103 protein-coding genes and 1 tRNA gene (2 of these 104 only partly in view) are annotated in these 110,178 nt (G+C 68.5%); 43 read left to right on the top strand and 61 right to left on the bottom strand.

Annotation, left to right across the window (positions count from 1 at the left end; genetic code table 11):
• Together ABAZ39_RS12475 and ABAZ39_RS12470 are read right to left on the bottom strand one after the other, a co-directional pair.
• Positions 1–725, bottom strand: the start of a protein-coding gene (locus ABAZ39_RS12475) for a tetratricopeptide repeat protein (RefSeq protein WP_038529783.1). It extends 910 nt beyond the left edge of the window; 725 of the gene's 1,635 nt are visible here — the first part of the coding sequence; it begins with the start codon at positions 723–725; its stop codon lies beyond the left edge, outside the window.
• 128 nt (positions 726–853) lie between these two features.
• A complete protein-coding gene (locus tag ABAZ39_RS12470; RefSeq protein ID WP_038529780.1) occupies positions 854–5,710 on the bottom strand; it encodes an NAD-glutamate dehydrogenase in 4,857 nt (1,618 codons plus the stop codon).
• A gap of 218 nt (positions 5,711–5,928) precedes the next feature.
• On the opposite strand from ABAZ39_RS12470, the gene ABAZ39_RS12465 reads away from it, so the two are divergent.
• Complete coding sequence (locus ABAZ39_RS12465; protein WP_038529778.1) at positions 5,929–7,596, top strand: HD domain-containing phosphohydrolase; 1,668 nt, start codon at positions 5,929–5,931, stop codon at positions 7,594–7,596.
• Positions 7,597–7,843: 247 nt separating this feature from the next.
• The gene (locus tag ABAZ39_RS12460; protein ID WP_038529776.1) at positions 7,844–8,815 is read left to right on the top strand and encodes a Bug family tripartite tricarboxylate transporter substrate binding protein; all 972 of its coding nucleotides are present in this window, start codon (positions 7,844–7,846) and stop codon (positions 8,813–8,815) included.
• Positions 8,816–8,933: 118 nt separating this feature from the next.
• On the opposite strand, the gene ABAZ39_RS12455 is transcribed toward ABAZ39_RS12460, so the two are convergent.
• The 5 genes from ABAZ39_RS12455 to ABAZ39_RS12435 all read right to left on the bottom strand — a co-directional run bounded on the left by ABAZ39_RS12455 (position 8,934) and on the right by ABAZ39_RS12435 (position 14,766).
• Complete coding sequence (locus tag ABAZ39_RS12455) at positions 8,934–10,562, bottom strand: methyl-accepting chemotaxis protein (RefSeq protein WP_247874782.1); 1,629 nt, start codon at positions 10,560–10,562, stop codon at positions 8,934–8,936.
• A gap of 225 nt (positions 10,563–10,787) precedes the next feature.
• On the bottom strand, positions 10,788–11,771 hold the full coding sequence (locus ABAZ39_RS12450) for a Bug family tripartite tricarboxylate transporter substrate binding protein (protein WP_038529773.1): 984 nt from the start codon (positions 11,769–11,771) through the stop codon (positions 10,788–10,790).
• A gap of 546 nt (positions 11,772–12,317) precedes the next feature.
• On the bottom strand, positions 12,318–13,247 hold the full coding sequence (locus ABAZ39_RS12445) for an AEC family transporter (RefSeq protein ID WP_038529770.1): 930 nt from the start codon (positions 13,245–13,247) through the stop codon (positions 12,318–12,320).
• A gap of 78 nt (positions 13,248–13,325) precedes the next feature.
• On the bottom strand, positions 13,326–14,003 hold the full coding sequence (locus tag ABAZ39_RS12440; RefSeq protein ID WP_038529755.1) for an RraA family protein: 678 nt from the start codon (positions 14,001–14,003) through the stop codon (positions 13,326–13,328).
• A gap of 688 nt (positions 14,004–14,691) precedes the next feature.
• A tRNA-Gly gene (locus ABAZ39_RS12435) sits at positions 14,692–14,766 on the bottom strand.
• A gap of 149 nt (positions 14,767–14,915) precedes the next feature.
• Here ABAZ39_RS12435 and ABAZ39_RS12430 point away from each other — a divergent pair.
• The 6 genes from ABAZ39_RS12430 to ABAZ39_RS12405 all read left to right on the top strand — a co-directional run bounded on the left by ABAZ39_RS12430 (position 14,916) and on the right by ABAZ39_RS12405 (position 18,564).
• Positions 14,916–15,482, top strand: coding sequence for a prolyl-tRNA synthetase associated domain-containing protein (locus ABAZ39_RS12430; RefSeq protein WP_038529754.1), 567 nt, complete (start codon positions 14,916–14,918; stop codon positions 15,480–15,482).
• Positions 15,483–15,536: 54 nt separating this feature from the next.
• Entirely contained in the window at positions 15,537–16,487 is a 951-nt protein-coding gene (locus ABAZ39_RS12425) for a thioredoxin family protein (RefSeq protein ID WP_038529752.1), read from the top strand.
• Between the two features lie 142 nt (positions 16,488–16,629).
• The gene (locus ABAZ39_RS12420; protein ID WP_038529750.1) at positions 16,630–17,316 is read left to right on the top strand and encodes an LON peptidase substrate-binding domain-containing protein; all 687 of its coding nucleotides are present in this window, start codon (positions 16,630–16,632) and stop codon (positions 17,314–17,316) included.
• A 48-nt stretch (positions 17,317–17,364) separates the two neighbouring features.
• The gene (locus ABAZ39_RS12415; protein ID WP_014238566.1) at positions 17,365–17,601 is read left to right on the top strand and encodes a Trm112 family protein; all 237 of its coding nucleotides are present in this window, start codon (positions 17,365–17,367) and stop codon (positions 17,599–17,601) included.
• Positions 17,601–18,005 (top strand): gamma-butyrobetaine hydroxylase family protein, encoded by a 405-nt coding sequence (locus tag ABAZ39_RS12410; RefSeq protein WP_038529747.1) that lies wholly within the window; start codon positions 17,601–17,603, stop codon positions 18,003–18,005. Before ABAZ39_RS12415 ends, ABAZ39_RS12410 begins: the two co-directional genes overlap by 1 nt.
• A gap of 169 nt (positions 18,006–18,174) precedes the next feature.
• Positions 18,175–18,564, top strand: a complete 390-nt coding sequence (locus ABAZ39_RS12405) for a hypothetical protein (RefSeq protein ID WP_144243531.1) — start codon at positions 18,175–18,177, stop codon at positions 18,562–18,564.
• Between the two features lie 150 nt (positions 18,565–18,714).
• On the opposite strand, the gene ABAZ39_RS12400 is transcribed toward ABAZ39_RS12405, so the two are convergent.
• The gene (locus ABAZ39_RS12400) at positions 18,715–19,071 is read right to left on the bottom strand and encodes a cupin domain-containing protein (RefSeq protein WP_051657988.1); all 357 of its coding nucleotides are present in this window, start codon (positions 19,069–19,071) and stop codon (positions 18,715–18,717) included.
• A 29-nt stretch (positions 19,072–19,100) separates the two neighbouring features.
• A complete protein-coding gene (locus ABAZ39_RS12395; RefSeq protein ID WP_038529743.1) occupies positions 19,101–19,787 on the bottom strand; it encodes an HAD family hydrolase in 687 nt (228 codons plus the stop codon).
• A 311-nt stretch (positions 19,788–20,098) separates the two neighbouring features.
• On the opposite strand from ABAZ39_RS12395, the gene ABAZ39_RS12390 reads away from it, so the two are divergent.
• The gene (locus ABAZ39_RS12390) at positions 20,099–20,317 is read left to right on the top strand and encodes a DUF1127 domain-containing protein (protein ID WP_014238561.1); all 219 of its coding nucleotides are present in this window, start codon (positions 20,099–20,101) and stop codon (positions 20,315–20,317) included.
• A gap of 164 nt (positions 20,318–20,481) precedes the next feature.
• Here the strand turns inward: ABAZ39_RS12390 and ABAZ39_RS12385 are convergent, their stop codons facing one another.
• The gene (locus ABAZ39_RS12385; protein WP_014238560.1) at positions 20,482–21,618 is read right to left on the bottom strand and encodes a type III PLP-dependent enzyme; all 1,137 of its coding nucleotides are present in this window, start codon (positions 21,616–21,618) and stop codon (positions 20,482–20,484) included.
• A 442-nt stretch (positions 21,619–22,060) separates the two neighbouring features.
• Here ABAZ39_RS12385 and ABAZ39_RS12380 point away from each other — a divergent pair, with 442 nt between their 5' ends.
• Positions 22,061–22,570 carry an MgtC/SapB family protein gene (locus ABAZ39_RS12380; RefSeq protein WP_038529741.1) on the top strand — a complete coding sequence of 170 codons (510 nt, stop codon included), beginning with the start codon at positions 22,061–22,063 and terminating at the stop codon, positions 22,568–22,570.
• Here the strand turns inward: ABAZ39_RS12380 and ABAZ39_RS12375 are convergent.
• On the bottom strand, positions 22,554–23,738 hold the full coding sequence (locus tag ABAZ39_RS12375; RefSeq protein WP_038529738.1) for a multidrug effflux MFS transporter: 1,185 nt from the start codon (positions 23,736–23,738) through the stop codon (positions 22,554–22,556). The two genes, ABAZ39_RS12380 and ABAZ39_RS12375, sit on opposite strands and share 17 nt — an antisense overlap.
• Positions 23,739–23,801: 63 nt before the next feature.
• Positions 23,802–24,632: a M48 family metallopeptidase gene (locus ABAZ39_RS12370; RefSeq protein ID WP_051657987.1), complete on the bottom strand. Its 831-nt coding sequence runs from the start codon at positions 24,630–24,632 to the stop codon at positions 23,802–23,804.
• Positions 24,633–24,829: 197 nt separating this feature from the next.
• Between ABAZ39_RS12370 and ABAZ39_RS12365 the strand changes: the two genes are divergently transcribed.
• The 11 genes from ABAZ39_RS12365 to ABAZ39_RS12315 all read left to right on the top strand — a co-directional run bounded on the left by ABAZ39_RS12365 (position 24,830) and on the right by ABAZ39_RS12315 (position 34,013).
• On the top strand, positions 24,830–25,960 hold the full coding sequence (locus ABAZ39_RS12365) for a PAS domain-containing sensor histidine kinase (protein ID WP_051657986.1): 1,131 nt from the start codon (positions 24,830–24,832) through the stop codon (positions 25,958–25,960).
• A gap of 110 nt (positions 25,961–26,070) precedes the next feature.
• A complete protein-coding gene (locus ABAZ39_RS12360) occupies positions 26,071–26,427 on the top strand; it encodes a nucleotidyltransferase family protein (RefSeq protein ID WP_038529736.1) in 357 nt (118 codons plus the stop codon).
• Positions 26,399–26,887 (top strand): ribonuclease toxin HepT-like protein, encoded by a 489-nt coding sequence (locus ABAZ39_RS32990; RefSeq protein WP_051657985.1) that lies wholly within the window; start codon positions 26,399–26,401, stop codon positions 26,885–26,887. Before ABAZ39_RS12360 ends, ABAZ39_RS32990 begins: the two co-directional genes overlap by 29 nt.
• A gap of 194 nt (positions 26,888–27,081) precedes the next feature.
• Positions 27,082–27,474 carry a hypothetical protein gene (locus ABAZ39_RS12350; RefSeq protein ID WP_144243530.1) on the top strand — a complete coding sequence of 131 codons (393 nt, stop codon included), beginning with the start codon at positions 27,082–27,084 and terminating at the stop codon, positions 27,472–27,474.
• 314 nt (positions 27,475–27,788) lie between these two features.
• A complete protein-coding gene (gene ugpB / locus ABAZ39_RS12345; RefSeq protein ID WP_038529732.1) occupies positions 27,789–29,126 on the top strand; it encodes a sn-glycerol-3-phosphate ABC transporter substrate-binding protein UgpB in 1,338 nt (445 codons plus the stop codon).
• Between the two features lie 139 nt (positions 29,127–29,265).
• Entirely contained in the window at positions 29,266–30,150 is an 885-nt protein-coding gene (ugpA, locus tag ABAZ39_RS12340; protein WP_038529730.1) for a sn-glycerol-3-phosphate ABC transporter permease UgpA, read from the top strand.
• On the top strand, positions 30,147–31,019 hold the full coding sequence (ugpE, locus tag ABAZ39_RS12335; RefSeq protein WP_081862990.1) for a sn-glycerol-3-phosphate ABC transporter permease UgpE: 873 nt from the start codon (positions 30,147–30,149) through the stop codon (positions 31,017–31,019). Before ugpA ends, ugpE begins: the two co-directional genes overlap by 4 nt.
• Positions 31,020–31,022: 3 nt before the next feature.
• On the top strand, positions 31,023–32,096 hold the full coding sequence (locus tag ABAZ39_RS12330) for a sn-glycerol-3-phosphate import ATP-binding protein UgpC (RefSeq protein WP_038529728.1): 1,074 nt from the start codon (positions 31,023–31,025) through the stop codon (positions 32,094–32,096).
• 86 nt (positions 32,097–32,182) lie between these two features.
• A complete protein-coding gene (gene gstA / locus ABAZ39_RS12325) occupies positions 32,183–32,788 on the top strand; it encodes a glutathione transferase GstA (RefSeq protein WP_038529726.1) in 606 nt (201 codons plus the stop codon).
• Between the two features lie 92 nt (positions 32,789–32,880).
• Positions 32,881–33,315, top strand: coding sequence for a VOC family protein (locus ABAZ39_RS12320; RefSeq protein WP_038529724.1), 435 nt, complete (start codon positions 32,881–32,883; stop codon positions 33,313–33,315).
• Between the two features lie 188 nt (positions 33,316–33,503).
• Positions 33,504–34,013, top strand: coding sequence for a hypothetical protein (locus ABAZ39_RS12315; protein WP_038529722.1), 510 nt, complete (start codon positions 33,504–33,506; stop codon positions 34,011–34,013).
• Between the two features lie 23 nt (positions 34,014–34,036).
• Here ABAZ39_RS12315 and ABAZ39_RS12310 read toward each other — a convergent pair whose 3' ends face one another.
• Positions 34,037–35,473 (bottom strand): DEAD/DEAH box helicase, encoded by a 1,437-nt coding sequence (locus ABAZ39_RS12310; protein WP_038529720.1) that lies wholly within the window; start codon positions 35,471–35,473, stop codon positions 34,037–34,039.
• Positions 35,474–35,938: 465 nt separating this feature from the next.
• On the opposite strand from ABAZ39_RS12310, the gene ABAZ39_RS12305 reads away from it, so the two are divergent.
• A complete protein-coding gene (locus ABAZ39_RS12305) occupies positions 35,939–36,409 on the top strand; it encodes a Fur family transcriptional regulator (protein WP_051657984.1) in 471 nt (156 codons plus the stop codon).
• A complete protein-coding gene (locus ABAZ39_RS12300) occupies positions 36,406–36,630 on the top strand; it encodes a hypothetical protein (RefSeq protein ID WP_014241688.1) in 225 nt (74 codons plus the stop codon). The genes ABAZ39_RS12305 and ABAZ39_RS12300 overlap by 4 nt, the downstream gene beginning before the upstream one ends.
• Before the next feature lie 30 nt (positions 36,631–36,660).
• Here the strand turns inward: ABAZ39_RS12300 and ABAZ39_RS12295 are convergent, their stop codons facing one another.
• The 3 genes from ABAZ39_RS12295 to ABAZ39_RS12285 form a co-directional block, all read right to left on the bottom strand.
• The gene (locus ABAZ39_RS12295; RefSeq protein ID WP_038529718.1) at positions 36,661–38,001 is read right to left on the bottom strand and encodes a DUF1329 domain-containing protein; all 1,341 of its coding nucleotides are present in this window, start codon (positions 37,999–38,001) and stop codon (positions 36,661–36,663) included.
• 85 nt (positions 38,002–38,086) lie between these two features.
• A complete protein-coding gene (locus ABAZ39_RS12290; RefSeq protein WP_038531405.1) occupies positions 38,087–41,071 on the bottom strand; it encodes a hybrid sensor histidine kinase/response regulator in 2,985 nt (994 codons plus the stop codon).
• Between the two features lie 10 nt (positions 41,072–41,081).
• Positions 41,082–43,415, bottom strand: coding sequence for a PAS-domain containing protein (locus ABAZ39_RS12285; RefSeq protein WP_038529716.1), 2,334 nt, complete (start codon positions 43,413–43,415; stop codon positions 41,082–41,084).
• 237 nt (positions 43,416–43,652) lie between these two features.
• Here ABAZ39_RS12285 and ABAZ39_RS12280 point away from each other — a divergent pair, with 237 nt between their 5' ends.
• The 3 genes from ABAZ39_RS12280 to ABAZ39_RS12270 are packed head-to-tail and all read left to right on the top strand — an operon-like array spanning position 43,653 to position 45,925.
• Positions 43,653–43,958, top strand: a complete 306-nt coding sequence (locus ABAZ39_RS12280) for an STAS domain-containing protein (protein WP_038529714.1) — start codon at positions 43,653–43,655, stop codon at positions 43,956–43,958.
• A gap of 7 nt (positions 43,959–43,965) precedes the next feature.
• Entirely contained in the window at positions 43,966–44,748 is a 783-nt protein-coding gene (locus tag ABAZ39_RS12275; RefSeq protein ID WP_038529712.1) for an ATP-binding protein, read from the top strand.
• Positions 44,749–44,767: 19 nt separating this feature from the next.
• Complete coding sequence (locus ABAZ39_RS12270) at positions 44,768–45,925, top strand: PP2C family protein-serine/threonine phosphatase (RefSeq protein WP_038529710.1); 1,158 nt, start codon at positions 44,768–44,770, stop codon at positions 45,923–45,925.
• Between the two features lie 94 nt (positions 45,926–46,019).
• Here the strand turns inward: ABAZ39_RS12270 and ABAZ39_RS12265 are convergent, their stop codons facing one another.
• The 32 genes from ABAZ39_RS12265 to ABAZ39_RS12110 all read right to left on the bottom strand — a co-directional run bounded on the left by ABAZ39_RS12265 (position 46,020) and on the right by ABAZ39_RS12110 (position 80,317).
• A complete protein-coding gene (locus ABAZ39_RS12265; protein WP_038531402.1) occupies positions 46,020–46,595 on the bottom strand; it encodes a DedA family protein in 576 nt (191 codons plus the stop codon).
• A gap of 254 nt (positions 46,596–46,849) precedes the next feature.
• A complete protein-coding gene (locus ABAZ39_RS12260) occupies positions 46,850–47,296 on the bottom strand; it encodes a hypothetical protein (RefSeq protein ID WP_038529708.1) in 447 nt (148 codons plus the stop codon).
• Positions 47,297–47,410: 114 nt separating this feature from the next.
• Complete coding sequence (locus tag ABAZ39_RS12255; RefSeq protein ID WP_038529706.1) at positions 47,411–47,863, bottom strand: putative toxin-antitoxin system toxin component, PIN family; 453 nt, start codon at positions 47,861–47,863, stop codon at positions 47,411–47,413.
• Positions 47,864–47,887: 24 nt separating this feature from the next.
• A complete protein-coding gene (locus tag ABAZ39_RS12250) occupies positions 47,888–49,090 on the bottom strand; it encodes a PP2C family protein-serine/threonine phosphatase (protein WP_038529704.1) in 1,203 nt (400 codons plus the stop codon).
• The gene (locus tag ABAZ39_RS12245) at positions 49,087–50,262 is read right to left on the bottom strand and encodes a fused response regulator/phosphatase (RefSeq protein ID WP_038529702.1); all 1,176 of its coding nucleotides are present in this window, start codon (positions 50,260–50,262) and stop codon (positions 49,087–49,089) included. Before ABAZ39_RS12245 ends, ABAZ39_RS12250 begins: the two co-directional genes overlap by 4 nt.
• The gene (locus ABAZ39_RS12240) at positions 50,262–50,990 is read right to left on the bottom strand and encodes an ATP-binding protein (protein ID WP_051657983.1); all 729 of its coding nucleotides are present in this window, start codon (positions 50,988–50,990) and stop codon (positions 50,262–50,264) included. Before ABAZ39_RS12240 ends, ABAZ39_RS12245 begins: the two co-directional genes overlap by 1 nt.
• Before the next feature lie 5 nt (positions 50,991–50,995).
• Complete coding sequence (locus tag ABAZ39_RS12235) at positions 50,996–51,301, bottom strand: STAS domain-containing protein (protein WP_014241675.1); 306 nt, start codon at positions 51,299–51,301, stop codon at positions 50,996–50,998.
• A gap of 112 nt (positions 51,302–51,413) precedes the next feature.
• Positions 51,414–52,580 carry a methyl-accepting chemotaxis protein gene (locus ABAZ39_RS12230; protein ID WP_038529698.1) on the bottom strand — a complete coding sequence of 389 codons (1,167 nt, stop codon included), beginning with the start codon at positions 52,578–52,580 and terminating at the stop codon, positions 51,414–51,416.
• 11 nt (positions 52,581–52,591) lie between these two features.
• Positions 52,592–53,656 carry a protein-glutamate methylesterase/protein-glutamine glutaminase gene (locus ABAZ39_RS12225; protein WP_038529696.1) on the bottom strand — a complete coding sequence of 355 codons (1,065 nt, stop codon included), beginning with the start codon at positions 53,654–53,656 and terminating at the stop codon, positions 52,592–52,594.
• A 3-nt stretch (positions 53,657–53,659) separates the two neighbouring features.
• Positions 53,660–54,286, bottom strand: coding sequence for a chemotaxis protein (locus ABAZ39_RS12220; RefSeq protein WP_014241672.1), 627 nt, complete (start codon positions 54,284–54,286; stop codon positions 53,660–53,662).
• A 3-nt stretch (positions 54,287–54,289) separates the two neighbouring features.
• Positions 54,290–55,210: a CheR family methyltransferase gene (locus ABAZ39_RS12215; protein WP_038529694.1), complete on the bottom strand. Its 921-nt coding sequence runs from the start codon at positions 55,208–55,210 to the stop codon at positions 54,290–54,292.
• The gene (locus tag ABAZ39_RS37495) at positions 55,207–57,777 is read right to left on the bottom strand and encodes a methyl-accepting chemotaxis protein (RefSeq protein ID WP_038529692.1); all 2,571 of its coding nucleotides are present in this window, start codon (positions 57,775–57,777) and stop codon (positions 55,207–55,209) included. The genes ABAZ39_RS12215 and ABAZ39_RS37495 overlap by 4 nt, the downstream gene beginning before the upstream one ends.
• A gap of 123 nt (positions 57,778–57,900) precedes the next feature.
• The gene (locus ABAZ39_RS12205) at positions 57,901–58,458 is read right to left on the bottom strand and encodes a chemotaxis protein CheW (RefSeq protein WP_014241669.1); all 558 of its coding nucleotides are present in this window, start codon (positions 58,456–58,458) and stop codon (positions 57,901–57,903) included.
• A gap of 9 nt (positions 58,459–58,467) precedes the next feature.
• The gene (locus ABAZ39_RS12200) at positions 58,468–60,690 is read right to left on the bottom strand and encodes a chemotaxis protein CheA (protein WP_038529690.1); all 2,223 of its coding nucleotides are present in this window, start codon (positions 60,688–60,690) and stop codon (positions 58,468–58,470) included.
• A 30-nt stretch (positions 60,691–60,720) separates the two neighbouring features.
• The gene (locus tag ABAZ39_RS12195; protein WP_014241666.1) at positions 60,721–61,098 is read right to left on the bottom strand and encodes a response regulator; all 378 of its coding nucleotides are present in this window, start codon (positions 61,096–61,098) and stop codon (positions 60,721–60,723) included.
• On the bottom strand, positions 61,083–61,394 hold the full coding sequence (locus ABAZ39_RS12190; RefSeq protein ID WP_038529688.1) for an STAS domain-containing protein: 312 nt from the start codon (positions 61,392–61,394) through the stop codon (positions 61,083–61,085). The genes ABAZ39_RS12195 and ABAZ39_RS12190 overlap by 16 nt, the downstream gene beginning before the upstream one ends.
• Before the next feature lie 125 nt (positions 61,395–61,519).
• Complete coding sequence (locus tag ABAZ39_RS12185; RefSeq protein WP_038529686.1) at positions 61,520–64,309, bottom strand: sensor histidine kinase; 2,790 nt, start codon at positions 64,307–64,309, stop codon at positions 61,520–61,522.
• A gap of 1 nt (position 64,310) precedes the next feature.
• Positions 64,311–64,544: a hypothetical protein gene (locus ABAZ39_RS12180; protein ID WP_038529684.1), complete on the bottom strand. Its 234-nt coding sequence runs from the start codon at positions 64,542–64,544 to the stop codon at positions 64,311–64,313.
• Positions 64,541–66,748, bottom strand: a complete 2,208-nt coding sequence (locus ABAZ39_RS12175) for a 3'-5' exonuclease (RefSeq protein ID WP_038529683.1) — start codon at positions 66,746–66,748, stop codon at positions 64,541–64,543. The genes ABAZ39_RS12180 and ABAZ39_RS12175 overlap by 4 nt, the downstream gene beginning before the upstream one ends.
• Positions 66,745–67,161: a response regulator transcription factor gene (locus ABAZ39_RS12170; RefSeq protein ID WP_038529681.1), complete on the bottom strand. Its 417-nt coding sequence runs from the start codon at positions 67,159–67,161 to the stop codon at positions 66,745–66,747. The genes ABAZ39_RS12175 and ABAZ39_RS12170 overlap by 4 nt, the downstream gene beginning before the upstream one ends.
• Positions 67,162–67,380: 219 nt before the next feature.
• On the bottom strand, positions 67,381–68,523 hold the full coding sequence (locus ABAZ39_RS12165; protein ID WP_144243529.1) for an SPOR domain-containing protein: 1,143 nt from the start codon (positions 68,521–68,523) through the stop codon (positions 67,381–67,383).
• A gap of 183 nt (positions 68,524–68,706) precedes the next feature.
• Positions 68,707–69,645 (bottom strand): allantoinase PuuE, encoded by a 939-nt coding sequence (gene puuE / locus ABAZ39_RS12160; RefSeq protein WP_038529679.1) that lies wholly within the window; start codon positions 69,643–69,645, stop codon positions 68,707–68,709.
• 34 nt (positions 69,646–69,679) lie between these two features.
• On the bottom strand, positions 69,680–70,255 hold the full coding sequence (locus ABAZ39_RS12155) for a septation protein A (RefSeq protein WP_038529677.1): 576 nt from the start codon (positions 70,253–70,255) through the stop codon (positions 69,680–69,682).
• A gap of 140 nt (positions 70,256–70,395) precedes the next feature.
• On the bottom strand, positions 70,396–71,469 hold the full coding sequence (locus ABAZ39_RS12150; RefSeq protein WP_038529674.1) for a lipid A deacylase LpxR family protein: 1,074 nt from the start codon (positions 71,467–71,469) through the stop codon (positions 70,396–70,398).
• Positions 71,470–71,572: 103 nt separating this feature from the next.
• On the bottom strand, positions 71,573–73,102 hold the full coding sequence (locus ABAZ39_RS12145) for an AMP nucleosidase (protein ID WP_038529672.1): 1,530 nt from the start codon (positions 73,100–73,102) through the stop codon (positions 71,573–71,575).
• A gap of 76 nt (positions 73,103–73,178) precedes the next feature.
• Positions 73,179–74,453 carry a signal recognition particle-docking protein FtsY gene (gene ftsY / locus ABAZ39_RS12140; RefSeq protein WP_081862989.1) on the bottom strand — a complete coding sequence of 425 codons (1,275 nt, stop codon included), beginning with the start codon at positions 74,451–74,453 and terminating at the stop codon, positions 73,179–73,181.
• Positions 74,454–74,469: 16 nt separating this feature from the next.
• A complete protein-coding gene (gene mtaB / locus ABAZ39_RS12135) occupies positions 74,470–75,729 on the bottom strand; it encodes a tRNA (N(6)-L-threonylcarbamoyladenosine(37)-C(2))-methylthiotransferase MtaB (RefSeq protein ID WP_038529670.1) in 1,260 nt (419 codons plus the stop codon).
• Positions 75,730–75,774: 45 nt separating this feature from the next.
• On the bottom strand, positions 75,775–76,611 hold the full coding sequence (gene dapF / locus ABAZ39_RS12130; protein ID WP_038529668.1) for a diaminopimelate epimerase: 837 nt from the start codon (positions 76,609–76,611) through the stop codon (positions 75,775–75,777).
• A gap of 75 nt (positions 76,612–76,686) precedes the next feature.
• Positions 76,687–77,001, bottom strand: a complete 315-nt coding sequence (locus ABAZ39_RS12125) for a hypothetical protein (protein ID WP_038529667.1) — start codon at positions 76,999–77,001, stop codon at positions 76,687–76,689.
• Positions 77,002–77,140: 139 nt separating this feature from the next.
• Positions 77,141–77,599 (bottom strand): GtrA family protein, encoded by a 459-nt coding sequence (locus tag ABAZ39_RS12120; RefSeq protein WP_038529665.1) that lies wholly within the window; start codon positions 77,597–77,599, stop codon positions 77,141–77,143.
• Positions 77,600–77,601: 2 nt separating this feature from the next.
• Complete coding sequence (locus ABAZ39_RS12115) at positions 77,602–78,633, bottom strand: glycosyltransferase family 2 protein (protein WP_038529663.1); 1,032 nt, start codon at positions 78,631–78,633, stop codon at positions 77,602–77,604.
• Between the two features lie 64 nt (positions 78,634–78,697).
• The gene (locus tag ABAZ39_RS12110) at positions 78,698–80,317 is read right to left on the bottom strand and encodes a hypothetical protein (RefSeq protein WP_038529662.1); all 1,620 of its coding nucleotides are present in this window, start codon (positions 80,315–80,317) and stop codon (positions 78,698–78,700) included.
• 261 nt (positions 80,318–80,578) lie between these two features.
• On the opposite strand from ABAZ39_RS12110, the gene leuD reads away from it, so the two are divergent.
• Both leuD and leuB read left to right on the top strand, forming a co-directional pair.
• Positions 80,579–81,190 (top strand): 3-isopropylmalate dehydratase small subunit, encoded by a 612-nt coding sequence (gene leuD, locus ABAZ39_RS12105; RefSeq protein WP_038529660.1) that lies wholly within the window; start codon positions 80,579–80,581, stop codon positions 81,188–81,190.
• Between the two features lie 150 nt (positions 81,191–81,340).
• The gene (leuB, locus tag ABAZ39_RS12100) at positions 81,341–82,456 is read left to right on the top strand and encodes a 3-isopropylmalate dehydrogenase (RefSeq protein WP_038529658.1); all 1,116 of its coding nucleotides are present in this window, start codon (positions 81,341–81,343) and stop codon (positions 82,454–82,456) included.
• A 103-nt stretch (positions 82,457–82,559) separates the two neighbouring features.
• Here leuB and ABAZ39_RS12095 read toward each other — a convergent pair whose 3' ends face one another.
• Complete coding sequence (locus ABAZ39_RS12095) at positions 82,560–82,880, bottom strand: con-10 family general stress protein (protein WP_014241644.1); 321 nt, start codon at positions 82,878–82,880, stop codon at positions 82,560–82,562.
• A gap of 199 nt (positions 82,881–83,079) precedes the next feature.
• Here ABAZ39_RS12095 and ABAZ39_RS12090 point away from each other — a divergent pair, with 199 nt between their 5' ends.
• Positions 83,080–83,598: a hypothetical protein gene (locus ABAZ39_RS12090; protein ID WP_038529656.1), complete on the top strand. Its 519-nt coding sequence runs from the start codon at positions 83,080–83,082 to the stop codon at positions 83,596–83,598.
• Between the two features lie 30 nt (positions 83,599–83,628).
• Here ABAZ39_RS12090 and ABAZ39_RS12085 read toward each other — a convergent pair whose 3' ends face one another.
• Positions 83,629–84,510: an HpcH/HpaI aldolase/citrate lyase family protein gene (locus ABAZ39_RS12085; protein WP_038529654.1), complete on the bottom strand. Its 882-nt coding sequence runs from the start codon at positions 84,508–84,510 to the stop codon at positions 83,629–83,631.
• A 165-nt stretch (positions 84,511–84,675) separates the two neighbouring features.
• Between ABAZ39_RS12085 and pdxY the strand changes: the two genes are divergently transcribed.
• Both pdxY and ABAZ39_RS12075 read left to right on the top strand, forming a co-directional pair.
• Positions 84,676–85,536, top strand: a complete 861-nt coding sequence (gene pdxY / locus ABAZ39_RS12080) for a pyridoxal kinase PdxY (protein ID WP_038529652.1) — start codon at positions 84,676–84,678, stop codon at positions 85,534–85,536.
• Positions 85,537–85,584: 48 nt separating this feature from the next.
• Complete coding sequence (locus tag ABAZ39_RS12075; RefSeq protein WP_038529650.1) at positions 85,585–86,163, top strand: LOG family protein; 579 nt, start codon at positions 85,585–85,587, stop codon at positions 86,161–86,163.
• A 12-nt stretch (positions 86,164–86,175) separates the two neighbouring features.
• On the opposite strand, the gene ABAZ39_RS12070 is transcribed toward ABAZ39_RS12075, so the two are convergent.
• On the bottom strand, positions 86,176–86,589 hold the full coding sequence (locus tag ABAZ39_RS12070) for a hypothetical protein (RefSeq protein ID WP_038529648.1): 414 nt from the start codon (positions 86,587–86,589) through the stop codon (positions 86,176–86,178).
• A 133-nt stretch (positions 86,590–86,722) separates the two neighbouring features.
• Entirely contained in the window at positions 86,723–86,974 is a 252-nt protein-coding gene (locus ABAZ39_RS12065) for a hypothetical protein (protein WP_144243528.1), read from the bottom strand.
• Positions 86,975–87,253: 279 nt separating this feature from the next.
• Between ABAZ39_RS12065 and ABAZ39_RS34090 the strand changes: the two genes are divergently transcribed.
• The 4 genes from ABAZ39_RS34090 to ABAZ39_RS12045 all read left to right on the top strand — a co-directional run bounded on the left by ABAZ39_RS34090 (position 87,254) and on the right by ABAZ39_RS12045 (position 90,780).
• A protein-coding gene (locus tag ABAZ39_RS34090; protein WP_144243526.1) for an IS5 family transposase occupies positions 87,254–88,059 on the top strand; the annotation gives its coding sequence in 2 pieces (ribosomal slippage) (positions 87,254–87,581 and positions 87,581–88,059; 807 coding nt in all).
• A gap of 186 nt (positions 88,060–88,245) precedes the next feature.
• Positions 88,246–88,440: a transcriptional regulator gene (locus ABAZ39_RS12055; protein ID WP_247874970.1), complete on the top strand. Its 195-nt coding sequence runs from the start codon at positions 88,246–88,248 to the stop codon at positions 88,438–88,440.
• 355 nt (positions 88,441–88,795) lie between these two features.
• Entirely contained in the window at positions 88,796–89,050 is a 255-nt protein-coding gene (locus tag ABAZ39_RS12050) for a helix-turn-helix domain-containing protein (protein WP_247891854.1), read from the top strand.
• Positions 89,051–89,445: 395 nt separating this feature from the next.
• Positions 89,446–90,780 carry a tyrosine-type recombinase/integrase gene (locus ABAZ39_RS12045; protein WP_038529640.1) on the top strand — a complete coding sequence of 445 codons (1,335 nt, stop codon included), beginning with the start codon at positions 89,446–89,448 and terminating at the stop codon, positions 90,778–90,780.
• 5 nt (positions 90,781–90,785) lie between these two features.
• Here ABAZ39_RS12045 and ABAZ39_RS35570 read toward each other — a convergent pair whose 3' ends face one another.
• Positions 90,786–91,646: a helix-turn-helix domain-containing protein gene (locus ABAZ39_RS35570; RefSeq protein ID WP_144243527.1), complete on the bottom strand. Its 861-nt coding sequence runs from the start codon at positions 91,644–91,646 to the stop codon at positions 90,786–90,788.
• 512 nt (positions 91,647–92,158) lie between these two features.
• Between ABAZ39_RS35570 and ABAZ39_RS12035 the strand changes: the two genes are divergently transcribed.
• Positions 92,159–93,297, top strand: a protein-coding gene (locus tag ABAZ39_RS12035; protein ID WP_103041826.1) for an IS3 family transposase whose coding sequence is annotated in 2 segments (ribosomal slippage) — positions 92,159–92,414 and positions 92,414–93,297 — 1,140 coding nt in all. Because the reading frame shifts where the segments join, the coding sequence is not laid out codon by codon here.
• A gap of 93 nt (positions 93,298–93,390) precedes the next feature.
• Here ABAZ39_RS12035 and ABAZ39_RS34085 read toward each other — a convergent pair.
• Positions 93,391–94,196, bottom strand: a protein-coding gene (locus ABAZ39_RS34085; RefSeq protein WP_144243526.1) for an IS5 family transposase whose coding sequence is annotated in 2 segments (ribosomal slippage) — positions 93,391–93,869 and positions 93,869–94,196 — 807 coding nt in all. Because the reading frame shifts where the segments join, the coding sequence is not laid out codon by codon here.
• A gap of 222 nt (positions 94,197–94,418) precedes the next feature.
• On the opposite strand from ABAZ39_RS34085, the gene ABAZ39_RS12020 reads away from it, so the two are divergent.
• The 5 genes from ABAZ39_RS12020 (at position 94,419) to ABAZ39_RS12000 (ending at position 97,333) form a co-directional block, all read left to right on the top strand.
• Complete coding sequence (locus tag ABAZ39_RS12020) at positions 94,419–94,631, top strand: transposase (protein ID WP_051657981.1); 213 nt, start codon at positions 94,419–94,421, stop codon at positions 94,629–94,631.
• Between the two features lie 42 nt (positions 94,632–94,673).
• Complete coding sequence (gene tnpA / locus ABAZ39_RS12015) at positions 94,674–95,066, top strand: IS66-like element accessory protein TnpA (RefSeq protein ID WP_038529636.1); 393 nt, start codon at positions 94,674–94,676, stop codon at positions 95,064–95,066.
• On the top strand, positions 95,063–95,410 hold the full coding sequence (gene tnpB / locus ABAZ39_RS12010; protein ID WP_012973092.1) for an IS66 family insertion sequence element accessory protein TnpB: 348 nt from the start codon (positions 95,063–95,065) through the stop codon (positions 95,408–95,410). The genes tnpA and tnpB overlap by 4 nt, the downstream gene beginning before the upstream one ends.
• An 82-nt stretch (positions 95,411–95,492) precedes the next feature.
• A protein-coding gene (tnpC, locus tag ABAZ39_RS12005) for an IS66 family transposase (RefSeq protein WP_144243525.1) occupies positions 95,493–97,114 on the top strand; the annotation gives its coding sequence in 2 pieces (ribosomal slippage) (positions 95,493–96,846 and positions 96,846–97,114; 1,623 coding nt in all).
• A gap of 6 nt (positions 97,115–97,120) precedes the next feature.
• Positions 97,121–97,333: a hypothetical protein gene (locus tag ABAZ39_RS12000; RefSeq protein WP_038529634.1), complete on the top strand. Its 213-nt coding sequence runs from the start codon at positions 97,121–97,123 to the stop codon at positions 97,331–97,333.
• A gap of 403 nt (positions 97,334–97,736) precedes the next feature.
• Here ABAZ39_RS12000 and ABAZ39_RS11995 read toward each other — a convergent pair whose 3' ends face one another.
• The 3 genes from ABAZ39_RS11995 to ABAZ39_RS11985 form a co-directional block, all read right to left on the bottom strand.
• Positions 97,737–98,897, bottom strand: coding sequence for a hypothetical protein (locus ABAZ39_RS11995; protein WP_051657980.1), 1,161 nt, complete (start codon positions 98,895–98,897; stop codon positions 97,737–97,739).
• Between the two features lie 16 nt (positions 98,898–98,913).
• A complete protein-coding gene (locus ABAZ39_RS11990; RefSeq protein WP_038529630.1) occupies positions 98,914–99,447 on the bottom strand; it encodes an ImmA/IrrE family metallo-endopeptidase in 534 nt (177 codons plus the stop codon).
• A gap of 622 nt (positions 99,448–100,069) precedes the next feature.
• Positions 100,070–100,840 (bottom strand): hypothetical protein, encoded by a 771-nt coding sequence (locus ABAZ39_RS11985; RefSeq protein ID WP_038529628.1) that lies wholly within the window; start codon positions 100,838–100,840, stop codon positions 100,070–100,072.
• Positions 100,841–100,894: 54 nt separating this feature from the next.
• On the opposite strand from ABAZ39_RS11985, the gene ABAZ39_RS11980 reads away from it, so the two are divergent.
• Positions 100,895–101,149: a helix-turn-helix domain-containing protein gene (locus ABAZ39_RS11980; RefSeq protein ID WP_247881583.1), complete on the top strand. Its 255-nt coding sequence runs from the start codon at positions 100,895–100,897 to the stop codon at positions 101,147–101,149.
• Positions 101,150–101,437: 288 nt separating this feature from the next.
• On the opposite strand, the gene zapE is transcribed toward ABAZ39_RS11980, so the two are convergent.
• Positions 101,438–102,592, bottom strand: coding sequence for a cell division protein ZapE (zapE, locus tag ABAZ39_RS11975; protein WP_038529624.1), 1,155 nt, complete (start codon positions 102,590–102,592; stop codon positions 101,438–101,440).
• Between the two features lie 101 nt (positions 102,593–102,693).
• The gene (locus ABAZ39_RS11970) at positions 102,694–104,073 is read right to left on the bottom strand and encodes a diguanylate cyclase (protein WP_038529622.1); all 1,380 of its coding nucleotides are present in this window, start codon (positions 104,071–104,073) and stop codon (positions 102,694–102,696) included.
• Positions 104,074–104,359: 286 nt separating this feature from the next.
• Here ABAZ39_RS11970 and ABAZ39_RS11965 point away from each other — a divergent pair, with 286 nt between their 5' ends.
• On the top strand, positions 104,360–106,621 hold the full coding sequence (locus ABAZ39_RS11965; RefSeq protein WP_038529620.1) for an ATP-binding protein: 2,262 nt from the start codon (positions 104,360–104,362) through the stop codon (positions 106,619–106,621).
• A 137-nt stretch (positions 106,622–106,758) separates the two neighbouring features.
• Here the strand turns inward: ABAZ39_RS11965 and odhB are convergent, their stop codons facing one another.
• Positions 106,759–108,009 carry a 2-oxoglutarate dehydrogenase complex dihydrolipoyllysine-residue succinyltransferase gene (odhB, locus tag ABAZ39_RS11960; protein WP_038529618.1) on the bottom strand — a complete coding sequence of 417 codons (1,251 nt, stop codon included), beginning with the start codon at positions 108,007–108,009 and terminating at the stop codon, positions 106,759–106,761.
• A gap of 42 nt (positions 108,010–108,051) precedes the next feature.
• Positions 108,052–110,178, bottom strand: the 3' portion of a protein-coding gene (locus ABAZ39_RS11955) for a 2-oxoglutarate dehydrogenase E1 component (RefSeq protein WP_038529616.1). 798 nt of this gene lie beyond the right edge of the window; only the last 2,127 of its 2,925 coding nucleotides appear in the window; its start codon lies beyond the right edge, outside the window; the stop codon is at positions 108,052–108,054.

Raw genomic sequence — 110,178 nt, 5'->3', positions numbered from 1 at the left:
GGGTGGTCCGGCGCGATGGCGCGGGCGGCCTCGATGGCCTCCACCGCCTCGTTGGCGCGGTCGAGGCTCTGCAGCGTGTGGGCGAGGCCGACATGGGCGGGGACGAAGCGGGGCGCCGCCGCGATCACCACGCGGAAGGCCTCCTCCGCCTCCTCCAGGGCGCCGCGCGTGCTCAGCGCCTCGGCGAGGTTGTAGCGGGCCTCCAGATACTCCGGCGCCCGTTCCAGCGCGGCGCGGAAGGCGGCCTCCGCCTCGTCCAGCCGGCCCAGCTCGCGCAGGGTGGTGCCCAGGAAATTGTGCATCTCCGGCGCGTCGCCGCGCAGCGCCAGGGCGGCGCGGAAGGCGCCCTCGGCGTCCTCCAGCCGGCCCAGCGCCTTCAGCGCGTTGCCCAGGTTGCCGTGAAGCTCCGGTAGGCGGTCGTTGAGGGCGATGCCGGCGCGGAACGCCTCTTCCGCCTCCGCGGCGCGGCCAAGCTGGAAGAGCAGGCTGCCGCGGCTGTTGTGGAAGGACGGGTCCTTGCCGTCCTCGGCGATGGCGTGCGTGAAGAGGTCGAGCGCGCCGTCGGGATGGCCGGTGTGGGCGGCGACGACGCCCAGCAGGTGCAGGGCCTGCGCGTTGTGCGGGTCGGTCGCCAGGATCGCCCGGCAGGCCGCCTCCGCCCCGCCCAGATCGTTCGTCCGCAGCAGGCGGATGGCGTCGTTCAGGGTCGGCTGGGGGTCGGTCATCGCGGCGGCTCCGGTTGGGCGGACATTCCTTGGAATGGCCGCACCATAGCCGGAAAGCGGGCGGGACGCATGGGAAACCCTCGTCCGGACCCGCCCGAAGGGGGCCGGACGAGGGGTTTTCACGCCCTTTACCCCGCCGTCAGGCCGCGGAGCTGCCGGTTCGCCACCGCCAGCATCGACAGGTCGACGTTGGGCTGGGTGCGCAGCTCGGACAGCAGCTGCTCCACCCGCTCCACCACCGGGCGGCGGTGGGCGATCCAGGCCTCCACGGGGGCTTCCGCGGGAAGCTGGTCCACCGCCTCCAGGACGCGGGTGGTCAGCGCGGTCTGGTGGGCGAACAGGTCGTCCACCAGGGCGGCCACCGCCTGCTTCTGCCAATGGTTCTCCGCCTTCGCCGCGGCGGCCTTGTCGCGCAGCCATTCCAGGCCGAAGCGGCGGCCCAGCATGAAGTAGACCGCGGCGACGTCCGCGACTCCGCGCCCGGTGCGCCCGGCGATGCGGACGAGGTCGGGGGCGGCGGCCAGGACCGGCAGCGCCGCCATGCGGCGGGCCAGCTCGGCGGGAACGCCCTGCTCCTGGTAGGAGGCAACGCGGGCGGTCAGGCGGGCCGTCTCCTCGGCGTCCAGCACGTTGTCGAGACCGGCCAGAAGCGTCTCGATGCCGGGCCGGAAGGCCTCCGTCTCGCGGGCGATGTCCAGCGGCTGCTGGCAGCTCGCCAGGAACCAGGCGGCGGCACGCTCCATGTGGCGGACCGTCTCCAGGATCATGCTGGTCTGGAGCGCGGCCGGGACGACGGTGTCGAGGTCCTCGATCCCCGTCCACAGCGAGCGCAGGCCGAAGGCGTCGCGCACGATGGTGTAGGCGCGGGCGACGTCCGCCGGCCCCATGCCGGTCTTCTCCATCATCTCCTTGACGAAGGTCGGGCCGGTGCGGTTGACGAGGCTGTTGGTGACGCTGGTCGCGATGATCTCCCGCCGCAGCCGGTGCCGCCCCACCGCCTCCGCGTGGGCCTTGCGCAGCGGTTTGGGGAAGTAGCGGGTGAGGTCGTCGGCCATGAAGGGATCGTCCGGCAGGTCCGACGCCAGCAGATCGTCGTAGAGCGTGATCTTGGCGTAGGCCAGCAGCACGGCCAGCTCGGGCCGGGTCAGCCCTTCGCGGTTGGCCATGCGGGCGGACAGCTCCTCCTCGTCGGGCAGATACTCGATGGCGCGGTTGAGCCGCCCCGCCTTCTCCAGCGAGCGGATCAGCCGGGCCTGCGCCTCCAGCGCGTCGGGACCCTGGGCGCGGGCGACGGTCAGGGCTTGGCTCTGCAAGTAGTTGTCGGCCAGCACCAGACCGGCCACCTCGTCGGTCATGGCGGCGAGCAGCTGGTCGCGCTGCTTCAGCGTCATGTCGCCGCGGACGACCACGTCGTTCAGCAGGATCTTGATGTTCACCTCATGGTCGGAGGTGTCGACGCCCGCCGAATTGTCGATGGCGTCGGTGTTCAGCCGCACCCCGTGCTGCGCCGCCTCGATGCGGCCGCGCTGGGTGACGCCCAGGTTGGCGCCCTCCCCGATCACCTTGGCCCGCACGTCGCGCCCGTCGATGCGCAGCGCGTCGTTGGCCTTGTCGCCGACCTCGGCGTTGGTCTCCTCCGCCGCCTTCAGGTAGGTGCCGATGCCGCCGAACCACAGCAGGTCCACCTCGGCCTTCAGCAGGGTCTGCATCAGCTCCAGCGGGGTGACGTGGTCCTTGGCGATGCCGAAGCGCTGGCGGATTTCCGGCGTCAGCTCCAGCGACTTGGCCGAGCGGTCGAAGACGCGGCCGCCCGCGGAGAGCAGCGACGCGTCGTAGTCCGCCCAGGAGGAGCGTGGCAGGTCGAACAGACGCTGCCGCTCCTCCCAGCTCCGCGCGGCGTCGGGGTCGGGATCGATGAAGATGTGCCGGTGGTCGAAGGCGGCGAGCAGGCGGATGTGCTTCGACAGCAGCATGCCGTTGCCGAACACGTCGCCCGACATGTCGCCGACGCCGACGACGGTGAAGTCCTGCGTCTGGGTGTCGTGCCCCAGCTCGCGGAAATGACGCTTCACCGATTCCCAGGCGCCGCGGGCGGTGATGCCCATCTTCTTGTGGTCGTAGCCGGCGGAGCCGCCCGACGCGAAGGCGTCGCCCAGCCAGAAGCCGTGGTCCACCGACACCGAGTTGGCGATGTCGGAGAAGGTCGCCGTGCCCTTATCGGCGGCGACCACCAGATAGGGGTCGTCCTCGTCGTGGCGGACCACTTCGGGCGGCGGCACCACCGCGCCGCCGGCGTCGAGGTTGTCGGTGATGTCGAGCAGGCCGCGCATCAGCGTCTTGTAGCACTCGATGCCTTCGGCCAGCTGAGCCTCGCGCCCGGCGGACGGCGGCGGCGGACGCTTGACCACGAAGCCGCCCTTGGAGCCGACCGGGACGATGACGGTGTTCTTGACCATCTGGGCCTTCATCAGGCCGAGGATCTCCGTGCGGAAATCCTCGCGGCGGTCGGACCAGCGGATGCCGCCGCGCGCCACCTTGCCGCCGCGCAGATGGACGCCCTCCATCCGCGGGCTGTAGACGAACACCTCGACCATCGGGCGGGGCAGCGGCAGGTCGTCGATGTGGCGGCTGTCGATCTTGAAGGAGAGGTAGGTCTTCGGCCGTCCGTCCGCGCCGTTCTGATAGGCGTTGGTGCGCAGCGTGTTGCACAGCAGGTTGAGGAAGCGCCGCAGGATGCGGTCCTCGTCGAGGTTCTTTACCCCGTCGAGGGCGCGTTCGATCTCCGCGGCCAGCCCCGGATCGTTCTGCGAACGGCGGGCCGGGTCGAAGCGGCTGTGGAACAGGGCGACCAGCTTGCGCGCGATGGCCGGATGGCCGGCCAGCGTGCTTTCCACCACGTCCTGCCCATAGGGGATGCGGGCCTGGCGCAGATACTTGGCGTAGGCGCGCAGCACCGTCACCTCCCGCGCGGTCAGGCCGGCGCGAAGGACGAGGCGGTTGAAGCCGTCGTCCTCCATCCGGCCGTCCCAGACGGCGGCGAGGGCGTCCTGGAACTTCTCCTTCACCATCGCGCAGTCGATGGGCAGCCCGTTCTGCGAGCGCGCGGTGAAGTCGTGGATCCACACCGGGGCGGCGTGGCCGGCGATGGCGATCTCGAAGGGCGCCTCGGTGATCACCTTCAGGTCCATGTGCTCCAGCATGGGCAGCACGTCGGACAGCGGCACCGGGCGGCCTTCGTGGTAGATCTTGACGTGCAGCTCGTCCCCTTCCGCCTCCAGCGGGCGGTAGAGGTTGATGCCCAGCGTGCCCTGGGCCGTCGCCTTCTCGATCCGCTCGATGTCGAAGACCGCGGCCTCGGCGTTGAACTCCTCGCGGTAGGCGGTGGGGAAGGCGTCGGCGTAGCGGCGGAACAGGGTGCGCCCCTGCTCCTCGCCGTGGGCCTCGACCAGCGCGTCGCGCAGATGGTCGTCCCAGCCGCGCGACGCCTGGACCAGCCGCGCCTCCAGGTCGGTGGCGTCGACGGTGGGCACGCGCCCCGGCTCGGTCCGGATGATGAAATGCAGGCGGGCCAGCACGCTTTCGGTCAGCTGCGTGGTGAAGCCGGTGCAGGTGCCGTCGTAGGCGGCCTCCAGGATGGACTGGATGCGTCGGCGCAGCGTGGTGTCGTAGCGGTCGCGCGGCACGTAGACGAGGCAGGAGGCGAAGCGCTCGAACGGGTCCTTGCGCACGAACAGGGCCAGCCGCTGGCGTTCCTGCAGGTGCAGGATGCCGACGGCGATGTCCAGCAGCTCCGGCACCTGGATCTGGAACAGCTCGTCGCGCGGGTAGGTCTCCAGGATGTGCAGCAGCGCCTTGCCGTCATGGCCCTGCGGGTCGAAGCCGGCCAGCTCCATCACCTCGGCGACCTTGCGGCGGAGGTAGGGGATCTCGCGCGGGCTGCGGTTGTAGGCGACGGAGGTGAAGAGGCCGGCGACCAGCCGCTCGCCGATGATCCGCCCCTCGGCGTCGAAGCGCTTGATGAGGAAGGCGTCCATCGGCACCGCGCGGTGCACGGGGGAGGGGCGGTTGCCCTTGGTCACCATCAGGACGCGCGGGTTGCGCAGGAAGTCGCGCACGTCGGGCGGCAGGGTGGCGTAGTTGCGCAGCCCGTCGAAGACGGTGACGGAGTCGTCGCGCAGGATGCCCAGGCCGCTGCCGGCGACCAGCCCCAGCGAGGAGTCCGCGCCGTCGGCGCCGCTCTCGAAGCGGTACTCGCGGTAGCCGAGGAAGGTGAAATGGTCGTCGTCGGCCCAGGAGAGGAAGGCCTTGGCCTCGTCCACCTCGTCGTCGGGGATGATGGCCGGGACGGCGGCGCGGGCGCAGTCGGCCTCCAGGATGGCGGCGCGCACCTGCTGGCGCATGGCCCGCCAGTCGGCGACGGCGGCGCGCACGTCGGCCAGCACGCGCTCCAGCCCCTCGCGGGCCTGATCCAGAGCGGCGGCGCCGGTGACCGCGCCGACCTCGACATGCATGAAGGATTCGGGGGCGGCGTCGGTGGGGGCCGCCGCGGGCTCGTACAGCTCCACGAGCTGGCCGTCGGCGTCGCGCTTGACCCGCACCACGGGGTGGATGACCAGATGGACGGTCAGTCCCTGGCGGTTCAGCTCCGCGGTCACCGAGTCGACAAGGAAGGGCATGTCGTCGTTGACGATCTCCACCACCGTGCGGTGGGACTGCCAGCCATGCTCCTCGACCCGGGGATTGTAGACGCGGACCTTGGCGCGGTCGGTCGCCTCGCGCTGCTGGCCCCATTGCCACATGGCGAGCGCCGCTCCGTAGAGCTGCTCCGCCGGAGCCTGGATGATGTCGTCGGGCGGGACGTTGTCGTAGAACTGCCGTACGAAGCGCTCCGCCGGTGCCGCGCGGCTGCGGCCCAGCCGCTCGCGAACCTGCCGCACGACCTCTTCGGTCAGCTCGTCCTTGAGCTGTTCGGCCCTGAGAGCCATCGCTCCAATCCTTCCCTGATTTTTGCGGCGGTTTGCCGCCGTTGTAGGCAGAGGGTAGCCGATTTGCCGCGACAGGCAACAGGCGGAGGGGCGTAACCGGAAGAGGCGGTTATTACGGAGAAGCCCTTCGTGTCCAAACCGATGAAAGTTGAATGAATCAGGAAGTGGGCGTATTTTTTGTGCAGGCGCGCGCACCGCGCGCAACCATCGAGACGGTTATGCCCCACGACGACGCCCGCCCGCCGGAGGCCACCCCGGTTCCGCCCGCCAAGCCCCGCCTGCACGTTCTCGTGGTCGACCCCGATCCGGCGTTGGCCGGGCTGACGCGCGCCGCGCTCGACGGCTTCGCGCTGGACGGGGCGCCGGTGACGGTGCTGACCGCCGCCACCGCCGCCGAGGCGCGCGAGGCGCTGTACCGCAACCCCGGCACCGCCGCCGTCCTGCTGGAGCCGGTGCTGGACCCCGCGGCGGACGGGGTGCCCGAAGGGCTCGGCCTCATCGACCACATCCGCAAGGATCTGGGGAACAGCCGCGTCCGCATCCTGGTCTGCACCGCCCACCCCGAGCGGGCGCCGGAGGAGGAGGTGGTGGAGGGCCATGACGTCAGCGACTACCGCCTGAAAGACGGGCTGACGGCGCGCACGCTGCGCACCGCGGTGGTCCCGCGGCTGCGCGCCTTCCTCAACCTGCAGACCCAGGCGGCCGGGCGCAAGGCGCTGGCCCGCATGCTGGTGGCGACCACCGGCCTGCTGGAGATGCGCACCCCGGACGTGCTGTTCCCCAATATCCTGCCGCGCGTCGTCGGGCTGCTGGGCATCGGGCGGCACGCCCTGCTGTGCATCCAGGGCGATACGCTGCCGCGCGACCGCCGCATCCGCGTGCGCGCCTCCACCGGGCGCTTCGCCAAGTGGAAGGACGTGGACGTCACCGAGCTGGGCGAGCCAAACGTGGCCGCCGCGCTGGAGCGGCTGAGCCCGAGTTCCGAGACCATCGTGGAGCCGGGCTATTGCGCCCTGCGGCTGCGCGCCCATGGCGGGATCATCGGCATGATCTACGTCGAGGGCCACAACAACGAGGGCACCGCGCGCGAGTGGCAACTGCTGGAGCTGTTCCGCAACAAATGCTCCATCGCCTTCGAGAACGCCCTGCTGTTCGAGGAGCTGAACACCGCCCAGAAGGCCACCGTCCTGGCCATGGGGTCGCTCGCCGAATACAAGGACAACGCCGCCGCCGGCCATCTCCAGCGCATCGAGCGGCTGGTCGGCGACATCGCCCACGAGCTGCGCGTCCACGGACGTTTCGCCGACGAGCTGGACGAGGAGCTGGCGGAGAAGGTCGGGCTGGCCGCCCTGCTGCACGACGTCGGCATGCTGAGCGTGTCGGACGAGACGCTGGGCATTCCCGGCGAGCTGGCGAACAACGACATGGCCGCCATCCAGCGCCACACGCTGATCGGCCACCGCATCCTCAGCGAGGCGGCGCTGCCCCTGCGCGGGCGCAGCCTGCTGTCGATCGCCGCGGAGATCGCCCGCTACCACCACGAGCGCTACGACGGGTCGGGCTACATGGAAGGGCTGCGCGGCGGGGCGATCCCGGTGTCGGCGCGGATCATGGCCGTGGCCGACGTGTTCGACGCCCTCATCACCGACCGCCAGTACCGCAAGGCCTGGGGGGTGGAGCACGCCATTACCTGGATCGCCGAGCGGGCGGGCAAGGACTTCGACCCGCTGGTGGTCGAGGCGTTCCTGACGGTGGTCCGCCGCATCCAGGCCGAGGAGCCGGACTGGTTCCCCAGGCCGGAGGGCGGCAACCAGGGCCTGCTGGTGGCGGCGATCGGGCGCAAGCTGCGCGGCCTGTTCGGCAACCGCGCCGAACCGATCAACTGATCCCCGTCTCCGTATGACGGAACCGGACCGAACGGCCTTTCCCAAGTGGAAGGGCCGTTTCGCCGTCGCCCTGCGCTGATGCCAGACGGTGCGACGCTGTGTCCAATGCTCTCATTATGGTTGCGCCATAAATACTATAGTGTACAAAAAATCGTGTTACTATGAATTGTGCAACCGATGCCGCGGGCGCGCTCCTTGGCGGCGCTCCGTTGTGGTAATCGGGCGGCAGCATTTGGCGGAGCCGACCATGAAAGCCAGACATTTCTTTTCAAGCCTTCTGACCTCCTGCGCCCTGCTGTTGGGCGCGACGGCGGCCCAGGCCGCCTACCCGGAGAAGCCGATCACCATGATCGTCGCCTATGGGGCGGGCGGATCGACCGACGTGACCGCGCGCATGCTGGCGCCCTTCATCGAAAAATATCTGGGCGGCGGCGCGCGGATCGTGGTGATGAATCGCGGCGGCGCCGGGGGGGAGATCGGCTTCGCGGCCATCGCCGATGCCACGCCGGACGGCTACACCATCGGCTTCATCAACACGCCGAACGTCGTCACGATCCCGATCGAGCGCAACGCCCGCTTCACGCTCGACCGGCTGGACCCGCTGGTCAACGTCGTCGACGATCCGGGCATCATGACCGTCCACGGCGACAGCCCCTACAAGACGGTGGAGGATCTGGTCGCCCAGGCCAAGGCCAACCCGAACACCATCACGCTGGGCTCCACCGGCGTCGGGTCGGACGACCATCTGGCCATGCTGCTGCTCCAGCGGCAGGCCAATGTCCGCTTCACCCATGTGCCCTTTCCCGGCAGCGCGGAGAACTACCGCTCCATGCTCGGCCGCCACACCCAGATCTGCGGCCAGAATCTCGGCGAAGGGCTGCGCGGCAAGGCCGGCGGCGACAACATCCGCATCCTCGGTGTGATGAGCACGCAGCGCTGGGACATGGCGCCCGACCTGCCGACCTTCAAGGAACTGGGCTACAACATCACCATGGCGTCGCTGCGCGGCGTCGGCGCGCCGAAGGGGCTGCCGCCTGAGATCCGCGCCAAGCTGATTGATGCGGTGACCAAGGCCGCCAACGACCCGGAGTTCCAGAGCAAGGCCCGCGACACCTACCAGCCGCTGCGAATCCTCGATTCGGAGGCCTTCACCGCGGAGTTGAAGGAGCTGGACGGCGATTTCCGCAACCTGTGGCGCGAGTTCCCCTGGTTGAAGTGATCGGGTGAGGCGGACCGGACAGGCCGCATAGGAAAGGCCCCTCTTCCACATGGAAGAGGGGCCTTTTTCATGGGCGGAGCTGGAGGACGCCACGGCGTCCTCCCCGCATCGGGCCGGGTCAGGCCGCGGTGATGCGGGTGATGAAGGCTTCGATCTCGTTGTCCAGCCGGTTGAAGCTGCGCGACAGCTCCTCCGTCGTGGTCTGGACGGCGCCGGCGGAATGGCCCGTGGTCTCCGCCGCCTGCTGCACCAGCCGCATCTCCTGGAGCACGGCCACCGTGTCGGTGGCGGCGCGCTGCGAGCGCTCGCTGATGTCGCGGGTGGCGGCGTCCTGCTCCTCCACCGCCGCGGCGACGGTGCTGAGCGATTCGTCCACCTGACGGATGGTGTTGACGATGGCGCGGATGGCGTTGACCGCCGCAGTGGTCGCCGCCTGCACCGCCGCGATTTCCGCGCCGATCTCGTCGGTGGCCTTGGCGGTCTGGTTGGCGAGGCTCTTGACCTCCTGCGCCACCACGGCGAAGCCCTTGCCGGCCTCGCCGGCGCGGGCCGCCTCGATGGTGGCGTTCAGCGCCAGCAGGTTGGTCTGGCCGGCGATGTTGTTGATGAGGCCGACCACCTCCTCGATCTTCCGGCTGGCCTCGCTGAGGCCCTGGACGATGGAGTCGGTCCGCCCGGCCTCGTCCACCGCGCCGCGGGCGAGCTGGGTCGACTGGGTGATGGACCGGGTGATCTCGTCGATGGAGGCGCGGAGCTGCTCGGCGCCGGCGGCCACGCTCTCCACCTCGCTCGTCGCCTCCTGCACGGCGTGGGCGACCGAATCGCTGTGGTGGCTGGTCTGGCGGGCGTTCTCCAGCATGACGTTGGCTTCGCCGCGCATGGAGTCGGCGGAGCGCACCACCTCGCCCATCATCGCCTTGACCGACGCCTCCAGGTCGGCGGCGAGGCTGTTCATGGCCCGCCGCTGCTCCTCCATGGCGCGGGCGCGCATGGCCTCCTGCTCGCGCGCCATCTCCTGGACGCGCAGCGCGTTCTCCTTGAAGACGCGGACGGTGCGGGCCATCTGGCCGATCTCGTCGCCACGCTCGGCGGCGGGCACCTCGTCCTCCAGCCGGCCCTGGGCCAGCCGTTCCATCACCGTGGTCAGGCGGACCACCGGACGGGCGATGTTGAAGCCGATGAACAGCGCGACGCCCACCGTGATCAGCAGGGCGACGATCGCCGAGGCGATGAAGGCCTGGGTGGTCGCGTCGACCGACGCGTTCACGTTGGCGTAGGCGTCGGCCGACTGCTGGCGCTGGTAGGTCAGGTAGTCGCGGGCGGTGCCGTTCAGGCGCCCATAGGCCGCCTGGACCTCCTGCAGGAAGTCGAGCGGATCGACGCCCATCTTCAGCAGGTCGAGGAAGCTGGTGACCTTCGCCTGATAGGCCGCGGTGTCGGAGCCGAAGCGCTGGAGGATCTGGCCCTCCTCCTCGGTCGCGGCGGACTGGCCCTTCATCTTGTCCGCCTGACTCTTCAGCTTGGTGATCTGTTCGGTCAGGGCCTTCGATTCATCCTCGACCGCCTTGGGGGAGGCGTTGGCGGTGCTGAGGATCACCGTCCGGTAGAGGCCGGCGTGGGCGACGGTCAGCGTGTCGGTCAACGCCTGGACGTCCGCTTCCCGCGTGAAGGAGCGGTTGAACAGCGTGTCCAGCAGGCGTGACTGTTCCGTGATGGCGGAGCCGCCGAGCAACGCGATGGCAAGCATGCCCAGAATCGCTGTCGCCGCCGGGATTCCCATTTTGGTGGGAATGTGGAGGTGATTGAGGAAAGTCATGGAGCACCTGCTTCAACCATTGGCCGGTCCGTTGGCGCCGGATGGTCAGGGGGGCTTGAACCGCACCCGACGCAGGCCGGTCGGCCGGCGGCGGGTGGTTTCGCGGATGGGCCGGACCCGGACGGACCAGCCCGCCCGGGTCGCGTCAGCCCCGGATCACTTCAGCCAGGGCGACGACTGCCACAGCGACTTCAGCTCGGTGTCGAGCTGCTTCAGCTCCGCCGCGAAGGCGTCGGGGCCGAGGACGCGCAGCGGCTGGAAGGTCTCCTTGGCCTCGGCCTTCGCCACGAACTCCGGATCGGTCGCGGCCTTGGTGACGGCGTCCACCAGCTTGGCGCGGACGTCGGCGGGCAGGCCCTTCGGCGCGCAGACGCCGCGCAGCGAGGCCATCAGCACCGGGTAGCCCTGCTCCGCGAAGGTCGGGATGTCCGGGGCGGCCTTCCAGCGCTCCTTGCTCATCACGCCCAGCACGCGGATCTGGTCGGAGGCCTGACCGCGCAGCCCCTCGCCCAGGTTCTGGCCGCTGATCTGGATCTTCTTGGCGAGCATCGCCTTGTAGTTGGCGGCGGAGCCGGAGAAGGGCACATGGGTGAACTGCACGCCCGCCTGGCGCTGCACCAGCAGCATGGCGAGCTGGTCGTCCGAGCCCACGCCGGTGGTGCCGACGGTGACGGTGTTCGGGTTGGCCTTGGCGTGCTCCACGACGTCCTTCAACGTCTTGAAGGTGCTGTCGCCGGGAACGCTCCACACGCCGGGATCGTCGACGACGTTGACCAGCGCGTCCAGCCGGTCCGCCGAGAAGCGGGCCTGACGCTCGATCGGGATCGAGACCATGTTCGGCGTGTTGCAGAAGCCGATGGAGTAGCCGTCCGGCGCGGCGTCGGCGATGGCCGCGAAGCCGATCTCGCCGCCGGCGCCCGGCTTGTTCACCACTTCGATCCGGGTGCCGCCCAGATGCTTCTCGATGAAGGGGGCCAGCAGGCGCGCGGTCACGTCGGTCGAACCGCCGGCGTCGTAGGCGACGACCACGGTGATCGGCTTCTCGGGGTAGGCGGCCTGGGCCGTCGACAGAGCGGTCGTCGACATGGCCAGCGCCAGGGTCCCGGTCGCCAGCGCCAGGAACTTGCTGCGAATGATCATCTGGATGCCCTTCTTTCCTGCGTTATTGCGGAAGACCCCCTTGGCCGCGGACGTGGTGGGGTCCCGGGAGATCCCGCCCGTCCCGATGCGGACACAGGCTGGGCCTCCTTTTCTGAAATTCTCGTAAAGATCGATGGTCATTGATTTCGACAACATTGGATTATCGGGTCATGAACGAAACGAAGAGCCATTCTGACTTTGTTCAGGATGGATGCATACTTCAGTATGTCTGTCTTCGTGGGTGGCCGGTCCCTTCGCCGCAGCGGCGGCGGAGTTCGGTCGTCTTTCTCGCGAAAAAGAGCGGTTCATAGACCCAACGCTGTCAAATCGACCCGGTGAAAGCGGTTTTGACGCTTCAAGGTGGAAGATACAGTGTCTTTATTCGTGTATCAATCGTGCTAACAGAACCGGATATCCGGAAATCACAGCGATTTACGTCGAATGCTTTCTATCTGACGTGGTCCCCTGGAGTTCCGCGCGCTCAGGCCTGCGTGGAAAGCGTCAAATGGACGCACAATGAAAGTCGCCTGCGTCGAAATGACCGCGTCAGCCCATCGCCACCATGAAAGCGACGGAAATCGAGATCGGTGACATCAGGGTGGACAGCAGCAGCGACATCGACACCAACTCCCGCCCCGTCTGGTAGCGCTCGGCGAAGGCGTAGACGTTGACGCCGATGGGCAGCGCCGCCGCGGTCACGGCGGGGGCCAGCCAGTCCGGCGGCAGATGGAACACCTCCACCGCCAGCACCCAGGTCAGCACCGGATGCAGGACCGTCTTCATCACCGCCAGGACCAGCGCCTGGCCGAACTTGCCCGATAGCTTTCCGAAGGACAGCGAGGTGCCCAGCGTGAAGCAGGCGCAGGGCAGGACGGTGGCCGCGGCGTAGTCCGCCGCCTTCATGACAGCGTCCGGCACATGGACGCCGCTCAGGTTGAAGCCCATGCCGACGACGATCGACAGGATCATCGGGCTGAGCAGGGTCGCCTTGACGGCGTTGACCGCGGCGACCACCGGCCGTCCGCCCGCCGTCCGCTGCGCCTCGGCGATCATCGTCGCGGTGGTGAAGAGGAGCGGCGACTGGAACAGGATCAGCAGCATCACCGGGATTGCCACCGACGATCCGTAGGCGTCCATCAGGATCGGCGCGCCGAGCAGGCCGATGGAGGAGAAGGAGGGGGCGAAGCCGCCGATGGCCGCCTCGTCCCGCCGCCGGATGGACAGCATCCAGGCGGCGCCCAGCGCGAAGATGATGAACGCCGCGACGAAGAAGGACGCCACGAACCCCCATTCGATGGGATCGGGGATCTTCGCTTTCGCCATCGCCGCGAACAGCAATGCCGGCAGGGCGTAGATGCCGAGAAAGCGCGACAGCCCCTGAGCCGCCGTGTTGCTGAAATTGCCCGATTTCCCGGCGTAGAAGCCGAGCGCGACCAGGACGAACATCGGCAGCACGATTTGAAAGATGAGCGTCATGGCGGCGGAAACCGGTCTTGGGGCGGCTCGAAGGGCTGTGCGGGTCGCCGGCGCGCGTGGTCCGGCGGATGCCGGGGGTCAGCGCAGGGTGGGCGTCTCGACGATTTCCGGTTCCGGCACGCCCAGCACCTCCATCAGCGACTTGCCGGCGTCGAGCTGCTGCGACCAGATCTTCTCCTTGGCCATCAGCTCCAGGCAGCGCCGCAGCACCTCGTCCATCACGGCCAGCGGCACCACGGTCACCCCGTCATCGTCGCCGATGATCAGGTCGCCCGGGTTGACCACCATGCCGCCGACGCCGGCCGGGACGTCCATCTTGCCGCCGAAGGCCTTGTGCGGGCCGCGCGGCACCGAGCCCTTGGCGAAGACCGGGAAGCCGATGGTCCGGATTTCCTGAAGGTCGCGGACGGAGCCGTCGATCACCAGACCGCCCAAGCCGCGCGACTTGCAGCCGCGGACCACCCATTCGCCGGCCAGCGCCACCTCTTCCAGGCCGGCGCCGGCGACCACCACCACCTCGCCCGGCTCGGCCAGGCTGCAGGCGGTCAGCAGCATGCTGTTGTCGCCGGGCATCGACACGGCGGTGCGGGCCTGCCCGCAGATGCGCATGCCCGGGGCGCAGGGCTTGATCCGGGCGTCCATGCTCTGGCAGCGGTTCTGCACGTCGGACGCGATGCTGCTGGGGACCGTCTTCCAGATGTCCAGCATGTCCGGGGACAGGCGCGGAAAATTCACGATGTAGCGTTGCATGGCCATGGGAGGGACCTCTCGTCGTCTGGATGGATTGCCGTCTGGGCTGGCTTATCGTCTGGGCTGTACGAAGCGGGGCTTGGAAGCGCGACCAGCGGCACCGCCGGTCGCAGGGCGACGACAGCGGAGCCGATGACGATCAGGCGGGGGAGGGCCGGTGTTGCCGGAGCGGCGGACGCCGGCCGGACAGGAACATCCTATCCGGGAAAGTCACGGGCTTGGCCCGTCCGACGCAACCAGACCATCCATGGTGCATACAACCCTAATCGGATAAAAGTTCTATTTGTTTCGTCTTTGAAGCTTAGTCATTCCGGAGGTCATACGCAAGTAGGTTGCCAACAAGTAAATTTGTTCACGTCTTCATATGGGGTATGTGCGCGGGGAATGACCTACAAAGGTGTGTCATTGACCGGATTGCGCGCCTTTAAATTGCGCCTTTCGGCAGGGCGCGCGCTGTATGGCTGCGCTGGTCCGGAGGCAAGTCGGTCGGGGGACGAGGCGCCGGTCACGGCCGATGGAAGAGGTCGGCGCAGACTCGGTTTCAAAAACGAAGGCGCCGGTTGCGGAATCGCAACGCGCGAAGGAGGGGGTGCGGCCAGGAGGGGAAAAACGAAAAAGGCCGGCACCCGAAGGTCCAGCCTTTCCATCAATCGTCCTGTTTCCCTTCGAAGGACCATCATCCCCGCCGGGAGAATGGAGCGGGCGAAGGGATTCGAACCCTCGACCCCAACCTTGGCAAGGTTGTGCTCTACCCCTGAGCTACGCCCGCGCTCCGTTTCGCTGCCGTTCGGACCCTTGTTCGGTGCCGTCCGGCGGCGTGCGGCGGACTATACTCATGGATCGGCGCAATGCAAGCGTCATGTTTCACTTTTCTCGGGCGCCTCGACAGATTTTCCCCGCACCGCTAAAGATGGCTCCATGGACACCCGCGACACCCCCGAGGGCAGGGCCGAGGAGCCGCTGCCGACGAGCCCGGAGCAGCTCCTGGAGCATCTCGCGGCGCTCGGCATCCGCACCGTGACCCACCGCCACCCGCCGCTGCACACGGTGGAGGAGAGCAAGGCGCTGCGCGGCGCGCTGCCCGGCGGCCATTGCAAGAACCTGTTCCTGAAGGACAAGAAGGAGCAGCACTGGCTGGTCGTCGCGCTGGAGGACGCGCGGGTCGAGCTGAACCGCTTCGACAAGGTGATCGGGTCGGCGCGGTTGTCCTTCGCCTCGGCCGACCGGCTGTGGCGGCATCTTGGCGTGCGGCCCGGCTCGGTCACGCCCTTCTCCGTGGTCAACGACCGTGAGCGGCGGGTGAGGGTGGTGCTGCAGGAGCAGATGCTGGCCCACGACCCGCTGAACTACCATCCGCTGCTGAACGACCGGACCACGGCCATCGCCGCCGCGGACCTGCTGCGCTTCCTGCGGGCCGGCGGGCACGAGCCGCTGATCGTGCCCTTCGGCGAGGAGCCGCCGGACTCTCAGCCGACGCTTGCTTAACGCGCCCCGTGCGCTCATCTATCACGCGAGATCGCAAAGGGATACGTGACCGCCATGTTCTCCATTCCGCCCGCCAACAAGCCCGTCGCCGCCGGTGCCGCTCCTGCCGCCGGTGACCTGATCAAGGACAGCAGCGACCGCGCCTTCATGGCCGACGTCATCGAGGCGTCGCAGTCCGTGCCGGTGATCGTCGATTTCTGGGCGCCCTGGTGCGGCCCGTGCAAGCAGCTCGGCCCGATCCTGGAAAAGACGGTACTGGCCGCGAAGGGCAAGGTGCGGCTGGTCAAGATCGACACCGACAAGGACCCGATGATCGCCTCGCAGCTCCGCGTGCAGTCGATCCCGGCGGTCTACGCCTTCTTCCAGGGGCGTCCGGTGGATGGCTTCATGGGCGCCCTGCCGGAGTCGCAGGTGAAGGCCTTCGTGGAGAAGCTGCTGAAGCTGGCCGGCGCCGCGGGCGGCGGCGAGGGCGACATCCTGGAGGAGGCGCTGGCCCAGGCCAAGGAGGCTCTGGAGGCCGGCGACACCCAGACCGCGTCGGAGATCTACGGCGAGATCCTGCAGGCCGATCCGGAGAACCTGAACGCCGTGGCCTACGCCGGGCTGGTCCGCTGCCTGATCGTCAACGACGAGCTGGCCCGCGCCAAGCAGATGCTCGACAAGGTGCCGGAGCAGATCGCCAAGGACAAGGAGATCGCCGCGGTGCGCAGCGCGCTGGAGGTTGCCGAGCAGGCGGCCAACGCCGGCCCGATCCCAGAGCTGACGGAGAAGGTCGCCCGCAACGAGGACGACCACGAGGCCCGCTTCGACCTCGCGCTCGCGCTGTTCGCCGCCGGCAAGCGCGAGGCCGCGGTGGACGAGCTTCTGGAGCTGGTGCGCCGCGACCGCGCCTGGAACGACGAGGCCGCCCGCAAGCAGCTCGTCAAGTTCTTCGAGGCCTTCGGCCCGACCGACCCGCTGACGGTGCAGAGCCGCCGCCGCCTGTCCTCGATCCTGTTCCGCTGATCACGGGGACTTGCGGCCCGGGGGCGACTCCGGGCCGCGAGTCTGTTTTGTTCGAGTCTGTTTCGTTGGAGGCCGCTTCGTTCGCCGTCGCTCTGTTGGTGGGCGCTCTGTTCGCCGTGTCCGGGGGTTCTATATTCGTCGCATGAGCCGGAACCCCATCGACCCGTCACCGGACCGCTTCCCGCGGCAGCTCCCGATCTTCCCGCTCGCGGGGGTCCTGCTGCTGCCGCGCGGGCGTCTGCCGCTGAACATCTTCGAGCCGCGCTACCTCGCGATGGTCGAGGACGCGCTGGCCGGCGACCGCATGATCGGCATGGTCCAGCCGACCGATCCGGCCTGCCGCCTGCGCGAGCCGGCGGTCTACGGCACCGGCTGCGCCGGACGCATCACCAGCTTTGCCGAGACCGAGGACGGCCGCTACATCATCACCCTGACCGGGGTCAGCCGCTTCGCCATCATGCGGGAGCTGGAGGGCCAGCGCGGCTACCGCCGGGTTGCCGCGGACTGGGACCGCTTCTCCGGCGACCTGATCGACCCGCTGGAGCGCGGCGGGGCCGATGGCGGGCTCGACCGTGTGCGTCTGCTGGCCGGATTGAAAGGCTATTTCAAGATGCAGGGGCTGTCGGTGGACTGGAAGGCCATCGACGGCACACCGGACGAGCGGCTGGTCACCTCGCTGGCGATGATCTGCCCCTTCTCGCCCAGCGAAAAGCAGGCCCTTCTGGAGACGCCCGACTTGCCGGAGCGCGCGAAGCTCTTGATCGCCCTGGTCGAGATGGCCATTCTCGACGGCCATGAGGGCGACGGCGGCAACGCGCTGCGTCACTGACCGTTCCCTTCGACCGACACTGCACTTTCCGACTGCGAGGCCCGATCCATGAGCGCCCATCCCCACGACGACACGCCCGCCGACGGCAAGACGCAGGCGCGCGTCGATCCGAAGCTTCTGGAGATCCTCGTCTGCCCGCTGACCAAGGGGCCGCTGCGCTACGACGCCGAGCGCGCCGAACTGATCAGCGACCGCGCCGGGCTGGCCTACCCGATCCGCGACGGCATTCCGATCATGCTGATCGATGAGGCCCGCAGCCTCGACGGGAAGCCGGGGGCCGCCTGATGTCCGACGAGCAATTCGCGTCGGACGCCTTCGGCACCAAGCACTGGCCGGTGGAAGTCCGGCTGAAGAAGGAGGAGAAGCGGCTGGAGGTCGATTTCGACAACGGCCAGACCTTCTCCTACCCGGCGGAATTCCTGCGCGTCCACAGCCCCAGCGCCGAGGTGCAGGGCCACGGTCCCGGCCAGAAGCAGACCGTCTCGGCCCGCCGCCACGTCGGCATCATGAGCCTGGAGGCCATCGGCCATTACGCCCTGCGGATCGTCTTCGACGACCTGCACGACAGCGGCATCTACTCCTGGAAGCTGCTGTACGAGCTGGGCGAGGACCAGGATCGCCTGTGGGCGGAGTATCTGGCGGAGCTGGAAGCCAAGGGCCTGAGCCGCGATCCGCGCGGCCGCCGCTGAGGAGACCGAAGGCGGGGTGCGGCATCCGGTCGCGACCCCGCTGGTTTCCGTGTGGCCTTTCCGGGAGCCGGGGCGCGGTGTGTTGCGCTTTCATGAGGTGTGTTGCGCTTTCATGAAAAGGGCGTAGATAACGGCTCATCGACCGTTCCTCCGCCGCAGGATGACCGCCGTGACCGCGACCGACCCGCCCGGCGCGACCGCCAGCCAAACCGCCGCGCCCAACACCGGTTCGCCGCCTGCGAACGGCGCCGGACTGCCCGTTCCCACCACGCCCACGCCGAACGATCCGCCCGATGACCCGCCGCCCGTGGAGCGGGGGTGGGGTGGATGGACGCGCGGCTATGGGCGGCGCGGTAGCGCGTTGCGGCAGAAGCTGGCCACCCATTTGGCGGCCCGGCGGCGCAAGCGGCGCGCTTGGGCCCGCGACGTCGCGCGGATCGTCCTGGTGGTGTCGATCCTGGCGCTGGCCGTTCTGGCCGTGGAAATCGGGCGCAAGGCGGTGGTCGTGCTGAACCGCGCCGACCTCGGTGCCGTCCATCTGTTCGGGCAGCGCGACTGAAGCGCTTGATGTTCCCTCTCCCCTCTGGGGAGAGGGTTAGGGTGAGGGGGTTGCGCTTGTGCCGAACGTAACCGCCATGAACACCCCCTCACCGGCCCTTTGGGGCACCCTCTCCCCGGAGGGGAGAAGGCTGAGGATGGCGTGATCTCCTCAGGGAAGAATGACCACGTAGCGTTTCGTCGTGGTCTCCAGCACCTCCCACACGCCGTCGAAGCCGGGTTCCAGCGTGAAGCGGTCGCCGGGGCCGACCATCCAGCGGCGCCCGTCGGCGTGGCTGATGGCGCTGGTGCCCTCCAGGATCTCGCAATACTCCCACTCGTCGTAGACGATCCGCCAGGAGCCGGGGGTGGAGCGCCAGACCCCGGCGAAGCGTTTGCCGTCAGCCGATTCGTACTCGTTCCAGGTGGTGAAGACCGGGGCGCCGGACAGGATGCGGTCGGGGGCCGGGCCTCCGGTCTCGGGCTCCACGGCGGGGCTGGCGGGGTCGGTCAGCAGGGCGAAGCTCATCACGCGGTCTCCCATTCACCAGGTTCTTTTCACCAGGCGGCGAGCAGCGGCGGCAGGCCGTGCAGGCTGTCGATGCGGCGGTAATTCTTGGTGGGCGGCTCGGCCACCTCGTGCGCCCAGGTGACGTGGTACGGCACATGGACGGCGTGGCCGCCCACGGCCAGCACGGGCAGGATGTCCGACCGCACGGAATTGCCCACCATGACGAAGCGCGCCGGGTCCACGCCATGGCGGTCGAGCAGGCGGCGGTAGGTGGCCGGGTCCTTCTCGCTGACGATCTCGATGGCGTCGAAGCGCCCGGCGAGGCCGGAGCGGGCGATCTTGCTTTCCTGGTCGAACAGGTCGCCCTTGGTGACGAGCAGCAGCCGGTAGCGCCCGGACAGCCCCTCCACCACCTCCTGCACCCCGTCGAGCAGGTCGACCGGGTGTTCCAGCATGGCCTTGCCGAACTCGACGAGGCTCTGGATGTCGCGCCCGCCGATGCGCCCGTCGGTCAGGTCCACCGCCGTCTCGATCATCGACAGGACGAAGCCTTTGATGCCGTAGCCGTAGACGCGAAGGTTCTCGCGCTCGGCCTGCAGCAGGCGCCGGTCGATGTCCGCCGGGTCGGCGAGATGGTTGGCGAGCAGCGCACGGAAGCGGTCCTGCGTCATCGAGAACAGGGATTCGTTGTGCCACAGCGTGTCGTCGCCGTCGAAGGCGATGGTGTCGATCATGGGAAGAACTCGGTGTCGGACGACGGTCGGGACCACAGGTAGGACGCGCCGCGGCGGCTGTCCAGCGCTCCGTTTCAAACCCGGTTTGTTGGTGAACTGCACAATTTGTGACGCCCAAAAGCTGTGCATTCGTCCATTATTCTTGCATCGGTGATATTCCTACGACAGCTATCGAGAAAGCTCACGGCTCGCATACCCACATGGCGGTGGCGGGTTTGCGCGGGATGAGCAATATTCTTTCTCACAAAGCGAGGGCGCGGCGGCCACTTCCGGCAGGCCCCCTCGGGACCTTCAAAGATAGGATGACCACCATGGCAATCGCTCTGCGCACGGCCCCCGCCGGCCGTACCCTGCGCCCTGCTCCGGTGGCGTATGTGCTGGACAGCGTTCTGGACACGTTCGCCCTGTGGCGGCAGCGCACCATCACCCGCCGCGAGCTGGCTCGGCTGGACGACCGGATGCTGCACGACATCGGCATCTCCCAGATCGACGTCGAAGGCGAGATCAGCAAGCCGTTCTGGAAGGCGTAATGCCGCCGTCACGGCTGCGGGAGACCGCAAGGAAAAGGGCCGCCCCCGTGTAAGGGAGCGGCCCTTTTCGCATTCGGGTCTTGGGGCTTCTGCAAGCGGTCAAAAGAAAAGGCCACTCTTCCCGAAGGAAGAGTGGCCTTTTTCTTGGCCGAAACGCCGCCCGATCAGATGCAGATCTGCTGGAGCGGGGCAAAGCCGTTGAAGCAGACCGCCGAGTAGGTCGTCGTGTAGGCGCCCGTGGCGTGGATGCGCACGCGGTCACCGGCCTTCAGGTCCATCGGCAGCTTGTACTCGGCGCGCTCGTAGAGCACGTCGGCGCTGTCGCAGGTCGGGCCGGCCAGCACGACCGCCTCGCTGTCGCCTTCGCCGTCGTCCCCCATCACCTGGATCGGGTACTGGATCGCCTCGTCCATCGTCTCGGCGAGACCGCTGAACTTGCCGATGTCCAGATAGACCCAGCGCTTCACGTCGTTGGCCGACTTGCGGGAGACGAGGACGACCTCGCTCTCGATGATGCCGGCGTTGCCGACCATGCTGCGGCCCGGCTCCACGATGGCTTCCGGCAGGCGGTTGCCGAAGTGGGTGCGCAGGGACTCGAAGATGGCCTGGCCGTAGGCGGTGGTCTCCGGCACGTCGGTGCGGTAGCGGGTCGGGAAGCCGCCGCCCAGGTTGATCATGCCGAGGTCGACGCCCAGCACCTCAAGCTCGCGGAACAGCTGCGCCACCTGGAAGATGGCGTGGTCCCACTGCATCAGGTCCTTCTGCTGCGAGCCGACGTGGAAGGACACGCCGTAGGGAACGACGTTCATGCCCTTGGCCTTCAGCAGCAGCTCGCGCGCCATGGCGAGGTCGCAGCCGAACTTGCGCGACAGCGGCCACTCGGCGCCCTCGCCGGAGGTCAGGATGCGGCAGAAGACGCGGGCGCCGGGGGCGGCGCGGGCGATCTTCTCCAGCTCCGCCTCGCTGTCGAAGGCGAACAGGCGCACGCCCAGCTCGAAGGCGCGGCGGATGTCCGCTTCCTTCTTGATGGTGTTGCCGTAGGAGATGCGCTCCGGCGCGCAGCCGGCGGCCAGAACCATCTGGATTTCCGGGACGCTGGCGGTGTCGAAGGCGGAACCCAGACGGGTCAGCAGGCCGAGGATCTCCGGCGCCGGATTGGCCTTCACGGCGTAGAAGATCTTGGCGTCCGGGAGCGCTTCCTCCAGGTCGTGATAGTTCGCTTCCACGACGTCCAGATCGACGACGAGGCACGGGGTCTGCGGACGCTGCTCTTCGAAAAAGCGCGCAATCTTATCGGTCATCTCAGTCTCCCGGACGCAAGATGAAGGTGTCGGACGAATTGTGAAAAAGCAGGGGCGGAGCGGCCGCGCGCTGCTGACCGGTCAGAAAGAAAAGACGGTCAGGCGCTCAGGCCGCCCATACTGGACTGCCGTGTTGCCTTGCGGGGAAGGACCGGACTGGACAGAACTGGAAAGAGTCGGAGACGGGTGAGCCGGTGCCCACCCACAACAACATGAACCATCGTAACCTCCAAGACGCCGCCTTGCTTAAGGGACGGTCGGGGATCACGCGTTACGTCGTTGCATAACCACATCTCGAAAAGGACGAGGGGCGGGCCAGCGGCACGTGCGCTTGCGAGTTGCGGTTACATAGATCGAACGGGCCGCCTTTTAAAGTGAAAAATGCGACCGGGCGCAAAAAAGTAGCAAGCGTTACGCAAAGGTAAAAATAGGGAGGAATAACATGGACTTGAGTACGGCCATTCCGGTCTGGGACATCGCGGCCCGGCTGGCCGCGGCGGCGGTTTGCGGGGCGGCGCTGGGACTCGACCGCGAGATCCGGGGCAAGGCGGCGGGGCTGCGCACCCACACGTTGGTGGCCATCAGCGCGGCGGTGACGACTCTGGTTGCGCTGGAGCTTTACTGGGGCATGGCCGGGAAGGGGACCGGCGGGGGCGACATGGACCCCACCCGCGTCATCCAGGGCATCGCCCAGGCCATCGGCTTCATCAGCGCCGGGGTGATGTTCCGCGCCGGGACCACGGTGCGCGGGGCGACCACTGCGGCGCTGATCTGGATGGCCGGCGCGCTGGGCATCGCCTGCGGCGCCGGATTCTACGTGCTGGCGGGAATGGCGCTGGCGCTCTGCCTCGCCGTGACGATCGTCTTCTCCTACGCCCTGCGCTGGATGCCGGAGCCCGCCAAGCCCGCCAATTCCATCAAGCCCGCCAATTCCATTAAGCCCGAGGACTGACCAGGAGCCGGTGGGCCAGCGCCGCCCCCAGCGCGACCAGCCCGATGGCCGTCATCATGGGAAGCTGGCTGTCCGCGTGGGTGTGGCCGAGCACCACGCCGATCAGCGCCGCCACGGTCATCTGCACGAAGCCGACCAGCGAGGAGGCCAGCCCGGCCATCATCGGGTAGGGACCGACCGCCCCGGCCATGGCGTTGGGCAGGGTCAGCCCGGCGCCCAGCATGAAGAGGAAGACCGGCGCCACCACCGCCGCCAGATGCAGCACCCCGCCCAGCGCCAGCCCCACCCCGAGCAGCCCGCCGGCCAGCGAGACCGCCGTGCCGGTGCGGATCATCCGCGGCCCGCCCAGCCGCGCGCTCAGCCGCCCGGCCAGGAAGGATCCCACCGCGTAGCCCAGCACCACCGCGGCGAAGCTTCCCCCGAACTGCGCGGGCGTCAGGTGCAGCCGCCCGATCAGCACGAAGCTGGACCCGGAAATGAAGGCGAAGATGCCGCTGTAGGCGAAGGCCACCGTCAGCATCTGCCCGACGAAGCCGCGGTCGCGCAGCAGCAGCGCGTAGTTGGCGAGCAGCCGGCCGGGCTGCAGCGCCGTCTCGTCGCGGTTGGCGTTGGTCTCGCCCATCAGGGTCCAGGTGGCGGCCAGGATCAGCGCGGCGAAGCCGGTCAGCAGCAGGAAGTTGCTCCGCCAGCCGAACCACTCCGTCAGGACGCCGCCCAGGATGGGGCCGGCGGCGGGGGCCAGGGTCATGGCCATCGCCATGTAGGCCAGCACGGTCGCCGCCCGGTCGCGCCCGAAGACGTCGCGCACCACCGCCCGCGCCACCACCGGGCCGCAGCACGCGCCCAGCGCCTGGAAGAAGCGCGCGACGATCAGCGTCTCGATGTCGTCGGTCAGCGCGCAGGCGGCGCTCGCCACCAGATAGATGAGGATGCCGCCGAGTAGGGCGGGCCGCCGCCCGAAGCGGTCGGACACCGGCCCGTAGACGAGCTGCGACACCGCGAAACCGGCGAGGAAGACCGACAGGGTGAGCTGCACCGTGGCGATGTCCGTGTCGAACACGCTGACCAGCGTCGGCAGGGAGGGCAGGTAGAGGTCGGTGGACAGCGGGCCGAAGGCGACGAGCGCCGTCAGCAGCACGCGGACGGTCAGGGAATCGGGACGGGGCATGGAGGGGGTCGGGCCGGAAACGATGGGGGAGGCGCACTCTAGCAGAGGCTTGGCGCGACCCCGTCACGGCGTTTCGGCATGACCGTCATTTGCAGGTGAAACCATTTCCGTCCCCTCGCCACCGCCCTCGCTGCCCCCTTCGCCATACCGCAGCAGCCGCGCGCCGTTGGCCTTCAGCCAGAGGCGCGGCGTGCGCACGTCGCCGGTCAGCTGCGCGCACAGCGTCCAGAAGCGCTGGGAATGGTTCATCTCGCGCAGATGCGCCACCTCGTGCCCCACCACGTAATCCAGCACGGACTCCGGGGTCAGGATCAGCCGCCAGGAGAAGGAGAGGCGTCCGGTGGCGGAACAGCTTCCCCAGCGGCTCTTGGTGTCGCGCACGGTGACGGCGGCGACCCGAGCGCCGATCAGCGCGGCCTTGGCGCGCGACCGCTCGGCCAACTCGCGCCGCGCCTCCGCCATCAGGAAGTCGCGCACCCGGCGGGCGACATGCTCCGCCCGGCCGCCGACCAGGATCGCGCCGTTCTCGCGCCGGGTCGCCCCGCGCAGGTCCGGACTGTGCCGGACGACGTGATCGATGCCGAGGTAGGGCACCACCGCCCCGTCGGCGAAGGGAAGCTGCGGTGGCAGGGCGGCCAGCCGCGCCCGGACCCAGCCGTCGTGCCGCCCGACGAAGCGCAGCGCCTCGGCCTCCGGGACGCCCACCGGGATCACCACCTGGATCAGCCCGCGCCCGGCGTCCACCCGCAGGGTCATCCGGCGGGCGCGGGCGCTTTCCCGCAACTCCAGCGGCGCGGGCAGGCCGGCGACCGCCAGGGCGCGCGGGGCCTTGGGGCGTGGAGCCTGGGTTTTGGCCTGGGCTTTGGAGGGATGGGATTTGCGGCGGAAGAGCATACCTGACTTATAGCCTGCGTGGCCGGCTTGGGCCAATGGGGCGTTGTCCTTCACATTCAAACGGAATTTGTCCCAAGTGAGTTTTGCATGTGATATTTGACTCCGATGCCCAAGTGGCCGAATAAATGTGCTGCAATCTCAGTTTTTGCGGTGAAGTTGTGGGCGAGTATACCAGAAAGAACTCAACCGAAGGTCATATGACTGATCGTGCGATCTGGCTTGAGGCTCTGGTCTCCGCCAACGGCGCCGCTCACGCTCTGCTTGGGCTGGACGCGCGGCTTCTCGTGGTCAACCAGGCTTTTGCCGCGGCCTTCGGCTGCCTGCCGGAAGAGGCGGACGGCAAGGAGTTGACCGAGCTGGGCGTTCCGGCGGCCATCGTGTCCCAGGTGGAGGCGCAGGTCCGCCGTGTCGTGCTCACCGGGACCCCGGTGTCGGCCTTCGGCCTGCTGCCCCGTGGCGAAATGGTGCTGAGCCCGGTGCGCGACGCGGATGGGGTCGTCACCGCGGTCGCCGCCATCGCCGACACCAACGCCGCCGCTCTGGCCACCGCCCGCGCCGAGGCCGAGCGCGCGAAGGCCGAGACCGAGCGGGTCCGCCAGGAGGCCGAGACGGGGCGCACCGCCATCGGGCGCTTCCTGTCGGCGGCCAGCCACGACCTGCGCCAGCCCTTCCAGGCCATGCATCTGTTCCACCATCTGCTGATGGGCCGCCTGACCGATCCCGGCGCGCGCGATCTCGGCGAGAAGCTGGAGATGTCGATCGAGGCGGCGGAGGGGCTTCTGCGCGCGCTGTTGGACGTGTCGAAGCTGGAGGCCGGGCTGGTCCGGATGCAGGTGCAGAGCTTCCCCATCGACGAGACGCTGGGCCGCCTGCTCAACGAGTTCGCGCCGGAGGCCGACGCCAAGGCCCTGCGCTTCAACGTCCGCCCCGCGGACGCGGAGGTGAGCACCGACCCGGTGCTGCTGGAACAGCTTCTGCGCCCGATCCTGTCCAACGCCCTGCGCTTCACCGAGTCGGGTGGCGTGCTGCTGGCGGCGCGGCGGCGCGGCGGCGCGTTGCGCATCGAGGTGTGGGACACCGGCCTCGGCATCGCCCCCGCCGACCAGTCGGCGATCTTCGACGACTTCCGCCAGCTCGGCAACCCGAACCGCGACCGCCGACACGGGCTGGGGCTCGGCCTCGCCATCGTGCGGCGCCTCGCGACGCTGCTGGGCCTGCCGGTCTCGTTGCGCTCGGTGCCCGGCAAGGGCTCGGTTTTCGCGGTGGAGGTCCCGTTGGCGGCGGCGAGCGCCGAGGCGTTGCCGGTCGAGAGCAGCAGCGCGGCGTGACGGCGTGTTCGGCGGACAGCGAAGCCGCTGCGCAGCCACGGTATTTCGGCTATGCTCTCTCCAGTCCAATCGGCTTCTGGGCCAGCGTTGATCGGATTCGGACAACAGCCATGGGAACCACCGGCGCGGTTCATCCGCGATACGACGACATCCGCCGCCGCCGCCTTGAGGAACGCCGCGCTGCGGCGTTGCGGGCGCTGCAGCAGGCCGACGCCGTGGCGCGCCGTGCCGGCGGGTGGCTCGTCGTGTTCGGATCGCTGGCCGAGGGAGGATTTCACGAGCGGTCCGACCTCGACGTCGCGCTGATCGGCGTGCCGGCGGGGATGGACAGCGACGTGGCGGCGGATGTGGACACCCTTCTGACCATCGCCGGGTTCGAGGCCGATGTCATTCCGGATCGTTTCCTGTCGCCGTCCCTCCGAGACCGCGTGATGCGCCATGGCCGCGAACCCGGCGCTCTGGGCTGACATCCAGCGGGACCTGGACGCCGCGCGGACGAACATCCGAAACGCGGCGATGCGGGCCGATGCCCTTCACACGGGTGGACCGCTTTCCGACGATCTGCGCATGGATCGCGAGTACGCGATCGGCCTGATGCTGCACAATGGCTATGGCGCCATGGAGTGCGCCTTGGAGCGGCTGGTGCAGGCGGTGGACGGCGGCTTGCCCAGCGGAGCGGCCTATCATGCCGAGTTGATCCGCCGCGCCGCCGCGCCCGTCGCGGGGCTGCGTCCGGCCATGATCACGTCGGAAACGGCTGGTCGCCTTCAGAAGCTGAGGTCCTTCCGGCACGCCTTGCGCCATGCTTACGACGGTTACGATTACACCCGTGCCGCCGAGAATGTTCCGGTCGCCGTCGCGGTCGAGGACAGCTTCCGGGCGGACATGACGGCCTTCGCGACGTCGATGGGCATCCTGCCGGAATAGCCGGAGCGCTCTCTCCCACCGAACGAACAGAGAGCGCCGTCCTCGCTTGCGCTTGCCGACCCGTCCATCGGCGCCGCGCCGGGCGTCGATGGAGCGCGCATACTTCCTCCGAAGGCCGGGGCCGTTCACGGCCCGCCGGCCCCGGCGTCATGGTCTGGGTGCGCCATAGGCGCGGCCCGGGATCGGAGGAAAGCATGCATCGCGAAGCAGGGTGCCGGCTGGCCGGTTGTCTGGCGGGGATGACGATGGCCGCCTTCGTCGTCCTGCCCGCCGCCGCGCAGACGACGAGCCTGGATTGGGACCAGCGCGGCTGCGTCTTCGGTCCCCGGCCCGGCCTGGACCGGCTGGTGCCCGGCTACAACCCCGGTGCGCAGCCCTTTTACTGCCCGCCGCCTGCCGCGCTGTATCCCGCGCCGCCGGTCGCGCCCCCGACGGCATCGCACTATCTGTCGGCGCCAAGCCGGTCCTACTGCCTGCTGCGCTCCTCCGGCCTGATGGGGGACAGCCTGTCGCAACTGGCCGGGTCGCTGTGCCGGGACGACGCCGCGCTGTGGGCGCTCGCCCAAACATGGCACCCCGAGAGATGACGTAAGGGTGATAGTCCGTACTGATACGTACGGCTGATTGACAGCCTCCCCCTCTGTCCTTAAGGCTTGCAAAAAAGAAACACACATGCGGGGAGGAAAACCACAGATGCCGGCGCAGCATCCATCACCGCCTTAAGTCCCGTTCCATGCCTTACGCAGGACCGACGTTGCAACCGCGAAGAGCGGATGCGGCGCGCCCCTGCGCGCGTGTTCCGGACACGTCACCAAATCTTCACAAGACCGTCGCGGGACCGCAACCCGCGCCCTGCATGTCAGCACATCACGCAATCGATTGGTTCCAGGGAGAGACCACCATGCTGACCCGCCGCAAGCTCGCCGTCTCGACGGCCGCCTTCGCGCTCGCCGCCGGTTTCACCGGCGCCGCCTACGCCCAGCAGAAGACCGTCGTCGAATTCTGGCACGGCCTGCCCCAGCCGCTCGGCGGCCAGCTCGAGCAGGTGGTGAAGGGCTTCAACGACAGCCAGGACAAGGTCCAGGTCAACCCGACCTTCAAGGGCAGCTATCCGGAGACGATGCAGGCGGCCATCGCCGCCTTCCGCGCTGGCAACGCCCCGCACGTCGTGCAGATGTTCGAGGTGGGCACCGCCACCATGCTGTCCGCCGGCCCGGCCATCAAGCCGGTGCACCAGTTGATGAGCGAGACGGGGTCGGGCTTCGACGCCGCGGCCTACATCCCGGCGGTCCGGGGCTATTACAGCTCCAAGGACGGCAAGATGATGGCCCTGCCGTTCAACAGCTCCACCACCATCACCTTCTACAACAAGGACGCCTTCCAGAAGGCCGGGCTCGACCCCAACAAGCCGCCGGCGACCTGGCCGGAGGTGGCCGATGCGGCGCGCAAGCTGAAGGCGGCGGGCGTGACCTGCCCGATGACCTTCTCCTGGCCGACCTGGACGCAGTTCGAACAGGTCGGCGCGCTCCACGACAAGCCCTTCGCGTCGGAGGCCAACGGCTTCGGCGGGCTGAACGCCACGCTGAAGATCAACGACCCGTTCTTCGTGAAGCATCTCCAGACGCTGATCGACCTGCAGAAGGAAGGCGCGCTGCGCTACGGCGGTCGCGACAACGCCGCGGACTCGCTGTTCCCGTCGGGCGAATGCGCGATGATCCAGGCGTCGTCCGGCCTGCGCGGGCGTATCATCAAGGAGGCCAAGTTCAACTGGGGTGCTGCGCCGCTGCCCTACTGGCCGGACGCCATCGCGTCGCCGAAGAACTCGATCATCGGCGGCGCCGCCTTCTGGGTGATGACCTCGCCCAAGCGCACCGCCGACGAGTACAAGGCCGTCGCCGCCTTCTTCAGCTACCTCGCCCGTCCGGAGGTGGACGCCAAGTGGCACATGGACACCGGCTACGTCCCGGTGACACTCCAGGGCTTCGAGCTGGCGAAGAAGGAAGGCTTCTACGACAAGAACCCCGGCGCCGAGGTGCCGGCGGAGCAGCTGACCCGCACCGCCACCACGGAGAACACCATGGGGCTGCGGCTGGGCAACCTGCCGGAAATCCGCAACATCATCCAGGAGGAGATGGAGAAGGCGTTCCAGGGCCAGCAGACCGCCCAGCAGGCGCTGGACAACGCTGTGAAGCGCGGCGACACGGTCCTGCGCAACTTCGAGCGCGCCAACAAGAACTGAGCGTAACTCCCTCTCCCCTCTGGGGAGAGGGCAGGGGTGAGGGGGATGCGCTTGTGCCGGACGCTCCGCGATGCGCAACCCCCTCACTGGCCCTCTGGGCCACCCTCTCCCCGGAGGGGAGAGGGTTGAAAGGGATTCCATGCAACGTCGCGTGATTTTCGACAACAGGGCGCTGCCCTACCTGCTGCTGGCACCGCAGGTGGCGGTGACGCTGATCTTCTTCATCTGGCCGGCGGCGCAGGCGCTGTGGCAGTCGGTGCATCTCCAGGACGCCTTCGGGCTGCGCAGCCAGTTCGTCGGGCTGGAGAATTTCCAGGCGGTGCTGAGCGACCCGAACTATCTGGAGACGGTCAAGACCACCATCATCTTCAGCGCGTCGGTGACCGTCCTGTCGCTGGCCTCCGCGCTGGGGCTGGCGGTGATGGCCGATTCGAAGATCCGGGCGGCGTCGGCCTACAAGACGCTGCTGATCTGGCCCTACGCGCTGGCCCCCGCGGTGGCGGCGGTGCTGTGGATGTTCATCTTCAACCCGGACATCGGCATCCTGGGCCGCGCGCTGAATAACCTCGGCTACGCCTGGGACTACCGGCTGAACGACGGGCAGGCGCTGACCATGGTCATCCTGGCGGCGAGCTGGAAGCAGGTCTCCTACAACTTCATCTTCTTCCTGGCCGGGCTGCAGGCCATCCCGCGCTCCGTCCTTGAGGCGGCGAGCATCGACGGGGCGGGGGCGGTGCGCCGCTTCTGGACGATCACCTTCCCGCTGCTGTCGCCGACGACCTTCTTCCTGCTGGTGGTGAACATCGTCTACGCCTTCTTCGAGACCTTCGGCACGATCCACGCCCTGACCCATGGCGGGCCGGGCAAGGCCACGGAGACGCTGATCTTCCGCGTCTACCAGGACGGTGTGGTCAACCACGACCTGGGCGGCTCCTCGGCGCAGTCGGTGATCCTGATGGTCATCGTCATCGCGCTGACCGCCATCCAGTTCCGCTTCGTCGAGCGCAAGGTGCATTATTCATGACCCGCGACCGCGACACCCCGCGCTCCGGCGGGCGCCTGATGGACATGGTTCCGCACCTGATCCTGATGCTGGGCGTCCTGATCTTTGCCTTCCCGATCTACGTGACGATCATCGGCTCGACCTGGGACGCCGCCACCATCGGGCGCGGCAACCTGCCGCTGACGCCCGGCGGGGAGATGCTGAACAACTACGCCTCGGCCTGGAGCGAATCGCAGGGCAACCGCGTCATGCACACGCCCGTGCGCATCATGATGTGGAACAGCCTGGTCATGGCGCTGGTCATCGCGCTGGGCAAGATCGCCATCTCGATCATCTCGGCCTACGCGGTGGCCTTCTTCCGCTTCCCGCTGCGCATGGTCTTCTTCTGGATGATCTTCATCACGCTGATGCTGCCGGTGGAGGTGCGCATCATCCCGACCTACGAGGTGGTGGCCAACCTCGGCCTGATCGACAGCTACGCCGGGCTGACCATCCCGCTGATCGCCTCGGCCACGGCGACGCTGCTGTTCCGGCAGTTCTTCCTGACCATCCCGGACGAGCTGGTGGAGGCCGCGAAGATCGACGGGGCGGGGGCGCTGCGCTTCTTCCTGGACGTGGTGCTGCCCCTGTCGCGCACCAACATCGCGGCGCTGTTCGTCATCCTCTTCATCTACGGCTGGAACCAGTATCTCTGGCCGCTGCTGATCACCAACAGCGCGGAGATGGAGACGGTGGTCATCGGCATCACCAAGATGATCGGCAACGGCGAGGCCGCGACCGACTGGAACCTCATCATGGCGACGACGGTGCTGGCCATGCTGCCGCCGGTGGCGGTGGTCGTGCTGATGCAGCGCTGGTTCGTCAAAGGCCTTGTGGACAGCGAGAAATAAGAAATGGCAACGGTCGATCTGAATCGGGTCCGCAAGTTCTACGGCTCCGTCGAGGCCATCAAGGGCATCGACATCAGCGTCGCGGACGGGGAGTTCCTCGTGCTGCTCGGCCCGTCGGGCTGCGGCAAGTCCACGCTGCTGCGCATGGTCGCCGGGCTGGAGAGCATCACCGGCGGCGAGATCGCCATCGGTGGGCGGGTGGTCAACGGGCTTGAGCCCAAGGACCGCGACATCGCCATGGTGTTCCAGAACTACGCGCTCTACCCGCACATGAGCGTGTTCGACAACATGGCCTACGGGCTGAAGATCCGCGGCCTGCCCAAGGCGGAGATCCAGGCGCGCGTCGCCAAGGCCGCGGAAATCCTGGAGCTTGGCCGCTTCCTCGACCGCCGGCCCAGCCAGCTGTCCGGCGGGCAGCGGCAGCGCGTCGCCATGGGCCGCGCCATCGTGCGCGAGCCCGCCGCCTTCCTGTTCGACGAGCCGCTGTCCAACCTGGACGCCAAGCTGCGCACCCAGATGCGCGTCGAGATCAAGCGGCTCCAGGATCGGCTGGGCATCACCAGCCTCTATGTGACGCACGATCAGGTGGAGGCGATGACGCTCGCCGACCGCATCCTGGTCATGAACCACGGGGTGGCCGAGCAGGTCGGCACGCCGCTGGAGGTCTACCAGCGCCCGGCCAGCCTGTTCGTGGCGGGCTTCATCGGGTCGCCGCCGATGAACGTGCTGGACGCGCGCTTCGACGGTGCCGGGCAGGCGGTGGCGCTGCCCGGCGGCACCGCCTTCCTCCTGCCGCGCCCACGCCCCGACATGGCCGGACGGCCGGTCAAGCTGGGCGTGCGCCCTGAGCATCTCGCTGTCACGCCCGGCGACGGGCCGCTGATCGTCACGGTCGATCTGGTGGAGGCGCTGGGCGCCGACACGGTGGTCTACGGCCGCCTGCCGGACGGGGAAGCGCTGGTGGTCCGAGTCGCCGGCCTGCCGTCCTGCCGCGAGGGCGAAACCCTGCGCGTCGGCGCGCCACCCGACGCCCTGCACCTGTTCGACTCGGAGAGCGGACGGCGTCTGGCGGATTGAACGGGGTGGGGCGGTTGCAATCGCCGGTGCCCCGTGTCCCACTGTCGATCCGTCATGTCCCGCCGGAAACAAGGATAAGAAACGTCATGAAGCTCTACCTGAAGCCGGGCGCCTGCTCGCTGTCGCCGCACATCGTCCTGCGCGAAAGCGGCCTGGCCTTCGACGTCGCGGCCGTCGACCTCGTCGCCAAGAAACTGGAGGACGGCAGCGATTTCCTGGCCGTCAACCCGAAGGGCCAAGTGCCGACGCTGGCCTTCGACGACGGCGCCGTCCTGACCGAGGGCGCCGCCATCGTTCAGTGCATCGCCGACCGTGTGCCGGAGAGCGGTCTGCTGCCGGCCGTCGGGACGATGGAGCGCTACCGCGTGCTGGAGTGGCTGAACTTCATCGGGACGGAGCTGCACAAGACCTTCAGCCCGCTGTTCCGCCCGACCACGCCGGACGCCTTCAAGGACATCGTCAAGCAGACGCTGACCGCCAAGTTCGCGGTGGTGGAGGCCGGGCTGGCCGGCAAGGATTACCTGACGGGCGACCGCTTCACGGTGGCTGACGCCTATTGCTTTACGGTGCTGCGTTGGGCGCCGCGGGTCGGCCTGCCGCTGGACGGTTGCCCGAACATCACCGCCTACATGGCCCGCGTCGCCGCGCGCCCGGCGGTGGCTGCGGCGCTGGCGGCCGAAGGGATCGCCTGACTCACCTGTTCGATCCCGAGACAGGCTGGTGATTGCCCGAGTAGACTGCTCGGGCAATCACCAGCAGGGAGGGGGCGAAGACCCCGACGAGCATGAGCGCAACCGACCGCAAACCCGTTCCGCCCTTCCACCTCGCCTTCCCAGTCCGCGACAAGGAGGAGGCGCGCGCTTTCTACGCCGGCCTGCTGGGCTGCGGGGTGGGGCGTGAGTCCGACCGCTGGATCGACTTCGACCTCTACGGCCATCAGGTGGTGGCGCATGTGACGGAGGATGCCGGGACCCGCGCCACCAACCCGGTCGATGGCGAGGACGTGCCGGCCAGCCATTTCGGCGTGATCCTGGATTGGGACGACTGGCACGCGCTGGCCGACAAGCTGAAGGCCGAAGGCGTGCGCTTCCTCATCGAGCCGCAGATCCGCTTCAAGGGTCAGGTGGGCGAGCAGGCCACCATGTTCTTCCTCGACCCGAGCGGGAACGCCCTGGAGTTCAAGAGCTTCCAGGACATGGGACAAATTTTCGCGCGGTGACTCCGGCATCAATGCTTTGACGCCATCGGCATTTCATTCACCCCGGAAGGGAAGATCCGGCCCAGGCCGACGGTCCGTTTTTCCCCTCGCCTCGGCGAAAGCCCATGTTTCCGCGTCATCGGAATGGCATGGAAGCTGCTAATGGAAAATTGCCGAAGCAATTTTTCCGGTCAACCGTGAGGTGTCCCATGAGCAGCCTGCCCGCCGCCGCGCCGGGATTTGAATCATCAAGAGCGTACGCGCTGAACGGCGGCGTGGTCACCCGCTTCTCCGCGGCGACCAAGGCCAGTCCGGAGATGATGGCGCGCGTCGGGGTCGGCAATTCCGCCTTTCAGCAGCAGATGAGGATCGCGGCGGACCCGAACGCCGTGGACCCGGCAGTCGCGGCGCGCGGCCGCGCCGTGCAGGCCCACACCGTGTTCCGGCAGGGCGGCCAGGTCGTCGCCGCCGTCTGGCGGGACGAGCAGACGCAAATGAGCAACGGGCTTGCGGCGCGGCTGGACTGGAGCGCGCTGGAGCGGCAGACCGCCGCCCCGTCCGACGCGCAGCGGCGGGACGTGATCGCCGCGGCCATCACGAAACAGCTCGGCGGGGGCGTCCAGGTCCAGCGCTACGGCGACAGCGGTGCCGCGCCGACCCGTGGCGCGCTGATCGACGAGCAGGCTGTGGCAAACCGGGCGGTGCGCGACGGGCGGTGAGCCCGCCGCGCACCCGACAGACTTCAGGCCGCGGACCGCTTGTTCCCGCCCGGCTGACCGCCGTGCGGAGCGGGGCGGCGGTTGTGGCGGTTCTGCTGGTTGGCCGACACCTTGGCCTTCAGCGGCTGGTCGCCGGTGGCGCCGGCAACCCGCGCGCCCTGCGGCGCCGGCGGCTTCGCGCCGTGGGCCTTCGGTGCCTGAGGCTTCTGGCCCTGCGGCTTGTTGCCGCCGGCCTGCTGCTGCGGCTGACCGCGGCCCGGACGCGGCTGCTTGGGCGCCGGCTTCGGCGGCTTGGCGGAGGAGGCGTGGATCGCCGCCACCACCGACGCGTGGTAGGGATGGTCGTGGTCCGCCGGAACCGGCTGGCGGATGGTCTTTTCGATGGCCTTCAGATAGGCCACCTCCTCGGCGTCGCAGAAGGATACCGCGCTGCCGTCGGTGCCGGCGCGGGCGGTGCGGCCGATGCGGTGGACGTAGCTCTCCGGCTCGTTCGGCAGGTCGAAGTTGATGACGTGCGTGATGCCGTCGATGTCGATGCCGCGCGCCGCGATGTCGGTCGCCACCAGCGCCTTCAGGTCGCCGCTGCGGAAGGATTCCAGCGCGCGGACGCGGGCCGACTGCGACTTGTCGCCGTGGATCGCGTCGGCCGGGACGCCGGCCTTCTTCAGATGGTCGGCGATGCGGTCAGCGCCGTGCTTGGTGCGGGCGAAGACGATCGTCCGCTCCATGGCGCCCTCCTGGAGGAGGTCGGCGAGCAGGCGGCGCTTGTCGGCGCGGTCCACGAACAGCACGCGCTGGGCGATGCGCTCCACCGTGGTGGACTGCGGCGCCACCTCGATCCGCTCGGCGTCGGTCAGGATGCTGTGCGCCAGCTCGACCACGGCTTCCGGCATGGTGGCGGAGAACAGCAGGGTCTGGCGCTGCTTCGGCAGGACCGCGACCACCTTCCGCACGTCGCGGATGAAGCCCATGTCGAGCATGCGGTCGGCCTCGTCCAGGACGAAGATCTCGATCTGGTCGAGCACGCACTGCTTCTGGGCCATCAGGTCGAGCAGGCGGCCCGGAGTCGCCACCAGCACGTCGGTGCCGCGGGCCAGAGCGGCGACCTGCGGGCTCTGCCCGACGCCGCCATGGATCACCGTGCGGCGGATCGGCAGGTGCCGGCCGTAGGTGCGGAAGCTCTCGCCGATCTGCAGCGCCAGCTCGCGCGTCGGCGTCAGGATCAGCGTGCGCGGCGCCTTGGCCTGCACGCGCTTCTTGTTCTGGAACAGCCGCTGCAGGATCGGCAGGGTGAAGGCGGCGGTCTTGCCGGTGCCGGTCTGGGCGAGGCCGAGCACGTCGCGGCCCTCCAGAAGAACGGGGATGGCGCCGGCCTGGATCGGCGTGGCGGTCTGGTAACCCTCTTCGGCGACGGCGCGCAGAAGGGGCTCGATCAGGCCGAGGCCACTGAATTCGGTCATACGGGGAGGGTCCTGGTCACGTGAACAGAGGCTGCACCTGGGCCGTGCCCGGACTCTGCCGGGGGCGGCGTGGCTTGGGGCGCTCCGCCGCGGGAGTGCGCGGAGCCATCAATTCACCGTGGGAAGGCGCAAGTGGCGCCGGTACCGGGACGACGAGGAGCCGGCAGCCCCAAAGCAAAATCGACCGGACACACATAGGCGGTGGGGCGGCTTTTGGCAAGCAAACAAGGGCCTTGGCCTCGTTCCGGACCGGAAATGTCCCTATGTCGGCCGTCCTTGGCAGGAGACAGTGAGGGGAGGGTGGCGCCGTCGCACCGGGCGTGCGGCCTTTTGCCGCGTTAATTCCCGGACAAAAAAACGGGGTATAGGATTGCGAATGAATTTCAGTATTATGATGCGCGCTGCAGCATGGCGCCCCGGATCACGGGATACGGCGGCGCAACGGATGGCAAAGGCGGTGGGGCAATGACGTCGCGTCTCGAATCCTTGTGCCTGGAAAAGGGACTGAAGATGACCGGCCAGCGCCGGGTCATCTCCCAGGTCCTGTCGGAGTCGGAGGACCATCCCGACGTGGAGGAGGTCCACCGCCGCGCCGTCCTGATCGACCCGCGCATCTCCATCGCCACGGTTTACCGCACCATGCGCCTTCTTGAAGACGCGCAGGTGATCGAGAAGGTGGACCTGGGCGACGGCCGCGCCCGCTATGAAGAGGCGTCCACCGACCATCACCACCACCTGATCGACACGCGCAGCGGGCGGATCATCGAATTCGCCAGCCCGGAGCTGGAGGCGCTGAAGGAGCGCATCGCTCGGGAGCTGGGCTACCGCATCGTCGGTCACCGGCTGGAAATCTACGGCGTTCCGCTCGACAGCGTGTCTCTCGACGGCGGCGACGCGCTGGACGGCAACTCTGGGCAAGGCGGGGAGCGTCGATGAAGAGCATGCGCTGGCTGACGATCGACCCCTACCCCGCGGTGAGCCTGAATTGCCGCGACGCGGTCCAGCGCTGCTACGCCGGCCTGTGCGACTGCGGCCAGCCGGAGCGCTACGCGCTGGAGGCGGCGGTGACCGTCTTCCGCTACCACCATCCCGAAACCCCGCCCTTCCAGGCCGAAACCATCGTCAGCCAGTGGGTGGCCGGCCCGGTCCGGCACTGACCTCCCGCCGGCCGCCTCACCCCAGCCGCCTCACCAGCGCCGCCGCTTGCGCTCCAGCGTGTCGGGGGCGAAGTCCTCGGGCCGCAGGGTCTTGGCGAAGTCCGGCGGGGCGAGCTGGTTGTCGAGGCCGCTCACCACATAGCGGTCGCCCGTGAGATCGTAGGTGATCTCCAGCGCCGGGGCGAAGACGGGCAGCTGGGGATAGGCGATCCCGTGCGCTTCCGCGTAGCGGACCAGATCGCCCTTGGCGTCGTAATGGTCGGCCATGACGATCTGCCAGGTGTCCTCGTCCAGATAATAGGTGCGCTCCGGCAGGGCGTGGCGGAAGTTGGGCTTCACCCGCGCCTCGACGATCCACACCCGGTGCATCTCGTAGCGCATGAATTGCGGGTTGGGGTGGCCCAGCCACAGGAAATCCACCGGCGCCAGGCCGGGCGTGTTCATCCGGTTGGCGTTGTAGGGCACATACATCTCCCGCCGCGTCACCAGCGCGAAGTCGAAGCGGTCGAGCGGGCCGCTGAACATGTCCAGCATGTCGGCGGTGCGGATGCCGCCGCTGGCCGGGTCCGGCGTGTCGTAGACGAAGTCGGGCGCGCGGACGGGCTTGCCGGTCTCCCCCTGGCGGAACCAGGCGGCGAAGCCGGACTGGATCGGGTTCAGCGTGCCGTGCAGCAGCAGGGTGGTTCCGGCCTCCGCCTTGGGCATCAGGGTGGTGCGGCGGTAGTGGAAGGGGCGGCCGCCGTCGATCCCGGCGGCGTAGCTGGACTGCCAGTCCTCGCGGTAGACCGCCGCGGTGTGGATGCCGCCGGATTCCGGCAGGATGGTGGCGCCGGTGCGGCTGAAGAAATTGCCGCGCCAGCGCAGGATGTGGTTCCACATCGCCTGCACGCCGTTGGCCGGGATGGGGAAGGGCACGCCCACCCGCGCCCCGCTCAGCGCCAGACCGTTCTCGCCCAGCCGGGCGCGCTTGGCGTTCTCGATCGATTCGTCGTAGACGCGCTGGGGGGCGGCGGCGCTGCGGCGGCTGGGGAAGACCGGAATCTCGAAGGACGGATACTTGGTCAGCATCTCCTGGAGGCCGGCGGACAGGCGGACCTTGTAGCGGTCGATGTCCGCCGGTCCCACAGTGAACCAGCGCCCATCCTCGTCGTAGGGATCGGGCAACGGGGTGCCCGGCTTCCAGCCGCCGGGGGCTTGGGTCAGCCCGCCCTTCCAGGCCGGAATGGCCCGCGTCCGGCTGGCGTCGCGCACCGCGCCGAAGGGGGTCAGCTCCTCCCCCAGGGCGGGAACCTTCTCCTGCGCGGCGAGCGGGGCCGCATAGGGGAGCACCGGCAGGGAGAGCAGCAGGCTGGAGAACTGGCGGCGGTTCATGCGCGTCTCGCGGCGTGGCGGGTTGCCGGGACGATACCCCAATCGGACGCCGGTTCGAACGGACAAAGGGGGTTCGGGTGGCCGTTCAGGAAGGCGGTGCCGCGGCGATGAAGCGTTCGACCTCCCGCATCGCCTGCTCCAGCGTTGCGGCCAGCCCGGTCACCCGCTCCCAGGGGGCGTCCTGCATCACCGCCTGCTCCAGCGCCTGCGCCGCGTCGCCGAGGGGCGTCGCCCCGGCGTTGCGGGCGCATCCCTTCAGATTGTGGGCGCCGGCGCGGATCGCCGTTCCGTTCCGCGCGGCGACGGCGGCGACGACCTCATCGGTGATGTGGCGGCCAATGCTGACGAAATCGTTCAGCAACTCGTCCATCAGCGCCCGGTCGTCATCGCAGAGCCGGCGCAGCACATCCGCGTTGACGGGGGGCAGGTCCATCGTCGGGTCCTCCGGTGGCTGAGAGGAAAGGCGCGGCGCTGCCGGGGCCGATACGGAAGGCGGCAGGAAGCGGGATAGCGCCGCGTCGAGTTTCATCAAGTCCAGGGGCTTGCTCAACGCCTCGTCCATGCCGGCCGCGCGGTAACTCTCGATGTCCGCCGGGGCGGCGTTGGCGGTCAGGGCGACAATCGGCAGATGGGCGCCGGTCGCGCGCTCCGCCGCGCGGATGCGCCGGGTCAGCTCGAACCCGTCCACCTCGGGCATCTGGATGTCGGTCAGCAGCAGGGCGTAGCGCCGCCGCCCCAGCGCGGCCAGGGCCTCCGCACCGCCGTTGGTCAGCTCCGCCGTGTGGCCCAGCGAGGTGAGCTGCATCTGCAGGACCTTCCGGTTGATGGCGTTGTCTTCCGCCACCAGGATCAGCCGCCCGCGGGCTTCGGCCTCGGCGATGACGCGCTCCGGGCTCAGCGGGGCCGGGGCGCAGGGCGCGTCGGGCGGCGGGCCTGCGGCTGGTGGGGCGTCCGGCACGGTGCGCCCGGCGGCCTCCGCCACCGCGCGCACCAGCGGGGTGCGGCGGACCGGGCGGCTCACCGGGACCGATCCGTCGGCGGGGCGGTTGCCGCATCGGGGAACCACAGGTGCCGCCGGGTCCTGCAGCAGAACCGTCGGCACCCGCGGTTCGCCGATGCGGCGGCCCAGCAGCTGCGGCGCCTGGGCGGCGGCGGGGGTGTGCAGCGCCTCGTCGACCACCACGACGTTCAGCGCGCCGCTGGCTTCGCAGGCCGTCCGGGCCTGTTCGGCCAGGGCGCCCGGCTCCCCGGCGGCCAGCACCCGCGCCCCGGCGGCCTCCAGATAATCGGCGACGATCCGGCGCTCCACCGTCTCCGGCAGACCGACCAGGACGGTCAGGCCGGCAAGGTCCGGCTCCGCCATCGCCAGGGGGGCCGTCGCCGTCGGGGCGGCGGGCGAGGCGATGGCCGCCGCGGCGTCCAGCGTCAGCTCCACCCAGAAGGTCGAGCCCGCCCCCGGCGCGCTGTCCACCCCGATCGCCCCGCCCATCAGCGCGACCAGCCGCCGGCAGATCGACAGGCCCAGCCCGGTGCCGCCGAAGCGCCGGGCGGTCGAGCTTTCCGCCTGGGTGAAGGGCTGGAAGAGCTGGCGGCGCGCCGTCTCGGAAATGCCGATGCCGGTGTCCGCCACCTCGATGCGCAGTCGGGTGCCGCTACAGGTGCCCTCGCCCGTCCACGCCGCCAGGGTGGCCTGCACGAGGATGCGCCCGCGTTCGGTGAACTTGATGGCGTTGCCGCACAGGTTGAACAGGATCTGGCGCAGCCGCACCGGATCGCCGGTCAGCGCCGGCGGGATCGCCGGGTCCACGTAGGTCAGCAGCGCCAGCCCCTTGGCCCGCGCCGCCGGGGCCAGCGTGTCGGCCACCCCTTCGACCAGAGCGGGGATGGAGACGGGCACCTGCTCCAGGTCCATCTTGCCGGCCTCGATCTTCGAGAAGTCGAGGATGTCGTCGATGATCCGCAGCAGCGAGGTCGCCGATTCCCGCATGGTCGCCACGGTGTCGCGCTGCCCGCCGTCCAGCGGCGTGCGCTCCAGCAGCTCCAGCATGCCCAGCACGCCGTTCATGGGCGTGCGGATCTCATGGCTCATGGTGGCGAGGAAGGCGGACTTGGCGGCGGTCGTCTGTTCCGCCTGCTCCTTGGCGCGTTCCATCTGGTGCTCGGCCAGCTTGCGCCGGGTGATGTCGTAGACCCAGGCGAGATGGACCGGGCGGCCGTCGAGCAGCGTGGGGTCCACCGACACCAGCGCCCAGAAGACGGAGCCGTCGGCCCGCCGCACCCGCACCTCGGCGTCGCGCAGCGAGCGGCGGAAGAAGGTCCAGTGCGTTTCGTGCGCCTCGGTGTTGTCCGGCTTGATGAACAGGTCGGCGATGGAGACGCCGACCAGCCGCTCCTTCGGCACGCCCAGCAGATGGACCAGCCGGTCGTTGCACATCACGAGGACGCCGTCGTGGGTGTAGGCGCAGACGCCGACCGGGCTCGATTCCAGGATGGCGCGCATCTGCTCGCGGCTCTGCCGCAGCTCCTGCGTGCGCTCGGCCACCTTGGTCTCGATGAAGCGGATGTGGTCGTAGGCGCGCAGCGCCGCGATCACCGCGGTGAACAGCCCCTCCGCCGACAGGTCGGCCTTCGACTTGTAGTCGTTGATGTCGCAGCCGACGATCACGTCGCGCTGCGGCGCCTGCCCCGGCTGGCCGGTGCGCAGGATGATGCGGACGTCCAGATTTCCCAGCGTTCCGCGGATCCAGCGCACCAGCGTCAGACCGGCGTCCTCCTCCTCCATCACCACGTCGAGCAGGATGATGGCGATGTCCCGACGGTTGCGAAGCACGGCGCGGGCCTCGGCGGCGGAGCGGCAGCCGATCAGTTCCAGCCGGCGGCCCTGGAACGCGACGTCGTCCAGCAGAAGGGCGGTCATGGCGTGGACGTCGTCCTCGTCGTCCACCACCAGGACGGGCCAGGGCAGGGCTCCGTCGCCGTCTCCGCCGTCCTCGTCGGCGAACAGGATGTCGTCGTCCGGGTTGGGGTCCGAGTTGGGGCCGGTGTCGGGCATGATCAGCTCGTCGGTCATGCTGCGTCCGTCATGCTGCATCGGTTGCCGGACCCTTTCCGGCGGCGCCGGCCGTTCGGGGGGCGGTTACGGGAATCCGCAGGAGGAAGCTGGTGCATCCGCCGGGGGTGTCGGGGGTGGGCATGGCGGGGCGTGGGCTCTCCACCGAGATCCGGCCGCCCAGCGATTGCGTCACCAGGTTGAAGACGATGTGGAGGCCGAGTCCGCTGCCCCCGGTGCCGCGCTTGGTCGTGAAGAAGGGTTCGAAGACCTTGGGCAGATTGTCCGGGGCGATGCCGACCCCGTCGTCGGCGAAGCGGATGTCCAGCTCACCGTCCGGCAACGCCTCCACGATCAGCGCCATCGTCCCCTCCCGCCCATCGGGGAAGGCGTGGGTCAGCGCGTTGATGACCAGATTGGTGATGACTTGGCTGAGCGCGCCGGGATAGCCGTCCATGGTGATGCCGTCCGGGCAGGCGACGGTCATCCGGTGCGGGCTCTTGCGCAGGCGCGGACCCAGCGAGGTGATGATCTCGTCCAGATAGGAGCGCAGGTCGAAGCGGCGGCGCTCCTGGCTGGTCTGGTCGACGGCGACGCGCTTGAAGCTCTGGATCAGTTCCGCCGCGCGGGTCAGGTTCTGCTCGATCAGGCGGGAGGCCTCGCCCGCCGCCGCCACATAGCCGGTCAGGTCGGATTTCTTCAGGCTGCCCGTCGCGAAGGCCTCGGTCAGCGTTCGGGTCTTCGAGGCCAGATGGGTGGAGCAGCTGTAGGCGATGCCCACCGGCGTGTTGATCTCATGCGCGACGCCGGCCACCAGCAGGGCGAGCGAGGCCATCTTCTCCGCCTGGACGAGGCTATCCTGGGTCTCTTTGAGGTCGGCGTAGGCGGTCTCCAGCGCCTCCATGGCGTGGAACACCTCCTCGGCGGAGCGCGCCTCCACCGTCACGTCGGTGAAGGTGCGGACGAAGCCGCCCTCCGGCAGGGGGTTGGAGCGCACCTCGATGATCGTGCCGTCGGGCCGCCGCCGCTTGAAGGCGAAGGGCAGGTCGGGGACCACCGCGGTCTCGTCCAGCTCCAGGTCGGGATCGATGCTGAAATCCTCAAAGGCGCCCTGGGCGCGCTGGCGCTGGATGATCTCGGGGAACAGCGGGTTGCCGGCCAGGAAGGCCGCCGGCACGTCGAGAAGCTCCGCGGCGCGGCGGTTGGACATGACGACCCGCAGGTTGCGGTCCACCATGATGATGCCCTGGTCGGTGTTGTCGAGCGTGATCTGAAGGACGTTCCGCTCGCGCGCCAGATCCCGTTCGGCCTGCATGCGCTCCGTCACGTCGGACATGGTGCCGGTCAGGCGGACGGCCGTTCCCTCGCCGTCGCGCAGGGCGGTCGCCCGATCCTCGATCCAGCTCCAGCCGCCGTCGCGGCGGCGCATGCGGTAGACGGTGGCGTAGGCGCTGTCCTTGTCGCGCACCCGGCTGCGGGACTCCGCGATGACCCGCCGCCGCTCCTCCGGGTGGATCAGCGATTCCCAGGTCCGCGCGGTCATTTCCAGCTCCGCCGGGCCGTAGCCGAGCAGGGCGGGAAACTCCTTCGACCACCAGTACTGGCCGGTCCGCAGGTCGTAGTCCCAGACCGAGGAACGGGTCGCGGTGATGGCCAGCCCCAACCGCTCCTCGCTCTGGCGCAGGGCGGCCTCCTCCTCGTCCAGCCGGGTCAGCATGCCGTTGTAGGCGGCGATCACCCGCCCCAGCTCGTCGGCCGACGACCAGTGCACGGGCTGGCGCAGATGCTCCTGCTCCGCGGTGCGGATCGAGGCGATCAGCCGGCCCAGCGGCACGCCGATGGTCAGCCGGTGCGCGGTCAGGGCGGTGACCAGCGTGCCGACCAGCATCAGCAGCACGAGCCACAGCGTGTTGACCATCTCCTGCCGGATCTGCTCGTCCACCGAGGCGTAGCTGAAATGGAGCGTCAGCGTGCCGAGCCGGCGGTTCTGCACCTGGATCGGACGGCGCACCGTCTCGCGGCCGGCGACGGGACGGCAATCGGCGTCCGGCCATGCGAAACGGCCGTCCGCCAGCTCGTCCGCCACCTCGATGCACAGAAGCTCGCGGTTGACGGAGATCGCCTGGATGATGTTGCGGATGGCCGGCACGTCCACGGCCCACAGGCTGGAGGACAGGGCGACGGCGTTGATCTCCGCCACCGCCTCGATCCGGTCGCGCAGGGCGCCGCGCAGATCCTTGTACTTGCCGTAGAAGAAGATCGAGGAGAAGCCGAGCGTGGTCAGGAGCAGGATGGGAATCAGGATCAGCAGGAATTTCGCCGACACCGTCGGCACCGTCTTCCACGCCTGCTCGATCACCGTCATGAAGGGGTATCCCGCTGCGGGGTCGCATGACCGGGGCGGAGCGGCGGCACGGCGCCGCCTTCACCGGCCATGTGGTTGTACTATCAACCGATGCCGTCCGTCTACGGCGTGTGAAGCGTGAAAATTCTTCCTATGGTCGATAAAATTGACGGAATGTATACTTGAAGCTTGAGGGGGGATCGGCCTTGCACTACTGTTCGCGGGAGCCGCTTGCGCGGTGCAACACAAGAGGATGTCATGAATTTCCAGGTGCGCCGGTCCTCTGAAACCATTGAGGTGCTGCTGAGCGGCCGGTTGGAGTTCACCGACCATGACAGCCTTCCCGACATCGTGGAGCTGCTCAACGGCGAGGGCACGCGCCGCTTCATCCTGGACATGGACGGGCTGACCTTCATCGATTCCGCGGGGATCGGCATGCTGCTGATCCTTCAGGACGAGGCGGAGCAGCGCAACATCAAGCTGATCCTCCGCAAGCTGCAGGGCGATGTGCTGCGATCCATCGACCTCGCGCGGATCGGCGAAGTCGTCGCCATCGAGCGGTGAGCGGGCAATGGACGGTTCCCCCGCCTGTCTTCCCCCCGGTCCGGCCGGCGCCGTGCGCCCCTTCAGCGTCGTGCGGGATCGCGTGCCGGCGGAGATCGCCGCGCGGGTCGCCGCGCGCCTCGGCCTGAACGAGGCCGCTGCAGGCGTCGGAGACGCCCTTGATGGCCGGGCCGCCGCCGCGGTGCTGCTGGCCCAGGCCGACCGCGACATCCTGCGCGGCGCCTTCGGGCTCAACCGTTTCCTGACGGTGGAACTGACGGAGCGGGAGGAGGGGACCGGCGCCATCGACGCCGACTGGCTGGGCGCCCCGCCGGTGGAGCAGGGATTCTACCTGTCGCTGACCACCGGCACGGCCTATGGCCTGCAATGCGCGGTTCTGGTCTGCGACGAGCTGACCCGGCGCGGCGTGCTGGCGCCGGAGCGGCGCGGCAACGTCGAGCTGTGCCTGCACGAGGCCATCGCCAACGCCATCGTCCATGGCAATCTGGGCATTCCCAGCGCGACCAAGGAGCAGCCGGAGGGCTACCGGCTGTTCAGCCGGCTGCTCCGCGAACGGCTGGGCGACGGGACCGTGCGGCAGCGACGGATCGACATCTTCGCGCGCTGGACCGCCGACAGCCTGTCCATCGCGGTGGTCGACCAGGGCAACGGGTTCGACGCCGCGGCCCTGCCGCAGGACACCGACAGCGGCGCCCATTCCGGCCGCGGCTTCGTGTTCATGCGGGCGCTGGCCCGGCGCATCCACGTGACCGACGGCGGGCGCTGCACCCTGCTGCAGTTCGACCTGTGACGGACGGGCGGGACCGCGCATGCCCATCTCACTCGCCGCCAGCCGCGTCCTGATCGTCGACGACAACGAATTCAACAGGAAGTCGCTGGCTCTGATGATCCGCCGCGCCGGGCTGACCCAGATCGAGGTCGCCGAGAACGGTGTGGAGGGGCTGCGCAAGGTGGAGAGCTTCCGCCCCGATCTGGTGCTGCTTGACGTCAGCATGCCGGTGATGGACGGGCTGGAGATGTGCCGGCGCCTGCGCGAGCGGCTGACCCACGAGGAATTGCCGATCCTGTTCCAGACCGCGCTGGACAGCGACGAGGAGCAGGTCCGCTGCTTCGAGGCCGGGGGCAGCGACTTCATCTCCAAGCCGATCAAGCCCGGCGAGTGCGTCGCCCGCGTCCGCCACCAGCTCGAAAAGCGCAAGCTGTTCACCGACCTCGCCAATTTCCGCGCGCGGGTGGAGCGGGAGCTGAAGCACGCCAAGGCGATGCAACTGTCCCTGCTGCCCGAGCCAAGGGAGCTGGAGGCCGTCGCCGAGCGGTACGAGCTGGTGCTGGACGCCCATTTCGAAACCTCGTCGGAGCTGGGCGGCGACTTCTGGAACGTCTACCCGCTGGACAGCCACCGCGTTGCCTTCCTGCTGGTCGATTTCGCCGGGCACGGCATCACCGCCGCCATCAACACCTTCCGCCTGCACACGCTGATCGACCGCTTTCCCATGCAGCATGTGCCGCCCTCGGAATGGCTGGCCGGGCTGAACCGGGCGCTGAAGGAGGTGCTGCCGGTCGGCCAGTTCGCCACCGCCTTCTTCGGCATCCTGGACCTGCACACCGACACGCTGACCTACGCCTCGGCCGGGGCGCCGAATCCGGTGGTGGGGATCGCGGGGGAGCTTCGGCTGCTCGATTCGGCGGGGCTGGTGCTGGGCGCGTCGCGTCGCGCCGTCTACGCCGACCGCAGCCTGCGCCTGCCGCGCGGAAGCTGCCTGTTCCTCTACAGCGACGCGCTGATCGAATGCAGCGGTCCGGACAACGAGCCGATCGGCCAGGACGGGGTCCCCGGCCTGCTGCGCGGCGCCATCGCCGCCAACCGCGCCCGCCCGCTGGGGCCGTTGCTGGAGCGCTTCTACGCCCGCACCAGCCTGCCGCTGCGCGACGACCTGACCGCCGTATGGATCGCCCGCCGGGCGTGAGGGCAGGCCCGGACATCACAGTGTGGAAACGAGAAAGGCCGCCGCGGTTGTCCGCGGCGGCCCTTCTGCCTGAGTCTCGGGGGGAGGGGCGCCGTTACGCCTGGGTCTCGGACGCGGCGTAGCGGCGGCGGACCCACATCACACTCTTCACGGCGAAGATGGTGACGCCGATGCCCAGCGCGATGAGCAGGAGGATCTTCGGACCGTTCTCGCCGATGGCGGCGGCGGCCTCGCCGAACATGTAGCCGGCCCCGGCGAAGCTCCAGGCCCAGATACCGGCGGCGATGAAGTTCCAGAACAGGAACTTGCGCCAGGGCATTCGGGATGTGCCGACGGCGACCGAGGCGATGTTGCGCACCCCGTAGAGGAAGCGGAAGGCCAGGATGAAGCCGACGCCGTAGGTTTCCAGCCAGTACAGCACGCGGGACGCGCGGGCCTCCGCCGCCGGGAAACGGGCCAGCGCCTTGGCGCCCCATTTGCGGCCGATCCAGAAATAACACTGGTCGCCCATGAAACTGCCGATCCAGACGGCGGCAACCAACCAGTATAGGTTGATGATCCCCAGATGCGCGCCCATCCCACCGAAGATCACGAAGGTCTCGCCTTCGAAAAAGGCCCATATGAAGGCCAGGGGATAGAAGGCATCGCCCCAATCCTGGAGCCAGGTCATCCAGTCCAAATCACCCTCCCCGCGGGTCGTTCCTTTCGGTCCGGACCGCAGGCGATGCGCCAGGGAAACGCAGGCGCGGCCATTGGTCAGGCTACGGACACATCATTGCACATAAGTGCGTGTCTTGTCGCGCAATCATTCCCGAATCGGGGGGAGGAGCCCGTACAAAGTTGGGGTAAGAAACGATCTATTGCGGCGGGATTATTTTGTTTCCGGACACGTATTCTGTGAATCGGTCAGTGTTCGTGACTTGGTCAGCCATCCTCGCCCGACAATTCGCCGACCGCCTGCCGGGCGGCGCGCAGCAGCAGGGGATTCGGTTCGGACGGGCCGCCCTCTCCCTCGTCTTCTTCCCAGGCGCCCGAGGCGGCTCCCGGAGTGGCGCGGCGCTTCAACTCGCGTGCGGCTTCGATCAGCAGATGGGCCAGCTTGTGGTCGGGCAGCGCCTGGGCCAGCGCCCGCAGCTCCGCGTTGGTCAGGGCGGCCGGGTCGAAGTCGGCGCGCGGCGCCATCGGGACGGGCGGCGGCGGGACGAGCGCGAGGGTCATCGGTGGCGGCGCCGACGACGGTGACGGAACGTCCTCCCGCACCACGTCGATGGCCACCGGCGCCGCCACAGTGGTGGCGCGGGACCGGCGCGCCGGTTTGCGCGCCCGCTCCGTTTCGGGCAGGCTGTCGAACAGGAGAGGTTGCGTGCTCATCCGGTCACCCGCGATCCGTTCACCGCTAGTTTGCGAAGTGTTCTCTTTTCATTCTAGAGAACGAAGGCCGGAAGTCGAGTGGAAACTTTTGGGGCCGAAGCGTGAGACGCGGAGTCAGGCGATCGCGTCCAGGAACCGCTCGGGGCGCAGGATGCGGGTGCGGCCCACCCGGCGCACCGACAGAAGCTGCCGGTCCACCGTCACCAGCCAGTCGGCGTCGGCGGCCAGCGCCACGGCCAGGAACATGTCGTCGTCGGGATCGCGGCACAGCCGTTCCACCGGAGCGGGCTCGACCCGCCGGGCCTCCGCGGCGAAGGCGGCCAGGAAGGCGGCGCGCTCCTCCGCCGGGCGGTAGCGCTCGAAGTCCGGGCGCATCAGCACCTCGCGCAGCTCCGCCAGCGTGGCGTCGGAGACGAAGGCGGCTCCCTGCGCCCGCACCGCCTCGACGCTGCGCTGGATGGCCAGGCTGCGGCGAGGCACCTCGGCGCCGAGCAGGGCGTAGCCGACGAGGATGTTGGTGTCCAGAACGACCCGGATGGGGGCGGCGTGGTGGGGGCTGGCGGTCATGCGCCCGTCGGTTCCAAGGCTCGTTCAGCCCTTGCGGGTCAGCAGCAACGCGGTCAGGTCGTCGTCGATCGGGCCGATGGCGCGCAGGCGGTCCAGCAACCCGTCCAGGAAGCGGTCGCCGTCGGTCTCGTCCATCCGCTCGGCGACCAGGGCGGCGAGGCCCGGCTCGTCCAGGACGTCATTGCCAACCGGGATTTCGATGGCGCCGTCCGAATAGAGGAACAGGCGCCCGCCGGGGGGCAGGGGGAGGGAGCGCTCCTCATACTCCGCCGAGGCGAGCAGGCCGAGCGGCAGGCCCGCGCTGTCGCCCAGCAGCGGTTCGGCATCGCCCGGTGCCCAGACCATCGGGCGCGTCGATCCGGCGGAGGCGTAAACGAAGCGGTTCTCCGCCGGCTCGACCACCCCGGCCAGCATGGTGGCGAACTGCCCGTTGGGAAGCAGCGCGCACAGCCGCCGGTTGACGGTGGACAGGAGCGCGCCCGGGGTCAGGCCGGACATGTCCATTTGCTGGCAGATCGCGTGCAGGCGGAAGGTGTTCAGCGCCGCCCCGACGCCATGGCCGGAGAAATCGACCATGTAGAGCATGGTCCGGCCTTGTCCCTGGCCCTGACCCTGGCCCCGCTCACCGGCGTTGTGGCGCAGGTCCCAGAAGTCGCCGCCCAGCTCCGACGAGGGGGCGAAATGGGCGGCGATGCCCACCCCGGCCGCGGCCTCCACCTCGGCCAGCCGCTCCGGCGAGGGCATCAGCCGCTCCTGCATCTTGCGGGCGAGCGACAGCTCGCTCTCCGTCCGCTCGCGGAAACACTGGAGGTCGTGGAGCAGCGCCCGGTTCTGCAGGTGGATGCGCACGCGGGCCAGCAGCTCGACCGCGTTGATCGGCTTGGTCACGTAATCGGTGGCACCGGCGGCGAAGGCCTTGGCGCGGTCCTCCGCCCGGTTCAGGCTGGATTGCACGAGGACCGGCAGATCCTTCCAGGCGGGAAGCGCGCGCAGGCGGCGGCACATCTCGAACCCGTCCAGGTTCGGCATCATCAGGTCGAGCAGGATCAGGTCGGGCCGGAAGGCGTCCAGCCGGGCCAGCGCGTCGTTGCCGTCCTCCGCCATCTCGATGCGGGTGACGCCGCCGCGTTCCAGCAGGGCCTGGAGCAGGTGGCGGTTCACGCGGTTGTCGTCCACCACCAGGACGCGGGCCGTTTCCAGCCCCGGAACCTCCGGCAGCTTGTTCATCGCGCCCCCTCGCGCCCGATCCACACCAGCGTGTGGTCGTCGAGCGGCACGTCGCCCTGGGCCTCGGCGAGCGCCGCGGTCACCGCCGTGAAGGCGCCGCCGCCATCGCCGGTGGCCAGGGCGTTCCGGACGGCGGGGCTCCGCAGCAGGGCGGCCAAGCCGCCGTTGCGCCCGCCCAGCGCCTCCAGCACGGCGGTGGAGTGCAGGACCAACGCCGAGTCCGGCGGGAAGGGCAGGCTGCGTTCCTCGTAGCGGGTGCCGGCGGCGATGCCCACCGGCTGGCCGGACCCTTCGCCGAAGACCAGCGCCGCGCCGTCCGGCGGCACCAGGACCGGCGGGGCCGCCGCCGCCGCCGCGTAGGTGAAGCGCTCCGCCGCGCCGTCCACCACGCCGTAGATCACCGTGGCGTGCTGGCCAAGCTCCAGCAGGCAGACGGCCCGTTCGTTCAGTTCGGTCAGGAAGGCGGCGGGCCGTTCGCCGAGATGGGGGGCCAGCTCGTGGATCAGCGTGTGCATGCGGAAGGCGTTCAGCGCCGCAGACACGCCGCGCCCGGCCATGTCCAGCAGGAACAGACCGAACCGCCCGCCGGCCAGCGGCAGCACCCCCCAGAGGTCGCCGCCCAGGTCGGAGGACAGCGCCGTGTGCGAGCGCAGCGTCACCCCGGCGCGGTCCGTCTGGGTGGCGCACAGCGCCGCGGAGGGCAGGAGATGGTCGTACATGGAGCGGGCCATCGCCAGCTCCCCCTCGACCCGCGCCCGGTAGGTCTGCAGGTCGCGGATCAGCACCCGGTTCTCCAGGTGGATGCGCACGCGGGCGACCAGCTCGGTCCGGTCCAGCGGCTTGGAGATCAGGTCGGTGGTGCCGGCGGCGAAGGCGCGGTTGCGGTCGTCGCTGGACGACAGGGCGGTCTGCACCAGCACCGGCAGGTCGGCGTAGGCGTGGTCGTCGCGCAGGCGGCGGCACACCTCGAACCCGTCCATCCCCGGCATCATGATGTCGAGGATCAGCAGGTCCGGCGCCTCCGCGGCGATCTGGGCGAGCGCGTCGAAGCCGTCCTTGGCGTAGACGACGTTCTGGAAGCCGGCTTCGCCGAGCAGGGCGCCGATCAGTGTGCGGTTGAAGTCGGTATCATCCACCACCAGGATGCGGCAGGCGGCGATGGCGTCGTCCATCAGAGGGGAAACCTCATGCGGATGCGCCGCCCGCCGTCGAGAAGCTGAAGCTCTTCCACGATGGCGGCGATCAGGTCCAGCCCGCGGCCCGAGGCGCCGTAGTCGATGCGCTCCGGCCGGGCGAAGCCGGTTCCCTCGTCGGCGACCTCGACCACCGCGCAAGCGCTTTCCAGCCAGGCGGCGACCTCGATCCGGCGGTCGGCGAAGGTGGGGTCGGCCATGCGTGCCGCCAGATCGTGGGAGAAGCGCTCCAGCGCCTCCACGCTCAGCCCCTTCATGCCTTCGACCTGAAGGTTGCCGTGGACCACCGCGTTGCTGATGGCCTCGTGCAGCGCCAGCTCCATGTCGTCGCGCTGGGCTTCCGGCATGGGGTGCAGAGCGGCCAGCCCGGTCAGGATGCGCCCGGCCAGATGCAGCCGGTTGGCGGTCACCGTCGTCACGCAGGCGAACAGGTCGGCGCGGGCGGCGCGGTGGGCGGCCTCGACGATCCGGGCGTCGGACAGGCCGGCGATCTCGATCCAGGCGCCATAGGGGCGCTGCCAGAACTCCGGCGCCTCCACGGCGGCGGCATCGCCCACCAGAAGCAGAACGGAGGCGCCGAACTCCTCCCCCGCCGGGGAGCCGGGCCGCCGGGGCGGAAGCCGAAGCGCCGCCGACAGCCGGTCCAGCCGGTCGGCCGGCACGCCCAGGCCTTGCAGGGCGGCGACGCGGGTGGGGGAGGGGACCAAGGGGGTCAGTCCTCGATCGTGACGATCTTGTTGAGCTGGGCCACGGTCAGCACGCGCTTGACCTGTCCGGCGGCGGAGCGCAGGACGAGCTGCTTGTCGGCGTTCGCCATTTCCTCCCGCGCGATCAGCAGCATGCCGATTCCCGCCGAATCGACGAATTCCAGCGTGGAGAGGTCGAGCACCTGACGTTTGGCCTTGTTCTGCAGCATCTCCCGGATCAGGGCGCGCAGCTTGGCGTGGTCGTTGAAGGTCAGGCGACCGCGCAACCGAACCAGGGTCTCCTGCTCCTTGTCCTCAATTCCGTAGTCCATCGGTCCGGTGTTCCTGAAGGGTGTTCCTGAAGGGGCATTGGGGCGGGTGGCCTTTGCGGACCACGCCAGAATGGAGCAAGACAGGCCGGGGGTTCCAGAGAATCCCTCGGCTTCAGAAAAGTTCGATGTCGCCGCCGGAACTGTCGTCCTGGCCGGCATCGACGTCAAGGACGCCATGCTCGTCCAGCGCCGTCCCTTCCAGCAGCAGACGGCGCACGAAGCGCTGGCGCATCTCGCTCAGCTTGAAGCGGCCCAGCAGTTCGTCGAGCCATTCCTGCGGAACCTGCGGCCCCAAGGAAGCGGGCATTTCGACGCGGGTGCGGTTTTCCAGCTCGTTCAGCCCTTCCGCCATGATGGCGAGGCTGTCGTTGATGGCCTCCAGCCGCTGCTTGGTCAGGTCCTGGAACTGCATTCCGGTGACCATGCGGCTGATGGTGGCGGACATGTCCGACGACACGGTCGCCGCCGTCTCCAGCACCGCCTGGAAGTGGTTGGTCTGGTCGACCAGGCTGTCCATGGTCTTGTCCACCCGCTCCTTGGCGAGCATCTGGGGGGACATGTCGGTGTCGGCGATCTGGCGCAGGATGTCGTGGCCGTTGCGCACGCCCTTGACCACCGCGGTGACCTTGGAGCGCATGCGGTCGGCCAGCGCCCCGGTGTTGCGGGAGAGGTGGCGCACCTCCTGCGCGACGACGGCGAAGGTCCGTCCGGCCTCGCCGGCGCGGCTCGCCTCGATGGTGGCGTTCAGCGCCAGGAAGTTGGTCTGGCGGTTGATGGCGTCGATGTCGCCGATCGACTTCTCCAGCTCCGCCACGTCCTTCTGCACGTCGTCGAGGAGATAGACCATGCTCATGGCGTGGCGGGACAGCATGACGATGTTGGAGATCATGTCCGCGATCATCTGCTGCATGCCGGTGACCAGCTGGTCCATCGGCACCCGCTCCCCGTCGATGGAGACGGAGCCGGCCATGCCGACGATCTCCTCCACCCGCTCCGACTGCTGCATGGCCTTCTCGGCCAGCTCGCGGAAGCGGGAGGAGAGGTCCAGCGTGGCGTCCTCGACCGTCGCGGAGGTGCGGGTCAGCTCGTTCTGCACCGCCTCCAGCGTGCGGCGCTGGATGTCGGCGTAGCCCATCCAGGTCGCCAGAAGCTCGCCGGTCACCGGAATCTTCTCGCCGATCTCGGGCAGGTTGTGCACGGGAGCGCCATCGTCGGGAAGGTCCGGCTTCTCCGGTTCCGGTCCGGCTTCCAGGCGGGGCGCGCGGCCGTAGAAAGACATGGTGCTGCTCCTCAGTTCGCGCGCGTGCGGTGTTCGCCGATGGCGTCGAACGCGCGCAGCATCTCGGCCGGTATCTGCGCCAGCGGCAGTTCGACGGCGACCGCCCCGGCTTCCCGGGCGGCGCGCGGCATGCCGTAGACGACGCAGCTCGATTCCTGTTCGCCGATGGTATAGGCCCCCGCGTCGTGCATCGCCAGCATGCCCGACGCCCCGTCGCGGCCCATGCCGGACAGGATCACCCCCACCGCGTTCGCCCCCGCCGCCTTGGCGACGGAGGAGAACAGCACGTCCACCGACGGGCGGTGGCCGCTGACCGCCGGCCCGTCCTGGATGTGGCAGGAATAGCCCTGGGGGTCGCGGATGATCACCAGATGACGGTCGCCGGGGGCGATGTAGACCTTGCCCTGGACCAGCCGGGCGCCCTGGGTGGCGACCTCCACCGACGGCGGCGAGATGCGGTCGAGCCGGGCAGCGAAGCTGGGGACGTAGCTGGGACCCATATGCTGGGTGATGACGATGGGCGGGCAGTCGGCGGGCATGACCGCCAGCACGTCGCGGATGCGCTCCACCCCGCCGGTCGAGGCGCCGATGGCGATGAGGCGGGTGCCCGACCCGGCGCGGCGCGGCGTCTGGAGGGGGGAACTCGCGGGTTTGGGCCGCCGCATCGACAGGCGGGCAGTGGCGGCGATGCGGATCTTGCCGACCAGCTCGTGGGCCATCGCCTCGAAGCCGTGGCCCTCGGAGCCGTCGGGCTTGGCCACGCAGTCCACCGCGCCGATCTCCAGCGCGCGGATCGTCGCCTCCGACCCTTCCTGGGTCAGGGAGGAGACCATGACGACCGGCGTCGGACGCAGCGTCATGATCTTCTCCAGGAAGGACAGCCCGTCCATCCGCGGCATCTCGACGTCCAGCGTGACGACGTCCGGGTTGGTCCGCTTCATGACGTCGCGCGCCTCGTAGGGGTCGCGGGCGACGCCGACCACCTCGATGCCGGGCTCCTCGGAGATGATGGCCTTCAGCATCTCCCGCATCAGGCTGCTGTCGTCCACGATCACGACGCGGATGGAGCGTGTCATGGCTCAGTCCTCCCCGAACAGTTCCACGTCGCCCTCGATCGGCTGGTGCCGCAGGCTGGAGCGGAAATGCAGTTCCTGGTTCGCCGTCTCCGACAGGGCTTCCGGCCGCAGCATCTTGCGCATCGCCTTGCCGGTGTGGGGAAAATAGTGGATGCGCCGGGCCGAGGCGCCGCCGAGATCCTGGCCCATCAGCTTCAGCCCCTCCCGCCGCACGTAGTCGAGCGCGAAGGCGGCGTTGCGCTGGCCGACGTCGAAGCTGGAATCGATGACGCGGGCGCCGCCGAACAGCTTGACCTCCAGCCGCCCGCGCTGGGCGCCGCGGGCCAGCAGGTCGTTGATCAGCCGCTCCATGGCGACCGAGCCGTAGCGCGCCGCCGCCCCCGTGCCGGCGTCCTCGGACTCCGGGACCTCGGGCAGCAGGAAATGGTTCATGCCGCCGATCGCCGTCGCCGGGTCGTGGACGCAGGCGGCCACGCAGGAGCCCAGCGTCGTCACCATCATCACGTCCGAGCGGTCGCTGACCAGATGATGGCCCAGGAAGACCTTCATCGTGTGGGCACGGAACTGCGGGTGGAAGTAGCCGCCGGTCTGCCGGGCCTCCGCCGCACGGCGGCTTGCGAATGCGGTCATGCGTCACAGCCTCCGGTAGATGGTGGGGCCGGTCTGGCGGAAGCGGTCCGACACGCCGTACAGGCTTTCCGAATGGCCGAGGAACAGGCAGCCGCCGGGCTCCAGCATGCGGGCGAAGTTGCCGATGACCTGGGTCCGCCCGACGCGGTCGAAATAGATCAGCACGTTGCGGCAGAAGATCGCGTCGAACGGCCCCTTCATGGGCCAGTGCTCCAGCAGGTTCAGCGGCTTGAAGGTGATCAGCCGCTTCAGCTCCTCCTCCATGGCCACCATCGGCTCGCCGCCCTCGCGCTGGCGCCGGGTGAAGCGGTCGCGCAGAGGGGCCGGGATGCTGTTCGCCAGATCGGCGGGATAGACGCCGCGCCGGGCGGTGTCGACCATGTGGGTGTCGATGTCGGTCGCCAGGATCTTCGCGTCCCAGCGCCGCAGCTCCGGCCCGAAGCTGGAGGCCAGAACCATGGCGATGGTGTAGGGCTCCTGCCCGGAGGAGCAGCCGGCGGACCAGATGCGCAGCCGCGGGTGGGAGGACTCCCCGGCGTGGCGGGCGCGCATTTCCGGCACCGCGGTCTTCGCCAGGAAGTCGAAATGGTGCGATTCGCGGAAGAAGCTGGTCAGGTTGGTGGTCAGGGCGTTGACCAGGAAGCCGACCTCGTTCGCCCCCTCCTCGCTCTCCAGCAAGGCGCAGTAGCTGTCGAAGTCGCTCAGGCGCAAGTCGCGCAGCCGCCGGGCGAGGCGGGAATAGACCATCTCGATCTTGTGCGGGGCCAGCGCGATCCCAGCGAGCTGGTAGAGCATGTGGGCGATGAAGTCGAAGTGCCGCCGCTCGAACGGGAACTCCCGCCGGCCCGACGTCGCCGCGGGGACGGCGCCGCGGTCGGCCGGGGCCGAGTCGAAGGCGGGGGAAGGGCTGGGGGCGGTGGTCATGCCGCCCGTCCGCGGGGCAGCTCGGACCCACCGTGGGCGTGGCCGGCGTCCAGCGAGAAGAAGGCCATCTGCTGGCGGAGCTGCCCGGCCTGTTCCTCCAGCGAGCGGGCGGCGGCGGTGCTTTCCTCGACCAGCGCGGCGTTTTTCTGGGTCATCTCGTCCATCTGGGCGACGGCGGTGTTGACCTCGTCCAGGCCGGATGCCTGCTCGGCGGTGGCGCGGGCGATCTCCGACACGAGGTCGGCGACCCGCGCGATGCCCGCCACGATGTCGGTCAGCGAGGAGCCGGCGGAGCGGACCAGCTCCACCCCGTCCTTGACCTGCGCCCCGCTGTCGAGGATCAGCGTCTTGATCTCCTTGGACGCCTGGGCGGAGCGCTGGGCGAGGTTGCGCACCTCCTGCGCCACCACCGCGAAGCCGCGCCCGGCGTCGCCGGCTCGCGCCGCCTCGACCGCCGCGTTCAGCGCCAGCAGGTTGGTCTGGAAGGCGATCTCGTCGATCACCCCGATGATGTCGGAAATCTTCTGCGACGAGCGCTCGATCCCACGCATCGCCTCCACGGCGCTGGCGGCGACCTGACCGCCCTTCTCGGCGGCGCGGCGGGCGTCGTTGGCAAAGCTGTTGACCTGCTGGGCGTTGTCGGCGTTGGAGCGGACGGTGGCCGCCAGCTCTTCCATGCTCGCCGCCGTCTCCTCCAGCGAGGAGGCCTGCTGCTCGGTGCGCTCGGACAGGTCGAGGCTGCCGTCGGCGATCTCGCGGCTGGCCGCGGCGATGGACTCGGCGGCGCCGTTGATGCGGCGGACGATCTCCGACAACTTTTCCGCCGTGCCGTTGAAGTCGTCCTTCAGGCGCAGGAACACGCCCTCGTACGGCTTGTCGATGCGCCGCGACAGGTCGCCCTGGGACAGGGATTCCAGCATGGCGGCCAGATCCTCGGTCACGCCGGAGACGTTGGCGGCCAGCCGGTTCATGCCCTCGCTGACCAGCCGGAAGAAGCCGGTCTTGCCGTCCAGCGCGATCCGCTGCGCGAAGTCGCCGCGCACGGCGCTGTCCACCATGGCGGCGATTTCCGCCTCGATGGACAGTTCGGCGGTCAGGTCGCGCCATTCGACGACGAGGCCCAGCTTCTCGCCGTGGCGCCCGGCGACCGGGCTGGCGGTGATCTCGAAGCTGCGGCGGCCCGCCTTGACCATGCCCTTGTGGGGGCTGGCGAGGCCGGTCAGGCTGGAGCGCAGGCGTGGGACCTCGGTGTCCAGCGCGTCGAGAGTCGTCCCGATCAGCCCGGCGGCGTCGAAGGCGGGCAGGGCCTTGCGCAGGTCGCTCTCGGCGGCCTTGAACATCGCCAGGGCGGCGGCGTTGCAGTAGGTGACCGTCCCGTCCTCGCCCACCGTCATGATGCAGGACGACACGCGGTCGAGCGCGATCCCCGCCCGCACGGCGGTCACCGCGTCCTCCTTGAAGGCGGCGACGGCGCGGGCCATCGCGCCCAACTCGTCGCGCCCGTCGGTGTGGGGGACGGTGACCGACAGATGGCCGTCGCTGAGGTCGGTCATCACCTTGCGGATGCCCTGGACCGGGCCGGTGATCGAACGGGCGATGACCTGGGCGGCGCCGATGCCCAGCAGCAGCGACAGGCCGCCCAGCACCAGGGCCAGCAGGACACTGTTCTCCACCTCGGTTTCGGCGCGGGTCTCGATTCCCTTCTGCTCGGCGTGGATGGTGGTGGCGATGGAATCCAGCGTCGCGGTCAGGGCGGTGACGATCTTGGCGACGATCTCGGCGCGCAGGCGGTCGATCTCCTTGTCGGCGGCGACGGCGTCGCGGAAGGCGGCGCGGTAGCCCGGCGCCCGTTCCGCCACCTCGCGCAGCAGCGCCGCCACGCCGGGTTCGGTCAGCAGGGCCTGCGCCTCGCGCACATGCTCCAGCATCTCGTCCAGGTTCTTTTCCATCGGCGCCGCGGCGGCGGCGTCGCGCATGCCGAGCGCGCGGTTGGCGAAGAGGCGGCTCAGCACCCAGTGCTTCTCCATCTCCTCCCCGACCAGGGCGGCGTCCTTGTCGCCGGTGGCCTGGGCGCCCTCGACGATGCGCTCCAGCGTCTCGGTGATCTGGGTGCCCAGCGGGTCCATGGTCTGGTGGATGGCCGCGTCGTAGCGGTCGCGGACGACGCGGATCGCCTCGAACTGGGTGTGGTACTCGGTGTGCAGCCGCGCCAGCTCGGCGAAGGCCGCCGCCTGGCTGGAGCGCTGGATGGCCGCGCCGTGGGCGGCCAGCGCCTGATCGAACTCGGTGCGCAGCGCGCGCTGGCGGTTGAGCGCGGCGGGGTCGCCGGACACCAGATAGTCGCGCCCGTGGATGCGCTGGTTGGCGAGCCGGGCCGACAGGTCCTTGGCGAAGGTGGCGAGTTCGCCGCTGGAGAGCACCGCGTCGACGCTGCCGTTCAGGCTGCGGATGCTCAGCAGGCTGGCGGCGACCTGGGCGGCCAGCAGGGCGAGCAGGAGCGCGAAGGCCAGCCACAGCCGCTTCGAGATGCCCATCGCCCCAACGAACGAACCGACCCCTTTCGCCATGCCATCCCCCTTGCCCGCCGCGTCGTACCGGCGTTAGCCCTTATTTGAAACAAACCCGTGTGAAAAGCCGCGACATGACGCACCCCCGTCGGCGCCTGTGCGGGCACCTCCGTGGGGGGCTGTTCAGGACGCCCGCTCCAGCGCTGGCAGGGCCTTGGTCGCCGAGTCCAGCTCGCTGTTCTCGACGGAGAACAGCTTCTCGACGCTCAGCAGTGTGACCATGCGGTCGTCGGCGGTGTAGAGGCCGCTGAGATACTCGGCGTCGACCATGCCGCCGTCCACGTCGGGCGGCGGCTTGATGGCGTCGTGGCCGATCGCCAGGATGTCGGAGATGGCGTCGACCAGGATGCCGCGGGTGCGCTCCCCCACCTGGATCACCACCACGACGTGGCGCTTGGTGACCGACGTGGCGCCGCCGCCGAAGCGGGCGCGCAGGTCGAAGATGGGGATGATGATGCCGCGCAGGTTGATGACGCCGCGCACGTAGTCCGGCAGGTTCGGCAGGCGGCTTTCCGGCGTCCAGCCGCGGATCTCGCGGACCGACAGGATGTTGACGCCGTACTCCTCGCTGCCGACGGTGAAGGTGACGTACTGCTCCTCGGCGGCGTTGACCGCCATGACGTCGTTTCGGGCGTCGGTGCGGCTACCGCCGACGGTGGCGAGCGCGGTGGAACTGCTCATCGCTTGGCCTCAGACCGGTTCGAGTGCGGGTGCGGGCAGCGCGGCCACCGGCGAAGACGGCGGACGCGGCGCCCTGGAATCCATGTGCCGGCTCATCTCGCGCAGGCCGGCGACGTCCAGGATCAGGGCGACGCGCCCGTCGCCCAGGATGGTCGCGGCGGCCACGCCGTCGAGGCGGCGGAAGTTCGCTTCCAGGCTCTTGATGACGACCTGCTGCTGGCCCAGCACCTCGTCCACGACGAGACCGAGGCGGGAGCCGTCCTCCGTCTCCACCAGCACGACCAGGGCGCGGGTGGGGTCGGCGACGGCGCCGGGGATGCCGAACAGCTGGTGCAGGTAGACCAGCCGCACATACTCGCCGCGGGCCATCATCACGTCGCATTTGCCGACCAGCCCGTGCAGGTCCGCCGCCTTGGGGCGCAGGCTCTCCACGATGTTGGTCAGCGGCAGGACGAAGCGCTCCTCGCCGACCGAGATCACCATGCCGTCGAGCACCGCCAGGGTCAGCGGCAGGGACAGCACGAAGCGCGAGCCCTCGCCCGGTGTCGAGTAGACGCCGATGCGCCCGCCGAGCGAGGTGATGTTCCGCCGCACCACGTCCATGCCGACGCCGCGGCCCGACAGGTTGGACACCTGATCGGCCGTGGAGAAGCCGGGCAGGAAGATCAGGTTGTCGATCTCCTCGTCCGACAGGGTGGCGCCCGGCTGGACGAGGCCCTTCTCGATGGCCTTGGACAGCACCTTGGGCCGGTTGATGCCGCGCCCGTCGTCGGTGATCTCGATGACGATGCGGCCCGAGCGGTGCTGCGCCGACAGATGCACGGTGCCGGCGCGCGGCTTGCCGACGCGCTCCCGCTCCTCCGGCCCTTCCAGCCCGTGGTCGATGGAGTTGCGGATCATGTGCGTCAGCGGATCGACGAGGTTCTCCACCACCGTCTTGTCCACCTCGGTCGTCTCGCCGCTGGTGACGAGCTGGACCTCCTTGCCGGTCGTGGCGGCGCATTCGCGGACCAGCCGCGGCATGCGGGAGAAGACGCTCGACACCGGCTGGGCGCGGATCGACATCACGCTCTCGCGCAGCTCGCGGGTGTGCTGGGCCAGCTGCTCCAGCCCTTCCAGAAGCTCCTGGAACTCGCCGGGGGGCAGCTCGCGCACATGCTCGGCGATCATCGCCTGGGTGATGACCATCTCGCCGACCATGTTGACCAGCCGGTCGATCTTGTCGAGATCGACGCGGATGGTGTGGCTGGTCAGCCCGGCATGCTCCGCCCCGCCGCCGTTGGGACGCGGGCGGGTGGCCTCGGCCTTCGGGGTTTCAGCCTTTGGCGCTTCGGGGACCGTGGCGACCACCGCCGACGGGATGGCAGTGGCGACGGGCACCGGATCGGTGACGGGGGGCGGAGCCTCGGCGGCGGCGGGCGGCGGAGCCTCCGCGGTGATGCGGATGTCGCAGTCGTCGGCCACGAACTCGAAGACGTCGTTGATCTTGTCCAGATCGACGTCCGCGTCGGCGACCAGCGTGACCGTCCAGGAGAGGTGGAGAAGCTCCGCCTCCAGGTTCTGGAGATTGGGCAGGGCGTCGGTGTGGCACTCGACGGTGGCGTCGCCCAGCCGACGCAGGGCGCGCAGCATGAAGGCCGGCTCGTTGCCCGACATCAGCAGGTCGGACCGCGGCCGGAAGACGATGGTCCAGCGCAGCTTGCCGGGGGGAACCGGGTCCTCCTCCGCGCGGGCGGCGGCGATGGCGGCCATGGCGTCGCCGAACAGCCCGGCCTCGTCGTCCTCGTCGTCGGCGTAGACGGCGGCAGGAACGGGAGCGGCCGCCGGAGCCTGGACCTGCGGAGCCCCGCCCGACAGATGGCGGCGCAGGGCGGCCACGGTGCCGTCGGTGGTCCCCGCCGGGGCGGGGTCGCCCTCGCGCGCGTAGGCCAGCATTTGGCCCAGCAGGTCGTTGGCGCGGATCAGCGTGTCCACCAGCTCGGTCGTGACGGGGACGGTGTTGTTGCGCACCCCGTCCATCACCGTCTCGAACTCGTGCGCGAAGGCGACCAGCTCGGTGAAGCCGAAGGCGCCGCCGCCGCCCTTGATGGAATGGACGGCGCGGAAGATGGCGTTGACCTCGTCGGAATCGACTTCGCCCGGCGTCAGCCGCAGCAGGCCGGACTCGGCGACCTCCAGCAGCTCCGCGCTTTCGTCGAAATAGGTTTGCTTGAACCGGCTCAGGTCTTCCACGGGCGCCCCCTCACAAGCCAGGACGCGGCGTCAGCCGCAGACCTTCTGAACGACGGAGATCAGCTTTTCCGGGTTGAAGGGCTTCACGATCCAGCCGGTCGCCCCCACCGCCCGGCCTTCGGACTTCTTCTTCTCGTCGGCCTCGGTGGTCAGCATCAGGATGGGCAGCGTGCGGTGCGCCGGGGTGGCGCGCAGGCGGCGGATCAGGGTCAGCCCGTCCATCACCGGCATGTTCAGGTCGGTGATGACGAGGTCCACCTTGTTGGCGCCGATGACGCCCAGCGCCTGCTGTCCGTCGGCGGCTTCGACCACGTCGTAACCGGCGCCCTTCAGCGTGAAGGAGACCATGTCCCGCATGGTCCGCGAATCGTCGACGGTGAGTACCTTCTTCTTCACGCTTGGCTCCATTGCTTCAACCAGCCGTCCAGCCCCAGATCCTCGCAGGCTTCCGCCAGGACCTCGGACGGCTGGGCGATGGCGAACGTACGGTTCTGTTCGGCGGCGTGCCGGGAGGCGACGAGGAGCGCCTGGACGCAGGCGGTGCTGACCCGCTCCACGGCCGCGGCCTCGGCGATCACGGTTTGGGACGCGGCGAAGCCGGCGCGCAGGCTGTCCAGCAGGGGCTGCGCCATGGCGAGGTCGAGGTCGCTGGGCAGGCCCAGCCGCACCGTCCCTCCTTCGTCGCTCCACTTGATCAAAGTCACCGCCCGTCTCCTTGCAACCCGACCGGGCAATGCCCCGTCCGGAAGACTGATCATGTCCGGCATTTGGTAAAAAACCTGCCTGAAACACGTATAAGGATTCGTTAAGGCAACTGGACTGACCTGTGTCAACCGGAGCGCGTTCCGGCTGTGCGGTCCGGTTCTTTCGCGGTTTGATCGTTTTGTGACACGGCTGTTGCCGCTGTCGCCAAAGGAACGGTGAAGGCGAATGTGGCGCCCTTGCCGGGGGCGCTGTCCACCCGGATGCGGCCGCCGAGATGCTCGACGATGCGCTTGCTGATGGCCAGCCCCAGCCCGGTGCCCTGCGGCTTGTCGGTCATGGTGTCGCCGACCTGCCGGAAGCGGTCGAAGACGATGGCCTGATGCTCCGCGGCGATGCCGGGGCCGCTGTCGGTGACGGACACGCGCAGATGGTCGTCTTCCACCGCGACGGACAGCGACGCCCGCCCGCCCGCCGGGGTGAATTTCGCGGCGTTGGAGAGCAGGTTCACCGCCACCTGGACCAGCCGGTCATGGTCGCCGCGCACCGGCGGCAGGCCGTGCGGGATGGTGACGGCCAGCGCGATGCCGCGCTCGTGGAACAGCCGGGCGGTGGCCGCCGCCGCCTGCTCCAGCGCGGCGCCGAGGTCCATCGGGCGGACCTGCCAGTCGATCTCCCCGGCCTCGATCTTGGCCATGTCGAGGACCTGGTTGATCAGGCGGGTCAGCCGCTCGCTCTCGGTGATGACGAGGCCGAGGAACTCCTGCCGCTGCTCCAGCTCGATGTCGGGGTTGTCGTGCAGCACCTCGGTCAGGGCGCGGATGGAGGTCAGCGGCGTGCGCAGCTCGTGCGTCACGGTGGACAGGAACTCGTCCTTCAGCCGGTCCAGCTCCGTCAGCCGCAAGTTGGCGGCGCGCAGCGCGGCCGACGCGCGCTGCAGCTCCGCCGTCCTGTGTTCGAGTTGGCGGCTGTACTCGATGACGTGGCTGGTCTCGTCGAGCATCCGCATCAGCTCGGGGTAGCTGACCTCGCCGCCCTCCACCGCGGAGGCCAGCGCCACCCGCGCCGAGGCGGCGCCGATCGCCCCGGCGAGCAGCCGCTCGGCGAAGCGCACCAGCTCCGCCCCGGCCCGGCGGTCCGGATCCAGCGGTCCGTGGCGGCGGGCATGTTGGGCGAAGGCCGCCTCCGCCCGCTGCGGACCGAGGAAGCGTGCGACGATCCGTTGCAGGTCGCCGACCGTGGCGGTGCCGCGCCAAGCGCCGGCGGGCAGGGGGGTGTCGCGGTGCTGGAACACCTCGACGAAGGCGGTGGCCTGCGCCCGCTCGCCCAGGCCGGGGCGGTCGAGCAGGGAGACCACGACGTAGAGGCCGATGTTGAGCAGCATGCTCCAGAACAGGGCGTGGGTCAGCGGGTCCATGCCGTCCAGCCCGAACAGGGCATAGGGCCGCAGCAGGGCGACGCCCCACGGCCCCTGGTCGATGAAGGAGGCGGGCAGCCAGCCGGACCGCGCGAAGCTGGGCAGCAGCAGTGTGTAAGCCCAGGTCAGGATGCCGGCGCTGAGGCCGGCCAGCGCGCCGCGCCGGGTCGCCCCCGCCCAATAGACGCCGCCGATCAGCGCCGGGGCGAACTGCGCCACCGCCGTGAAGGAGATCAGCCCGATGGCGCTCAGCGCGTAGGCCGAGCCGGCGATGCGGAAATACAGGTAGCCGAGCAACAGGATCGCCACGATGGCGGCGCGCCGGATGATAAGCAGCAGCGGCGACAGGTCGTGCAGCCGCTCCAGCCGGGCGCTGCGGGCGCGCAGCAGCAACGGCATCACGATGTCGTTGCACACCATGGTGGAGAGCGCGATGGCCTCGACCACGATCATGCCGGTGGCCGCCGACAGACCGCCGATGAAGGCGAGAAGGGCCAGCCACTCGTTTCCGGCGGCCAGCGGCAGCGCCACCACGAACATGTCCGGATCCACCGCCCGGTCGGGAAAGCGCATCAGCCCGGCCACCGCCACCGGCAGCACGAACAGGTTGATCAGCAGCATGTAGAGCGGGAACAGCCACAGGGCGCGGGTCAGGTGCCGCTCGTCCACATTCTCGATCACCGTCACCTGGAACTGCCGGGGCAGGCAGAGCACCGCCGCCATCGCCAGCAGCGTCATGGTCAGCCATGACCCGTCGGCCAGCGCCGGGGTGGAGGTGAAGAGGTTGCGGATCTCCGGATGCTCCCCGGCCGTGGCGAACAGCTCGGTCGGGCCGTCGTGCAGCCCCCAGACCACCGCCGCGCCGACCGCCAGGAAGGCGACCAGTTTGACCACCGACTCGAAAGCGATGGCCGCCACCATGCCCTCGTGATGCTCCGCCGCGTCGATGTGCCGCGTGCCGAAGATGATGGCGAAGGCCGCCATGACCACCGCCACGTAGAAGGCGTTGTCCAGGACGACGGGCAGGGAGAGGCCGCCGGTGGCGCCGGACGGGTCGGTGCCCCACAGCACGTCGAAGCTGACCGCCACGGCCTTGAGCTGCAACGCGATGTAGGGCGTCACCCCGATCACCGCGGTCAGCGCCACCAGCCCGCCCAGCCCCTGGCTGCGCCCGTAGCGGGAGGCGATGAAGTCGGCGATGGAGGTGATGCGTTGCGCCTTGGCGATGCGCAGGATCTTGCGCAGCACCAGCGGCCCCAGCAGCATCAGCAGGGTCGGGCCGAGATAGATCGGCAGGAAGCCGATGCCCAGCGACGCCGCCCGCCCGACCGAGCCGTAGAAGGTCCAGGTCGTGCAGTACACCGCCAGCGAGAGCGCGTACACGTACGGCGACGCGATGACGCTGCGCCCGCCGTCCGCCCGCCGGTCCGCCCACCAGGCGATGGCGAAGAGGAGAAGCAGATAGGCGAAGCTGGCGGCGACGATGGTGGGCCAGGGCATCTCAACGCCCCCTGCGTTCCAGAAGCACCGCCGACAGCGCGATCACCCCGCCCCACACCCCCACGGCGTACACGTACAGCAGGGGCAGGCCGAACAGCGTGTCGCCGGCGCCGAAGACGCGCAGCAGCGGCGGGTTGAAGGCGACCACGCCAAACAGGAACAGCGCGATCAGGCGGTCGGCGCCCGCCCGGCGCGGTGGAGAGGGTGCGGGTTGCGGGGCGGGGCCCCCGGTCAAAAGGCGCGCTCCCGCGCTGCCAGCTCGACGATGATGTTGGCGCCACGGATGGCGTCGTCGAGCGTGCGGACGTCGCGTTCCTTGAGCATCTCGACCATGCGCAGGAAGACCGCGGCGGTGACGAGGCTGTCGCCCAGCGCCGTGTGGCGGTCCACCACCTCGATCCCCAGCCGCTCGGCGATCCCGTCCAGCGTGTGGTCGCCGCCCTCGCCGAGCAGCATCCGCGACAGCAGCATGGTGTCAAGAACCGGGCTGTCGAAGCGCACGCCCGAGGCCCGTTCCTTCATCTTCAGGAATTTCAGGTCGAAGGCGGCGTTGTGGGCGATCAGCACGGCACCCGACACGAAGCCGCGGAATTGCGGCAGCACCTTGTCGATGGTCGGCTTGTCGGCGACCATCGCGTCGGTGATGCCGTGGAAGGGGATCGATTCCGCCGGGATGCTCCGCTTCGGGTTGACCAGCGTGTTGAAGGTCTCGCCGGTCAGGATGCGCCCGCCGACGACGCGCACGGCGGCGATCTGGATGATCTCGTCGCCGGTGCTGGGGGACAGGCCCGTCGTCTCGGTGTCGAAGACCACGTAATGGAGCTGGTCGAGCGGCGTGCGGCCAAGCTCGCTGGTGGCCAGCGGCTGGTGCAGCAGGTTGAAGTCGAAGAACTCCGGCCGCGCCCCGCCGCGCGACGCGGTGTGGGCGGAGGGCGGCTTCAGCGCGGGCGGCAGCGGCACGCGCAGGCGCGACAGCAGCTCGCCTTCCGATCCCGGCCCCTTCACCGGCTCGCTCCACATCGTGCTCTTGTGGTGCTGGAGCACGTCGCCGACCGTCAGGCCGCCCAGCGCGTCGGGCAGCGGGTGGTCGAGCCAGCTGTCCACGATGCCGCTGGGCACGGACGGGCCGCGCCAAGTGATGTCCAGATAGACCCAGCTGTCCCCCGGCTCCACCGACAGGTCGTAGGCAGGGACCCCGGTCAGCGCGTAGACGTATTCGATCAGATAGCCGAACAGGATGACGAGGCTGTAGCTGTCGCCGTGCACCCATTGCGGCAGCCCGGTCAGCGTCACGCCGTACTGGGCGTCCGGCCCCACGCGGTGGCGGATCAGGTTGATGAGGTTGGTGGAGTGGATGTCGCTCATCGGCCAGGAGCCGGTGACGACGCTGCGGTACGCGTTGGTGACGTGGGCCAGCCGCTCCGACAGGGTGTTGGACGACTCCATCAGCGCGGCCTGGAAGGCGGCGCGCTCCTCCGGCCCCAGCTCCGGCGTGTCGTCCAGCGTCTCCAGCACGGCGCGCAGGTTTGCGATGGGGGTGCAGAAACCCTCCGTCGCCTCGCGCAGCAGGGCGTCGCGCTGGCCGAGCGCGGCCAATTCGCTGGTGGCGTCGGACAGGGTTATGACATAGCCGGTGATCGTCGGCGGCTCGTCCGACCCGTCCGGCGGGTCCTGCAGGATGGCGCTCATGCGCCCGGCCAGCAGGATGTGCCCGTCGGTGGTGGCGCCGACGAACTGGGCGGTGGTGCCGTGCTCGTGGTTGACGTGCCGCCCTTCGCGCACGCGCAGGGTCAGCCGCTCCAGCGTGTGGATGACCGGCTCCGCCACCACGAAATGCAGCAGCGAGCGGCCCAGCCCGAGGTCGCCGGCCAGATGCAGGATGTCGAGCGCCGTCTGGTTGTAGAGCAGGATCTGGTGCTTCAGGTTGCAGACCAGGACGCCTTCATGCAGGTCGCGCAGGACGGCGGCCAGCCGCGTCTTCTGCTCCTCCGCCTTGGCGGTCGACTCCGCAACGGTGCGCGCGGTGTCGCGGCGGGCGGCGGCCAGCTTGTCCGACAGCTCGTTGACCGCCTTGGCCACCGGGGCGAGATCGCCGTAGCGCGCCAGCGGGATGCGCGCGCCGGTCTTGCCCTCGGCGGTGCCATGGGCGATCAGCCCGGCCTCGCGGCTCAGCGTTTCCGAGGCGCGCAGCAGCCGCCGGTCGACCAGCCCCCACAGGCCCCAGACCGCGGCGGTGACGGCGGCGGTCATGGTGACGGCGTAGGTGACGAAAGCGTTCGGGTCGCCGTTCGCGCTGAAGCCGACCGCGGCCCCCACCGACAGCAGGGGCAGGCCGACGCCGGCGGCGCGGAAGGCCAGTGGGATGATCCGGCGCGGCTCCGCCGGGGTGGTTGCCGGGGCGGCGGTCCCGGCACTTCCGGTGGTCGCCGGGGCGCTCATGGCTGAGGCTCCGCGGTTCCGCCCTGGGTTTCGCCCTGGTCGTTCCCGGGGGTCAGGTATTTGCGGACGGTGGTGACGAGGTCGCGGGTCGAGAAGGGCTTGGTGATGTAGTCGGTGGCGCCCAGCGCCATGCCCTTCTGCCGCTCCACGTCGCGACTCTTGGCCGTCAGCATGATGATGGGCAGAGCCTGGTAGGCGGGGTTGGCGCGCAGCGACTGGCAGACGTCGAACCCGTCGCGGCGCGGCATCATGGCGTCCAGCAGGATCAGGTCGGGCGTGCTTTCCGCAACCGACTCAAGGGCTTCCTCGCCATTGCGGGCGATGCGCACGGCAAAGCCCGCCTTCTGCAACAGGACCTGCAGGGAGAGGACGATGCTGGGCTCATCGTCGGCGACCAGGATCGTCGGCTTCATACCAGGGTTTCCTCCGGTTCGCCGGTCTGATGCGCCGGCTTCTTGCGGCTGCGCTTGTTCTAATATGCGTGCCTGTTCAATCCCATGTTAGCGGCAAGGAGAAGGACAGATCAAGACGCAGCCCGCCCGCAATACCGAAATTGCGGACGGGCTTTTGCAAAGGAAAGAAGCGGAATAGAGGGGAGCGACAGTTTGTCGCGGTGCCGCCGTTGCCTGCGGTCAGCGCGTTGAGACGACGATGGGCTGCGCTTCCACCTTGCCCTTCAGCGACGCGGCGGCCTGACGGGCGGCGGCGGTGTCGGCATAGCCGCCGACACGGACGACATGCCAGGACCGCTGCTCGGCGTCGGTCCAGTCCAGCGCGTAGGCGTTGAAGCCGAGACCGCGCAGGCGGCGAACCAGCCCTTCGGCGTTGTCGGCCTGCTGGAAGGACCCGACCTGCACGGTGTAGCGCCCATCCGGAACGGCGGCGGACGCTGGCGTCGTCAGCACGCCCGACGAGGGCGCCGTGGCGGGTGCCGTAGTGGCGGTCTTGGGCGCCGGCTTGGCGGGCTGCGGCGCCGGGCGCGCCGCGGCGGCTTGGCGCTGGGCCGCGGCCGGCGGGGGCGGGGCCGACAGCATGGCCTGAAGCTCCGCCGTTTCCGTGGTCTTCGCGGAGGTCGGGGCCTTGGCGGGCTCGGCCGGGGGCGTCGTGAGGGTCGAAGCCGGCGGATGCGCCGGGGCCCTCGCGCTCTCCGCCGTTTCCACGGGGTGCGGCGCGGGGTCGGCCGGCTTGGCGGCGGTGGGAGCGGGCGACGGCAGGGCCGGCGGTTCCGGCACCTTCATGGCGGGCGGCGGGATCTGCGGCAGCGCCATGGGCGGCGGGACCACGGCGGGCGCCGGTGCGGCCGGAGCGACGACGGTTTGCGTCTGCATCGGCGGCTGTTGGGTCGGGGTGGGGGCCGCGCGGGTGATGAGCGGTTCCGGTTTGGCCTGAGCTTGAGCCGGAGCCACGCCGCCGGGCGAGGCGCCGCCGGGGGGCGGGGCGCTGGGGACGGCGGTGATGAGCGGTGCCGGGGGCGCGGACGGCGCCTCCCCACCCTGGTCCAGCATCACGACGACCGCGCCGATGCCGATGGCGGCGGCCAGCGCCGCGGCGATCTTGCCGATGGGCAGGTGCCGCTCCGCCTTCCGCCCGGCGTCCGGGGACAGGAGATCGTCCTCCTCCGCCGGGTCGGCCTTCAGGTCGTCGTTGAGGGCGCGCAGAAGGCGGGCGATGTCGTCCCGGGCCTCCCCGCCATCGTCGGCGGGGACGTCGGCCATGGGGCGCGCCTTGTGATCCGCCGTCTGACCGGCGGCCTTCATCTCATCCTTGAACGTCACGGCGGCGTGCGCACCCAGTTGAAGATCGCAAGGAATCGGCAGTCACGGGACCACAGGCACGAAAGGGCCGCGCCGCGATCCAAAGACCTTCTACTGTATTTCGACGTTCGTTCAAACGCCGATGCGACGAATTGGCGTGAGAAAGTTGGGCGCGGACGCGCGCCCGGGTCGCTTTTTTCCGGTTCAGGCCGGTTCAGGCCGTTGGGCGATAGGCGGGCGGTAGGGATGCTCGGCCATCCAGTGACGGGCGATGTCCAGCCGGGTGGCGACCCACGCCTTGTCGTGGCTCCGCACATAGTCGAGGAAGCGGGCCAGCGCCGCGGCGCGCCCCGGGCGCCCGACCAGACGGCAGTGCAGCCCGATCGACATCATCTTCGGCTGGTCTTCCCCTTCGGCGTAGAGCACGTCGAAGCTGTCCTTCAGGTAGGTGAAGAACTGCTCGCCGGTGTTGAAGCCCTGGTTGGTCGCGAAGCGCATGTCGTTGGCGTCGAGCGTGTAGGGCACGATCAACTGCGGCCGGCCGAAGCGGTCGTCCCAGTAGGGCAGGTCGTCGGCGTAGCTGTCGGCGTTGTAGAGGAAGCCACCCTCTTCCGACACCAGCTTCCAGGTGTTGGGGCTGCACCGCCCGAGATACCAGCCGAGCGGGCGGGAGCCGGTCACGCGGGTGTGGACCTCGATGGCGCGCAGCATGTGCTCGCGCTCCACCTCCTCCGGCAGATGCTGGTAGTCGATCCAGCGGTAGCCGTGGGTGGCGATCTCCCACCCGGCGTCCTGCATGGCGCGGACGGCGTCCGGGTTGCGCTCCAGCGCCATGGCGACGCCGTAGACGGTCACCGGCAGGCCGCGCTGCGTGAACATCCGGTGCAGCCGCCAGAAGCCGGCGCGGGAGCCGTACTCGTAGATCGACTCCATGTTCATGTGCCGCATGCCGACGATGGGCTGGGCGCCGACGATCTCCGACAGGAAGGCTTCCGACGCGGCGTCGCCGTGCAGGACGCAGTTCTCCCCGCCCTCCTCGTAGTTGATGACGAACTGCACCGCCACCCGCGCCCCGCCCGGCCAGTAGGGGTGCGGCGGACGGGACCCGTAGCCGATCAGGTCGCGCGGGTAATCGTGTGACATGGCGGGTGCGCTCCGTCAGGGAAGAGGGGGACGGTCAGGAGGCGGAGGACGAGGACTTTTCGGCCGACTGCTCCTCCGGCACCTGATGGCGCAGGATCAGCGGGGCCTGGAGGGCGCTGAACAGCAGGGTCAGCGGCATGATGCCGAACACCTTGAAGTTCACCCAGGCGTCGGTGGTCATGGTGCGCCACACCACCTCGTTCAGCGCGGCCAGCAGCAGGAAGAACCACGCCCAGCGGATCGCCAGCGTCCGCCAGCCGGCGTCGGACAGGTTCAGCACCGACCCCAGGACATGCTTCAGCACGTTGCGCCGCGTCAGGTGCGCCGCGAACAGGACCGCGGCGAACAGCAGGTTGACCAGCGTCGGCTTGATTTTGATGAACAGATCGTCCTGGAGCCACAGCGTCAGCCCGCCGAACAGCAGGACGAAGCCCGCCCCGACCACCGGCATTACCGGCACCTTGCGTTCGAACCGCCAGGAGACCAGCACGGAGATGCTGATCGCCACCATGAAGACGGCGGTGCCGATCATGATGCCGGCCTGGGAGTTGGCGATGAAGAAGGCCGCCAGCGGGCCGGCTTCGATCAGCAGTCGGGCGTATTGGTTCATGATCCTCACATAGACCGAACCGGGCCTGGGATAAAGAGGGAAGCGAGGGGACGCCGTTGGCCTTCATAGCCCTCTCCCCTCTGGGGAGAGGGAACTTCAATTGGGTTTCGAGGGAAGCGGGGGGACGCCCCCGCGTCTGGTCAGAACCGGTAGGAGGCGCGGATCGAGCCGTAGTTGGTGTAGGATTTCTGCCCCTCGAACTCCGGCGACAGGAAGTTCTGGGCGTAGGAGATGCCGAACGGGCCGTAGCGCAGCGCCACGCCGAGCTGGAAGGCGGCGACGAAGTTGTGCTTGTCCACCGACCGGCTGTCACGGAAGCTGTTGCCGTCGAGGAAGATGTTGCGGGCGACGGCGCGCCCCTCCGCCCCGGCGTAGACGTACCATGAGAAGGGCGGACGCGGCGCTCCCGCGGCCACGCTGTCCTGGTAAGGAATACTGGCGGTCGGGCGGAGGATCAGCGCGCCGACCGGCGGCGCCATGTTGCCGCCCAGCCGCATGGTGAAACCCGCCCCGCCGAAGGTCAGGACGTTGCCGACGCTGCCGGCGACGTGGGGGCTGATGTCCGCCTCGAAGGGGCCGATGCGGGCCGGGCGCTCGGCGCGCCAGACATGCTCGTAGCTGAGGATGATCCCCGGTTCGTTCTTGAGCTGGTAGTCCCAGCCTTCCGGCCAGCGGGCGCCGGGCACGATGCGGTGCACCGCCTTCTGGGTCTGCTCCGCCAGCGAGGCCGGGCCGACCATGCCGAGGTCCAGGTCGATGCGGTCCACCTGCCGCGTCTCCTCCGAGATCACCGACAGGCGGCCGTACAGCCAGCCGGCGTAGGGGCGGTCGGTGGGGTCGGGGATCGGCTTGGTGATGTCGCTGGGGGTGTACATGTTCTGGCCGAAGGCGATGCCGTAGCGCCGCACCCCATGCTCGCCGATCCACGGGACGAGGTTGGCCAGCCAGTCGATGTTGCCGTAGGTCGGGCGGTCGCCGGAGACGTAGTAGAACTGGACACCGTTCGTGTAGTAACGGTCCGTCCCGCCGCCGAACAGGTCGTTGTCGACCCAGGCGCCGATGGACGGGCCGGACCGGGGCGTGGTTTCCGCCGGCGGAACGGTGTCCGTGTTTGGAACATTGTCCGCCTCTGGTGCGCTTTGGGCCAGCACCGGCCCCGTCGCCAGCCCGAGAGAAAGGGCGGCGATCACGCTCCAACCTGCACGCACGGCCATAATGGTTGAATTCCCTTCGTTGCCAAGCACCCTAAGATAAGGCGCAGGCGCCCTTTGGCGCCTGCACTTTCGGGTGAGGCAAGATGGCTTTCGGAAGGGCGGCTTACTGGAAGGCCGCCTCGGCGAAGCTGCGCAGCTTGCGGGAATGCAGGGTTTCCATGCCGTGCTCGCGCAGAAGCTCCATGGCCAGCACGCCGATCTTCAAATGCTGGTCCACCCGCTCGCGGTAGAAGCGGTCGGCCATGCCCGGCAGCTTCAACTGGCCGTGCATCGGCTTGTCGGAGACGCAGAGCAGCGTGCCGTAGGGAACGCGGAAACGGAAGCCGTTGGCGGCGATGGTGGCGCTTTCCATGTCCAGCGCGACGGCGCGGCTCTGGCTGAAGCGCATCAGCGGCTCGCGGTGGTCACGCAGTTCCCAGTTGCGGTTGTCGATGGTCGCCACCGTGCCGGTGCGCATGATGCTCTTCAGCGCGTAGCCGGACAGGCCGGTCACCCGCTCCACCGCCGTCTCCAGGGCGCGCTGCACCTCGGCCAGCGCCGGGACGGGCACCCAGGTCGGCAGGTCGGCGTCCAGCACATGGTCGTCGCGGACATAGCCGTGGGCCAGCACATAGTCACCCAGCCGCTGCGTGCTGCGCAGCCCGGCGCAGTGGCCCAGCATGATCCAGGCGTGCGGGCGCAGCACGGCGATGTGGTCGGTGATCGTCTTGGCGTTGGACGGGCCGACGCCGATGTTGACCAGCGTGATGCCGTTGCCGTCCGGGCGGGTCAGGTGGTAGGCGGGCATCTGCGGCAGGCGGAGCAGCCGCGCGCCGTTCGTCGGCGCCTCACCGGGGTTGCCCCCAAGATTGGCGTTGTGAACAATGACGCCGCCGGGCTCGACGAAGCGGTCGTACTGGCTGCGGTAGGCGGCCAGTTCAGGGTCGGCGGCCGGCTCCATGATCTCGCGGGCCATGCGGATGAACTCGTCCACGTAGAACTGGTAGTTCGTGAACAGGACGAAGTTCTGGAAATCCTCCGGCGCCGTCGCCGTGTAGTGGCGCAGCCGGTGCAGCGAGAAATCCACCCGCGGCGCGGTGAACAGGGCCAGCGGCTTCACCGCGTCCAGCGACTCCTCGTAGGTGCCGTTGACGATGGTGTCATCCATGCGGGCGAGGTCGGGCAGGTCGAACAGATCGGGCAGGCCAGCCAGCCGCTCCGGCGTCAGGTCACCCTCGACGTGCATGCCCTGGGGGAAGGCGAAATGGATGGGGATCGCCTCGTCGCTGACGCCGACCTCCAGCGGAACATGGTGGTTGCGCAGCAGGAGCGAGAGCTGTTCGCGGTAATAGCGGTCGAACAGGTCGGGACGGGTCAGCGTCGTGGAGTAGGTGCCCGGCCCCTCGACGAAGCCGTAGGCCAGCCGCGTGTCCACCGTGGCCGCCGAGGCGGTGGAGAGGCGGACATAGGGGTAGTGGGCCTGCTCCCGCCGTCCGCCGTCCTCGCCGCGGGTGAAGGCGGCGAAGCGGTCGCGCAGATAGGCGGTGTTGCGGTCGTAGAGGTCCTTGACGAGGGCCAGGGCGGCGTCCGCGTCGGTGAATCGCTCGACAGGACCGGGGGGCACGGGGGAGGGGGAGGTCTTGGCAGCCGTCATAATCTTCAGATAGGGCTTGGGCGTGGCGGCCGGAAGCCCTTTTCTTGTCCCGCCCCCGGCCCGTGCGGGGGCGCCGTTATTGCGACGGCAGCCCCATCAGCGACTTGGCGAACTGGTCGGCATCGAAGGGGCGCAGGTCGTAGACGCCCTCGCCGATGCCGATGGCGTGCACCGGCAGCTTGAAGCGCTCGGCCAGCGAGACCAGCACGCCGCCGCGCGCCGAGCCGTCCAGCTTGGTCAGGATCAGGCCGGAGACGTTCACCATGTCGCGGAACACCTCCACCTGATTGTGCGCGTTCTGGCCGGTGGTGGCGTCCAGCGTCAGCAGGGTGGTGTGCGGCGCGCTCTCGTCCACCTTCTTGATGACGCGGACGATCTTGCGCAGCTCCTCCATCAGGCCGGCCTTGTTCTGCAGGCGGCCGGCGGTGTCGATCAGCAGGATGTCCACGCCCTGGCGCCGCGCCTCCTCCAGCGCGTCGAAGGCGAGGCCGGCGGCGTCGGCCCCGGTGTCGCGGGCGATCACCGGGCAGCCGGTGCGCTCGCCCCAGATCTTCAGCTGGCTGACCGCGGCGGCGCGGAAGGTGTCGCCGGCGGCCAGCATCACCGTCTTGCCCTCGGCGCGGAACTGGCGGGCCAGCTTGCCGATGGTCGTCGTCTTGCCGGTGCCGTTGACGCCGACCACCAGGATGACGTGCGGCTTCAGCGCGGCGTCGATCTCCAGCGGCTTGGCGACCGGGCCGACGATCTTCGCCACCTCGGCGGCCAGCGTGGCCTTGACCTCCTCCGGGCTGACTTCCTTGCCGAAGCGGGTGCGCGCCAACTCCGCCGTCACTTTGGCCGCCGTGGTCGGGCCGAGATCGGCGGTGATGAGCAGTTCTTCCAGTTCCTCCAGTGCCTCGTCGTCGAGCTTGCGCTTGGTGAAGATGCCGGAGATGCCCTCGGTCAGCTTGGACGAGGACTTGGACAGGCCGTCCTTCAGCCGCGCGAACCAGCCCTTCTTGGGCTTCTCCTCTTCGGCCGTCAGGGCCGCGGGAAGGTCGTCACGGACGATCTTCGGCGTGTCCTCGCGCTCCTCCGGCCCGGACGGCGGGGCGATGGGCGGCGGGGGCGGGGTCTCGACCGCGGGCGGGGGCGGCAACTCGGGTTCCGGCACCGGCTCGGGGGCCGGCGGTTCCTCGGCGACCGGTTCCGGGACAGGCGGCTCCTGGACCGGCGTCTCTTGGACCAGCTCTTCGGCGACCGGTTCCGCAGGCGCGGGCTCGGCGGGGACCGCTTCCGGGAGCGGGGCGGTCGTCTCGTCCTTGCGGGCTTGCTCTTCGGGCTTCTTGCGGCCGAACCAACGCAGGATCATGGCGTGTCCACTGTTCTCAAAGGGGGGTGCCGGTCAGCGCGCCGCCGGCCACGCCGGTGACCGTGGCGCGCAGGACGGAGCCGGGGGGCCGGGGCGTGCCGAGGCGGATTTCGGCGAAATGCTGGGTGCGGCCGAGATCGTCCTTCTCGACCAGAACGGACACCTCACGACCGACCAGGGAGGCCAGGGTGCGGGCTTCCGCCTCGGCGCCGCGCGCGCGCAGACGGGCCGCGCGTTCCTTGCGGAGGCCGCCGTCGACCTGCGGCATGCGGGCGGCCGGGGTGCCGGGGCGTGGGCTGTAGGGGAAGACATGCAGCCAGGTCAGGCCGCACTCCTCGACCAGCCGCAGCGTGTTCTCGAACATCTCGTCGGTTTCCGTGGGGAAGCCGGCGATGAAGTCGGCGCCGAACACCATGTCGGGACGCAGGGAGCGCACGCGCTCGCAGAAGGCGATGGCGTCGGCGCGGCTGTGCCGGCGCTTCATGCGCTTCAGGATCATGTCGTCGCCGGCCTGGAGCGACAGGTGGAGGTGCGGCATCAGCCGCGGCTCCGTCTCGATCAGCCGCCACAGGTCGTCGTCGATCTCGATGCAGTCGAGCGAGGACAGGCGCAGCCGCGGCAGCTCCGGCACCAGGGCGAGCAGGCGGCGCACCATCTGCCCCAGGGTCGGCGTGCCCGGCAGGTCGGGGCCGAAGCTGGTGATGTCCACGCCGGACAGGACGACCTCGTTGTAGCCGGCCTTCACCAGCGCCTGCACCTGCTCCACCACCGCCCCGATGGGGACGGAGCGCGACGGGCCGCGGCCGTAGGGGATGATGCAGAAGGTGCAGCGGTGGTCGCAGCCCTGCTGGACCTGGACGAAGGCGCGCGCGCGGTCCTCGAACCCGCCGATCAGATGGCCGGCGGTCTCCTTGACCGACATGATGTCGTTGACCAGGACCTTCTCCGCCGGGGCCAGGCCCCAGCTTTCCGGCTGCAGCTTCTCCTGGTTGCCCAGCACCTGATCGACCTCCGGCATGGCGCCGTAGCGCTGCGGGTCGATCTGGGCGGCGCAGCCGGTCACCACGATGCGGGCGTTCGGGCGCTCGCGGCGCAGCTTGCGGATGGTCTGGCGGGCCTGCCGTTCCGCTTCCGAGGTCACCGCGCAGGTGTTGACGATGACGACATCCTCCAGCCCGGCGTTGCGGGCGTGGGTGCGCATCACCTCGGATTCGTAGGTGTTCAGGCGGCAGCCGAAGGTGACGATCTCCGGCTCGTTGGTCACAGTGTCGCTCATGCTCTTTCAGCCTAACGGGCGGCCCTACGCTTCAATGGAGACCGCTCAGACGGCGACCAGCTCCGGAGACAGCCGCCCGGTGTAGCTGAGGGCGACCGGGCCGGTCATCAGGACGCGGCCGTCCTCACGCCATTCGATGGTCAGGGTGCCGCCGTCCAGGATCACATCGACCTTGCGGTTGGTCAGCCCGCGGCGGATCGCGGCGACCGCGGTGGCGCAGGCGCCGGTGCCGCAGGCCTGGGTGACGCCGGCCCCGCGCTCCCACACCCGCATGCGGACGGCGGTGGGGGACAGCACCTGGACGAATTCGACGTTGGTGCGCTGGGGGAAGGCCGGGTGGTTCTCGAACACCGGACCAACCTCGGCCAGCGGCACCGCCTCGGCGTCGTCCACGAAGAAGACGGCGTGCGGGTTGCCCATGCTGACCGCGGTGGGGCCGGCGAAGCCGCCGTGCGACACCGCGTCGAGGCGCAGCGTGTCCGCCGGTTCCGCCAGCGGGATCTGCGCCCAGTCCAGATTGGCCTGACCCATGTCCACGGTGATGCGCCCGTTGTCGGCGCGGCTGGCCTGCAGGATGCCGGCGTTGGTCTCGAAGGCGACGCGCTCCGCCCCCGCCTCCTCCATCAGCAGCCAGCCGACGCAGCGCGAGGCGTTGCCGCAGGCCGACACCTCGCCGCCGTCGGCGTTGCGGATGCGCATGAAGCCCGCCGTGCCGTCCGTTTTCGCCGGTTCGATCACGATGAACTGATCGCAGCCCACCCCGGTCTTGCGGTCGGCGATGGCACGCACCTCAGCCTCGGCCGGTGCGTACGGCGTTTTGCGGGCGTCGATCACGACAAAGTCGTTGCCGAGCCCGTGCATCTTCAGGAATTCGCGCGTCATGACCGCCGTTATATGGCGACCGGGCCTGCGGAGTCCATGGCTGCACGGGGTGGTCGTGGCAAACAGTTCACGGAGTCACTGGGTTTCGGCTCCGCCGGTGTCGGCCGTATCCCCGTCGGGCAGGGTGGCGCCCGATGCGGGGGGGATGCCTTCCAGCAGGTCGAGCATCCGGGCGAGGGTGTCCTCCGACTCGGGCCGCGGCGGCGTTCCGCCGGTGCGCTCCCACGCCTCGTAATCCCAGCCCGCGGCCCCCATCGCCATGTCGGGCAGCGTGAAATGCCCGTCCATGGCGTGGGTCTGCGGTCCGTCCGCGCGGGACAGCCCGACCAGCAGAGCAATGGACACGGCGACTCCAGCCACCCAAGCCCACAGCACGTCGCTGTTGTTCATGGCTACCTCCCGACTCCTGCAGCGCAGGGCGGTGCCGGGGCCATTCCTGTCGGATGCGCCCCATTCCCATGGACTTCGGGTGTCTGCGGCGGCGCACAATGGGACTTCCGGCGCTATCCGGAAGGGGAGGGGGATCTGTTCAGGCGCCCTTGAAGACCAGATGCTTGGAGGCGGCGAAGTTCAGGACCATGCCGGACAGCGAGCCGGCGGCGACGGCCAGCACCGGATGGGCCTCGGCCACCGGCAGGGCGGCCTCCAGCCCGACCGAGACGCCGTAGTTCACCACCCCGCCGAAAGCGTTGGCGGCCAGGAACTTCGCCCACTGGATGTGCAGCGGCGCGTCGGCGGCGCCGCGGAAGGTGAAGGCGCGGTTCAGGGCGAAGGTCGTCGTGGCGGCGGCCAGATAGGCGGGAACGCGGGCGGCGAAGAATTCCAGCCCGGCGCCGAACACCAGCGCGTAGACGACCGCCGTGTCCACCACCAGACCGACCACGCCGACGAGGCCGAACTTGCCGAACTGCACGGCCAGCCGCCGCAGCCGGCTGTCGGCCAGACCGTCCACGGGGCCGTCCACGGAGCCGTCGATGGGACCGCCCATGGTCAGGACCCGCCGGCCTTGCGAACCGGATGGGGTCCCGGCGCCGGGATGGCGAGGTAGCGCATGCGCTTGGCCTCGCGGCGCCCCAGCGTGACGGTGTCGAGGACGAGGCCGCAGGTCAGGCTGAGGAAGGCGAGCAGCATCAGGCCGGTGGACAGGACGGCGGTGGGCAGGCGGGGGACCGCGCCGGTGTGCAGGTAGGTGGCGAGCAACGGCACTGCGAGGATGAGCGCGACCACGGCCAGCAGCGCGGCGAGGATGCCGAAGAAGGGCAGCGGGCGCTCCTCCTTCACCAGGTTGATGATGGTGCGCAGGATGCGGATGCCGTCGCGGATGGTGTTCAGCTTGCTGTGCGAGCCGGGCGGACGGTCCTTGTAGGGCGTCTTGATCTCGGCGATGGGCATGCGCAGCTCCAGCGCGTGGACGGTCAGCTCCGTCTCCGTCTCGAAACCGCTGGCGAGCGCCGGGAAGGACTTGATGAAGCGCCGCGAGAAGACGCGGTAGCCCGACAGCATGTCCTGGATGCGGTTGCCGAAGATGCGGGCGACCATGCCGGTCAGCAGCTTGTTGCCGAAGCGGTGGCCGGGCCGGTAGGCCTTGACGATGTCGGTGACCCGCGCGCCGTTGACCATGTCGAGCTGGTCGTCCCACAGCCGCTTGACCATCAGCGGGGCGGACGGGGCGTGGTAGGTGTCGTCGCCGTCCACCAGCACGTAGACATCCGCCTCGATGTCCGAAAACATGCGGCGCATGACGTTGCCCTTGCCCTGCAACGGCTCGTGGCGGACCACCGCGCCGGCGGCCTTCGCCACCTCCACCGTGCGGTCCGACGAGTTGTTGTCGTAGACGTAGACCGTGGCGTCGGGCAGCGCGGCCTGGAAGTCGCGCACCACGGCGGCGATCGCCGCCTCCTCGTTGTAGCAGGGGATCAGAACCGCGACGACGGGCGCCGCGTCCGGACCCGGCTCCTTGGCTGGGGCTGAGGAACGGTCGGACTGGGGGCCGGCCGGGCGGTCGATGGTGGAGAGGGTCATGACGGTGCGCTTCGAAACGGTGCCGATGCGGAGTTAAACAGCACAGTCGCCGAATTTAATCCACTCACCTTTTAAGGTTCTCCGTCCGCTGCACGCTGCACAGGTTCAAGGGTTCGCCCAGATTGTTGGGGATGACGTGGCAGTCGTCCTGCTCCACCCGCAACCCCAGAAGGGCGGCGGCCTTGGCGGCGCCGGGCGTATCGGGGATGGTGCTGAGCATCAGGAAGGGCCCGCGGTGCGCCGCCACCTTGTCCTGCATCAGGGCGAGATAGCCGTTGCCGACCGAATCCGGCTGGAGGAAGTTGGACTGGATGCGCACGAAGGGGATGCGCGGCGGGAAGGCCGGGATGACGTGGGAGATCGCCCAATAGCCGGCCATCAGCACCATCGTGCCGTCCGGGTCCTCGATGGGCGGAACGGCGGCCTCCACCCAGCGGTCGCTCCACGGCACGCGGCCCCAGTCGGCGGGCCGGGCGGTGGCCTGGACCAGCAGCAGGAGCGCCGCCGCCAGGAGGAGCGCGGCGCGGCGCGGCACCGGCAGCAGGCCCGCCGCCATGACGATGGCCAGCGGCGCCAGCATCTCCAGCGGCACCAGATACCGGTAGATGCAGAACATCCCCACCCACAGCGCGTAGGTCACCGCCATGGCGGTCAGCAGGTAGCGGGTGGCGGCTTTCTCGGTCAACTCCGCCGGCGGTCGGTGGAAGGCCCGCCCGAGCAGAGCCAGCGCGGTGGCGACGGGCACGAGAAGGAACAGGACAAGGACGCGCAGGTCGAAGAAGGGCACCTCCCCGACCTTCAGCGGGGCGAAGGTGAAAACGAACGGGAAGAACAGCCGTTCCAGCCGCGAGTCCGGAAAGAAGCCGACGTTGACGTAGCCGGACAGCGCGGCGAAGGGCGACTTGAAGATCTGGTTCATGTGCGGGAAGACGGGATTCCCGTACTCCACCCACAGATGGGCCATCCAGAAGCCGCCGCACAGCGCCAGCCCGCCGAGCACCCCGACGCCGAAGGCGACGGACAGTCCCAGCCGCCGCCAGGGCCGCGCCGGCAGTGCCAGGAAGGCGAGGCAGAGCCCGACCGCGTAGATCACCGTGGGGTTCTTCGTCCCCATCGCCGCCCCGGCCATCAGACCCGCCGCGGCCGCCCGCGCCAGGGCGCCGGGCGCCGGGCCGTCGATCAGCCGCGGCAGCGATCCGGCGACCATGACCAGCGCGCCGAGCACGCCCAGGCTGACCATGTTGTCGTGGAAGGTGGTGCCGAGCAGCCCCAGCGTGCCGCCCCCGAAGCCGGCCATGGCCGCCAAGCCGCCGGCCAGCGCCAGGCGCTGCCAGGGCGTCCCGACGCGCAGCGTGGCGTGGGCCAGCAGGAGCATCAGCGACAGGTTCACCCCGTGCAGCGTCCCCCAGACGAAGCCCGCCGCGCGCGCCGGCAGGTGGGTGGCGAGCAGATAGAAGGGCACGTCGAGCAGGGGGTTGTAGAAGCTGGGCATCTGCGCCGGCAGCATGTCCATGCCCAGCCGCCCGGTCAGCAGGGCGTAGGCGTTGTACCAATGGTAGTTCCGCAGGTCCCAGTTGGCGTCCATACCGAGCGCCAGTCCGAGCAGGCCGTAGAGCGGCGGGGCCAGCAGCAGCATGGCGAGCGCCGCGGTGCGCGGACGGCGGGCGGCGGGAAGGAGCGTCATGGATGTTGCGGAACCCAGGGAAACGTCCACCCCTTGGTAGGCGAGGGAGCGCCCCGCAGCAAGGACGGGATGCCGGGCTGGTGGCGGCGGAGGGAATTTGGGGGCAATTTCGTTGCGTCCGGCTGTGTTCCGGGATGCGGAATCGCGCGCCGCGAGCGGCATTTGCGGCAAGCTTCCTCTGGCAATGGCGGGACGGGTCTGCTATTCACCGAACTCCGCATGCACACGCTTGCGCCTCTTTTGCGCGACAGGATTCTGGCGATGGAAAAGTTTACGGTTCTCACCGGTGTTGCGGCGCCGCTGCCGATGATCAACGTCGACACCGACATGATCATTCCCAAGCAATTCCTGAAGACCATCAAGCGGACCGGGCTGGGCAAGCATCTTTTCGACGAGATGCGCTACACCCCGGACGGCGCCGAGGTCGCGGAATTCGTCCTCAACAAGCCGGCCTACCGCAGCGCCAAGATCCTCGTTTCGGGCGACAATTTCGGCTGCGGCTCCTCGCGTGAGCATGCGCCGTGGGCGCTGGCCGACTTCGGCATCCGCTGCATCATCGCGCCGAGCTTCGCGGACATCTTCTTCAACAACTGCTTCAAGAACGGCATCCTGCCGATCAAGCTGCCGAAGGAACAGGTGGACCTGCTGCTCGACGACGCGTCGCGCGGGTCGAACGCCATCGTCTCGGTGGATCTGGATCGCCAAGAGATCACCGGTCCGGACGGCGGCAAGATCAGCTTCGAGGTCGATCCCTTCCGCAAGCATTGCCTGCTGAACGGGCTGGACGACATCGGCCTGACCATGCAGCAGGCCGCCTTCATCGACCAGTATGAAGGCAAGCAGCGCGGCGGCCAGCCGTGGCTGTGGGGCTGACCAGCCCGGCTGTGAGGGCCAACCGATACCGGCCCAATGGCATCGGGCCATGACGGCCTTGCGGACCGGCGGGGGTGGACCCACCTTCCGGCCTGTCGGTCCGCGGATTAGACAACACTGATAAAGTCTCCAATGGGGAGTGCGTGCGCCATGCCCGCCAACAAGAAGCTTCTGTTTTTGCCCGGCGACGGGATCGGTCCGGAGGTCATGCGCCAGGTGCGTCGGGTCATCGACTGGCTCGACCGCAAGCGCAACGTCACCTTCGACGTCACCGAAGGGCTGGTCGGCGGTGCGGCGATCGACGCCTACGGCGTTCCCCTGAAGGACGAGACGCTGGCCGACGCCCTGGCGGCGGACGCGGTGATGCTGGGCGCCGTCGGCGGCCCGAAGTGGGACAACCCCACCGACTACACCAAGCGTCCGGAAGCCGGCCTGCTGTCGCTCCGCAAGGAGCTGAACCTGTTCGCCAACCTGCGCCCGGCGGTGGTGTTCGACGCCCTGGTCGACGCCTCGACCCTCAAGGCCGACGTCATCAAGGGCCTGGACATCCTGATCGTCCGCGAGCTGACCGGCGGCGTCTATTTCGGTGAGCCGCGCGGCATCACCGACATCGGAAACGGCGAGCGCCGCGGCATCAACACCCAGGTCTACACGACCAGCGAGATCCGCCGCGTCGCCCGCGTCGCCTTCGAGCTGGCGCGCAAGCGCGGCAACAAGCTCCACTCGATGGAGAAGGCCAACGTGATGGAATCGGGCCTCCTGTGGCGCCAAGAAGTCACGAAGCTCCATCAGGAGGAGTTCTCCGACGTCACGCTGGAGCACATGTACGCCGACAACGGCGCCATGCAGCTGCTGAAGAACCCGAAGCAGTTCGACGTGATCGTCACCGACAACCTGTTCGGCGACATCCTGTCGGACGAGGCGGCGATGATGACCGGCTCGCTCGGCATGCTGCCGTCGGCCTCGCTCGGCGCCCCGGACGCCAACGGCCAGCGCAAGGCGCTCTACGAGCCGGTGCACGGCTCCGCCCCGGACATCGCCGGCCGCGACCTCGCCAACCCCTGCGCGACGCTGCTGTCCTTCGCCATGTGCCTGCGCTACTCGTTCAACATGGACGAGGAGGCGAAGATGCTGGAGAAGGCCGTGCAGAACGTGCTGTCGGGCGGCATGCGCACGGCGGACATCATGGCGCCGGGCATGGCCCGCTGCTCCACGACCGTCATGGGCGACTCGATCCTGCGCGAGCTGGACAAGCTGGCCTCCTGACCGGTTGCGGCCCCGGCCCGACGGGCTGGCGGTCGCCGACCAGCGGACGGCGAAAAGAAAGCCCCTCTCCGGTTCCGGAGAGGGGCTTTTCTCGTTGGTGCCGTCAGTCGCCTTCGCCCGGGCGTATGGCGGCCCCGCGTCCGCCATGACTCGCCTGTCCGCCCTTCCGCCCGGCTTCGGCGGCCAGGGACGGATTCTTGGAGAAGCTGCGGGAGGACGCCGGTACGCTCCGGCCCCCCTTCCGCCCCGCCTCCGCGGCGAGCTCCGGGTTCTTGGAGAAGCTGCGCTTGTCGGCTGGCACGCTTTCCCCGCCCTTGCTGGCGATCTGGCGTTGCCGGTCACGGTCCATCGACGCGAAGCCGCGGTTCGATGTGCGACCGCTCCCGGATTGGACTTCGTCTTGGCCGTTGTCTTTCGAGGCCATCTTCAACCTCCACCTCTGCCACATGTCGGAAAACCAATGGGGGGCGACTTGGTTCCGGGGAGGTCGTGATTCCGATTCCTTCGGCACCCCTAAGTGGCATCGGGATCCATTGGACAGCATCCGGGAACGCTTCGCCTCCCGATCGGTTGAGCGGACGGGGGTAAGCCGAAGCGGGACCACGAAGCAGAGAGGGTCTACGATGGGAGTCGAACTTACGGCCGAACGACGGCTGTTGTCCGAGAAGGAATTCGAGCAGGTCCGCCGCAGCCATTACCCGGAGCTGGAGTCCCTGGAACGGGACGAGACCTTGACGCTCGCCCGCTGGTTGCGCGGGGAGCGTGACCGGGCGCGCGACATCATCGCCGCGCGGCGGCGCGGACGGCGGGGGAAGGCCAGCGGCGCCGGCCAGCAATCGGCCGACGCCAGCGAGCGCGGCCTGTCTGCCAAGAAGCAGGTCTACGCGCGGGCCCTGAAGCGGGTGAACGGGCGGCTGGAGCGCTTCCGCGCCGAGCGTCGGCGCGAGATCGTCCAGGCCAACCTCAAGGACGCCCTGAAGCGCAGGAAGGAGGCGGAACCCCAGCACCCGTCGCCCGGGCGCACCCCGCGCAAGGGCATGCGCCCGATCCCCAGCGGGCGCCGGACGGTCGAGACCGATCCGCGCGAGATCGGGCGGGTCTCGCAGTTCGTGAAGGACGCCCAGGCGCGCCGCGATTCCTGAGCGCCCAGTCCATGAGAGGGGCGGTGGGTATCAGCCCGCCGCCTCCAGCGCCCGGATCGCCTCGGCCATCGCGACGAGGCGCCGGGCGTTCTCGACGTGCAGGTTCTCCACCAGCCGCCCATCCACCAGCACCACGCCTTTGCCCTGGGCAACGGCCTCAGCGTGAGCCTGGATGGTGCGGTGGGCCTGGGCGACCTCCTCCTCGCCCGGGGCGAAGGCGGCGTTACAGGCGGTGATGGTCTTGGGGTGGATCAGGGTCTTGCCGTCGAACCCAAGCTCCCGCCCCTGGACGCAGGACTCGCCAAAGCCCGCGTCGTCGTTCAGGTCGAGATGCACCCCGTCCAGGATGGCGAGGCCGTAGGCCCGCGCCGCCAGCAGGCAGAGGCCCAGGCTGGTCAGCATCGGCAACCGGTCGCGCGTGTGCGCCGCGTGCAGATCCTTGGCGAGGTCGGAGGTGCCCATCACCAGCCCGCCCAGCTTCGGGCTGGCCCCGGCGATCTCCTTGGCGTTGAGCATGCCGAGCGGCGTCTCCATCATGCACCAGATGGTCTGTCCCTCCGGCGAGCCATTGGCGCGCAGCACCGCCTCGGCCTGGCGGACCATGTCGGGGCTCTCCACCTTCGGCAGCAGCACCGCGTCGGCCCCGCTGGAGGCCGCCATCACGAGGTCGTCGTAGCCCCAGGGGGTGTTCAGCCCGTTGGTGCGGACCACCAGTTCCCGCCCGCCATAGCCGCCCGCGGCGATGGACGCCTTGATCGTGGCGCGGGCCTCCGCCTTGGCGTCGGGGGCGACGGCGTCCTCCAGGTCGAGGATCAGCCCGTCGGCGGGCAGGCTGCGCCCCTTCTCCAGGGCGCGGGCGTTGGAGCCGGGCATGTAGAGCACGCTGCGGCGCGGGCGGGCGGTGGCGGCCATGGCATTCCCCCAAGCGGTCTTGTGTCGTTGGCGCAGGATTAGCCGCGTCCGATCCCCCTGTCCATGCGGCGCGTAAGGCGTGAAACTCTGGTCTGCATGGAAACATCCCCAGCGTGTGGCGCGGACGGTTTAGGATGCGCCCCCAACCTTTCGGATCGTCCGCCCATGAAGACCGTCATTTCGATCCAGTCCCACGTCGCTTACGGCTATGTCGGCAACCGGGCCGCGGTGTTCCCGCTGCAACGGCTGGGCTGCGACGCCATCGCGGTGAACACGGTGCAGTTCTCCAACCACACCGGCTACGGCGAATGGACCGGACAGGTCTTCACGGCGGAGCATGTGGCCGCCCTGATGGACGGCGTCGCCGCGCGCGGCGTCCTGCCCACCTGCGACGCGCTGCTCTCCGGCTACATGGGCGACGTCGGGCTGGGTCGGGTGATCGTCGAGACGGCGGCCCGGCTGAAGGCCGCCAATCCGCGCGCCGTCTACGCCTGCGACCCGGTGATGGGCGACGTCGGGCGCGGCTTCTTCGTGCGCCCCGGTCTGCCGGAGTTCATCCGCGACCACGCCGTCCCCGCCGCCGACCTGATGACGCCCAACCAGTTCGAGCTGGAGTATCTGACCGGCCGGACGGTGGAGACGCTGGACGACGCGCTGGCCGCCACCGCCGCCCTGCGGGAGCGCGGACCGCGGCTGGTCCTGGTGACCAGCCTGACCCGCAAGGACGCCGATCCCGGCCACATCGAGATGCTGGCCGACGACCGCGACGGCGCGTGGCTGGTCTCCACCCCGCGCCTGCCGCTGGACCCGCCGCCCAATGGGTCGGGCGACGCGGTGGCCGCCCTGTTCCTGGCCCATTACCTGAAGGCCTTCGATCCGGCCGAGGCGCTGGAGCAGGCGGCGGCGGCCATCTACGCCATCTTCCAGACCACCCGCCGGATGGGCACGCGGGAGCTGCAACTGATCGCGGCGCAGGACGAGTTCGTGAACCCCAGCCAGCGCTTCACGGCCACCCGCGTCCGGTAAGCCCCTTACGACCACGCGCCCACGAGACGGCGCGCACAGAGGAACGACATGCGGATTTGCGTCTATGCCGGGTCCAACCCCGGCACCAACCCGGCCTATGGCGAGGCCGCGGAGCAGCTTGGCCGCCACATGGCGGAGCGTGGCATCGGCCTCGTCTACGGCGGCGGGCGGACCGGCCTGATGGGGCGGATTGCCGACTCGGTCCTGGCGGCGGGCGGCACGGTCACCGGCATCATCCCGCAATTCCTGATGGACAAGGAGGTCGGCCACCCGGGCCTCCAGGAACTGCGGATCGTCGACACCATGCACGAGCGCAAGGCCCTGATGGCCGAGCTGTCGGACGGCTTCATCGCGCTGCCCGGCGGCATCGGCACGCTGGAGGAGCTGTTCGAGGTGTGGACCTGGGCGCAGCTCGGCCGCCACGACAAGCCTTGCGGCCTGCTCAACGCCTCCGGCTTCTACGACGGGCTGGCCGGCTTCCTCGACCATGTGGCGGGGGAGCGCTTCATGCAGCCCAAGCACCGCGACATGCTGATCGTCCGCGACACCGCGCCGGGCATCCTGGACGCCTTCGCCGCCTACGAGCCGCCGGCGGTGCGGAAGTGGCTGGACGAGGCCCGCACCTGACCCGACGGGGCCTTACGGCTCAAGCAGCTTCTTCATCAGGGCGTTCCAGTCGCGCTTGAACTGGGTGCCGAAATCCACCTCGGCGACCGTTCCGCTCCGGCCCGCGGGCCGGACGATGGCCGCCGCCTGGGAGTCCGGCTGCGCCTTCGCCTTGCGCTGGACTGTGACGACCCGCTTCTTCGGGGGCGGGTCGGGCTTGCGGGCGGGCAGGGGGGCTGCGGTGACCGTGACGGCGGGGGCCGCCCCGGTCTGCGAATTCCGGGAAAAGGCGTCCTTGCACCAGCCGCTTTCACGTGCCTGGGTCAGCGCCTCCCCGTCGAGCAGCCAGCAATCGACGCTGCCCGCCCCGGCGGCGGGGGCGGACTGGATCGGTGCCGTCAGAAAAAGCGCCAGCGTCAGTGCACCGCACTGGGACCGCCAAGGCATGCTTTGCCCTCTCCCTCGCCATTAGACCGACGTTCAGCAATACAACGTCGGGCGCCCCTTTATCTTCGGCGCGAAACGGGAGTAGGGCGGCATCGCCGTGGTAACACGGACGGAGGCGCGGCGCCTCGGCCATTCATGCCGGGCAAGTTTGCCCAGCTGTACTCAACTCATTCAGGGCGGCTTGGACGAGTTGCCAGGGTGGATCTGCGCGTTCGATCGGGTCGGTAAGTTCGACAGCCAGGGCCAGCTTGGTGGCTATGCCAACGCAAGTCTGCGACGGCTGGTCGATAATCCTCCTGATCAAGGCATCAAGGCTGCGGTCCAGCTCCAATTGGCGCGCTTCGATGTCCAGCAGGTCGCCTGCTCCCGGACCGCCTGCGCTCATGGTCTCCTGCGGTTCGCTCCGACGCATTGGAGGAGCCGCTGCTCCAGGCGGCTCCACTCACTGCGCAGAACCTCGGCTTGCACGATGCCGGCCTGCCATTCCTGCCGGAGCGGGAGGATGGGATCGGGTTCCGATGACATGACTGAAGGCGCGAGGGCTGAAGACGCTACGACACCGGCCAGCAGTTCCCGGCGGGAGAGCGGAGGAACATCGACGGAAGTTCTTGGGCATGGACATAAGAGTGCGTAACAAAACCGGCTGGGAACGGTTGGTAGGGGCATGGCAGCCCCTCTTGTTTGCGACGCCTTGTGGGCGATCATCGAACCTCTGATCCCGCCGGAGCTGCCCAAGCCGAAAGGCGGACGGCCCCGGCTGTGCGATCGTGCTGCGCTGACCGGCATCCTGTTCGTGCTGCGCACGGGTATTCCTTGGGAGCTTCTGCCGGTGGAGATGGGCTGCGGCTCGGGTATGACCTGCTGGCGGCGTCTGCACGAGTGGCATCGGGCTGGCGTGTGGGAACGGCTGCATCGTGTGCTGCTCGACCGTCTCGGCTATGCCAACGCCATCAACTGGGATCGTGCGGCGGTGGACAGCGCCAGCGTCCCGGCAAAAAGGGGGGTGAGGAGACCGGCCCGAACCCGACGGATCGCGGCAAGCCGGGCTCCAAGCGCCACATCCTCGTCGATGCTAACGGCATCCCGCTCGCCCTGAGGATCTCGCCAGCCAACCGGCACGACAGCAAGCTGCTGGAGGCGCTGGTCGATGCCGTGCCGGCGATCCGCCAGTGTGCGGGCCGGCCCCGGCGGCGACCGGCCAAGCTGCATGCCGACAAGGGCTACGACTTCGCTCACTGCCGGCGGGCGCTGCGCCAACGAGCGATCATTCCGCGGATTGCCCGGCGTGGCGTCGAAAGCAGCGAGCGTCTCGGCCGATATCGATGGGTGGTCGAGCGTACGCTCGCTTGGTTTGCCCGCTTCCGCCGCATCGCCGTCCGCTACGAACGGCGCGCCGACATCTTCACTGCCTTTCACCATATCGCGGCCAGCCTCATCTGCTGGCGCTTCGTCCAGAGATGGTTCTGTTAGGCGCTCTAAGTCGTGCGTATCGGCCATGAGATTCCCTTTCACCTCATCCGTGATCGTTTTACTGTCACGGATGATTGAATTGTGTCGACGAAAAACGATCTCGCATGATCGAAAAAGGAAAGCCATATGTTGACGGGGGCACAAATCAGGGCAGCACGTGCTTTGCTCGACTGGAGACAAGACCGCTTGGCTGAGGAATCCGGCGTGTCCGGGCCAACAATCCGGCGCATGGAAGGGGCGAAAGGGCCGAGCAAGAGTTTGGCCGAGAATGTGGAGGCTGTCCGTCTTGCCCTGGAAGCCGCAGGTGTCGTGTTCCTGGCCGATGGTGAACAACGCATCGGCGGCCCCGGTGTGCGCCTGCGCGAACCGGAAGAAACCTGACCGTTCTTCCTGATCCCCTTGTTCCGGCTTCCAGCTTCACCCGCCGGCCCCGGGCCACAAGATGACTCGGCTGCCCCTGGAGTTGTTGGTCGGCGTCTCGAAGGCCCAACGGACATTGGCATCGCTGTCCGGGCCGAATGCTGAGAAAAAGATGGGTTTGCCCTGCGCTGGTTGCCGGCGCCACCATTGATGTGGCGGCAAATCCTCCGGCCAGAAACGTGTGGCGGGAAGCGGCCGGAGCACAGTTATCCGGGCACTGACGCGCATGTGAGCGCACCGCGGATGTCGAAGCCGCGTTCATGCTGCTCCTCCTTGTGCTAAAGTCACATGAAGAGGACAAAGGCATATATGACACATGCATATTGATGTGACAAGTGCACAATTTCGTATGGCGCGGGCGGCGTTGGATTGGACCGTGCGTGAACTGGCCGCCAAGGCGGGTGTGCACCGGAACACCATTGCCCGGATCGAAGCTGGCGAGGCTTCGCATGGGCCGACCCTGGCGGCCGTTCAGCGAGCGCTTGAGGATGCCGGCATCATCTTCCTGTCGGCTGGCGAACAGCGCATCGGCGGTCCCGGTGTGCGCCTGCGCGAACCGGAAGAAACCTGACCGCTCTTCCCAATCCCCTTGTTCCGGACTGAAATCCGGAGAAACCCGCCCACGGCGTGAGGGCGGGAGTCGATCATGGGAGCGTAAAAGGAGGGAAATCAGGTCAGGTGCTGCTGGCGCAGGTAGTCCTCGGACTGCATCTCCATCAGTATTTCAGGCCCTTCGGCGAGGTGAACGCGAGGGCCGGAAAACGCTGGAAATGCCGGAATCCTATATGCCGGCAACAGGCTGAAGTTTCAAGGCAATTCCGAAAAGCGTGACATCATGCAGGCGACTGATTGGGCCGCCGGGACTACGCTTGGATTCGCCACTCTACCCCCTGGCATCCGCGATTTGTGTGACACCGGCTGTGACACCATTTATCGGACTGTATTTCTGACAGTCTAAGAACAGCCATGCCCAGACTGACCGACACGACGATCCGCCACGCCCGCGCCAAGGACGGGATTCGGACCATTCTGAGGGACGGCGCCGGCCTCGAATTGCAGGTCCATCCGAGCGGCACCAAGACGTGGTACCTGCGCTGCCGCGTCCGCGCGGAGGGCGGCGGCAAGGGCATCCAGCGCCGCGTCGCGCTGGGCGCCTATCCCGCGGTGTCGCTGTCGGACGCGCGGCTGGCGGCCGGCCGCGTCGTCTCGGAGGCGCGCAGCGGCCAGGACCCGAAGGCGGCCGAAACGCGGGCCGTACTCGGCCTGGAGAAACCGCGCACGGTGGCCGACGCTGCCGCGCTCTACATCGCGCACCTGAAGGCGATCGGGCGGGCGGAACGCTACTGGAAGGAACGGGAACGGCTGCTGAAGCTCCATCTCGTGCCGGCGCTGGGCAAGCTCGCGCCGGCCGACGTCGATCGCGCCATGCTGTCGGCCGTGGTGGATCGCGAGGCGCGGCGCCAAGCCAAGGCCAAGCAGAAAGGCGTGCAGACGCGCCGGCTGGGCAGCGTGATCACCGCGCTGTGGCGGCATCTGGAGGACAAGGGATGGCTTTCCACCCGCGGCACGGCAGACCGGCTGCTGGTGTCCGCCGCCGCGGAGCGCTCGCGCGACCGCATTCTGAGCGACGGCGAACTCGGCGAACTCGCCCTGGCGCTCGGCCTGCTGGACGGCCGCACGATCTACCAGCGGGAGGCCGATGGCACCCGCCCGATAAGCCGGCAGACGCTCGACGCTATGACCCTTGCGCTGCTGCTCGGCCTGCGCGCCGGAGAGGCGCTGCGCATCCAGGCCGGCGATATCCAGGAGGACAGGGAGACGGGCTTCGTCCTGCTGCGCGTGGCCGCGCACGGCGGCAAAACCGCGGCGGCTCGTCGTGATCTGCCACTACCGCCCCTGGCGCTCAGCGTTCTACGCCGCCGCCAGCAGGCGTGCGAGGATGGCCCCCTGTTTCTCAGCCCGAGCGGCAAGACCGCGGGTGCGCTCACCGTGGATGGACTCGCGTGCGCCGCCCGGCTGCTGACCGGCAAACTGGGCCACCATGACGCAGAAGGCCGGCGCTGGACACCCCACGATCTGCGCCGCACCTGCGCCTCGATCCTCGGCGAGTACGACACGCCCGACGCGGTGCAGAAGCGCATCCTGGGCCATGCGAGCGACGGCGTGACAGCGCGCGTGTACGACCGCTCGCGCCGGCTCCGGCAGATGCGGGAGGCGCTGATGGCCGTCGAGAAGCACACGATGATCCAGGCCCGCGGGGCGGCAGGGCTGGACACGGAGCCGGTGCGGCTCGGAGGATAGCTGGGTCACGCACACCTCGGCGCGATGCCCTCTGCCCCTCCATCGCATTGCCGGCCGCCCGTGCCATCGGCTTCGTTTGCAATGGGCTGACGGCCCAGCATGGCAAGTAGTTCCGTCATAGGCCGCGCACCCGTCACCAGTTGCTCGATCTCTTGCTCGGTCAGCCGCTCCCGTACGATGTCGCCGACGGGCACCACGCCAGTGAAGCGGGATCTGAACGCGTCGTGGACGATTCGGCGGATTTCCCGTTCCCGCTCTATGCGCCGTTGCGCCTCCCCACGCTCCTCCGTCGTCCGGCTCCTACCGGATGGCACACCACCGCCATGTTCTACAGGTCTTGGCGAATCCGGTCTTGTTCTGGGTGACAGCCGTGTCACGGGTACCGGTGACGCCCCTGACACCTCTCCGGCGACAGAGCGGTCACCCCCTGCCGCTTTATCCACAGGCGAACTGGTGACAGGACTGTCACCAGTTCCATGGCGGGAGGAAACGCCGCGACGACCGTACTCGCCATAGCGGACGCGCCGCTCATCGGTTCGCGCGACACCGATGGCGCGGCTGGTGGGAAGGTCGGCCGGATTGCGGATTACCCGGAACTGCCCAGCTTTACCTTCCGCATTCACCCGAACAACGCGGCCGCACTCCTCCAGTTCGCCAAGCCAACGCTGAAGGCTGCGGCGCGACACCCCTTGCTCATCGGCCAAGCGCCGCAACGAGCGCCGGCACAGACCGGTGCGGTCGGCGTGCCCGCAAAGGAGCGAATAGAGCCACCGGGCGTCACGGGAGAGCGTGCAATCGGCCAACGCGTCCGCTGGCACGATGGCAAAGGCACCGCCACCTGTGATGTCGCTTAGGATGCCGGGCATGCGGCGCTCCTCCGGGACGTCCACCGCTCCATGCACATCGAAGCCGTGCAATCAGCATACAGTGTATGAAAGGCATGGAACCGCCCCTCATCCCTCAAGAAATTCCTTGAGTCGAGCAGCAAGCCCATCGAAATGTCACTTTTTCTAAAGGATGTCGTAGCGCAGCGTAGTTTTGCATACTATGTCGCAGTTCTTACAATATCTCAGGAAGCTAATCATAATATCAAAACGCTCTTTTTTTTAACCTGATTCCCCGACTCGGGTAAATATGCGCTTGGCCAACCGGGCCATCATCGGCGTCGGGCATTCCAACTGCCTCTCGGTTGTCAGGCAATCTTGCGCGATCTTGTGAATAAGCATGCAATAAGAGTGCGTAACAAAACCGGCTGGGAACGGTTGGTAGGGGCATGGCAGCCCCTCTTGTTTGCGACGCCTTGTGGGCGATCTGAGGTGGTCCCCGTTCCCCGGACAGTTGGATAAGCTTGGTTCGCCCATCAGGAAGGACGGACCCGATGACGGGGAAACGGAAGCGGTATTCGGCGGAGTTCAAGGCGAAGGTGGCGCTGGAGGCGATTCGGGGCGAGCTGACGGTGTCGCAGCTCGTGGCCAAGCACGGGGTGCACCAGACGCTGATCAACGCCTGGAAGAAGCAGGCCGTCGAGGGGATGGCCGGGGTGTTTTCCGGCAAGGCGGAGGCTGCTGAGGCCAGCCATCAGGGCGAGGTGGAAAAGCTGCACGCCATGATCGGCCAGTTGGTCGTGGAACGCGATTTTTTGCGCAAGGCCTNCGGACGATGAGCATTGGCCGGAGGCGGGAGATGATCGAGCCGGAGCATCCGCGCCTGTCGATCACGCGACAGTGCGCGCTGGTGTCGCTCAGCCGCTCCAGCTATTACGAGCCGGTGAAGGGCGAGCCGGCCGAGAACCTGGAGCTGATGCGGCGGATCGACGCGCAGTTTTTGGAGACGCCCTGGTACGGCAGCCGGCAGATGACCCGTCATCTCCGGCGCCAGGGGCAGGAGGTCAACCGCAAGCGGGTCCGCCGTCTGATGCTGCGGATGGGCTTGCAGGCGGTCTACCAGCGTCCAAAGACGACGGTGCCTCATCCGGAGCACAAAATCTGGCCGTACCTGCTGCGGGACATGGTCATCGACCGTCCGAACCAGGTGTGGTGCGCTGATATCACGTACATTCCCATGCGCCGTGGCTTCCTGTACTTGGTCGCCGTGATGGACTGGGCGACACGTCGGGTGCTGGCGTGGCGACTGTCGAACACCATGGACGTCGAGTTCTGCCTGGAGGCGGTGGAGGAGGCGATGGCGCGGCACGGCCGCCCGGAGATCTTCAACACCGATCAGGGCAGCCAGTTCACCAGCCCGCGCTTCACCGGCCTCTTGACCGCGGCCGGCATTCGGGTGTCGATGGATGGACGGGGCCGCTGGATGGACAACGTGTTCATCGAACGGCTCTGGCGATCGCTGAAGTACGAGTGTGTCTACCTCCATGCCTTCGAGTTGGGCAGCGAGGCGCGGGCCGGAATCGGCCAGTGGATCGAGTATTACAACGCCGACCGACCGCACTCTGCGCTCGGCGGCCGAACCCCGGCTGAAGCCCACCAGGGCGTCCCGGTTGGGATCAGATTGGCGGCATGACACGGACCTGAACCAAGCTTATCCCAGCCGCAAAACTGTCCGGGGAACGGGGACCACCTCAGTCTGCAAACATGCGATCGCGATTAAGAGCGCCTAACAGAACCATCTCTGGACGAAGCGCCAGCAGATGAGGCTGGCCGCGATATGGTGAAAGGCAGTGAAGATGTCGGCGCGCCGTTCGTAGCGGACGGCGATGCGGCGGAAGCGGGCAAACCAAGCGAGCGTACGCTCGACCACCCATCGATATCGGCCGAGACGCTCGCTGCTTTCGACGCCACGCCGGGCAATCCGCGGAATGATCGCTCGTTGGCGCAGCGCCCGCCGGCAGTGAGCGAAGTCGTAGCCCTTGTCGGCATGCAGCTTGGCCGGTCGCCGCCGGGGCCGGCCCGCACACTGGCGGATCGCCGGCACGGCATCGACCAGCGCCTCCAGCAGCTTGCTGTCGTGCCGGTTGGCTGGCGAGATCCTCAGGGCGAGCGGGATGCCGTTAGCATCGACGAGGATGTGGCGCTTGGAGCCCGGCTTGCCGCGATCCGTCGGGTTCGGGCCGGTCTCCTCACCCCCCTTTTTGCCGGGACGCTGGCGCTGTCCACCGCCGCACGATCCCAGTTGATGGCGTTGGCATAGCCGAGACGGTCGAGCAGCACACGATGCAGCCGTTCCCACACGCCAGCCCGATGCCACTCGTGCAGACGCCGCCAGCAGGTCATACCCGAGCCGCAGCCCATCTCCACCGGCAGAAGCTCCCAAGGAATACCCGTGCGCAGCACGAACAGGATGCCGGTCAGCGCAGCACGATCGCACAGCCGGGGCCGTCCGCCTTTCGGCTTGGGCAGCTCCGGCGGGATCAGAGGTTCGATGATCGCCCACAAGGCGTCGCAAACAAGAGGGGCTGCCATGCCCCTACCAACCGTTCCCAGCCGGTTTTGTTACGCACTCTAAGCTGTTGATCTGGCTGTGTTCCCCAGGGAGCGGGCCATACCGGACAGCACTGCCCGTCCTTATCGAACCGATCTCAGTGACGCCGAATGGTAAGCCACCGGTGGGTGCCGCTTACTGAGGTGGCGGGTGATGTGCCGTAGTTTGGCATTGGTGCAAGCACTGGCGCTAAGGATGGTGCGATGGGAGGGGTAGAGGTTCTCCCGGGTCGGGAACGGCGACGGGAATGGAGCGAGGGGGAGAAGCGGGCGCTGGTCGCGGCGTTTGCGCCGGGGGCGGTGGTGACGCAAGTGGCGCGGCGGGCGGACGTCAGCGCAAGCCTGCTGTACCGCTGGCGGCGGGAGCAGGAGTACCCCTCCGCCGAGGGCCACCTTGTGACCGAGCGGGGAAGCTGAATCATGGGGCCTGTCCCTATGGCTATCCCTATGGCAGTCCCTATGACTATCCAACGCGTCGAGGTGATCACGGGCCTGGAGCGGCGACGGCAGTTCAGCGACGAGGAGAAGCTGCGGCTGGTCGAAGAGGCGTTCCAGCCGGGCGTCAAGGCGACCGAAGTTGCCCGGCGCCTTGGCGTGGACGTCAGCCTGCTGTACCGCTGGCGCCGCCAGTTCTTCGGTCAGCAGCCCCGGCTGCCCGCCTTCATGCCGATCACCGTCGCCACCGACGCTCCGGCACCGGAGGAGGTGGCGGAGCCGACAGCGGCGCCCGCAGCCCCACCAGCCGGTCTCATCGAGGTCGAGTTCGCGACGGCGCGCTTGCGCATCACCGGCCCGGTCGATCCGGCCCTGGTCGGCACGGTGATCGCCGCGCTGTCGGGACGGTCGGCATGATCCCGGTGCCCTCGGGCGTTCGGGTCTGGCTGGCCGGCGGGGTCACCGACATGCGCTGCGGGATGAACTCGCTGGCGCTGAAGGTCCAGGAGGGTCTTGGCCGCGATCCTCATGCCGGCGATTTATACGTCTTCCGTGGACGTCGCGGCGACATGGTGAAGTGCCTGTGGCATGACGGGCTCGGCATGTCGCTTTACGCCAAGAGGCTTGAGCGGGGCCGTTTCATCTGGCCCAGCCCGGCCAGCGGAGCCGTGGCCATTTCCGCGTCCCAGTTCGCGTATCTGCTCGACGCCATCGACTGGCGCAACCCGCAGCAAACCTGGAGGCCGCGCTCGGCCGGATAGGCTGCGGCACAGTGAATCAACCCGCCGCTCTCCGGCGGGAAGAGCGAGGATTGGTGCGGGTTTCCGGGTACAATCCGGCCCCATGGACGCCCTGCCCGACGACATCGACGCCCTGCGCGCCGCGCTGATCGAAGCGCATGGCCGAGCTGCGTTGGCCGAGGCGGACGCCGCCCAGGCGCGGGCCGAACGGTCCAGCGACCAAGCGCTGATCGCCACCCTGAAGCTCCAGATCGAGAAGCTCCAGCGCGACCTCGACGGCCGTCGCTCCGAACGGACCTCCCGGTTGCTCAACCAGCTCGAATTCCAGTTGGAGGAGGCGGAGGCAAGCGTCGGCGAGGACGATCTGGCGGTGGAGCGGGCGGCCGAGGTGACCGGCGCGGCCCGCATCACCCGTAAGGCGCCGTCGCGCAAGCCGTTCCCGGCGCACCTGCCGCGTGAGCGCGTCGTGATCCCGGCGCCGGCGGTGTGCCCATGCTGCGGCTCGACCCGGCTGTGCAAGCTGGGTGAAAGCGTGACCGAGACGGCCGAGCGCATCCCAGCACGCTGGAAGATCATCCAAACGGTGCGTGAGAAATTCTCCTGCCGGGACTGCGAGACGATCAGCCAGCCCCCGGCACCGTTCCACACCACGCCGCGCGGCTGGGCGGGGCCGAACCTGCTGGCCACGTTGCTGTTCGAGAAGTTCGGCCAGCATCAGCCGCTGAACCGCCAGTGCGAACGCTTCGCCAAGGAGGGCATGGCGATCAGCCTGTCCACCGCGGCCGACCAGGTGGGGGCGGCCTGCGGCGTGCTGAAACCGCTGCTCGACCGGCTCGCAGCGCATGTGCTGGCGGCGAAGCGGTTGCACGGCGACGACACGACCGTGCCGGTGCTGGCGAAGGGCAAGACCGACACCGGCCGCATCTGGGTCTATGTGCGCGACGATCGCCCCTTCGCGGGCGCGGCGCCGCCGGCGGCGCTGTTCCACTACTCCCGCGACCGTGGCGGTGGGCATCCCGAGGCGCATCTGGCCGGGTGGGCGGGGGTGCTGCAGGCCGACGCCTATGCCGGGTACAACCGCCTCTACGACGCGAGCCGCCAGCCGGAGCCCGTGGCGGAGGCCCTGTGTTGGGCGCACGCGCGTCGGAAATTCTTCGAGCTGGCCGACATCGCCGCCAACAAGCGGCGCGGCAAGGGAGCGCCGCCGATCTCCCCGCTGGCGCTGGAGGCGGTGCAGCGCATCAACCCGCTGTTCGACATCGAGCGCGAGGCGCTGGGGCGTTCGGCGGCCGACCGTCTGGCGCTGCGCACCGAGCTGTCCAAGCCCCGGATCGAGGAACTGGAGACCTGGATGCGGGCGGCCCGGGCCGGGATGTCGAAGCACGCGCCGGTGGCCAAGGCGATGGACTACATGCTGACCCGCTGGGAAGGCTTCACCCGCTTCCTGCGTGACGGAGGGTCTGCCTGACCAACAATGCCGCCGAACGAGCGTTGCGCGGCATCGCTCTGGGCAGACGGGCATGGCTGTTCTGCGGCTCGGATCGAGGCGGGCAGCGCGCTGCCGCCATGTACAGCTTGATCGTGAGCGCCAAGATGAACGACATCGATCCCCAGGCGTGGCTGGCCGACGTCCTGGCCCGCATCAACGATCTGCCGCAGACGAAGCTGCACGAGTTGCTGCCCTGGGAATGGAAGCGGCTGCACGAGACGACCACGGCGATCTGAGGAACCATGGCCAGAACCCGCAACCTCGTGACCATGGAGCGCGTCGCCGAGATCCTCGGCGAGGACGTCGAATGGCTGATCGACATCGCCATCGAGTTGGAGCCGGAGGACGGTTGCCTGACCGTGTTCGGCCCAGGCGAGCAGTGGTTCTATGCCCTGAGCGAGGATGGTGTCGAGAACCTCAAGGAACTGATCCAAATCCACCGAACGGGACGCTGACCGTTTCGATCCGCACCTGCGTCACTCACCGGATGCGTACGAGCAGGAGGCGGCGGCCGGCGGATTTGCCGCCGTGGTGGTGACGCCGGATCGGCCTGCCCCTGAGGGGCGGACGATGCCTGGATCGAGATTGAGGTCGGTGGGGTGGCGCGCCTGCGCCTTCCCCCTCAACGCCTCCGGCGCTGGCGGCGTCGGTGGTCTTGGCATTGGTGCGGCGATGATCGCGCTCCCTGCTTCGGCCCGCGTGTGGCTGGCGGTCGGGCGGGCTTGATGGCGACGATGCCCGTGTCACATGGTTCCCCGGTGGTTCCCCGGAGTCGCTCGCAACCCCGGCCGAAGCCGGGACTCCGCTCCCGAGGGTGTTCCGAGGGTTGCCGGCCGGGGCGTTTCCAAATGCCTCGGCCTACGCACCCGTCGGAGGGCTCACCACTCTCAAGCCTGATGCGAAGTCCTCAATGCCGTCCGGATCCAAGTCGATTCCCTTGTCTCCCGTCTGAGGTTCTTCACCACGGGTGCCCCTAAGTTCAAGCTCAAGGCGTTGCTGCTCTTGCAGCCACTTTTCGTTGAGGGCTTTCAGATGCCGCTCGTAGTTCGACGGGAGGACCTTTAGAAGGGGCTCCTCGGCCTTCACGATAAACGGCTGAAACAGGTGGCTCTCGTTCTTGGAGATGAACTCAAGGCAAAATTTTCGGACGTTGGTGGTGTCCTGGACCTGAAGTGGTGCAAGAGAGTCTTCTAGTTTTTCGAGCTTGTCATCGTGCTTCGTATCAATCCAGAAGATCGGGTATGGCCGGCCGCCAAGGACGCCCTTCAACTCCTTTTTACCGTCGTAGCGAAGGACTATCTTGTCGTCGAGGTCCTTTGCCGGAATGACCATGCTCAACAAAAGAGCCACTTCCAGGCTTATAGCGAACTTCCGGGCAGTTGCTTGCCCGCAGATGCGAAATCCTGTGTCAATAGAAGGACCAACAAAATCCTTGATTAGCCCCTCTCGGTCCTTGCCTCCTTTGTACCATTTGTTAAGGTAGTAGAAGTGGAGGAGTATAGGCATGCCGCTGCCAAGCTCGTCTGGCATGCCTTGGACGGTATAGCGAAATATCACCTCAGAATTTGCCACCGGAAAGCCGGCGACCCAAGCTGCCGCTTTTACATCGAGGCCGATCTTCTGTTCTGCCAGTACAGCCCTGTAGTGGAGGAGGGTGTTCAGCCAGCAAACGACGCCTGCATAAACCTCGCGGGGGTCGCTGATCTCAAGCGTATAAATCAGTTCGTCGCCGTTGGACTTCCAAAGCTCGGGCGTGGCGTTGGCAGGCCAATTGACTGGAGGGGCAATTCGGGTTTTGTAGGCGTTCCATTCGGTGAAAAACTGCTTCTCAACATCTCTGTAGAAATGCCCGATAGGCGAGAACCAGGACGCTCCCAGATTGGCAAGGGAAGCGTCCTGCTCGGGCTCTTTGAGGGGGAAGCCTCCTCGCTGCTTGAGGGCGGTGGAGCCAACCAAATCAATGCTCAAGAAGAGCCGAAGGCGGGGTTTTAGGAACTCCGCAATGCCGTCCAGGTCCATTTCTTCTTTGAACCCCTTAAGGTAACCCGAGTCCCTCTGCCCGTACCTTCGCCGCAGCTTGAGAGACGCCAAAATATGAAGCGACCGCCCCTAGGTCGTGCCCGAGTTCTTTGAACTTGGTCTTGAACTCAGCCTCAGGCATCAGAAATGCCGCCGCAAACCAGTTGGCCTCCCACTCGACTCTGTCTGAGCCATAGCGGGTCGCGGCCATTCTCTGGACAGGTGTTCCGTTCTTGTTAGGCCAAAGGAAGTGAAGGACATAGTGCCCTAACTCGTGAGCGATGGTGAATTTGTCCCGCTCCAACGAGGTGTCAGTGGACACGAAGATGTCGAACTTGCCCGCTGCCTCGACGATCATGGATCCCGAGTCGCTTAGCCCAGTGTCCCAGAAATTCTTAACGCTGATCTTCCCGCCCAACTTGGCGACAACGTCCTTGAGATCCCCGCCCGGCTTGTAGCCCAACTGCGATGCGATGCTCTCAGCGAGTCGGTGCACGGACTGCTTGGTCAGATTGCTCGGCCTGGGGCTGTCGTATTTTAGGGTGTCCATGAACTCAAACCTGCATCTGTGGCACGACAGTGCAGACGCTTTGTCTCGCATCTGGTTGGGCTTGGCAAGCTATCTCACTGTAGGCAACGTATCGACAGCCAACATGATCCTGCTGTGACCGGCGTCACAGGGGACATGATTTTGGTCCGGTGTTTGGCGGGGTAACCGGTTGGCTTCCGGATCCCTTGGTCCCATGGCGGAGACGGGTCTGTCACCGTGGCTTTGACCGGTCGGGGAGGGGGTGTGATGATCGGGCCTCCCGACACTGCTGCGGACACGGCGAGAGATACGAGGCGGGCGGGTTGACGGCGCCATTGTCACATCAACGCTGAATCGCCAGTCCAAACCGTTTGAACAGTTTGGCTTGATAGGATCGGACGGGCCGAGGCATTTGGAAACGCCCCGGCCGTCAACCCTCGGAAGACCCTCGGGAAAGGTGGTGCCCCAGGTCCGACTCGAACGGACACGACTTTGCGGTCAACAGATTTTGAGATTGTGTTCACTCGTGTTCAGCCACCACGTTTTGTATACACATTATGCGGTTGATATTCCTTGCACATCCGAGCTGCGTATTCGGCCTTTTATCTTGCTGTCCCAGGAGCCCCCCCCTTTCAGCCACCCTTTAGTTTGTTGAGCCCGACGGCCTTGTAGGGGCGTAGTCGTCGGGCGGCATCGCGGCGGGGTAAGGGTAGCGGCCGATCCACTGCGCCTCCTCGGGGGCTGTGGCGCTCTTCAGGCAGGCGACAATCAGCGTCTCGTGGAAGCGGCGCAGCAGCTTCCGGTGCTCCGCCCCGAGCCGGAGCAACTCGGCATCCTTGCTCCACCGGATACGGGCTCTCCGGCGTGTCATGGTAGGCCTGTCGTGATCGCAGGTAGGTCGTGGATGGTCCAGGGCGCTCAGCTCGTTCAGGGCGCCTTGTACGAGCCGCCAGGAGGGGTCTGCACGCTCGACTGGGTCGGCGAGTTCGAGGGCCAGGGCCAGCTTGGCGGCGACGCCGGCACGGGTCTGCGACGGCTGGTCGATGATCCGCCTGACCAGGGTGTCGAGGCTGCGGTCCAGCTCCAGTTGGCGCGTCTCGATGTTCAGAAGGTCGCCGGCTTCAGGAGCGCCCACCTTCATCGTCTCTTCGAAACGGTTCGCGCCGACCAGTTGGAGGAGCTCCTGCTCCAGGCGGCTCCACTCGCTGCGCAGAACCTCGACTTGCACCATGCCGGCTCGCCATTCCTGCCAGAGTGGCAGGACGGGCTCACCCATCGGTGCGTCGGTCACTGGCACCACCATCGGCATGGCGGCAAGTCCAGCCAGGAGCGCGCGGCGGGAAACAGCCGGGGTACGGTTATCCGGGAGCTGGCGCACGCGCGAGCGCGCCGCGGTCGCTGAAGCCGCGTTCATGCTGCTCCTCCTTGTGCTAAAGTCACATGAAGAGGACAAGAGCATATATGCCACATGCACACTGATGTGACAAGCGCACAATTTCGTATGGCGCGGGCGGCGCTGGAATGGACCGTCCGCGATCTGGCCGCCAAAGCTGGCGTGCACCGGAACACCATTGCCCGCATCGAAGCTGGTGAGGCTTCACATGGGCCGACGCTCGCGGCCGTTCGGCGGGCGCTTGAGGATGCCGGCATCATCTTCCTATCGGCAGGCGAGCAGGCAAACGGCGGCCCCGGCGTGCGCCTGCGCGAACCGGAAGAGACCTGACCGCCCTCCCCCATCCTCCTGTTCGACCGGGAAACGGCCATCCTCCCGTCCCGACCTGCGATCCGGAGAACCCCGCCCGCAGCGGCGCGCAAGGCTGGCCGCAGGCCACCGCCGGAGGCGGCTTGGCCTTGCGCGGCGCGAGGACGGGGTTAGCCTCGGGAGCAGCGGACGGGGCGGAAGAGCGGCGCCGTCAGGCCGGCGGATGCGAAGTTTTCATGGCTGCCCAGCCGTACGGGCATGCCTCGTGAGACACAGGTGTGACACCGGCCGGCAAGCACCCGGAAAAAATCAAGTAAGATGAGGACGTTGCAGGTAGTCCTCGCTCTGCATCTCCATCAGGCGGCTGACCGTGCGTTCGAATTCGAAGGCGTGGGTGCCCTCGGGGTACAGCCGTTCCGGTGGGCCTTCGGCGGCGACCACGAGGTTGACCTTGTGCTCGTAGAGCGCGTCGATCAGCGTCATGAAGCGCTTGGCCTCGTTGCGCAGCTCGTCCTTCATCGTCGGCACGCCGTGGATCAGCACGGTGTGGAAGTGCGTCGCGATGGCGATGTAGTCGGCCGCACCCAGCGGCTTGCCGCACAGGCTCCAGAAATCCACCAGCGCGACGCATTTGGCGGCGCAGGCGATCTCCACCTTCCGGCCCTGGACCGACAGATGGGTCGGTTCGCCCCGGGCGCCGTCGGTCAGCGTCGCGAAGGTCTGGCGGATCCTGGCGTCGCTCTCAGGGCCGAGCGGCCAGAAATAGACGGGCTTGCCCTGGAGCCGGTCCAGCCGATAGTCGGTCGGCCCTTCCAGCGCCAGAACGTCGAGCTTTTCCTTGAGCAGCGCGATGAAGGGCAGGAACAGCTCGCGCTGGAGCCCGTCCTTGTAGAGCATGTCCGGCGGCCAGTTGGAGGTCGCGACCACCACCACGCCCAGGTCGAACAGGCTGGTGAACAGCCGGCCGAGGATCATCGCGTCCACGACGTTGGTGACGTGGAACTCGTCGAAGCAGAGCAGCCATGCCTCGTCGGCGAGTGCGCGGGCCAGTTCGGGCAGGGCGTCGTCCGCGTCCTTGCCCTTGCTCTTGCCCGACTGGCGGTGCTGGTGGATGCGCTCGTGCACCTCCAGCATGAATTCGTGGAAATGGACGCGGCGCTTCTTCTCCACCGGGGCGGTGTCGAAGAACAGGTCCATCAGCATCGACTTGCCGCGCCCGACGCCGCCGTACATGTAGAGACCCTGCGGCGCCTCCGCCGGTTCGGAGCGCGGGCGGCCCAGCCCGAACCGCTCCAGCCAGCCGGCCTTCGCTCCGCCGGCCTTCCCGGCCGGCTGCGGGCTGTAGCCCTTCAGCGCCTTGTAGAGGCTCTGGAGCTTCTCGGCGGCCAGCTCCTGGTCGGGGTCGGGGCGCAGCGTTCCGGTGCCGCGGCGGGCCCGGTAGAGCGAAAGCGGTCCGTCAGACATGGAATTCGCGGGTCTCGGCAGGGAAAGGTCTTACGTAGCCGATGCGTCCCCGCGGGGCAACGCCCGATGCCGGGATGCAGATGCGCTCAGGCGCCCACCATTCAGGCAACCACCACGCGGTTGCGTCCCTGGCGCTTGGCTTCGTAGAGGGCGGCGTCGGCCCGGCGGACGGTGTGTTCGTAATCCGGGTGCCCCTCGTGCAGGGCCGCCCCGATCGAGGCGGTGACCCGCAGCCCGTTCCCGGCACCCCCGGCGCCGGGAAAACGGTGCTCCTCGACCATGCGGCGCAGCTGGTCGGCCTTCACGCGCAGCGCCGCCTCGTCCATCTCGGTCAGCAGGATAAGGAACTCCTCCCCGCCGTAGCGGAAGACGAAATCGCCGGCCCGGACGTGGGTGTGCAGCAGCTCCGCCATGTCCGACAGGACGGAATCGCCGGCCTGATGGCCCAGCGTGTCGTTGATCGCCTTGAAATGGTCGGCGTCCATCAGCAGCACGGCGAAGGGCTTGCCGTGGCGCAGGCTGATGGCCACCTCGCGCTGGAAGATCGCCGGCATGAAGCGCCGCGTCAGCAGGCGGGTCAGCGGGTCGCGCCCGTTTTCGATCTCCATCGCCTTCTCGATGATAGTTCCGAGGATATAGGCGATCTCCGTGACGTCGTTGTTCAGTTCCTTGACGAAGGCGGGCGTGACCCAGCCGCCCTCCACCGCCGCGGACACCTTGGCGCTGATGCGGTTGGTGCGGTCGCGGATGAGGTCCAGCTCGGTCACCCGGCCGAAGGTCAGCTCCGCCTTGTGGTTCAGCCACAGGCCGAAATCGGAGGACTCGATGGCGGGCGGGCTGGCGTGGTTGCTGTCCTCATGCGCGTAGAAGGACACCACCGTGTTGCGCAGCCAGTCGAACAGCGAGGACTTCAGCCGCTCGCCCTCCAGCGCCAGATTGGGGCCGCTCATGAACATCTTCAGGGATTGCTGGTGGCGGACGTTGCCCAGCAGGTCGCCCAGATAGGCCTCGTGCATGTTGTCCAGCACGGTGTCCAGCAGCTCGCCGACGAACAGGATGGCGGACGCGGTCTGGGCGCGGCTGAGGTCGGCGGCGAGCAGGCGGGCGGACAGCTCCTTCTTGACGATCCGCATCCCGGCGTTGACCAGCGTCAGCGGGATGTTGATGCGGGCGTGGATCAGCCCGACCTGGTAATTCTGCTCCAGAACCGCCGCGATGGCCGTGTCGGTGGAGGCGGTGAAGAGCGCCTTGATCCAGCGCGCCAGCGAGGGGCGCAGCCGTTCCTGGACCAGTGTGTGGCTGAGGAAGGTGTTGCTGTCCGGACGGTCCAGCAGGATCGCGTAGAAGACCTTTGAAATCGCCTCGGCCTCGGCGAGCGCGATGGCCGTCACGCGCTCGCGCACGGCGGGTTCGGTGTCGGTCCACAGCGACGACAGCGTGGCGGCAAGGATCGCGGCTTTGCGGTCTTTCTGGCTGTCCATCGTCCCTGTTCCTTTGCGCAACCGTGCCCGACCCGTTCGAATTCTTAACGCCCGGAGACCGTCAGGCAAAGCGGCAATCACTCGTTCGGCCGATCGGGTTCATTGGTGCATTAAGGTTAAACTTCCATTATGGTTTTCGCGCGAGATTGGCGGTGGCCGGTGGCGGTACCGTCTTACGTTGGGCAATGCCACGCGGACGGTCCCTCACCGGCCCCCTTGGCCGGCCCCCTCGACCGGCGCCTTTGGCCGGCCTCCTTGGACTGCGTGCGGAGAATTGTTTACAGCCATGGCCAGCCGCAATCCGGTTCGCGACGCGACCTTGCCGCCCTCTGGAAAGGGACCCGCCGGGTTGCCCCCCTCCGGATTGGGGGAGCGGCTGTTCGAGGTGCTGGGGTCGGTGCGTTTCCTCATGAGGGCGTCGGGCGTGGCCTTCATCGTCGTGGTGAATGCGATGATCGCTTACGGCGTCTGGCAGCGCCACACCGAGGCGGTGCAAGGGGCCGAGCGTTCGACCCGCAACCTCGCCCGCATCCTGGAGGAGCAGGCCGTCCGTACGGTGTTCAGCGTGGACCTGCTGCTGTCCGATCTGGTCACCGTCCTGGACACCCACCCGCAGGCGCGCACTGTGGCGGCGCCGTCGGTGAACGCCCTTCTGCGCAACCGCCGCGATGCCATTGGCCCGATCTCCGGCTTGATCGTGGTGGACGAGCAGGGCCGCGTCTTGCACCACTCCGCCGACAGCAGCCCGCCGGCCTTCGATTTGACCAGCCGCCCCTATTTCGCGGCCCACCGGGACGAGGGCGCGTCGGACGGTGGGCTTCACGTCGGCGTGCCGATCCCCAGCATGGCCTTCCCCGGCACCTACGTCATTCCGATGAGCCGCCGCTGGTCCCACCCGGACGGCAGTTTCGCCGGGGTAGTCGTCGCCATGATCAACCCGCTGCGGCTGGGAGCCGGATTCGAGGGGCTGCGGCTGGGGCTGGAGGGCACGGTCACCTTGGCGCTGGCCGACGGCACGGTGCTGATCCACCGCCCGTGGGACGAGGGCCGCCGACGCCTCGCCACGCTGGCCGACTGGCCGGAGGTCGACGCCGCGCTGCGCACGCGGGACGCGGCGACGCTGGACACCGTGCTGCCCACCGATGGGCGCCCCAGCATCGCCAGCGTCCGCCGCGTCGCCGACTACCCCTTCACCGTCGCCGCCACCCTGCCGAAGACCGAGGCGCTGGGCGAATGGAAGCGCGACAGCGCGGTGTGGATCGCCATGGGCCTCGCCATGTCGGTGGTGATCGCCCTGCTCACCTGGTACGTGGAGCGGCAGCAGTCCCGGCGGGAGCAGGACCAGAACCGGCTGGAGCGCGCCTCCCGCCGCATCCGCGGCATCCTGGAATCCATGGTGGACGCGGTGGTGACCATCGACTCGCGCGGCATCATCGAGACCTTCAACCCCGCGGCGGAGCGCATGTTCGGCTATGCCGAGGCGGAGGTGGTGGGGCAGAGCGTCAACATCCTGTTGCCGGAAGGCTTCCGCGCCGGCCACGACCGCTCGATGGCCGAGTATCGCCCGAACGCCGGCTCGCGCATCATCGGCAACGACCGCGAGGTTCTGGCGCTGCGCCGCGACGGCAGCACCTTCCCGATGAATCTGGCGGTCAGCGCGTTGCGGCTGGGCGGGCCGGACGGCGAGGGCGGGCCGGAGGAGAATGGCGCACCGCGGCGCGTCTTTGTCGGCGTCATCCGCGACGTCACCAAGCGCCGGCAGCAGGAGGCCGAGCTTCTCGCCTCCAAGAGCCAGGCGGAAATGGCCAACCGCGCCAAGTCCGAGTTCCTGGCCAACATGAGCCACGAGCTGCGCACGCCGTTGAACGCCATCATCGGCTTCTCGGAAATCCTCGACAGCGAATTCTTCGGCTCGTTGAACGAGCGCCAGAAGTCCTGCGCCAAGGACATTCACGACAGCGGCAAGCATCTGCTCGACATCGTGAACGCCGTGCTCGACATGTCGAAGATCGAGGCGGGCCGCTATGAGCTGTCCGAGGAGGTGATCGACCCCTGCGAAGCGGTGGCCCAGTGCCTGACCATGGTCCGCGACCGCGCCGCCGACAGCGGGGTGGACCTGCGCAACGGCGTGTCGGGCGGCCTTCCCGCCATCTGGGTCGACCGCCGTGCCTTCAAGCAGGTGCTGCTGAACCTGTTGTCCAACGCGGTGAAGTTCACGCCCGACGGCGGCAGCGTCACCCTGGCCGCCCGCGTCGAGGAGGACGGTGCCCTCGCCCTCTCGGTGGCCGACACCGGGATCGGCATCCCGAAGGCGTTCATGGAGCATCTGTTCCAGCCCTTCCGGCAGGCCGACAACTCGGCCAGCCGCCAGTTCGAGGGCACCGGGCTGGGGCTGTCGATCTCCAAGAACTTCATGGAGTTGCACGGCGGCTCGCTGACCTGCGACAGCACGCTCGGCGCGGGGACCATCATGACCTTGCGCCTGCCCGCCGAGCGGGTGATGAAGCCGGAAGACACCGCCGCCCGGATCGCCGCCGCGCTGGTGTGATGCCTGCGAAGGCAGGCGCCCGGCGCCCGGACGGCAAAGAAAAAGGCGCCGCGAGGCGCCTTTTTTGAGGTCCGGGGACCGAAGCCCCCGGTGGCGGGTGCGGAGGACGGTGCCCCCGCATTCCCTTTGTCGGAATCTCAGACGTCCAGCAGCAGGCGCCGCGGGTCCTCGATGTTTTCCTTGATGCGGACGAGGAAGGTCACCGCCTCCTTGCCGTCGATGATGCGGTGGTCGTAGGACAGGGCCAGATACATCATCGGGCGGATTTCGATCTTCCCGTTCACGACGACCGGACGCTCCTGGGTCTTGTGCATGCCCAGGATGGCCGACTGCGGCGGGTTGATGATCGGGGTGGACATCAGCGAGCCGTAGACGCCGCCGTTGGAGATGGTGAAGGTGCCGCCGGTCAGCTCGTCCATCGACAGCTTGCCGTCGCGGCCCTTCTTGCCCAGCTCGCCGATCTTGCCCTCGATCTGGGCGAAGCCGAGCTTGTCGGCGTCGCGGACGATCGGAACCACCAGACCCTGCGGCGTGCCGACGGCGACGCCGATGTCGTAGTAGTTCTTGTAGACGAGGTCCGTGCCGTCGATCTCGGCGTTGACGGCCGGGATTTCCTTCAGCGCCTGGATGGCGGCCTTCACGAAGAAGGACATGAAGCCGAGACGCACCTTGTGGCGCTTCTCGAAGAAGTCCTTGTACTCGTTGCGCAGCGCCATGACGTTGGTCATGTCCACCTCGTTGAAGGTGGTCAGCATGGCGGCGCTGTTCTGGGCCTCCTTCAGACGCTCGGCGATGCGCTGGCGCAGACGGGTCATGCGGACCCGCTCCTCCTGCGCGGCGCGCGGACGGTCGCCCGCGGTGCCGGCGGTCCACTGGTACTTCTGCGGCGCGGCGGCCGGAGCGGCGGAGGGGGCCGCGGCCGGCTTGGCGGCGTGGTCGATCACGTCGCCCTTGGTGATGCGCCCGTCCTTGCCCGTGCCGGCGATCTGCGCGGCGTCGAGGCCCTTCTCGGCGACCAGCTTGCGGGCGGCCGGGCCGGCGTCGGCCAGGGCGGCGTTGCCCGCCGGGGCCGGAGCGGCGGCCGGGGCAGCCGCCGGAGCCGGAGCTGCGGCGGGAGCGGCGGCCTTGGCCGGGGCGGCCACGGCAGCACCGGCCTCGCCCAGCACGCCCAGCAGGGCGCCGACGCCGACGTTGGCGCCGTCGGCGGCGACGATCTCCGCCAGCGTGCCGGCGGATGGGGCGTTCACCTCAAGCGTGACCTTGTCGGTCTCCAGCTCGACCAGCGCCTCGTCGGCGGCGACCGCGTCGCCGACCTTCTTCAGCCAGCGGGCAACGGTCGCCTCGGAGACGGACTCGCCCAGGGTGGGGACCTTGATTTCGGTAGCCATAAGTTCCTCTCGTACTTTCTTGTTCTACGCCTGGGCGTCGAGTCAGCGGATGACGAGCGCGTCTTCCAGAAGCTTCGCCTGCTCCTGGTTGTGACGCTTGAGCAGGCCGGTGGCCGGCGACGCGGAGGCCGGACGGCCGACGTAGCTGGGGCGCGAGGCCTTGTGCTCGATCGAGGTGAGGGCGCCTTCCAGACGGCGGTCGACGAAGGCCCAATAGCCCTGGTTCTCCGGCTCCTCCTGGCACCACACCACCTCGGCGTTCGGGTAGCGGGCGAACTCCTCGGTCAGGGCGGAGCGGGGGAACGGGTAGAGCTGCTCCAGCCGGACCAGCGCCACGTCCTTGATGCCGCGCGCGGTGCGCTCCTGCAGCAGGTCGTAATAGACCTTGCCGGTGCAGACCACGATACGGCGGATCTGCTCGTTCGGCAGCAGGTCCGTCGCCGTCTCGCCGAGCACGCGGCGGAAGTTCGTGCCCTCGGCCAGCTCCGACAGGCTGGAGATGCACAGCTTGTGGCGCAGCAGCGACTTCGGCGTGAACAGCACCAGCGGCTTGCGGAAGGGCCGGCGCATCTGGCGGCGGAAGGCGTGGAACAGGTTCGCCGGGGTCGTCAGGTTGCAGATCTGCCAGTTGTCCTCGGCGGACATCTGCAGGAAGCGCTCCGGACGGGCCGAGGAGTGCTCCGGACCCTGGCCCTCGTAGCCGTGCGGCAGCAGCAGCACGAGGCCGGACATGCGCAGCCACTTCGACTCGCCCGACGAGAGGAACTGGTCGATGATGGTCTGGGCGGTGTTGGCGAAGTCGCCGAACTGCGCTTCCCACAGGGTCAGGCTGTGCGGCTCGGCCAGCGAGTAGCCGTATTCGAAGCCGACCACGGCCGCCTCGGACAGCGGGCTGTCATGGACCTCGAACGGGCCCTGGTCGGGGCGCAGGTGGTTCAGCGGGATGTACTTGTTCTCGTTGTTCTGGTCGTACATCACCGCGTGGCGGTGCGAGAAGGTGCCGCGGCCCGAGTCCTGGCCCGACAGGCGGACGCCGTTGCCCTCGACCAGCAGCGTGCCGTAGGCCAGCGCTTCCGCCGTCGCCCAGTCGATGCCCTCGCCGGTCTCCAGCGACTTCTTCTTGGCCTCGAGCTGGCGGGCGATCTTCGAGTTGATCGCGAAGTCCTTCGGATACTCGCAGAGCTTGTTGCCGACCTCGCGCAGCACGTCGATCGCCACGCCGGTGTTGCCCTTGCGCTCGTCGTCGGTCTTCGCGGCCTCCAGGCCGGACCACTTGCCTTCCAGCCAGTCGGCCTTGTTCGGCTTGAAGGAGTTGGCGGCCTCGAACTCACCCTCCAGCTTCTTCATGAAGTCCTGGATCATCTGATCGGACTCGGCCTGGGTGAGGACATTCTCCTCGACGAGCTGCTTGCCGTACAGCTCCCGCGTGGTCCCGTGGGCGCGGATCTTCTTGTACATCAGCGGCTGGGTGAAGCCCGGCTCGTCGCCCTCGTTGTGGCCGTGGCGGCGGTAGCAGACCATGTCGATCACCACGTCCCGCTTGAACTTCTGGCGGAACTCGGCGGCGATGCGGCTGATGTGGACGACGGACTCGGGGTCGTCGCCGTTGACGTGGAAGATCGGCGCCTGGACCATCTTCGCCATGTCCGAGCAGTAGACGCCGGACCGCGAATAGGTCGGGTTCGTGGTGAAGCCGATCTGGTTGTTGATGATGAAGTGCACGGTGCCGCCGGTGCGGTAGCCGCGCAGCTCCGACAGGCCCAGCGTCTCGGCCACGATGCCCTGGCCGGCGAAGGCGGCGTCGCCGTGGATCAGCACGCCCATGACCTGCTCGCGCTCCAGGTCGTTGCGCTGCGCCTGCTTGGCGCGCACCTTGCCCAGCACGACCGGGTTCACCCATTCCAGGTGGGACGGGTTGGCGGTCAGCGACAGGTGGACGATGTTGCCGTTGAAGTCGCGGTCCGACGAGGTGCCCAGATGGTACTTCACGTCGCCCGAGCCCTGCACGTCCTGCGGGCTGGACGGGTTGCCCTGGAACTCCGAGAAGACCGCGGCGAAGGGCTTGCCCATGAAGTTGGTCAGCATGTTCAGCCGGCCGCGGTGGGCCATGCCGACGACGACCTCCTTGAGGCCGAGCTGTCCGCCGCGCTTCAGGATCTGCTCCAGCGC

Source organism: Azospirillum argentinense, from assembly GCF_000632475.1.
Classification (GTDB): Bacteria; Pseudomonadota; Alphaproteobacteria; order Azospirillales; family Azospirillaceae; genus Azospirillum; species Azospirillum baldaniorum.
Note: the sequence above shows the minus strand (reverse complement) of the source record. Positions and strands in the feature narration are given on the sequence as shown.

What these genes read in the sequence shown, in the direction of transcription:
- dapF (WP_038529668.1), bottom strand. Translation starts at nt 76,611, where the DNA reads ATGACGCGCGAATTCCTGAAGATGCACGGGCTCGGCAACGACTTTGTC.
- leuB (WP_038529658.1), top strand. Translation starts at nt 81,341, where the DNA reads ATGCCCGCCAACAAGAAGCTTCTGTTTTTGCCCGGCGACGGGATCGGT.
- ABAZ39_RS12120 (WP_038529665.1), bottom strand. Translation starts at nt 77,599, where the DNA reads ATGGGCGGTCCCATCGACGGCTCCGTGGACGGCCCCGTGGACGGTCTG.
- ABAZ39_RS12360 (WP_038529736.1), top strand. Translation starts at nt 26,071, where the DNA reads ATGGGAACCACCGGCGCGGTTCATCCGCGATACGACGACATCCGCCGC.
- puuE (WP_038529679.1), bottom strand. Translation starts at nt 69,645, where the DNA reads ATGTCACACGATTACCCGCGCGACCTGATCGGCTACGGGTCCCGTCCG.
- ABAZ39_RS12075 (WP_038529650.1), top strand. Translation starts at nt 85,585, where the DNA reads ATGCGGATTTGCGTCTATGCCGGGTCCAACCCCGGCACCAACCCGGCC.
- ABAZ39_RS12310 (WP_038529720.1), bottom strand. Translation starts at nt 35,473, where the DNA reads ATGACCGAATTCAGTGGCCTCGGCCTGATCGAGCCCCTTCTGCGCGCC.
- ABAZ39_RS12000 (WP_038529634.1), top strand. Translation starts at nt 97,121, where the DNA reads ATGGCCAGAACCCGCAACCTCGTGACCATGGAGCGCGTCGCCGAGATC.
- ABAZ39_RS12225 (WP_038529696.1), bottom strand. Translation starts at nt 53,656, where the DNA reads ATGACACGCTCCATCCGCGTCGTGATCGTGGACGACAGCAGCCTGATG.
- ABAZ39_RS12430 (WP_038529754.1), top strand. Translation starts at nt 14,916, where the DNA reads ATGGACACCCGCGACACCCCCGAGGGCAGGGCCGAGGAGCCGCTGCCG.
- ABAZ39_RS12250 (WP_038529704.1), bottom strand. Translation starts at nt 49,090, where the DNA reads ATGAACAAGCTGCCGGAGGTTCCGGGGCTGGAAACGGCCCGCGTCCTG.
- ABAZ39_RS12375 (WP_038529738.1), bottom strand. Translation starts at nt 23,738, where the DNA reads ATGCCCCGTCCCGATTCCCTGACCGTCCGCGTGCTGCTGACGGCGCTC.
- ABAZ39_RS12185 (WP_038529686.1), bottom strand. Translation starts at nt 64,309, where the DNA reads ATGCCCTGGCCCACCATCGTCGCCGCCAGCTTCGCCTATCTGCTTCTC.
- ABAZ39_RS12150 (WP_038529674.1), bottom strand. Translation starts at nt 71,469, where the DNA reads ATGGCCGTGCGTGCAGGTTGGAGCGTGATCGCCGCCCTTTCTCTCGGG.
- ABAZ39_RS12380 (WP_038529741.1), top strand. Translation starts at nt 22,061, where the DNA reads ATGGACTTGAGTACGGCCATTCCGGTCTGGGACATCGCGGCCCGGCTG.
- ABAZ39_RS12320 (WP_038529724.1), top strand. Translation starts at nt 32,881, where the DNA reads ATGAGCGCAACCGACCGCAAACCCGTTCCGCCCTTCCACCTCGCCTTC.
- ABAZ39_RS12285 (WP_038529716.1), bottom strand. Translation starts at nt 43,415, where the DNA reads ATGACGGTGATCGAGCAGGCGTGGAAGACGGTGCCGACGGTGTCGGCG.
- ABAZ39_RS12390 (WP_014238561.1), top strand. Translation starts at nt 20,099, where the DNA reads ATGGCAATCGCTCTGCGCACGGCCCCCGCCGGCCGTACCCTGCGCCCT.
- ABAZ39_RS12065 (WP_144243528.1), bottom strand. Translation starts at nt 86,974, where the DNA reads ATGAGCGCAGGCGGTCCGGGAGCAGGCGACCTGCTGGACATCGAAGCG.
- ABAZ39_RS12315 (WP_038529722.1), top strand. Translation starts at nt 33,504, where the DNA reads ATGAGCAGCCTGCCCGCCGCCGCGCCGGGATTTGAATCATCAAGAGCG.
- ABAZ39_RS12090 (WP_038529656.1), top strand. Translation starts at nt 83,080, where the DNA reads ATGGGAGTCGAACTTACGGCCGAACGACGGCTGTTGTCCGAGAAGGAA.
- ABAZ39_RS11980 (WP_247881583.1), top strand. Translation starts at nt 100,895, where the DNA reads ATGCACACTGATGTGACAAGCGCACAATTTCGTATGGCGCGGGCGGCG.
- zapE (WP_038529624.1), bottom strand. Translation starts at nt 102,592, where the DNA reads ATGTCTGACGGACCGCTTTCGCTCTACCGGGCCCGCCGCGGCACCGGA.
- tnpA (WP_038529636.1), top strand. Translation starts at nt 94,674, where the DNA reads ATGACTATCCAACGCGTCGAGGTGATCACGGGCCTGGAGCGGCGACGG.
- mtaB (WP_038529670.1), bottom strand. Translation starts at nt 75,729, where the DNA reads ATGAGCGACACTGTGACCAACGAGCCGGAGATCGTCACCTTCGGCTGC.
- ABAZ39_RS12045 (WP_038529640.1), top strand. Translation starts at nt 89,446, where the DNA reads ATGCCCAGACTGACCGACACGACGATCCGCCACGCCCGCGCCAAGGAC.
- ABAZ39_RS11990 (WP_038529630.1), bottom strand. Translation starts at nt 99,447, where the DNA reads ATGGACACCCTAAAATACGACAGCCCCAGGCCGAGCAATCTGACCAAG.
- ugpB (WP_038529732.1), top strand. Translation starts at nt 27,789, where the DNA reads ATGCTGACCCGCCGCAAGCTCGCCGTCTCGACGGCCGCCTTCGCGCTC.
- ABAZ39_RS12420 (WP_038529750.1), top strand. Translation starts at nt 16,630, where the DNA reads ATGAGCCGGAACCCCATCGACCCGTCACCGGACCGCTTCCCGCGGCAG.
- ABAZ39_RS12365 (WP_051657986.1), top strand. Translation starts at nt 24,830, where the DNA reads ATGACTGATCGTGCGATCTGGCTTGAGGCTCTGGTCTCCGCCAACGGC.
- ABAZ39_RS12205 (WP_014241669.1), bottom strand. Translation starts at nt 58,458, where the DNA reads ATGAGCAGTTCCACCGCGCTCGCCACCGTCGGCGGTAGCCGCACCGAC.
- ugpA (WP_038529730.1), top strand. Translation starts at nt 29,266, where the DNA reads ATGCAACGTCGCGTGATTTTCGACAACAGGGCGCTGCCCTACCTGCTG.
- ABAZ39_RS12470 (WP_038529780.1), bottom strand. Translation starts at nt 5,710, where the DNA reads ATGGCTCTCAGGGCCGAACAGCTCAAGGACGAGCTGACCGAAGAGGTC.
- ABAZ39_RS12290 (WP_038531405.1), bottom strand. Translation starts at nt 41,071, where the DNA reads ATGACCGACGAGCTGATCATGCCCGACACCGGCCCCAACTCGGACCCC.
- ABAZ39_RS12095 (WP_014241644.1), bottom strand. Translation starts at nt 82,880, where the DNA reads ATGGCCTCGAAAGACAACGGCCAAGACGAAGTCCAATCCGGGAGCGGT.
- tnpB (WP_012973092.1), top strand. Translation starts at nt 95,063, where the DNA reads ATGATCCCGGTGCCCTCGGGCGTTCGGGTCTGGCTGGCCGGCGGGGTC.
- ABAZ39_RS12230 (WP_038529698.1), bottom strand. Translation starts at nt 52,580, where the DNA reads ATGTCTTTCTACGGCCGCGCGCCCCGCCTGGAAGCCGGACCGGAACCG.
- ABAZ39_RS12110 (WP_038529662.1), bottom strand. Translation starts at nt 80,317, where the DNA reads ATGACGCTCCTTCCCGCCGCCCGCCGTCCGCGCACCGCGGCGCTCGCC.
- ftsY (WP_081862989.1), bottom strand. Translation starts at nt 74,453, where the DNA reads ATGATCCTGCGTTGGTTCGGCCGCAAGAAGCCCGAAGAGCAAGCCCGC.
- ABAZ39_RS12370 (WP_051657987.1), bottom strand. Translation starts at nt 24,632, where the DNA reads ATGCTCTTCCGCCGCAAATCCCATCCCTCCAAAGCCCAGGCCAAAACC.
- ABAZ39_RS12245 (WP_038529702.1), bottom strand. Translation starts at nt 50,262, where the DNA reads ATGGACGACGCCATCGCCGCCTGCCGCATCCTGGTGGTGGATGATACC.
- leuD (WP_038529660.1), top strand. Translation starts at nt 80,579, where the DNA reads ATGGAAAAGTTTACGGTTCTCACCGGTGTTGCGGCGCCGCTGCCGATG.
- ABAZ39_RS12085 (WP_038529654.1), bottom strand. Translation starts at nt 84,510, where the DNA reads ATGGCCGCCACCGCCCGCCCGCGCCGCAGCGTGCTCTACATGCCCGGC.
- ABAZ39_RS12410 (WP_038529747.1), top strand. Translation starts at nt 17,601, where the DNA reads ATGTCCGACGAGCAATTCGCGTCGGACGCCTTCGGCACCAAGCACTGG.
- ABAZ39_RS12330 (WP_038529728.1), top strand. Translation starts at nt 31,023, where the DNA reads ATGGCAACGGTCGATCTGAATCGGGTCCGCAAGTTCTACGGCTCCGTC.
- ABAZ39_RS12395 (WP_038529743.1), bottom strand. Translation starts at nt 19,787, where the DNA reads ATGATCGACACCATCGCCTTCGACGGCGACGACACGCTGTGGCACAAC.
- ABAZ39_RS11995 (WP_051657980.1), bottom strand. Translation starts at nt 98,897, where the DNA reads ATGGACCTGGACGGCATTGCGGAGTTCCTAAAACCCCGCCTTCGGCTC.
- ABAZ39_RS12125 (WP_038529667.1), bottom strand. Translation starts at nt 77,001, where the DNA reads ATGAACAACAGCGACGTGCTGTGGGCTTGGGTGGCTGGAGTCGCCGTG.
- ABAZ39_RS12445 (WP_038529770.1), bottom strand. Translation starts at nt 13,247, where the DNA reads ATGACGCTCATCTTTCAAATCGTGCTGCCGATGTTCGTCCTGGTCGCG.
- ABAZ39_RS12305 (WP_051657984.1), top strand. Translation starts at nt 35,939, where the DNA reads ATGACGTCGCGTCTCGAATCCTTGTGCCTGGAAAAGGGACTGAAGATG.
- ABAZ39_RS12145 (WP_038529672.1), bottom strand. Translation starts at nt 73,102, where the DNA reads ATGACGGCTGCCAAGACCTCCCCCTCCCCCGTGCCCCCCGGTCCTGTC.
- ABAZ39_RS12235 (WP_014241675.1), bottom strand. Translation starts at nt 51,301, where the DNA reads ATGGACTACGGAATTGAGGACAAGGAGCAGGAGACCCTGGTTCGGTTG.
- ABAZ39_RS12440 (WP_038529755.1), bottom strand. Translation starts at nt 14,003, where the DNA reads ATGGCCATGCAACGCTACATCGTGAATTTTCCGCGCCTGTCCCCGGAC.
- ABAZ39_RS12275 (WP_038529712.1), top strand. Translation starts at nt 43,966, where the DNA reads ATGGACGGTTCCCCCGCCTGTCTTCCCCCCGGTCCGGCCGGCGCCGTG.
- ABAZ39_RS12070 (WP_038529648.1), bottom strand. Translation starts at nt 86,589, where the DNA reads ATGCCTTGGCGGTCCCAGTGCGGTGCACTGACGCTGGCGCTTTTTCTG.
- ABAZ39_RS11985 (WP_038529628.1), bottom strand. Translation starts at nt 100,840, where the DNA reads ATGAACGCGGCTTCAGCGACCGCGGCGCGCTCGCGCGTGCGCCAGCTC.
- odhB (WP_038529618.1), bottom strand. Translation starts at nt 108,009, where the DNA reads ATGGCTACCGAAATCAAGGTCCCCACCCTGGGCGAGTCCGTCTCCGAG.
- ABAZ39_RS32990 (WP_051657985.1), top strand. Translation starts at nt 26,399, where the DNA reads ATGGCCGCGAACCCGGCGCTCTGGGCTGACATCCAGCGGGACCTGGAC.
- ABAZ39_RS12265 (WP_038531402.1), bottom strand. Translation starts at nt 46,595, where the DNA reads ATGACCTGGCTCCAGGATTGGGGCGATGCCTTCTATCCCCTGGCCTTC.
- ABAZ39_RS12400 (WP_051657988.1), bottom strand. Translation starts at nt 19,071, where the DNA reads ATGAGCTTCGCCCTGCTGACCGACCCCGCCAGCCCCGCCGTGGAGCCC.
- ABAZ39_RS12455 (WP_247874782.1), bottom strand. Translation starts at nt 10,562, where the DNA reads ATGCTTGCCATCGCGTTGCTCGGCGGCTCCGCCATCACGGAACAGTCA.
- ABAZ39_RS12270 (WP_038529710.1), top strand. Translation starts at nt 44,768, where the DNA reads ATGCCCATCTCACTCGCCGCCAGCCGCGTCCTGATCGTCGACGACAAC.
- ABAZ39_RS12020 (WP_051657981.1), top strand. Translation starts at nt 94,419, where the DNA reads ATGGGAGGGGTAGAGGTTCTCCCGGGTCGGGAACGGCGACGGGAATGG.
- ABAZ39_RS12425 (WP_038529752.1), top strand. Translation starts at nt 15,537, where the DNA reads ATGTTCTCCATTCCGCCCGCCAACAAGCCCGTCGCCGCCGGTGCCGCT.
- ugpE (WP_081862990.1), top strand. Translation starts at nt 30,147, where the DNA reads ATGACCCGCGACCGCGACACCCCGCGCTCCGGCGGGCGCCTGATGGAC.
- ABAZ39_RS12155 (WP_038529677.1), bottom strand. Translation starts at nt 70,255, where the DNA reads ATGAACCAATACGCCCGACTGCTGATCGAAGCCGGCCCGCTGGCGGCC.
- ABAZ39_RS12465 (WP_038529778.1), top strand. Translation starts at nt 5,929, where the DNA reads ATGCCCCACGACGACGCCCGCCCGCCGGAGGCCACCCCGGTTCCGCCC.
- ABAZ39_RS35570 (WP_144243527.1), bottom strand. Translation starts at nt 91,646, where the DNA reads ATGCCCGGCATCCTAAGCGACATCACAGGTGGCGGTGCCTTTGCCATC.
- pdxY (WP_038529652.1), top strand. Translation starts at nt 84,676, where the DNA reads ATGAAGACCGTCATTTCGATCCAGTCCCACGTCGCTTACGGCTATGTC.
- ABAZ39_RS12260 (WP_038529708.1), bottom strand. Translation starts at nt 47,296, where the DNA reads ATGAGCACGCAACCTCTCCTGTTCGACAGCCTGCCCGAAACGGAGCGG.
- ABAZ39_RS12215 (WP_038529694.1), bottom strand. Translation starts at nt 55,210, where the DNA reads ATGACCACCGCCCCCAGCCCTTCCCCCGCCTTCGACTCGGCCCCGGCC.
- ABAZ39_RS11965 (WP_038529620.1), top strand. Translation starts at nt 104,360, where the DNA reads ATGGCCAGCCGCAATCCGGTTCGCGACGCGACCTTGCCGCCCTCTGGA.
- ABAZ39_RS12385 (WP_014238560.1), bottom strand. Translation starts at nt 21,618, where the DNA reads ATGACCGATAAGATTGCGCGCTTTTTCGAAGAGCAGCGTCCGCAGACC.
- gstA (WP_038529726.1), top strand. Translation starts at nt 32,183, where the DNA reads ATGAAGCTCTACCTGAAGCCGGGCGCCTGCTCGCTGTCGCCGCACATC.
- ABAZ39_RS12280 (WP_038529714.1), top strand. Translation starts at nt 43,653, where the DNA reads ATGAATTTCCAGGTGCGCCGGTCCTCTGAAACCATTGAGGTGCTGCTG.
- ABAZ39_RS12415 (WP_014238566.1), top strand. Translation starts at nt 17,365, where the DNA reads ATGAGCGCCCATCCCCACGACGACACGCCCGCCGACGGCAAGACGCAG.
- ABAZ39_RS12300 (WP_014241688.1), top strand. Translation starts at nt 36,406, where the DNA reads ATGAAGAGCATGCGCTGGCTGACGATCGACCCCTACCCCGCGGTGAGC.
- ABAZ39_RS11970 (WP_038529622.1), bottom strand. Translation starts at nt 104,073, where the DNA reads ATGGACAGCCAGAAAGACCGCAAAGCCGCGATCCTTGCCGCCACGCTG.
- ABAZ39_RS12175 (WP_038529683.1), bottom strand. Translation starts at nt 66,748, where the DNA reads ATGAGCGCCCCGGCGACCACCGGAAGTGCCGGGACCGCCGCCCCGGCA.
- ABAZ39_RS12350 (WP_144243530.1), top strand. Translation starts at nt 27,082, where the DNA reads ATGCATCGCGAAGCAGGGTGCCGGCTGGCCGGTTGTCTGGCGGGGATG.
- ABAZ39_RS12460 (WP_038529776.1), top strand. Translation starts at nt 7,844, where the DNA reads ATGAAAGCCAGACATTTCTTTTCAAGCCTTCTGACCTCCTGCGCCCTG.
- ABAZ39_RS12195 (WP_014241666.1), bottom strand. Translation starts at nt 61,098, where the DNA reads ATGGAGCCAAGCGTGAAGAAGAAGGTACTCACCGTCGACGATTCGCGG.
- ABAZ39_RS12220 (WP_014241672.1), bottom strand. Translation starts at nt 54,286, where the DNA reads ATGACCGCATTCGCAAGCCGCCGTGCGGCGGAGGCCCGGCAGACCGGC.
- ABAZ39_RS12450 (WP_038529773.1), bottom strand. Translation starts at nt 11,771, where the DNA reads ATGATCATTCGCAGCAAGTTCCTGGCGCTGGCGACCGGGACCCTGGCG.
- ABAZ39_RS12255 (WP_038529706.1), bottom strand. Translation starts at nt 47,863, where the DNA reads ATGACCGCCAGCCCCCACCACGCCGCCCCCATCCGGGTCGTTCTGGAC.
- ABAZ39_RS37495 (WP_038529692.1), bottom strand. Translation starts at nt 57,777, where the DNA reads ATGGCGAAAGGGGTCGGTTCGTTCGTTGGGGCGATGGGCATCTCGAAG.
- ABAZ39_RS12170 (WP_038529681.1), bottom strand. Translation starts at nt 67,161, where the DNA reads ATGAAGCCGACGATCCTGGTCGCCGACGATGAGCCCAGCATCGTCCTC.
- ABAZ39_RS12295 (WP_038529718.1), bottom strand. Translation starts at nt 38,001, where the DNA reads ATGAACCGCCGCCAGTTCTCCAGCCTGCTGCTCTCCCTGCCGGTGCTC.
- ABAZ39_RS12050 (WP_247891854.1), top strand. Translation starts at nt 88,796, where the DNA reads ATGCATATTGATGTGACAAGTGCACAATTTCGTATGGCGCGGGCGGCG.
- ABAZ39_RS12115 (WP_038529663.1), bottom strand. Translation starts at nt 78,633, where the DNA reads ATGACCCTCTCCACCATCGACCGCCCGGCCGGCCCCCAGTCCGACCGT.